This is a genomic window from Serratia sp. 14-2641, from assembly GCF_001692375.1.
In the GTDB taxonomy this organism is placed as follows: domain Bacteria; phylum Pseudomonadota; class Gammaproteobacteria; order Enterobacterales; family Enterobacteriaceae; genus Chania; species Chania fonticola_C.
Genome location: NZ_LXKR01000088.1, coordinates 230687 through 326267 on the forward strand (window position 1 = coordinate 230687; position 95581 = coordinate 326267).

Genomic DNA, 95581 nt, shown 5'->3' on the forward strand with positions numbered 1-95581 from the left:
TGTACTCAGCAAAGGTCCGCTCAATGAAGGCGCCACCTTTTATGCCCAAGGCGGGATCGCCGCGGTGTTTGATGAAACGGACAGCATCGCCTCACACGTTGATGACACGCTGATCGCCGGAGCCGGCCTGTGTGACAAAGACGCCGTCGAGTTTATTGCCGGCAATGCACGCCACTGCGTACAGTGGCTGATCGATCAAGGCGTCCTGTTCGACACCGAAACCAACTCCCAAGGTGAAGAACGCTATCACCTGACGCGGGAAGGCGGACACAGCCATCGGCGCATCCTGCACGCTGCAGATGCCACCGGCAAAGAAGTAGAGACTACCCTGGTAGCGAAAGCAAGTGCTCACCCCAATATTTGCGTGATGGAGCGCCGCAATGCTGTCGACCTGATCACCTCCAACAAGATCGGCTTGCCGGGCACCAAGCGCGTAGTGGGCGCTTACGTCTGGAACCGTGAGCGGGAACAGGTGGAAACCTACCGTGCCAAAACGGTGGTGTTAGCCACCGGCGGAGCAGCCAAGGTTTATCAATATACCACCAACCCGGATATCTCTTCGGGCGACGGCATCGCCATGGCCTGGCGTGCAGGCTGTCGGGTCGCCAACCTGGAATTCAACCAGTTCCACCCAACCTGCCTGTTCCACCCACAGGCACGTAACTTCCTGCTGACCGAAGCGCTACGCGGTGAAGGTGCCCACCTGAAACGCCCGGACGGCAGCCGCTTTATGCCAGATTTTGATCCGCGTGGTGAGCTGGCGCCGCGCGATATCGTCGCCCGTGCGATTGACCATGAGATGAAGCGCCTGGGTGCCGACTGCATGTATCTGGATATCAGCCACAAACCGGCGGAATTCATCACTCAGCACTTCCCGATGATCCACGAAAAATTGATGACGCTGGGCTTTGACCTGACACAGCAGCCGATCCCGATCGTTCCTGCGGCGCATTACACCTGCGGCGGCGTGATGGTCGATCAGCATGGCCGCACCGATCTGGACGGCCTGTATGCGATTGGCGAAGTAAGCTACACCGGCCTGCACGGAGCCAACCGCATGGCGTCCAACTCACTGCTGGAATGCCTGGTTTATGGCTGGTCCGCTGCCGAAGATATTCTGACGCGTCTGCCTGCCATCAAGCTGGCCAAACAATTGCCGCAGTGGGATGAAAGCCGCGTGGATGACTCAGATGAACGCGTGGTGATCCAGCATAACTGGCACGAACTGCGGTTGTTTATGTGGGACTACGTCGGGATCGTACGCACCACCAAACGCCTGGAGCGGGCGCTACGCCGCATCAATACGTTGCAGCAGGAGATTGACGAGTATTACGCCAACTTCCGCATCTCCAACAATCTGCTGGAGCTACGTAATCTGGTGCAGGTGGCGGAACTGATTGTGCGCAGCGCTATGGAGCGCAAAGAAAGCCGTGGGCTGCATTACACGCTGGATTACCCGGATATGTTACCGGAGCCAAAACCCACCATTCTGCAACCCTGAGGCTTCAGTAGTTCAGATAGAAATCGGTAATCAACTGGCGGAAATCGGTGGTGTAGCTGCCATCCGCCAGTTTTATTGCCAGCTCGGCCTCTTCTTTCGCCACCGGTTTGCGCGCTAATGCCAGCATCAAACGGTGTTTTGGCGTGTCGGCCCGGTCGCTGATGTTCAGCCGCCGTGCGGTGTGCCAGCCACGTTGGTGGGCATTCACTTCAAAAGCTTCGCCAATCTCATAAGGCAGCACCACGCAGAACTGCCCCTCGGCCGTTATCAATCGTTCGGCGCTATCCAGCAAGGCATCATGAGTCAGGGTTTCGGTATAGCGGGCGTTGGTGCGAGCCAGATCGCGACAGGCGACGGAAGGCTCAAAATACGGTGGATTGCTGACGATCAGATCGTAACAATGGGCATGCTGCTGGGCAAAATGATGGATATCCTGGCTGTGCACCTGGATCTTCTGCGGCCAAGGCGACTCCAACACGTTATCACGTGCCTGCAAGGCGGCGGCGTTATCCAGCTCAACCGCATCGATGGTGACCTCGCCAGCCGTGCGCTGCGCCAACATCAGGGCGATCAGCCCACTGCCGCAGCCAATATCCAGCACCCGCTGCACGTTATCCACGGCAGCCCAGGCGCCGAGCATAACCGCATCGGTACCCACCTTCATCGCGCAACGATCGTGGGCGACAAAGAACTGCTTAAAGGTAAAACCGCCGCGGCGCGGGGTCGATTTAGTTTTAATTTGATTACTCACAATGGCCACCAGCAGACAAAACTGGCGTAGCATAAGGCAAACTGATCTAGGGTAAAAGTTAAAAAGGGTGAACCCTGCGGCCATCCCGTCTATAATCGGCGCCCCAAGTAGAGGTAGATAATGACAGCAACCAATTTTTCCGAACTCGAACTCGATGAGCGCCTGATCCTCGCTTTGCGTGATAAAGGCTACGATCGCCCCACCGCTATCCAGGCCGAGGCAATCCCGCCAGCCATGGACGGGCGCGACGTATTAGGTTCGGCACCGACCGGCACGGGCAAAACCGCCGCATTCTTGCTGCCGGTTCTGCAGCATCTGCTGGATTTCCCACGTAAGAAGTCTGGCCCACCGCGCGTACTGATCCTCACCCCGACGCGTGAGCTGGCAATGCAGGTGGCCGATCAGGCTCGTGAATTGGCTGCGCATACCTCGCTGGATATCGCCACCATCACCGGCGGCGTGGCGTATATGAACCACGCCGAAGTCTTTAGTGAAAACCAGGACGTGGTGGTTGCTACCACCGGCCGCCTGCTGCAATACATCAAAGAAGAAAACTTTGACTGCCGTGCGGTAGAAACGCTGATCCTGGACGAAGCCGACCGCATGCTCGATATGGGCTTTGCGCAAGACATCGAGACCATCTCGGCGGAAACCCGCTGGCGTACCCAGACGTTGCTGTTCTCCGCAACGTTGGAAGGCGAAGCTATCCGCGAGTTTGCCGAGCGCATCCTGAAGGAGCCGGTTGAGGTTGAAGCCGATCCTTCCCGCCGCGAACGTAAAAAGATCCTGCAATGGTATTACCGCGCCGATGACGTGAAGCATAAAACCGCCCTGCTGGTGCATCTGTTGCAACAGCCGGACGTGCAGAAGTCAGTGATCTTTGTACGTAAGCGTGAGCGCGTGCATGAGCTGGCCGCCTGGCTACGTGAAGCGGGCATCAATACCTGCTATCTCGAAGGGGAAATGGTGCAGGCCAAGCGTAACGAAGCGGTAAAACGCATGATGGATGGCCGCGTCAACGTGCTGGTCGCCACCGACGTTGCAGCGCGCGGGCTGGATATCCTGGATATCACCCACGTGTTCAACTTCGATATGCCGCGCACTGCCGATACCTATCTGCACCGCATTGGCCGTACTGGCCGTGCCGGGCGTAAAGGCACCGCCATTTCGCTGGTAGAGGCGCACGACCATCTGCTGCTGGGCAAAGTGGGGCGTTACCTCAATGAGCCACTGAAAGCCCGTGTGATCGACGAACTGCGTCCATCCACCAAGGTGCCTAGTGAGAAGAGCAACGGTAAACCTTCGAAGAAGGTGCTGGCCAAGCGCATCGAAGACAAGCTGAAGAACAAAGAGAAGGCCAAGGTGAAGGTACGCCATCGCGACGCGAAAAACGTCGGTAAGCGCCGCCAGCCAAAAGCCAAACCAGACGCACAATAATCTCTCTGCCATCAAAAAACCGCCATCACTTTGAAGGCGGTTTTTTATTTTCAAGGCTGAGTATAGTGCCCTGCCAATTTCTGACTTTTGAGCCAGCTCTCCAATTGACGGTACTGCTCACGCAACTCGCTATTCTGTAAATGCACTGGCGTCTGGGCAAAATAATACTGGAACGTTCTCCCTTGCTGATTTAGTGCCTTGGCATCAGCCCCCGTTTGTAACAGGAGCAGCGCCAACTGTGGTGCGTTGATTTTTGCAGCCAGGTGCAAGGGCGTATCCCCTACTCTGTCACTCAATGTACTATCAGCCCCGGCATTCAACAGCATACGTACCTGCTCCTCCCGCCCCGCCAGCACAGCGGCGGCTAATGGCGTAGCCCCAGTGACCAGATTACGTATATTAACCTGGGGAGCCTGTTGCAATAGCAAGCGTAAATATTGCGCATCCTTGACCATCGCCGCCGTATGCAATGCCCCGTTGCCCTCCATACCAGGTTGCCCAATATCTGCCCCCGCCTGTATCAATGCCTGCACACTGCCTGGCCTCTGCTGCAGAATCGCCCACTGCAACAGTGTGATCTGCAAATCTCCCCGCACATGAAGCCGTTCAGCTGTTGCTTGCTGGCTAATTTGCCAAACATCATCTTCAGCCACCGCCTGTGATAAAGACAGGCTATCGGTACCCGCAAATGGCGAATTTTGCTGTTCCATATAGTGCTCCTTGGCTACCATCAATAACCCAGCGATCCCAAACAGGGGCAAAACGAGAGCCGCTATCCAGCAGCCTCTGCACCACCTTTTAGGCATTCGCCTTGATCTCCCATGGCTTTTGTTCCGCCATTGAACTGATTACCTTATCGATGCCATGTGCCGTCATGCTGCGATCGAAATATTTGCTTGGCCGCCAAGCATCAGTGCCGCTCAGAGTTTCATTGTTGGCAATGGTTATTTTATGCCCGATAGCATCTGGAAGCAGAGAGGTCGACTCCTGCGTCCCCGTCAACATATCGTATTGTTCACTGTAACGACGGATCCCGCCAGATTCTGCATCTTGCTTTGCCGCAGCGGGATTAATACCGAAACGGTTCAGAGTATGATCGGAAACCCCAGCGGCGTTGAATGTTACCGCCAGAGAACCGGTTGCCAACGCCGCCGTTGCCGCCAATCCTCCCCCCAACGAATGGCCGGTGATCACTAACGCTTCACCAAACGCAGCTTTGGCATTCTTGGCAATCGCCACGGCATGATTGTACTGCACATCGTCGTACCCGGTAGCCTGGCGCACATTGCTCAGCCAATCGCGCATATCATTAGTACCAGCGAAAGCCAGCACATAGTGCTGCTTATTCGAATAAATACCCGCCTGTAAGCCCGAGGCTGTATCCAATAGACTTGCGGGGTCAATGCCAACACTCAGCAAATCGTTATCACTCATGCGTGAAAAACCCTCTGCACCATGCCCCGTTAGGTTGTAGACATCCTTGGCCAATAGCGCCAAAGAGTAATCGCCCTGCTGAGACTCTTGCCCACGAGACACCTCCAGCCTAGCAGCCAAAGGGACCGCAGCAGAGAGATCGCGAGTCAGTGAATTCAACAGGTTTTGTGCATTACGACTATTTTCAGAGGGGAGCGACACAGCAGTTTTTGTCACCTGTGGCTCGTCGGTTTGGACTGGTTTTATTGCGTTTTGAGCCGGGAGTGCCGCAGCAGATACAGCGGATATGGGCGTCATCGTCGAGATGAAACTCAAAGGCAAACTCATAGAGACTCCTTATCAATAGACAGCCCCAAATGGAACTGATTTAGCTATCGGCGAGTCATACGAGTTCTGTAATGGGAATGATTATTTTTTGCAGGTAATGTGATCAAAATCTATTTTCTGGGGTGAAGACAATAGAAAAGGGAGCCGAAGCTCCCTTTTGTCTACCTAGCCGAAAATTACAGGCTTTCGGTAAAGGTACGTGCGATAACGTCACGTTGCTGTTCTGGCGTCAGTGAGTTGAAACGCACCGCATAACCAGAAACACGAATGGTCAGCTGCGGGTATTTTTCTGGGTTCTTAACCGCATCTTCCAGCGTTTCACGGCGCAGCACGTTCACGTTCAGGTGCTGACCACCTTCTACGCGCACGGTAGGTTGCATTTCCATCGGCACTTCGCGGTACTCGATCTGGCCCAGTTCGCTAACAGGCACGATCTGATCTTCCGCATAATCCGCTTTGGCACATACACAGCGCGCTTCTGATTTCTCTTCATCCAGCAGCCAGAAAGAGTTCACCAGTGCTTGATTGTTCGCTTTAGTGATTTGAATACCAGTAATCATTTTGTTGCCTCCGTAATAGGGAGAAAAATTTCTACGTCGCCGAAAACTCGGTTGTGGTTTCCGGCCATTTGGTAAAACCAATGTTGTCTTGTTGTTCTGTATACCAGTCAAACCGGGTCAATTCTTTGACTAAAATCAATTTTTACGGGGTACTGAAATGAGTGGTAGAGGCAAATTTATGTTTTATATCAATTTTACCTTTTTGCTCATTAAAATTATTTTTGTAAATTTTCAAAAAAATTTGTATATCTCGCTCGCCATACCCATTGAAAAAGCGGGTTTCGCCGAGCAGAGGTTAACGGTAAGCTATGCACCATGAATTGCTAACAAAAACAAAGGAGAGTGCTTATGTCTACCTCCCTCACCTGGCACGACGTCATCGGCAAAGAGAAAGAGCAGCCCTACTTTCTGGATACACTCGCCTTTGTAGCTAATGAACGCCAGGCTGGTAAGACCATTTACCCACCGCAGAAAGACGTGTTTAACGCTTTCCGCTTTACCGAGTTGGCAGACGTCAAAGTGGTGATCCTGGGGCAAGATCCCTATCACGGCCCGAACCAGGCCCATGGCCTGTCGTTTTCCGTGCGCCCAGGCATCCCTGCGCCGCCTTCACTGGTCAATATGTACAAAGAGCTGGTGACGGATATCCCCGGCTTTGAACGCCCGACACACGGCTGCCTGCAAAGCTGGGCCGAGCAAGGCGTACTGCTGCTCAATACCGTATTAACCGTTGAAGGTGGCCGGGCGCATTCTCATGCCAATCTGGGCTGGGAAACCTTTACCGACAAGGTCATTGCCGCGTTAAACGAAAATCGCGAGGGTGTCGTGTTCCTGCTGTGGGGGTCACACGCACAAAAGAAAGGGAGCTTTATCGATCGCCAGCGCCATCATGTGTTGAAAGCGCCGCATCCCTCCCCGCTTTCTGCCCATCGCGGTTTCCTGGGTTGCCACCACTTTTCGCAAACCAATCAGTTACTGGAACAACAAGGCCTGGCACCGATTGACTGGGTGCCGCACCTGCCGCAGGAATAATCCAGGCACAAAAAAGGCACCGCGCGGGTGCCTTTATCCTCAGCAGGTCTTATTAGGACTTGGCTTTGGATACCGCTACCATCGCAGGGCGCAGCAGGCGGCCATTCAGCGTGTAGCCTTTCTGCATCACCATCATCACATGGTTCGGCTGATGGTCGGCTGATTCCATCAGGCTCATCGCCTGGTGAACGTCCGGGTTGAATGGCACGTTGAGTTCACCTACCACTTCGATGCCGTACTTGCGTACCGCGTCCAGCAGTGACTTCAGCGTCAGTTCAATCCCTTCGATCATCGCGACCAGTTCAGGATTGTTCTTGTCCGCCAGCTCCAGCGCACGCTCCAGGTTGTCGATCACCGGCAGCAAATCACCGGAGAATTTTTCCAGCGCGAATTTGTGAGCCTTCTCGACATCCAGCTCGCTACGGCGGCGAACGTTTTCCATTTCGGCCTTGGCACGCAGCACACTATCACGCTCGCGTTGCTGAGCTTCAGCCAGTTGGGCTTCCAACTCGGCAATGCGATCATCGCGCAGATCGGCGCCTGCCGCCATGGCTTCCTCGTGCTGTGCTTGCTGTTCCATTTCTTCCGAGGCTTGCTCGTTTGGCGTCTTCTGTTCTTTACTACTCATGAATATCTCCGCGTTTTAGCATTAATCTCGCAACTTGGCTTATTATGGGGATCAAAACCGGGGTTTCAAGTCAACCGGTCACAATGTGGGGCATAAACCGTCCCTGGTGAGGAAAATGGCAGCGATGAAGAAAAAATTTGCATGTATTGGCATTGTTGGGCACCCGCGTCACCCTTCCGCATTGGCTACTCATGAAATGCTGTTCGAATGGTTGGTTGCCCGTGGCTACAAGGTGATCCTTGAACGCCAGATTGCCCACGATTTGGGCATGAAAGACGTAGATACCGGCAGCCTGGCGGAGATTGGTCAACGGGCCGATCTGGCCGTCGTGGTGGGTGGTGACGGTAATATGCTGGGCGCAGCGCGCGTATTGGCGCGTTATGACATCAAGGTGATCGGGGTAAACCGTGGCAATCTCGGCTTCCTGACCGATCTCGACCCAGACAACGCACTCCAGCAGTTGGCGGACGTGCTGGAAGGGGAATATATCGACGAGAAGCGCTTCCTGTTGGAAACCATCGTCCATAAAGAACACCAGCAATGCCGCGTCAGCACCGCGATTAACGAAGTGGTGTTACACCCTGGCAAGGTGGCGCATATGATCGAGTTCGAGGTCTATATAGACGATCGCTTCGCCTTCTCGCAGCGTTCCGATGGCCTGATCATCGCCACGCCGACCGGTTCTACCGCCTACTCGCTTTCCGCAGGCGGGCCCATTCTGACCCCATCGCTGGAAGCCATCGCACTGGTGCCTATGTTCCCGCACACGCTTTCCGCCCGGCCGCTGGTGATCAACGGTGACAGCACCATTCGCCTGAAGTTTTCCCATATCGGCAGCGATCTGGAAATCAGCTGCGACAGCCAGATCGCCCTGCCCATTCAGGAAGGCGAAGAGGTACTGATCCGCCGCAGTGACTTCCACTTAAACCTGATCCACCCCAAGGACTACAGCTATTTCAACACGTTGAGCACCAAATTGGGCTGGTCAAAAAAATTATTCTAAAAATGGCGCCAACCGCTTTACTGTATATAAAACCAGTTTATACTGTATGAAATCACAGTTATGTGTTTATACACAGGAAGGTCCCTATGTTGGCGCAATTAACCATCAGCAATTTTGCTATCGTTCGTGAGTTGGAGATCGACTTTCAAGCGGGTATGACGGCAATCACCGGTGAGACCGGTGCCGGTAAGTCGATTGCTATTGATGCGTTGGGCCTGTGCCTCGGCAACCGCGCAGACGGCAACGTGGTACGTCTGGGGGCCTCCCGTGCCGATATCTGTGCCCGCTTCTCACTGGCGGATACCCCATCCGCCCGCGAATGGCTGGAACAAAACCAGCTGGATGACAGCAACGAGTGCCTGCTGCGCCGCGTGATCGGGACAGATGGCCGCTCCCGTGGCTTTATCAACGGCACCGCCGTTCCCCTTTCCCAATTGCGGGAACTTGGCCAGCGCCTGATCCAGATCCACGGCCAGCACGCTCACCAGTTGCTGCTAAAACCCGAACACCAAAAACAGTTGCTGGATGCCTATGCTGGCGAACCGGTCTTGCAGGCCGCCATGAACCAGGCTTACCACCAATGGCATCAAAGCTGCCGCGAACTGGCGCACCATCAGCAGCAATCTCTCGAGCGCGATGCCCGCAAGCAACTGCTGCAATACCAGTTGAAAGAGCTGAACGAATTCGCCCCACAGGCCGGTGAATTTGAGCAAATCGACAGCGAATACAAGCGTCTGGCCAACAGCGGCCAATTGCTGACCCTCAGCCAGCAGGCCCTGCAACTGCTGGCCGATGACGAACAACACAACATGCTCAGCCAACTCTACACCACCAAGCACCTGCTGCTGGATCTGATCGGCATGGATGAGAAGTTAAGCGGCCTGCTGGATATGCTGGAAGAAGCCTCGATCCAAATCAGCGAAGCCAGCGATGAACTGCGCCATTACGCAGACCGCATGGATCTCGATCCCAACCGCCTGCATGAGCTGGAACAACGCCTGTCGCGCCAAATCAGCCTGGCACGTAAGCACCATGTTTCACCGGAAGAATTACCCGGTCTGCATCAACAACTGCTGGATGAGCAACAGCTGCTTTCCCAACAGGCTAGCGATCAGCAACACCTGAGCGAAGCAGTCAACCTGCATCATCAACAGGCGCTGGCGCTGGCTGAGCAATTGCACCAGAAGCGGCAGCACTATGCAGCCGAGTTAACCACCCTGATCACCGAGAGCATGAATGCACTCTCGATGCCGCACGGCAAATTCAATATCGACGTCCGCTTTGAACCGGAATACCTGAGCAGTGAGGGGGCCAGCCGCGTTGAGTTCTGCGTCTCCACCAACCCGGGGCAACCGCTGCAATCATTGGCAAAAGTGGCCTCCGGCGGTGAGCTTTCCCGCATCGCATTAGCCATCCAGGTCATTACCGCCCGTAAAATGGAAACTCCGGCGCTGATCTTCGATGAGGTGGACGTAGGCATCAGTGGCCCAACGGCCGCCATTGTTGGCCGCTTGCTGCGCCAGTTGGGTGAATCAACTCAGGTTATGTGCGTCACCCACCTGCCGCAGGTCGCCGGTTGCGGTCATCAGCATTTATTTGTCAGCAAGCAAACCGACGGCACGGTAACCGAAACCCAGATGTCCCCCTTGGACAAACGCGCCCGTCTGCAAGAGTTGGCGCGCCTGCTTGGCGGCAGTGAAGTCACTAAAAATACGCTGGCAAATGCAAAAGAATTGCTGGCCGCATAACTTTTTTACTTTCCTGAGGTCATAATGAGGCCCTGTAAAGGTTCCCAACTGCTGCAAGGTCTATTATCATCGGCATCCTATGCCCTAAAGGAATGTGATTATTATGCGCTGTAAAATGCTGACAGCTGCCGCTGTGGTTCTTGTGATGCTGACCGCAGGCTGTTCTACTTTTGAGAAGGTGGTTTACCGGCCTGATATCAACCAGGGTAACTACCTGACACCAACCGACGTGGCAAAAATCCACAAGGGAATGACGCAACAACAGGTTGCTTACACATTGGGCACGCCAATGATGCAGGATCCGTTTGGTACCCAGACGTGGTTCTACGTGTTCCGCCAAGAGCCGGGCCATGAGAAGATCACACAGCAAACGCTGACGTTGACGTTCGACAGCGCAGGCGTGTTGACGGATCTGCAGAATAAACCGGCACTGACTGAGTAAGCCGAGCCGGAGCTGTCATCCGGCCCGTGAGGGAAGAGTGAGATCCTTCATGACAGTCGCAGGCTGCAACTCGGAAGACAACGTTCTGATGAAGATAAGGCGCATTGAGCGCCTTATTTTTTTGCCTTTTCCGCCCGCTGACGGCGCAGTTCTTTCGGATCGGCAATCAATGGCCGGTAAATCTCTACCCTGTCGCCATCATTGAGCTCATCGCTCAGCTTAGCCGGTCGGCTGTAAATACCCACCTTGTTGCTGGCCAAATCAATATCGCTCCGTAGCTCTAACAGCCCAGAAGCCAGGATGGCCTGCTCAACGCTGCTGCCTGCTACCAACTTAACCTGGCGCACATATTGGCGTTCTGGCAACGCATAGACCACCTCAACGCGTATCTCAGACACTGTAGACCTCTTTGGCGCGCTGAGTGAACGCTTGCACCATGCTACCGGCCAGTTCTTTAAACACTTTACCGAAGGCCAGCTCGATCAGTTTGTTGGTGAACTCAAAATCCAGGTGCAGCTCTACCTTGCACGCCTCGGGGCTTAACGCAGTGAACTGCCAGCCGCCCATCAGCTTGCGGAACGGGCCATCGACCAGTTGCATATTGATGCTTTGGTTATCCAGCAGCGTATTGCGCGTGGTAAAGGTTTTGCTGATGCCGGCTTTTGCCACCTCTACCGCGGCGGTCATTTCATTAGGGGAAGCGGCAATCACCCGGCTGCCGGTGCATCCTGGCAGAAAATCGGGGTAAGAATGAACATCGTTAACCAACTGATACATCTGCTCAGCGCTAAACGGCACTAAGGCAGAACGACTGATCTGGGGCATATCATTTCCTGAGAGGCAAAAAACGTACAGATAATACCATTTATCTGGCGCCAAACAAAAAATCTGCTACGCGCGGCACGGATCCAAAATGCGAGAAATTGCGCAGGTGCTGAGTGGGAAAGGATTTCTTTCGCTGCGTCATCCAGTATAATGAGCGCACTATGACAAAGAAAAAAGCATACAAACCCGGTTCCGCAACCATTGCACAAAACAAGCGAGCACGTTTCGAATACTCCATTGAAGAGGAGATCGAGGCGGGTTTGGCCCTGCAAGGTTGGGAAGTAAAATCACTGCGTGCTGGCAAAGCTAACATCAGCGACAGTTATGTGATGTTCCGCGACGGTGAAGCCTATCTGTTTGGCGCCACCATTTCGCCGCTGAACGTTGCTTCAACTCATGTGGTATGCGATCCAACACGTTCCCGTAAACTCCTGCTGAAAAAACGTGAGCTAGACTCACTGATCGGCCGCGTTACCCGCGATGGTTATACCGTCGTCGCCCTCTCCATGTATTGGAAAAATGCCTGGAGCAAGGTGAAGATCGGCGTAGCCAAAGGTAAGAAAGAACACGATAAGCGCGATGACATCAAAGATCGTGAGTGGCAGACGGCGAAAGCCCGTATCATGAAGCATGCCAATCGTTAAGCCGCTGGCTTAACAGGGTAATCTTCTGTTATACTGCACAAAGTACTTGGGGCTGATTCTGGATTCGACGGGATTTGCGAAGCCCTAGGAGCATGCCGAGGGGCGGTTTGCCTCGTAAAAAGCCGCAAAAAAATAGTCGCAAACGACGAAAACTACGCACTAGCAGCTTAATACCCTGCTTAGAGCCCTCTCTCCCTAGCTTCCGCTCTTAAGACGGGGATCAAGAGAGGTCAAACCCAAAAGAGATCGCATGGAAGTCCTGCCTGGGGCTAAAGTGCTAAATCTAATCAGGCTAGTTTGTTAGTGGCGTGTCCATCCGCAGCTGACCGGCGAATGTAAAGATTGGACTAAGCATGTAGTGCCGACGGTGTAGTAATTTCGGACGGGGGTTCAAATCCCCCCAGCTCCACCAAATAGGTCGCCAGTGATACCAGATAGACCCGGCGACAGTGACGAAAAAGCCCGCAATTCACGTTGCGGGCTTTTTTGTGTCTTTGGGAAGGCAAACTGTGGCTGATTTGCCGCCTTCCCCCTAATGTCGATTTAGAGTCCCCTCTGCTAACGTTAAAACAACCCACTCAACCATCGAGCAAACTCGGATGACTAACGAATTTTCCGGCGGCTGCCTATGCGGAGCCATCCGCTTTAAGGCAATAAGCCCCACCAACCCACACACTTGTTCATGTGACATTTGCCAAAAGCATACTGGTGCGCAGTCCGCCGCATGGGTTGAGTTTTCGGCCCCTAATGTCCAATGGACGGGGAAAAATGGTAAACCTGCTACCTACCGTTCCTCACCCGCCTCAAGCCGAGCCTTTTGTCCACGGTGTGGCAGTTCCATTGGAGCCATAGATGACGGCCCCGTTATCGCATTACTAACTGGGATATTTGATAATCCAAATGATCCTGCGCTGGCACCGGAATATCATTCGTTTGAAGATATGAAACCTGAATGGTGGCAGAAACTGTTTCCTGATAGCCAACCTTGACAGCACACTGTATTCATACGATGTTAGGATCGTCGTAACACCGACTTAAGGAAGATACTATGGTGATTTACAGTTTTTTCGTGAAGGGCGAACAGATTGTAGTGTTGGATAACTCAGTAGCCGATTTCTCACAAAATCAGAAGCACCTGCTAGATAAAGGGTATGCCAAGCAATTTGAAGAGTTGCAAGCCACCTCCCCGCAATCAGCCCTTGCCAGATTTAAAGACATTAAGGGTGAGGAATACAAAACAGCGCATGCCTTTACTACTGGGGGCGTATTTATCTCACTAATTGGAGCTTTACTGCCAAAAGGCTGACGGCATATTTACCTGATGGTATGAGACAACCAAGGATTGATGACAGCGAACATGTTCGCTCGTAGGGGCGCCGCAAGCTGCGCCCATTTAACCACCCTTACATCGCGAGTCGGTTGAGGTTTAGCTACTTTCTAAAACCCCGAACTATGCAAGGCTTTATTCAAAGACTGCCCAGTCCGGCAGTTGGTTCACCCACTTTCCCAAATAATGAAATAGCGCCATCAATATGCTGTAGTATTCGCTTTTCCAAGTCGTAAACCACATAAACAGCCCCAGATCTTCAGCAAGATATGCCGTAGGTTATCGTAATTTTATTTGAGACTAACACCTTGCTGACGCCCGCTTAAAACCTCTTGGGTAATGAGTTTATACTGATCAATAAACCCTTTTTAATCACTATATAACCGCCCTCTTTCAGGGTTGCCAGCGTTTTCATGATCCCACTACGAGAGAGCAAACTACGTTCTTGAATATACTCCAATGCAGTGGTAGTCGCTCTTATCTCAAAGCTTTCAGCACTCAGTGACAACAGCAGATTACAGATCAACTCATAATTACTGATACCTACCGTTTCTTTTTGGTACTCGCTAAAGCGCGTAGCGGAAAGCATCAGCATATAGCAGATGTTTTTCCAGAGATGGTTATCATCCACATAAGAGAGAAAATCATCCACGGCTACCATCCCGTACTCTATATCACTCATTGCCAACAGATGCATATCGGACTTAGCGTGAAAAAAATCTTGCAGCCCAAATATGCTTGGTGATCGGATGGTTGATAACACTAACGAATCATTGGTTCTTTTTGCAATACAGGTCCCACTGTAGAGTAAAAAACACATTCTTTTATCACTCTGGTCAAGATAGAAACGCAGACCAGGCCGTCCATGCCTTACTTGAGTGATCGATTTTATTGACGTTAAAACTTCTCCCATCGAGATAATAGGAATATCTTGTTCAATAACTTTGCTAAAATCATACATATCAGTTACTCAAATGAACGATAAGATCCTGTTGCAGGCATCGAAAATCAGCCTAAAGGTGAAACCTCATATTAAATAGCAATATGAAACCCTCAATTACTCTGAGATTCGAAATTAGGTGGAAAATAATCTTTTAATTTATTATTTTCTCAATGGTTTCACCCAGCTTCCTGATGACTCATGCTAAATCCTTTTATAAACGAGAGGCTATCTGCCACTGCTTAGCTAAAGTAAAAACGTTACCGACACCGTCTTGGTCTCTTTCGTGTTTGAGTATTATCTTATAGTAACCTAATAGGCTCAAAGGCTTTATGGTGCATTTTTGCTCTCAAAATCCAAAAGTAGACTTATGTGCATGCACCTGGCGCTCAAGTTATGAGCAGGTAGACCATGGCAAGCTTTTTTAACCGCCTCTTCGGCTGTACCTGTCTTATACTTAACAACCTATGTCTTTTCGAGGGTAAACTCATGGATAATTATGATAAAAATGGCCTTACGTCCAAACCAGTGGCGCATATACAAGCCTTGATCGACTCCCTTCTTCCTCTGACTCTCTTCCCTGTTAGGAAGGGTAAACCAGGACAATCCTTCCAGTTTTTATTGCAGGATAAGAGGATGTGCTTTCTGTTAGTACGAGGAGAATGTGTCATCAAACGCAACAGTGACTCACTGATCTTGCATGCCATGATAGCTCCCGGTATTACTGGCCTCAGCAATTTTACGCCAGCACCTGCTCATTTGAAGGTCCAGGCGACTACTGCCATAGAATATATCTATCTATCACTGGACGAGTTCTATCGCCACGTTGACGATCACGATCTATGGAAAGCAGTGGCTTATTCACTAATGCATGTTAACTCACGCTTCAACGAATATATGAAGTCAACAACGGCAATACCTAATTATGAGCTAATTTGCAATTTATTAACCGCATTAAGCGAGGAGAGTTTTGAAACCCGGGCAACGGTCTCTGCCGTACAATACATTCTGGATAGAACGTCATTGTCGCGTAGTGGCGTGATGAAAACCTTAGCTGCGCTTAATGCAGGTGGTTATATCGTCATCAAAAGAGGTTTGCTGATTAAAATGAATAAATTACCAGAAAAATTTTGATTAGCTCTCCTTATCTGCTATCGCCAAAAGCCAGCACTTAAGATTTTTTCTGCACCAAAAAAATGCATTCTAAGTGCAAACAACTCAGCATCGTCATAAACCCCCAATTTTTGCATCGAGTTACGTTTATGGGCGCTAACCGTCTTGATATTACGTTTCAGCCGCTTGGCCACCTCTGTCAGGCTGAAACCGTCGAACAACAGATGTAAAACTTCACGCTCTCTGCTGGTCAACCGGTGCCAAACCGTTATATCTTCCTTAGCATATCCACTAATGGCAGCCTGGATCTTAGGGCTACAGACTCTAAAACCGTTCAATGCCTGCGTGAAGCACTCTCTCACCTGTTCCTGCGTTTCCTGGCGAGAAATCAGACTCACCTGTGGCTGATGACCCAATCTATGTAAAAGCTTGCCGCAACGGCTATAAATGTAAATGATCTGCCGAATTTCGGGCCGTAAGAAACACAACTTGATTAGCTTTTCTACCCCTTTAGCGGCACTTTCCTGTGACCCTGCAAGCCCACTGATCAATAAATCGATTGGCTGCTCCTGTACTCGCTGGCAGAGTTGATACACTGAAGCGACTTGTATCTGACAGCGGAACTCCTGATTCAATGACAGAGCAAACTGCTCAATGCCAAGACGGGTTAATGGGCTCTCCGCCATGATAGCCAGGTTGATAATCGGTGACGGTGTATTCATACTTGTTTGGCATCTTCTAAGTTGTAAAGGCCATTTCTCAACATCCACAGGCCACGAGTATAAAGATCATTATTATTTTTATATCCAAGTTTTGTCAGCGCATGGCACTTATGGTTACTGATGGTTCGGATATCACGATTGAGCATACGTGACACCTCACTCACACTGCGACCAGCCAATAGATAAGCCAGCACCTCAATCTCTTTTTTGGTAAGCATTTGGAGTGAATGGCATTTACTATTTAGCAACTTTTGAATCGTCGGGCTGTCCAGATGTAAGCCACATCTAGCATGCATAATGCAGTCTTCAATGGACTCTAACGGATCATGTTTAAAGCAAATACTGCTAACCTGAAGTGATTTAACCTGTTGCAAAAAGCGTACGTCACTCAGTGCCGTACACACCACTATGGGGAGTTGCGGCCAACCTTGTTGACAGGTAGAAATAATACGTAAACCTTCCCATACCGACTCGCCGTCCCCACATAACTCCATAACGACTACATCTGGCAAACCTGACTTCAGGCAGAGAAGAATATCAGACGCTTTATTAAGTATCATGACTTCGCCAGCCTTAAACTGTGTTTTTTTCAATACCGAGCTAAGGCCGTTACGCGTCATTACGCAAGTATCCATAATTAATGCCCAGGGAACTCTCATTGCTGAAGCCAGAGCCGCATTGGCATTGATAAAACTGTTAACTTCACTCATCATTCCCATGCTTCCCAATTAAAATAAAACCAGCTATAAACAACATGTTAGATACCTGCCACGATAATATATCGTGGCCTATTCAATAAAATATCATTTCTATTTGGCTCACTCCCTGAGCAGGCAACACTTATTGGTAGGTAAAGTTCATTACCAAAACGCTACTCAGGGTACCTGCTACAGTATCGCCATTGACGCTATAGATCCGCCCCGCCAGGGCATATATCGCCTCATGTTGGGCATCAACATTAATCGTCATACGACTGCCGTTTCCCTGCACCAGCGCTTTATTTGCATCTTGTACCACCTGCACGGCGACATTCTTTGCCGTGCCGCTATTGGCAAACAAATCCGCACCATCAGTTGACGGGGAGCCCGAGAAGGTGACCGTCACCTTGCTGGTTGAAAGCGGGCAGTGAGTCAGTTTTACGGTAAAAGGTTTCCAGTCGGTGGCGGTTCCCGCCTCTTTTAAATCGGTGCTACGCAACTGGCCGAAATCGACGTCCTGACTGACAGACCCACTGTCAACATTACACGCGCTGGCCACCACATTACCGGCGATGTTGATGTTGGTGGCCTGCACAGCCCAACTCATTGAGCTAGCGACCATTATCAGCAGGGTATTTTTTATCAGTGCGTTCATTCAGGCCACTCCTTGTGAACAACATGGCTTTAGTTATAGGTGAAGTTGGCCTGTACCACGGCGCTGATATTGCCAGGCATAACACTACCCGCAACTGAATAGGCACGGGCATTCAATGCATAGGTCACGGTTCTATCTGGTTGAACGGCCTGCGTTAACGTACTGCCGTTACCCAGGATGGTCCCTGTGCCTTGTTGTGAAAGCTCCACGGCGAGATTAGTGGCTGTTCCGGTATTTTTATACCTGGTTGGTGCAGTTGTCTCTGGGGCCCCGGAGAAACTGACCTTGACGCTACTCGTTCCCGAAGGGCACCCCGTTAACGATAAAGTAAATGGTGTTAGTGTTGAACCCGAACCTCCTGCTGACAAATCAGAAGCCTGAATATTCCTGCCTAAATCAACATTAAGATTACTGTCATTATTATTAACGATACAAGGCGCGGCAACCACTACCCCAGTAATGTTGATATTTATCGGAGCAGCCTGTGCAACATTAATGGATAAAACCAGGCCTAAAAGTACAAAAAAAGGCTGTGTCATTAATTTTTTCATCACTATACGTTTATCTCTCTAAGTTTAGGTGTAAATATTTATGTAAAAAATGGAGTAACAAAACTCTGTGAGGCCTTACTATTAGTTATAAAAAACAGTAATCGTAATCGAAGAGTTAAATACTCCAACATTAGCAAAGCCTCTAATCCATGATAGCTCCGCAAGGTATGGAATATCTACAGAGTTATCCACAGTCAGATCAGCAAAGCTATTAATGTCTCCATATTGAACATAGGAGTTGGTGATCATATTTTTAACCTTCACACCCAGGCCATTCCCCATATCCAAAGTATCCGTGCCAACTTTAGTGGCTGGCGAACTATAAACAGCTGTTAGCTTAAAGGGTGAATTACAATCTTTTGTCACTGTAGCTTTAAAAGCATTCGACTTAGCAAGCTGGCCAACCTGTACATTTGTTGGTGCTACGATAGTGCCAAAATCTATATTATTTGGCGTTACAGACACCATCGCATTACAGTTAATAAACTTAATGTTATTCATACCTGTAATATTATATCTAAAGTTCGAGTTCGGCGTCGTATTTAGACCACCAACACCATCTATCTGAAAAACAGGAAGGTAATCACTCCCACCATAATGATCACCTATCAAGTCCCCCACTTTTGAAATGTACACATAATAGTTCCAAGTAAAGGTGACCGATGCATTATCTCTACACCAGTCTGAAGACTGGTCGCAATAAGGAACAATAACACCTGGTACTTGGGTACGATAGTTATTTATATCGATAGTCTGGCCATTAGCGACGATCCCTACAGTTATTCCATAGCCACTTTGAAAGTAATAGCCAGGGTTTGGGTAGGTATATACGTTTTCTGCTGCCGCCTCTGTCGGTCCATTCCACCCCTGATCTTTCCAGCATTTAACCGTCATGGTCCTATTTTCAGAACGCCAAATCACTGTGCCATTGGGCAACGTCTGTGGAACAGTCGCAGTGATAATATTATCGGTTAAAAAAGCACTGCCATCAGATGCATTTTTACAGGCTAGAGCATAGGCATGACTTGATGTAAATAACCCAACAATTAATAGAAAAAGAAGTTTAAACACCGCTCCACAAAGGTTTATTTTAAACTTTATCTCACTCATTTTCATTACTTTACTCCAGAATTCCATAACGGAAATCCGCATCGATTGATATTGAATCAATGACATACTCCATTCATTGTCTTAATACCAAAATCGGTTGATTGCGTTGTCAAAGAGTACTTCACCTGACACTGCTGCGAAGCCTCATTGCCCCATTTAGCGATTAATACCCCACTGTCCGCCAACCCTGTCAGATAGACCTGCCCACCGTCTCCAACAATAAACGCCTGGGTGTTTTTCTGTTGCGGATCAGAGACTGTCGCACCAAACGGCAGTGGTTCTCCACCCTGGTGTAATAATGTCATCATTACACGCTGCCCCACGTTGGCATTAAAGCTGGCTCGCACGACCGCACCACGAGTGGGAACCGTATTCTGAGTCGTCAAGGTCAGCTCCACATCCGCTGGCAACGTTTCAGTATTTAACTGCACCTGATTTTTACGGTAGGGTGACGCGTAAGGCACGATGGCATAGCCATGCCAGTCGGTTTTAACCCCAGTCTGGTTGCTGACGCCGACGCCAACGGCCCCGGGAGCCTGAACTAGCGCGATGGTTTCACCTAGGGGCTGTCCCAGCGTTACGCCATTTTCATGCACCACGACACCACCCTGTAGGCCATAATTCAGCCGCTGGCTGTTTTGGTCATAAGCATAGCCACCGTTAATTTCACCATAGGTCCCGCGATAATCAGCATTCAGGTTACCGCTGTTGCCAACACCCTGGCTGCCATAACCTTCTTGTACACTCCAACTCAGATTATTATCTGCCAGAGCCGTACCATTTATACCCAGCGTATTGGTCGTATTTCCGTTCTTACTGGTATTCATGTTGTGAGTGACATAGGTATTTTTCAGCCAGCGAGATAGGGGCACGCTGACATTGAAGGCGAACAACTGGTCGCGATCGTAGATCCGCTCATTACTATCGCCATTGGCGACGTAACTACGATTCACCGTCGAGTTCTCGTTGTAACTGTAATTGAGACCGTAACTAATACCATTCCAGCTATTGTTGTAACCCACACCAATAGACTTCATATTGCGGTCACTGTTCCAGTAATCTTCACGCACCAAACTTATCGACAACGATCCAGCGTTATTCCATAAACTCTGATTCATGGTTAGCTCGGCGCGGTTGCGCCGGCGCTCAATCAGCGAACTGCTGTTCCCGCTATGGTAAGTATCAAGTACTTCCTGCAAGCTGTAGTAACCTGCCGTAGAATAGCGGTAACCAGCTATCGCGAAGTTGGTCCCAGTTTGAATAAAGTTCTTACTGTAACGTGCACGCCACGACTGGCCACTATCTTTCGGCTGATCCTTCATCGTAGACCAGGCCTGGCTGACATCCACGGAAAGCGCACCAACACTACCAAGGTTTTTCCCTACCCCCATTGCTAGCGATTGGTATTTGCTGGCAAACTGACCACCGCCGTAACCCGTAAAACCAAACGGCAGACCATAAATGGCGGTCCCCTGGCTAAAGACGGTTTTATCCACATCGCTGTCGTATGAGCGATATTGCCCATTGGTCAGGGAAAACTTCAAACGCCCTTCGCGCTGCAACACCGGCAAAGAAGCATAAGGAACCACCAGTTGTTGTTCGCTGCCATCAGCCTCTTTAATCGTGACATATAAATCACCGCTACCACCGGTCGGGTACATATCGGTGATTTCAAACGCGCCGGGTGCAACATAACTCTGATAGATCACATAACCATTCTGGCGAATGATGACCTGCGCATTGCTCCGAGCAATACCGCGTACTACTGGCGCATAACCCTTCATGCTGTCTGGCATCATATCGTCATCCGAGGCTATCTGCGCCCCACGAAAAGGGATGCTGTCGAACACGTCTGATGGCGAACTGCTGTCACCCAACGTCAGTTGGCTTTTCAGCGCAACAATATTGCGCTGAGCGTAGGTATAAACCGTATCCCACTTATCCTGACCGTCGCTACTGCGGTTGTAAGTGGAATAATTTCGCAACCGCCAGGGGCCAAAATTTATCCCAGGACGCAGGTTGACAAATTGACTGTCGCTATCCTGCACCGTGTTGTTGCGTGCATAGTTGCTGGCCCCTGTCATGCTGTAATTCAACAGGGCTGCCGATATCCCTTCGTCCCACAGTTCAGGGGGTACATAACCTCGTGCAGCCTGCGATACCGCCGCCTGAGGAATGCTGATCAATAATTGCTGTGCATTGAAGCGTAACTCGGTGCTGGCCTGTGGGATCGCACTCAAATCAGCACACTCCGTCTCGCCTAAACCAGGAAAAAGCTTGGTTTTTACTCCCATCTCAGCTAAAGCCTGGGCGCTCAGGCACGGCTGCAGGCTTTTTTGACCAGGCTGCAGTTTAAAGGTCACATCGCGGGTATCAACCTTGTCATTGTTCAGATAGATATCAACATGGTAAGTGCCTGGAGCCTGGCTCCCACTTTCTTCATACACCGACAGGTCTGTTTTACCCTGCTGTGGGTTATCGACCTGTAACAGTTCAGGATTAAAGTAGTCACGTGCCATGACGCTATAAGAAAGACCGCTAGTTAACAGGGTAATCAACCAGGCCAGTTGGCTGAGACGCGGGGTCTTGCGCCTTATTTTATTGTGTCGTGTGCTGTTCATCCGTTACTGCTCCAAAACCTCTAGGCCTGATGATTGTTCTGTTCCCACTTTCCTGAGAGAACACTTGCTGGTTCGTAATTACTGCCCGCTGGTATGGAGCGCGCCGACTCCACCGTAGTCACTAATGATTTTCCAACCCACGCTGCCGTTGGTAGCACCGGCAGGCAAGGCAAAACTGGCGCTGCTCATTGGCGCAACATAGGTCGCACTCGCCACCTCTTTACCCGCCAATGTCACCTGCTGAAAGTTCATATAAAAAGGGGTAGGGTTCGTCACCACTAGCTGATTACCGTTGCGCTGCCATTTAAGGTTTTGTGTGACTTCTTCAGGGACCCCTTTCAAACCTTGAGGGCGGAAAATCAACTTAAGACGCGTTTTTACCGCCACCTGTAAGGTATTCCTGCCTTCTTTTTTCTCTGAAGACGGGATGGATTTAATGTTTATCCAGTAAAGGGATTCCTTATCACTGGCCAGATTGCCCCCGGCACGTATTACTCGCAGAATATTTTGCTGCCCGCCGTCAAGACGAAACAGAGGAGGGGTGATCATAAAGGGGGCTTTCTCAGCGCCACCGTCAGTGACATCAACCCAGGACTGGATCAAATAAGGCACTTTATCCGGATTATTGACGCTCAGTGAAGACTCCTTTTTCGCTCCGTCATATATCAGCCTTGTTCCACCAATAATAACCCCGGCCTGTGCTGTTGATGCAGTCACAAATAAAACAGCAGTCAATTCGGTTGATAAATATTTCATATTATAGGTCCACGTAAAATTAAGAAGAGCGGATCAACGGAATTAACCGCTGATCCGATCTGGATATTCATCACCGTGAGTTAAATACTCTGGCGAAAAATATTAGTTGTAGATAACAGAGAAGCTAGCTACAGAGTTTGCCGGGCCCGCAGTAATGTCATCATCAGTAGTTGCGATGTAACGTGCTACGAAGTCCAGGTTGTTCACTGTGCTGCCAGCAACCAGTGTGTATGAAGTTGAAGCAGTAAATAACGGCAGAACTGCATTTGATGCATCAGACAGCTGAATGCCAACACCGGTAGCAACGCCAGACTCTTGAGTCAGTTGCAGTACGTTGTTGTCGCCACCTTCTGCAGTACCATCAAACTTGACCGCGGCTTTAGTCACAGAATCCGGGCAGTTTTTCAGTTGCAGGGTGAATTTAGTTGCTGCAGCAGTAGAACCCGCACCGGTAAAGGCCGTTTTAGCCACTTGACCCAAGGTCACGTCCAGCGGGTTGCTTACGTTGTTGACCACTTCGCAAGCGGAATCGATGATTTCACCTTTGAAGTGAACCTCACCATCAGCAGCCATTGCAGAAGCAGCAGACAGAGTTGAAACGGTAACGATAGCAGCAATAAGATTCTTTTTCATAACAATATTCCTTAGTAAAAAAATGTTCGCCGATAAATGAAAAACAATCTCACTGCCTACTTTGAAAGTGGGTAGTCATTCACTCAGCTTTTCCATAGTTAATGTTTGTTTACAGCCTATCCCAGTAAGATACCCTCTCAGTAATAAATCGAAACTCAATGAGCAAATCACGAGAATCCTATTGTGACCTGCACAAGATGTTTCTTTCATTTCTAAGTATCATCTCATCTGTTGCTGTGTATTATCCATAGCAACAAAAGCATCTCAACCTGTTTTGGGTGCAAATATAGTGCAAAAATCCACTATTGGACTTAAGGGTTTATTTTATATATTTACCCATCATCACTAAAACCTAAACACCAGTAATTATATTAACTTTCAATGTTACATTGATTAGATTGGTAAAAGGATAAAAACGGTGCGGGGTGTCTTAATCTATATAAGATGGGTTGCAATACGACTTAAACCAGGAGATTTGATTGTTGTTTCCAGAAGACGTCCATCAACGCTAATCGAGGAGCTGCGACATAGATGTGATGCGATTCGCATCGCCGGTGCAGGACTAGCCATATCATTGGCGTTTGAGCGCAGAAAGGATAGCCGAGATGGAACCACTACATGCAATCACCCTGACGATCGGCCTGTTTGTATTAACGTTTTTCAACCCCGGCGCCAATCTGTTCGTTGTGGTGCAAACCAGTCTTGCCTCCGGTAGCCGCGCTGGCATGCTGACCGGGCTTGGCGTGGCACTAGGTGACGCCATTTATTCAGGGCTTGGTCTGTTCGGTATGGCAACGCTGATCACGCAATGCGAGGGGATCTTCTCGTTCATCAAGGTCGTCGGCGGGTTATATCTCCTTTGGTTTGCCTATAAGAGTATGAATAAACAGGCAGAGCCACACTCCCATGCGCTGCAACAACCGCTCAGTGCGCCTTGGTATATCTTCTTCCGCCGGGGCCTGATCACCGATCTCTCTAATCCGCAGACGGTGCTGTTTTTCATCAGTATCTTCTCCGTAACCCTGAGCCCCAATACGCCCACCTGGGCCAAACTGAGTGCCTGGCTGGGAATAGTGCTCAGTTCGGTTATCTGGCGCGTTTTTCTCAGCCAGGCATTCTCCTTGCCAGCGGTACGGCGCACCTATGCCAGCATGCAACGGATAGCCAGCCGAGCGATCGGTGTGGTGATCGGGGCTTTCGCCATTAAGCTGATTTACGAAGGCCTCACGCGCCGCTCCCTATAGCCGCTATATATCTAATGCTGTAATGAGCTCAAGTGTGAGCCTTTGTTTGCCGCTTGAAAAAACACGTGCATTTTCCCGCCAACTACTTTAGTGTTTACTAAATTTAGCAAATACTAAAGTAATTAATGACTGACGAAAACGCCTCGCTGCTTGCCAGCGCCAATGCCGCCGCGACGTTGCTCAAAGCCATGAGCAACCCACGCCGCCTGTTGATCCTTTGTATGCTGGTTGATGCTCCAGGCACCAGTGCCGGTGAGTTAGCACTGGCTACCGGGCTTAGCCCATCAGCGACATCACAGCATCTAGCCAAGATGCGCGAGGAAGGGCTGATTGAAAGCACCCGCGATCGGCAGCGCATCAACTACTCGATTAAAAATAGCGCCGTGCAGCAGGTCATCAGCACGCTAAAAGCCATCTATTGCCCCTGAGGACACCATGAACATAGAAACGATAACTGCCCAGCAAGCGAAAAAATTTATCATGCAGGGAGCGCAGCTGCTGGATATTCGCGGAATGGATGAATATGCCCACGAGCATATTGCCCAAGCCAGCTTGCTATCGCTGCCTGATATTGAGAAAGGTGGGAAACCGCAGGCGGTTAACGAGGAGAATGTTGTGATTTTTCACTGTCAGTCTGGCCGCCGTACGGCAGAAAACGCAGCGCTATTGGCAGGAGCCGCAACACCTGCCAAGGTTTACCTGCTCGAAGGCGGTATCAACGGCTGGAAGCAACAGGGATTGCCTATCGTGAAGGGTAAGAACCAGCCGCTTCCCATCATGCGACAGGTGCAGATTGCTGCTGGCTCACTTATTCTGGCTGGGACAATCTTGGGGTATGTCATATCTCCCCTGTTCTTCCTCTTGTCCGGCTTTGTAGGTGCTGGGTTGCTATTTGCTGGCATCAGCGGATTTTGCGGGATGGCGACGCTGTTGGTTAAAATGCCTTGGAACCAGCCCAAATAGCGAGATGCTCAACCGTGGGGGCGCCGCTGCGCCCGTTTAACCGCTACGCCACTAGGCAAGATCCAACGAATAAACCCGTGACGACTCGCCCCACGGGTGGTAGCCAAGCCCATCAAAGCTGAAACCCAATTTCTCGTAATAACCCACATGATCGGTACACAGATGCAAACAGGGAAATCCCAGCTCGCTTGCGGCCTTGGCTACGTGGTTGACCAACAATGCGCCGCAACCTTGCCCACGATAATGCTCATCGACGTACAACGCACATAGCCACGGATACAGTTCCATGCGGCTGATAAAGTCATTGGTAATCAGACCCGCGCAACCCACAACGGTTTCCCCATCCAGCAACAAATACCACTGCGGCAGCGGATTTACCGCCTCGATACAACGGGTTATCGAGTCTTGATACAGCATCATGGTCTCTGGCGATGCCCACTGTCGCTGGAAATAATCGATAGCCACATCGCGATAGGCTGGCTCCTGACGCACCGAAATAATTTTCACCCAAACTCCTGATTTATTATGTGGTGGCTACATTATGCCCTATTTTTGTTGGCAGTCTGTTTGCTGAACGAATACCATTAACGCGCCGCGCTGTTATGCGGTTTATTAAATACAGGAGACGTTATGTCGCAAAATATCTATGACAATCAAACCTTCTTCGACGGCTATGCGCAACTCAGCCGTTCAGTACAGGGTTTAGATGGTGCGCCGGAATGGCCAACCATCCGCAGCATCCTGCCCGATTTACAGGGCAAAAAGGTGGTCGATCTTGGCTGTGGCTACGGCTGGTTCTGCCGCAGCGCTCGTGAGCAAGGTGCAGCCCAGGTACTGGGAATGGATCTTTCAGAGAAGATGTTGGGCAAGGCGAAAGAGATGACCGAAGATCTGGCGATTGAATACCGCCAGCAGGATCTGGAAGCGCTACAACTACCAGCAGCCAGCTTTGATTTGGTCTATAGCTCGCTGACGCTGCACTATATCGAAGACCTCGGAAAGCTGTTCGCAACCGTTTATCAGGCATTGGTGAATGGTGGGGAGTTTATTTTTACCGCCGAGCACCCGATTTATACTGCGCCAAAGCATCAGGGCTGGTTAGTGGATGAGGCAGGGCAAAAATCCTGGCCGATCAATGGCTACCAGCAAGAAGGGCAACGTATTTCCAACTGGCTGGCGGAAGGAGTGATCAAGCAGCACCGTATGCTGGGCACCTATATCAATTTGTTAGTCCAGCAAGGGTTTACCATCCGCTACCTGAACGAGTGGGGTCCTTCGGCTCAACAGATTGCCGACAACCCAGCACTGGATGAAGAAAAAGAACGCCCGATGATCTTTATCCTGGCGGTACAAAAACCCGCTGCGTAATTGCTGTTAGTTTCGTAAACATCTTTAGAACATCCAATATTGGGGAGGCTGCCTCCCCCCAATACTTTCCAAGCTTATTCACAGCAAACGGTTCTGGGCAACTGCAGGACAACACCGTTTCACTGCCGGTACAACTTACTCGCTCGCCATTTCGCCTTCGTGGCTTTCAGGCTCTGGCTCACTCTGAACTTCCTCAACCGGCGGCATCTCCAAGCGCAGATCGATCCAGCGCCCTTCAGGAATATCCATCGGCTCCCCGGCAACGATTGCAGCGGTATCAATATCAAAGCGGCGTTTGCTGACCTTGACCGTGATCGTGCCGTCTTCAGCCGCTTCGGTAGCGACAAAGCACAGGCGGTTACCGTTGACGTCTTGTGGGACTTCAATGTTCCAACCTTCCAGCGCGAAACCTAGCGAACCCGTCACTTTGTATACGCCAACCGAGACTCGCTCAGCGGTAACGCCCGCAGCCTCGCCATTCACCGCCGCCAGCCCTGACAAGGTAAAGCCATCTAGGTATTCGTCGGGCATTTTCTCTGGGTTACTGGAGAGACGCGCGATCGGTGAGGCTTTTTTCAGGAAGCCGTTGGCGTCTACGGTGGTGTTAAAATCTGTCCAAGTGCGCTTTTCAGATGCAATTGTGTAACCCGATGGCCTAGTTGGTCTCCATACTAAATCTACATCAGTTGTAACACCATTCATCGTTCCGGTTTCGACGTTGCCAATAAGAGAAACTCTTGGGCAATTGTATCCGTTTCCAGAAACCCACAACTCCCACATGGATGTATCAGAATTATATACAGCACCGCAATGAATATCATTAGCACTAGAATTAGCAGAGGTCGAACCTAATTTTATGTGATGAAGCCCATTAGCAGCAAGTGCTGTAGTCGTTGCTCCTCTTGCACAGAAGTAAATATAGGAGATATCCATCCCCAATTCACCATACTGTCGACCTTGTGTCACCATGAACACCATTCCACGATTGCCAGTCGTAGTAATGCTTTGCTCCGCAATTTTGCAATAGCGCTCACCATTACCTGTAGATGGAATTAAAGGCGCAACAATTTGGGCAACAGACTCATCTGTTACAATTTTCTTCCAAGGGCTCCAATTTCCTAACGGCTCGCGAATTCTCGTTTGAAGGTTTACTGCAGAGGTCCCTTGCTCCCATAGAAGCTGATATCTTGAACCGCCATCAAAACCTGAATTTATTCCGGCCCATGCAGCCGTACCAGGTGAATTTTTCGTACCACTAGGAATTCGTACAAACTGATTTGTGCCAACTGCATTTGGATCGCTAACCGTAGGCGCGGTTGTCCCACCAATACCATGATCACCAACTTTTAGGACTGCAGAGGTACCAACATACATATTATTTAGAACGTGTGCCGTACCTGTTCTAGCATTTACATAGAAAACTGGAGAACCACGTGTCACACCCGCAGCGGTGATATTATCCGGGCATGTAGGAACAACGGCAAACCCATACCACGTCCCAATATTTATATTATTAGGGTTAGCAAACTGAGCTGTATCAGCACCTCTAAACATAACCGGCAAATTTGCAACATCAGGAACTGCAGCAGGAGTCGTATAAGCCATATTAAAAGTTAGCGTTTTGGGGATATTTAATTGACCATCAGCCTGACCAATTAAACTGTGCTGCTGCCCCCCCCAACGAAGTGTCATTTGGCCAGTAGAGGTCGAGTTATAAAAGGCGCCTTTTTCTACACCGTCTGCTCCTTTAAAACGAATTATAACATTCCCGCCCTCAGTGTTTGCCTGCATAACCTGATCGTTATATGACGTTAACCCCCCCATTGTTGTAAAGAAGCCTGCTGGGCTTAGTTTTGCTGATAGATTTGTTGCTGTACCATTTGAATTCCAGAAGTTCCATCCACCTGTGCCGCCTCCCTTGTGGTTTATAAAATCAGTAGCAGCAGCATAACCACTATTCGCACTAGAAGGATCTCGGTTCCAAGATACCCAAGCCCCTTGAGTTGTTGGAGTAAACTCAGGCGTTGTTGTCGACGCAAGGCGAGTCGGTTTAGACATTAACACCGAACTCGCAATACTCTGGTCAAGAGTCGATGACCTAGAAACATAATCCGCCTGAACCTTCGCCAACGTCGGCACCGTTAGTTTTGTACCATCATCTTTGGTAAAGGTCATATCCCCTGAGCCAGTGAACCAGCTCACCGTATCATTGCGACTCCCCTGGAAGAAGGTGAGCATCGCGGCAAAGCGAGCGGAGAACTGGCTGATATCACCTTCATAAGTGGTGATAATCGCATAGCTCTGCCCGCTGGCCGTTGAACCGGAATAGTTGCTATTAAGGGTTAGTGAGGTATTGCTATTCACCTGTTTAACTTCATACAGCTTATTGTCCGGTGCCAACAAAATCATGCCTGGCATCACGCCAAACTTGGCATCGGCCCACGCGGTGCCGGTACCGGTTACGGTGGCGTTATTAGCGATTAAATTGATCGTACCTGTTTTGTACCACATAGAATTACTCTCCATAAGTATTACGGTATTTTTACTGAATACTAGAACTTAAAGTTAATAGATGAAGGGTTTGTTTTAAAAATAGATAACATTTTTTTATTTATTTTGTAAGACAACCACCCGTGAATAACTTGACGAAACTCAATCACAATAGGAATATCAGCTTCACCTGGATAGATGGGTATTGGAACGATATTAGACAATGTATCCCCCGTTTTCATGCCATCAAACCTTTCCTTGTAGGCACTAATACCATTTTTATAAACTTCGATCTCTAACCATGAACTACCATTAAAATTATTGACGGAGGTAATAAAAACCCCAAGATCTAAAATGCACATCATATTATAACGATAGCGTCCGTAAAGCTGTAACTCACGGTCAAAATAAAAATAACCACCCTTTGAGTTATTTTCATAAGATATTGTCGGAATCACTGCCGAGTTTGAGATTTCACCATCTATACGCTCGGCATAGACTGTTCCTTTTACAGTACAGTTTTCATTTATCACTACATTATTAAACGTTCCAGATGAAGCCTCGATATGCCCACGAACAGAAACCTGATTAAACTGAGCGTTCCCGTCAGACTTATTGATAGCCCAGCCCTGCCTTCCATCAATGAAGTTATCAGAGCCTATCCAACCCGTTATTTTTGCATTAGTAATCGTCCCATCAGCAATAAACGCCGAGTTAATAAACGTCTGGCCATTTTGCACCGCGAAGGGAACAGACACATTGCCCTCATCTTTGGTCACCAAGGCAAATCGATCGGCCCGCACCAGGAATTGCCGGTTCCCCGCGTCATCAACCCCCAATGCCAAACCAGCAACGCTGCTTTCCCCCTTCTTACTGGTTTCAACTTTTACCGACCAGGTTGCGGAAACCTTGCCATCCAAGGTCGCCTGCGCAGAACTCACCTGCTGGACTGCCGCCTTGTTATCCCCCACCGCCGTATTCAATAACTTGATATCGTTGGCCGTTGCTGATTGGTTATCGGTCACGGTTTTCGACAGTGAGGTAATCGCCGAAGTATTGTCACCGGTAGCGGATTGCAAAGCGCCAATTTGCTGAGCCGTCGCGCTATTGCTATCGGTCAGCGTTTGGCTCAAAGCGGTTACCGAGGCCTCATTCGCCCCTGTTCGGCTGGTCAGGTCGTTAATCAGCTTGGCCTGGGCGCTGTCCGTATCCACCAGCACCTGCAGTTGCTGATTGAGTTGGGCATTGTTGTCCCCCACGGTGCCCGCCAGCGCTGTCACCTGCTGGGATAACGCCTTGTCAGCTTCCGCACGCACCGTCTGTTCCGTCATCAAGCGCGCATCAACATCACCAAAGCTTGCCCGTAATTCGGTGATCTGCTGCGCCTGGGCGTGCTGATCGTCCGCCATTACGTTCTGCTGGGTCTTGATCGATGCGGTGACCACGTCATTGCTGATAACGTCTTCCACCTGCTTTAACGACTGCTCGATATCCGCCTTGGCAATGGCTTCAAGCGAGCTGCTGAGCGAGGCCTGCGAACCCGCCGAATCGCTTTGTGCCTGCTTCAACTCGCCGATCGCCGCGCTGTTTTCGCCAGAGGTCGCCGTTAATGAACCAATCTGCTCCGCCATGGCAGAGTCTTGATTGGCCAACGTCTGCAGCCGATCGTTAATGGCCGCCGTGTTTTGCCCAACGGTAGAATCTAGCGAACTCAATTGCCGGGATAACGCTTCATCCGCCGTGGTCCGCGCTTGCGATTCAGCGGCGATCGCCGCTTTATTTTCGCCACTGGCTGCCCCTAGACCGGTAATTAACGACGCTTGAGCACTTTCGCTATCCACCAGCGCCTGCAAACGCTGATTCACCTCGGCCTGATTACTGCCGACATCTGCGCTCAAATGGTCAAAGCGTTGTGACAACGCGCCAGTCTCGCTGGCCCTGGTGGTGATCTCCTGTTGCAACTGCGCAGACACATCACCAAAGTTCGCATCCAACTGCGTGATCTGCTGGGCCTGCGCCTGCTGCCGATCGGCGAAAACGGTTTGCGCCGTGGTTAACCGGGCGCTGCTCTCGTCCAGACGTTGAACATCGCTGTCCTGTTTAAGCGCCTGTTCGATATTCGCCTTGGCCGTAGCTTCCAAAGCCTGTTGCAGGCTGGCAGTGCTGCTTTCGGCTTCGGTTTGCGCGATGCCAAGGCGGGTGATGGCCGCCGTGTTTTCCTGGCTGGTCGCCTGGATCACGTCAACCCGTTGGCTCAGCGCCCCATCGGCATCGGCACGGGATTTCGCCTCTGCCTGGATAGCCGCAGTGTTGCTACCCGTGCTGGCCTGCAAACCGGAAATCTGCTGGGCCTGAGCCGAGTCTGTTGCCGCCAGCGTTTTCAGCTGTTGGGTCACCTCCGCCCGGTTATCGCTAAACTCAGAAGTCAGCCCGCTGAGCTGCTGGCCCTGCGTTTTCTGCTGATCGGCCAGCGCTTCGGTTTTCTGCGTAACCTGCGAGTTAACCTTGTCCTGTTCCGTCTTGTTGCTGCCGATTGCCTTGGCGTTGGCGGAAACGTTGGACTCGACCTTCGCCAAAGCAGAATCGGCATCGGCCTGCGCCTGCTCCAGCTTGATAATCAAACCCTGCTGATTATCCGCCGTGGCTTTCACCAAGCTGATATCCTTGGCTAACGCCCCATCGGCATCCACACGCGCCGCTTTCTCCTGCGCGATTTGTGCGGCGTTCCCTTCGGCTTTGGCAATCACCACGTCTAGCTTGCTGGCCAGTTGCTGATCATCATCCTGTAATTGAGTGATCTGCGAAGCGACCTGGGCCATTGCCGCGTTGGTGCCACCGGTAAGGGCATCGACCTTGGCCTGCAGTTCAGCATCTGCACGCGTCAAGCTGGCTCGGGTACTGTCAATTTCCCCGCGCGCATCCTTGATATCGCTATTCAGTGCCTCCTGGGCCTGGGAGAGTTTTTGGCGGTTATGCTCGATGGTCAGGCTGTTTTCGATGGCAGCTTTGCCCAGCTGCATCAAATCCTGTTGCAGCACGTCGACAGCATTGCTCAGATCGGCATTCCGGCCTGCAAGCTCGGCATTAACCTTGTTCAGCGCTGCTTGCAGGGTATCAACATCCCCTTGCAGCGCATCCCTGTTCGCCTCGATATCGGCCTGCGCCTGGGCGATCTTCTCGGCAAGATCCTGCACGTTCTGATCCGAAGGCAGGCTGTTGATTTTCTCCAACAGATCTTTGCCCAGTTCGGTCTCGGTAATGCTTTGTGCGATCTGCGCCAGCACCACGTCCGCGCTGTCCGAAGCCATCCCGCGTACAAACTCGCTCCAGTCGGACTGGTTGCCGGTTTTGTCGGTAAAGGCCGCGCGGAAGTAAAGCACTTGCCCGGCACGTAGGCCTTGCATGTCATAGCGATGCTGCGGATAAGGCACATCGGCCAGTAAGCGTTCATCGGCGAAATCTGCCCGGCTGGCTACCATCAGGGTGGTTTTCAGGCCGTCGGCAGAGTTCTGGCCAAATCGCCAGGAAAGCTGGATGCCAAACACCACATCTTTGGTTGCCGCCAACGAGACAATATTGGGTGGCGAGCCCGCTTTGCCTGCCAGATAACTCGGCTCGGCGTGCCCCCACTGCGAGGAAACACCCACCGCATTCACCGCTCGTACTCGCACATCGTAGTTACCGGCATAAATGCCGTTAACGTCAAACCCGAGCGAAGGCGTCGCCCCCACATTTACCCAGTTGCCATTATCTTTACGCCACTGGGCTTCATAGGTCACCGCGCCAGCAACGGCCCGCCACTGCACCCGCATTGAGGCAACGTTAATCCCCTGGCTGACATAGTCGTAGCGCGAGAGAGTGATATTCGCCGGAGCAGGCATCGCTCCTGGTGGCGTCACAGTGATTGGCGGCGCATCCAGGTGGATGCCGTTATCGATAAAGGCGTATTTATCCGGATCGTGCTCAACGGCGTTAATGGCGAAGGTGCCATCATCGTTGGACTGGACCGACACCACGCGGAACTGCTGGATCGCCAGGCTATCGGAATCGATACTCCAGACCGCTTCAGGCTCTGGTTGCTGGCGGAACGGGGCGGTCAGCGTCACCGTAAGCTTGTCCGCCGCGATACTGGCGATGGTGCGAGCCTGCGCCGTGCCGTCTGGCAGATTGACGATCAGGCGATCGCCTTTGCCGAACGCTACTTCACGATCCAGCACCACCACGCGATCCTGCGCGGAATGGATGCGCCCACCGTTGGTCTTGCCTGCCAGCATGGCATCCGCAATGCCGATGATCCGAGCTGGCAGCGGGATATTGCCGTCCAACCCGACGGTAAAGCTGACGGTACGATCTTTGGCGTTACTCAGGATCGCCCAGCGCCCACGGCGGTGAGCCTCGGTGCGCCGCGTACAGCCAATGGCGGTGATTTCAGTCTGGTTAACGCCGTAGCGCTTCACCAGTTCGTTATCGTAAGCCGCTTCCACCGCGTCGGCATAATGGTTGGCCGGATCGCCCCATTTCACCAGCGCAGAGGTATAGCGATTCTTGTAAGAACCCGACGCATAGGCAAATTCACCACCGATGACGTTGGCCCGCGAATAAACGAAATCCACATCGCGCGGCATATCCGCGTAGGCAAACAGCTGGTCGTTGCCCCAGTAGGTGATACCGCGGAAGATGGCGGCGATATCCCGCAATACGGTGTAGGCATCCTGCTGCGACTGGATATACACGTCGCACAGGAAACGCGGCTCTTTACCGCCGCCCCCCAAACCATCATCAATCAGCTCATCGCAATACTGCGCGATGCTGTACAGCCCCCATTTGTCGATCTCGGCGGCGGTTACCCGGTTGCCTAAGCCGTAATTCTTGTCCAGCGCGATATCGTAAAACACCCAGGCAGGGTTGTTGCTCCAGGCCCATTTAAAGCTGCCATCCCAATTGCCGTTGTAGGTCCGCGCCAACGGATTGTAGTTGGCCGGCACACGGATGATTTTGCCCTTCGGCTTGAGCGTAATTTTCGGCACTGAACTGAACTGCTGGGCATCGAACTCGATAAACAGCAAGGCGGTGTTGGGATAGCGGAACTTGGCGTCTACGATTTCGGTGTAGGTCTGGATCTGGGTAGTATTTACCAGCTTGCTGCTGGTTGAGTCCGGGGTGATGCGCTTGATGCGCAGCGTCCAACTGGTGGTTGCCTTAGGTAGATTAATCCGGTGATCGCGCTCGTACAGGCTGGTGGTTTTGCCCTTTAGCGTACCGGTGACCACGGTTTTATAGGCTCCGCCGTCAGTGGAAAGCTCGATCAGATATTCCACCAGCGAACCGTTCATATCGCCGTTATCTTCCTGCTGGAACAGCGCCGGGAAGCCCATGCGTATGCGCAGCGCGTCGATATCGGTTCGGGTGAAGGTTTTGGTCCAGACGTTAGTGGTGGTCAGCTTAACGTTGACCGGGGTTTCAGACTCTACATCCGGCATGCCCTGGATATAATCCTGAGTCTGGGTGCCGTTACGCACCTCCCACTTCAGGCCGGTAAAGTTTTCACTGCCATCAGGGTTATGTACCGGGGTGCCGTCGAGCAGGATGCGGGTGCCGTCTAACTCACCGGCAATTTCCCCTTCAGACAGCGCCAGCAGGATTTTGATTTTAGCGTTGGACTGCAAATCATCGGGAGCTTCAACCGGCGTATGCGCCGATCCACCACCGCCCTTGCGCCCATGAATAGTTAACTTTGTCATATTGCGCCCATAAAAAAAGGCCGCGAATGCGACCTGTAGAAAAATGCCCTAAAAGGGCGTTATTGCTGATTTTCGGCGTAAATACCGGCAGAAATCACCGCGCCACCGATTTCCCGTTCGCCGTAAAGCACCGGCACTGGGTAGCCCTGCGCCGTGGTGTTGACCGGTGAACCAAAGGCATAGGAAGGTTTGTTTTCCACCGATTGTGAAGAGGACATGCCGAAATCCGGCTGTGGCGTCATCAGTTGCATGACACCGCCCAGCACCATCGAAGCTCCCATCATGGTTAAACCGGTTACCGCTGCAGCGCCAGCTGCCAGTTGTGTCCCCCATAATGCCATCGTTCCACCTGCGGTGAAGAATGCCCCCACCAGAGCCGCCACCCCAATCACAATCTGGAACATCCCGGCATTTTTACTCCCGGCAATCACCGGCATAATGCGGATATCGGCGCTGCCTTTAGAGGTAGCAAACTCGGCCAGGCCGATATTCTGCGAGCCATTGAAGAAGGCAAACTGCACGCCGTCCTTATGGGCATTCATCATAAAGCTCTCAAATCCGGGCAAGGTGATACACAGCGCCCGCAGTGCTTCGCGAGTATCCGCCACCACCAGTCGATGGGTCTTACCGAACTTTTTACCCAGTTGGCCACCCAACCGGATCAGTCTTGTTGTTTGCATCATAGAAGCTCCTTCCTGCGGACTACGCGTACCGTCCGCTCCTGAAAATATCCGCTGTAGGGATAACGCTGGCTCAGTTGGCCGAACAGGTGATGCAGCATCATGCCGTCCCCCAGATAGATACCCGCGTGGTTGGTAACCGGGGCTGAAACCTGCATCATGATCATGTCGCCCGCGCGCATCGGCCCCTGAAATTCTCGGAACCCTTCGGCGTACCAGTGATCGTCATACAGGCGGGTTTTGCCGTCGATCCACCATTCATGTTCTACCGAGTAATCATTCAGCGCGATGCCGTGTTCCTGGCGATAATAATCCCGGATCAATGACCAGCAGTCGGCATGCCCCAACAGCCAGCTGCGCCCAACCAACGGCCGCTCACCACGTGGCACAACTTCGGTGTAATCTCCTTCCGGCCACGAGACGATGCCCCAGACAATGCCCGAGTGATCGCACTGCAGGCGATCCATCTCCGATGGGATCAATACGGGCACATCAGGATGACTGTGAATGATGCGAATGATCTCGCCTTGATCTTCCGCCTGCGCGTATTCCTGAGGGGAAATGACAAAGTTATCCAACGCGTTTTCCGCCACATTGCGGCATGGCAAATAACGCGCCTTACGCCCGTTCTGCACCACAAAACCGCAGGACTCATTGGGATACTCCGTTGCGGCATGCTCACAAATGGCCTGCATGATTTCAGCCTGCATCATTACCTCCCCAACAGGTTGGAGCCAGGGAACCCGCCAAAGGCCAGGGGTTGTGCATCACCGAAGCGTTTTTTACAGGAGGATACCCGGCCACCGCAGACATCCAACGCCGGATCGTCGATCGGTTCATCGTCCTTATCAAAACAGGCCCCGCCGCTGTAATCGCAACCTCTGCCGCTACGGTACCAACCCCGGATGCACCAGGTGCAAAGCCCGTGAATTTGCCGCGAGGGCAGTTGCTGGCCTTGCAGATCGAACGGTGTACAAAGCTGGAACTCCACCACGCTGTTGGTTTCGGTGCTTTTGCTGTCGATGTAGAAAACCTGCACTCGCTCCTGCGAAGCATCAGCCAAAGCGTTCCCCTCGGGGAAGTTGACCGCATCCAGGTATTTGGCAAAGGTGTCATGCACCCGCACTTTCGCCTGCACCATGTCGTTGAAGGTCAGACACAACGAAGACACCAGATTGCTGAGGTTGGCGACGCTGAGCCTGGGCGTTGGTTGTGAACCGTCGCTGGTTGCTGCCAGGCCGGTGATCTCGTAGGGATAGGCCTCATACTCGTTTCCCTGCCACCAGATCGATTTTGGTTTCAGCCGCTGGGCATCGTTGCCCGCCGCCGCGATCTCGGCCTGAGTGTGGGGGATATTGTGCGCATGAAAGCGCATAATGGCCGCGCCAAAAGCGGTGCCATCAATTTCAATCAGCTGGATCAGTTCCCCTGGCGCCAGCTTTTGCACTTCACTGTTAAATGACATGATTGCACCTATACGCCGAAGGCTTGTTCAAAGGCAAAACTCAACGCCTCCACATTGCGCGCAAGCGGCGTGACGGAGATTGAATCCGACTTGACGCGAAATAGCGCTTTCTTGCCGTTGGGCGGCGTCCAGAAAAAGGCGACGAGCACGTGTTGATTTAAAAAGGCCAGCATCGACTGGGTCACGGCCGGATGGCCGGTATAGGCCAACTGCCACTGCTGCACCGCCTGGTTCAGCCCATTGCTGCTGACCTGTTTATAGCCATCGCCAAACTGCGCACTTCTGACGTTATGGACAAAGTTACCGCTAGGCGAGGCCTGGGTTTGCCATTGGAAAGTATCGATAAGCATAAAGACTCCGAGCAGTAATAACCGTCAGTCGCTGGGCCCGAATTACCCCTCACCCTAACCCTCTCCCACAGGGAGAGGGGACAGTACGTGCCACATATTGGATCATGCATTCGTCTTTCCTATCACCCTTGTTACAGGTTACTTATGTACCTGAACACGGCGCCATACCAGCTCCCTCTCCCTGTGGGAGAGGGTTGGGGTGAGGAGAAATAACGATTGAGGAGAAATTAATGGGGCCTAATGCCAGACTGCGGTTGTTACTATTGATGATTGATAAAGAGATTCAGCGGGCCGCTGAGGCATTCCAGATCAGGCCGCCCGGCTTGAGCTCTTTGCCCAAACGTTCGGTGATTGCCTGATTAACAATGCCCTGCACCAGCTTGCCCATGCCGTCACCGGCAGAGGAGCTATTAGCCGCATTCGCGGAGCCGTCATTGTTCATGACCACGGTGCTGTTGACCGTAATGCCGCCCCCCTGCTCTGCCGCCAGGCCGTACATCGGGGCTTTATTTCCGCCCACCAGGCCCCCCTCCGCATAGCCGCGCATCATGGCATAGAGATTGCCCACGCCGATCCGCTGGGTAGCTTCTTTGGTCATCACGAACTCGCCACGGTGTACCACCCCCGCCTGATCGTATTTGCCGCCGTCACCGGTATAACCACCGCTGGATTTCCCTGTGGCAGCAGGAGTAAACGCACCACCAATCCAACCCATAGCTTTTTGCATGACAAAGGCTACCAGCAGTTGGTTAATCACCTGGATAATCATTTTCAGGATTGAGGCAGTAAACTCTTGGAAATTGGCTTTGCCAGTGGTCACCATGCTGGTAAGCATGTCTGATAAACCGCTAAAGGTGGCCTGACCGATATTGGCCATTGAGTCGTACACATTAGTGGCGGAGTCCAGATACTCACTCCAGCCTTTTTGTGCTCCTAGCAGCCAATCCCCGCGTTTTTTATCATCATCAACATAGAATTGATCCTGAGTATCTCTAGCTATATTATATTTCTCTGCACCAGGTCCTGTGGCTTTATCGTCAATACCAAATTTGCCGCCCCCCTCAATGAAAGCATTTTTCAGCTGATTGCGCTCATCAAAGCGAGACTGATCCCGATTACTTAGCCCATACTTCTCCAACTCTTGTACCGAACGGTTTTTCACCGTTCTGGCGTACTGAGCCATATTAAGCTCTAATTCCAAGCCTTGGCGTTTTTCCTGATTAAACTTTTCCTGCTGCTCAGTTTCAAGGATTGCCGTTCTTAACGCCTCTTTACCCTTGAGTATGGATTGTTCCTGCAATGACAGACGGTTTTCCCCACGAAGATGATTTATTTCCCTATCCAGCATCGCTAGACGTTTCCCTCCATCGGTAAGGCTGACAAGCTTATTATCCTGGATCTTGAGTGCATGATTTTCATCATTCAATAAAGCCAACCGCTCTTGCTCTTGTTTGAGTATGCTCGAGGGCTGTTCGTCATAATACCTAGGAGAACTTACAGCTACTGGCGGTTTATTATCAGCATTGATCTGGCCAACTGCTTTTTTACGATCTTCATCACTCCAATCTTTCGGGGCTTTTGCGACCATCTGCCAAAGCTCAGTTAAGGCGATGTTACGTTTTTGTTGCCATGACTGATTTTTGGATAATATATCATTTTGATATTTTAGGGACGCCGTTCTGGCTTCATCAGCTTGCGTTGCATTATTAGCTGATGTCGTAACAACACCATTCAAATCTATAACTTTCTGTATTAATGCTATTTGCGATTTTAAATCATTGATTCTAGCAAGTCCGTTATATCTTCGCTGCTCATAGTCATCTCCACCTAACCCTTCTCCAATCATGCTGGTATAACCATATGAGACCGGTTTTTCTCGTTCAGGTAAAAGTGCCTTTTGTCGATTATCAAGCTCACTCTGTAATTCCGCAAGCTGATTTTCCATTGATACAGGGCGCCCAATATTTTGTAACGCGTCCCACATAGACTTTTTAGCATCATTTACAGCTTTAATCGCTCGTTCTATCAAGCCAAGATTATCTAAAATTTTTCTGCTACGCTGCTGCTCGGCCTCACTGTATACTTTCGCAGCAGCCTCACCAGCTTCCTCCTTGTAACCTCGTTTCTCTAATGACGAAATATACTCGTACTGGGATGAGGTTAAATAATGCATCTGTTTATTTAACTCTACAGAACTTTTAGTCGGACTGTCATAAAGTCTCTGGAAGTTCTTTATGGTTGTATCAACAGATTGGCCAGTTGCTTCCTGCATTGCAGCTGCAGTCTTAGCTACCGTTTCTAGTTGGCTTGCGTTGAATGAACCTGAACCAACTACCTGAGCAAGTATACCTGCAGCAGTATGCTGTGTAATTCCATCACCCGAGATGGCTTTTGCCATTTCTTGTAACTGGGAAGATGATTTACCTGCGTAGTTGCCGGTAAGAATTAACTGTTTGTTAAACTCTTCGGCCTCTTTGGCACCTTGGTAATATGCAGTACCCAGTAATGCTGTAGTGCCCACAGCTACAGCAATCAGAGGTCCCATCCTTCCTAATGGAGCAAGTAATTTCTGCACCTGATCATAGGTATCTACTAGCTGTGAACCTTGGTCCAAAGCCTCTTTCCAACCAAAATCCCCTGAGGGAGAGCCAGAAATGGAAGCTGTATTCGAAGCTTGTCCTTGCATCCCTTCCAGCGCTTGCCGGTACTCCTCTATTGCGGCAGTGCTTCTTTTCAAGTTAATTATAAAAGCATTGGTACTATCTCCTAGCTGAGACAGTTGTCTACCAATATTGCTATAACGGCTGATCTCCTGCATTCCACTGCGTAACGTACGATTCAACATTTCGAATCGACCCGTGGCCACAGAAATGTTGCTTTGCAAATCAACCAGATCTCTATTAGCTCGCTGCAAATCACTGGCATTAACACGCAGCGTCATAGTTGTAATATCTGCCATGCCTTACTCCTGGCTATAACAATAAAGCCAGCTCAAGGCTGGCATCATCGCAGACGATTATTTTTGGTGGATCACCTTAAGCGCTGCGGTTTCCATAATTCGGATGTCATTTAACACGCTTGCTTCATCCTCCACGGCATAAACCCGCATTAACCAGGGAAGGCAATTGTAATCTAACCCCGTAATACCTCCCATACCGGTACGCCATTGGGTTGCCATCGCTTGAAAAAGTTGGAATGCAGGCTGCATATCTGGCCAAACATCGAGAACGGTTGTTTCATAGTCATCGGCAGATAGACCAAATGCAGCCAGTTCTTCACGGGGCGTTTCCGGAGAATAGAAGGCTTCAGCAAGCGCGATTAGTTTTTTTCTCGTACCGCCATCAGCTCTTTGGTATAAGCCGTAGCGATAGCATCAAAAGCACGTGGATAGTTGTCCAGCAAAGTGATTAGACTTTCCTGATTCAACTCATCGGGTAAAGTCCAAGTGGCGCAGATCTCACGTAAGAAGTCGGCCATCGGTAGATTGCTATAGTTGCCAGAGCTCAACTGCTCTTCGCTGGCCTCACGAAGCGCTTTCTCCAGTTTTTCCAATTCACTGCGCTTTTTGTGTTTGAAAGTAAACGTCAATACCCCATCACTGTCACCTGCGCGAGGAATACTGACATCGACTTTAAAGGTTGGATTCGGTGTCAGATTAAATTCGGTCATGATTATCTCTCTATCGTTAAATAATTCGGCAAAAAATCGAGCCCGAAAAATATCGGGCTCGTTGATGGACTGATTAAGCAGTCACTTTATAGAACGTCATATCGCAAGACTGCACCGCCAGCGCCACCTGTACGGTTTCAACCTGGTTAACCGCGGTGGTGGGTTGCGGATCAAAAGCCGGTACCGCAGACCAGTAGCGCAGCTCCTTGGCTTTTGGCACATGCATGTAGAACGCCAGCGTGATGCCATTGCGATCGGCATCCTGCAGCAGGCTGTAGATCGGCTGAGAAGCATCATGCGCAAAGGTAAAGGTCTGCGTTTTGGCCGCTTTAAAGGTGGCCAGGTTACGCTGACGATCGTCTTCCAGGAACTGCACCTGCACGTATTGCTGATCGCCGCCAGACTGCGCTACCTCGGTGATCTGAGGAATTTGCGTCCAGCTGGCGATCTTCTGCAAGGAGCCTTTGCCGCCACCGGCCGGGAAGAAGCTCACGTCGGTGGTATTGATGGCACCGATGGTGATGCTGGTATCCACTTGGGCAGTGATCTTGGCCACCAGGCTGTCGATCAGGCCCCAACCGGAGCGTACCATCACGATGTCACCCACTTTCAGAGTGTGGCCGGTGGCCACGGTAAATACGGCGCCGTTAGCATTGCTGACTGCGGTGGTTACTACGCCTGGTGCTGTTGGCGCGCCAGCAAATACGGTGGCGCCATTTGGTAATGCAAAACCCATGGTAATTCTCCAATTTCAGATATAAAAAAACCGCCGAATGGCGGTATGCTTGGTTTACTTGCTGGAGAGTTCCCCCCAGCGATGTTTACTACACTAGTGTGTTATTAATACCCAGCCCAATAACCGATGGTGACTGGTAGGGTATATAATTCATCCTTGGCAATCGCTGGCAGGATATTGCCACCAGCATTGACATAACAGTTAAAAGCATCGTCCGCCAGCACTAGTCCCCTGGGGAATAATGAGATAATCTCCTCCGCCAGTTGATAGCCAGTTTTCGCTCCTGTCCCTTTTTTCATCACAATATTAACCTGATAATTCCCGCTGTAGGTCTGCACCTCTTGGGAAATACCTAACGCCACCGCAGGCTCCGGAGCAATAAACGGTTCCAGATGAAGATCGTCATCCGCCGTAAACGTCACGTTAGCCAAGGTGTATTTAATATCATTCTCTTCAGCCCAGGCCGTTAACCTGGACTCAAACAAATCATTGATACGCAAGGTGCTCATAGCGCCTCCTGGTTTAACCCTATTGATAAGAGTGCATCACCTTGGGTTAAACCAGTAATAGCACTCTAGCTGATATATTTCGTAGCGAGAAGTTTATTTTAAAAAATATTTTATCAACTGCGAAACGCAATAACCACGCTATCAATTTACTAGATAAAACTCGTAGCGAATAGATTTTTATTAAATTATTTTTCGCCATTAATTTAAAATAACAAAACCACCCCGCATTGCGGGGTAGTAATTACTTCAATTTAAAAAGTCTTTAATTTTTATTATCGGTAATAGTTTATCTATCCATGTCTAAACGAATATTCTGACTGACCAGACAACCCTCAATAAAACTTTCTGCCACCTGCATCTGCTGCCTTACCCGGCCTTCCGAACATTTCCAGCCGCGAGCAATGGCGGACTTCGATTGCCCGTAAACGTAGTAACGCAAGATCAGTTCCAACTCCTCCGGCTGACGTAGGGCCTGGAGGTGAGCAACGGCGCGATCCACCACCAAGCCGTCCTCGTCACAGCAAGAGGCCTGCTGTTTGCTACTGCCCGGCAGCAACCCTTTAAAACCGGCGGCGATATGCGAATATCCCAGAGAAGAACTTTCCCGTGCCCACACGCCCCAACGCCCCAAAACCTGTTGAATGTCCCGCATAAGACCTCCTTATTTTTCTTGGCTTTAGTGTAACCAGGCGAGGCAAAGCCGCCCATCGATGGGTGTTGTAGGAAACCTCACAGGACAAAGCAGGGGGAGAAACGAGCAGGAAATGAAGGTATTGGTGCAGCACTATTGCGGGAGGATAGCGCCAGAGGTGGAAAAAAGCATTAAATCTCAGCCTTCGGAGGAGATGCCTCCCCCGAAGCGGGCGCAGATCAAGACATGGCAAACTGCTCGAGTACCTTGCCTTCCATACGATAGCGCACCCATTCATCTTGCGGAGCCGCACCAATGCTGAGATAGAAATCAATCGCTGGCTGATTCCAGTCCAGCACGCTCCATTCCAGGCGTCCGCAACGGCGCTCGCAAGCAAGCTGAGCGATATGGCGCAGCAAGGCTTTGCCCGTTCCCGCCCCACGGAACTTGGGCGTGATATACAAATCTTCCAGGTAGATGCCGTTCTTACCCAGCCAGGTCGAGTAGCTCATAAAGAACACCGCATAGCCTGCTGGCTCACCATTGACACTGCAAATCAGCGCCTCTGCGCAGGCGTTGGGGCCAAACAGGCTTTCTTCGATCTCTGCCTGGTTGGTGCGTACCTCATCACGAGCCTTTTCGTACACGGCCAGTTCAATAATCATATCCAGAATGAGCTTGGCATCGGCTTTCACCGCCGGGCGAATTTCAATTGTCATAGATGTTCCCTAACTAGAGTGATTTTCCTGCTGCCAGCATAATACTTAACCAATTCAGGCACAAACGGCAATTCACCGGGCATCTGAGCGAACGCCTCCCTACGTAAGGTGGCCGTTGAGGAATGTTTATAGAGGAATGCCTGCGGTCTCCTATACTCAGTTTTCCCCCTAACAGATCTGGAGAAACGATATGTCATTTAGCGTAGGTGATTTTGTGCAGCGTAAAACCGGTGGGCCAAAAATGACCGTTATCGAAGAGGATGGCGAGGCGCTGATATGCAGTTGGGTCGAACTAGGGGTCGAGCAACAGACCGAGGTGCAGGCCAATGAAGTGAACCCCTATCACGAAGACGACGACTTCGGCGTCTGCTGATATTCCGTTTGCTCCCTCAAGCCATGTCCCTGGATAAAAAGTGAAGTTGATCTAGTATTTACCTGGTACAGCAACCTATTTTGGGTAGTGGTTAAGGGGTTCACAATGAGCGAAAGTTTAAAAGACGGCACCATTCTGTTGGCCAGAATTTTGCTGATGATCCTGTTTCTGATTTTCGGTTGGATGAAGCTGACCAACTTTGGTGCCACGGTCACGGCGATGGAGGGCTACGGTACGCCAATGCCTTACCTGGCCGCAGTTGTCGCCGTGGTGGTGGAGTTCATTTTCGGTATCTTCATCGTGCTGGGGGCCTTCACCCGGCCGATAGCCATCATTTATGCGCTCTATGTGCTGGGTACCGCCTTTATCGGCCACCCGTTCTGGCGTTTTAGCGGGGCAGAAATGATCGGCAACGAAATCAACTTCTTTAAAAACATCAGTATTATCGCTGGCCTGCTGCTGCTTGCCGTCACCGGTGCTGGCCGTTACTCACTGGATTATAAGTGGTTTAACCGCTAACGCTCCCTCTATGGCGGCGCTCCCCTGCGCCGCCATGCTCACACCTTAACGGCTATGTTTGGCATGGCGTTCGAAGTTATCCGCCTTGGCTGCGGCAGACTTGCGCAAGGTGACGTAGCACGCCCCCTCACCACCGTCACGTGGCAGTGCCCGGCAAAACGCCTGCACCTGTTCAAACTGCTCCAGCCATTTGGCCAGGTAGCTGCGGATGATATTCGGATGGCTTTGATCTGTCCGCCCACGGCCATGCACAATCAGCAACGAACGCAGGCTGTCTTTCTCCGCCTGGATGATAAAGCGGAACAGCGCTTGGCGGCAGCTCTCGACAGGCTGGCGCAGCAGATTGAGGCTGACTTGCGGTGGATAGTGGCCGTGACGCAGCTTGTCTAGCACCCCTTGCTGAATACCTTCGCCCTTATATTCCAACGGGGTATCGCAGGGAATAATGTCCAGAAAGCCGGTGCTGAGGAAGTTCTCCAACTGTAACGCCTGAGCTTCCCGGCGCGCACGTTTATCGACAGGATCCTGCGCCTTGAGGTACAGCGTGGGTTGCCCCGCGGATAACGGCTTCACATCGGTCATCGCCTGGGCAAAAAAATCGTTCTCTTCGTCGTTCATTTCACATCACTCTCGGGAGATTTCACCCACCGGCGGGCTATTGCTTTTAGTGGGAATGGCTTGATTGTAAGACGCCTCGTCAGGGTTGCAAGTGAGGAATTGACGGCAACGGGTGAGGTTGTGAGCGGTTTTCGTTATACTGCAGGCCATTATTGAGTGCCGCAAAGGATCCAACCCATGAATATGCGCGAGCTGGAAATCCAGTTTCAGAATGCAATGAATGAGTTACAAGCCAGCTTCGAACAGCAGCACCGTGAATGGCAACAGAGCTACCAGGCTCTGCAACAGCAGTTGGCCGAAGCGCAACGGCGTGAAACCGCCCTGCGCATGCAGAATGAACAGCTGGTCAACAAACTGAGCACCGCCAGTTCGGTGCCGGAACAGCATGCCCTGGTCAAGCAGATCAAGATGTTGGGTGCCCATTTGGATGCGCTGGCACAAGATGCCGCCACCTTTAATCGCCATGTGCATAATAAACAACGGGCCGCAGACAATTTCAGCGGTGAGCAACACTGACAATTTCGGGCGCGTATGCTGCGCACCAAGACGGTAAAAATCATACATGACGTGGATCATCATCGCCGCCCTGATCGTAGTTTTCATTATTGGCTATCGTGTCCTGACTTCCGACACCCGCAAGGCGATAGATTCACTGGCGCATTTGCTGAAAGTAAAACCGATGCTGGTGGAGTCCATGCTGCAGGAGATGGGCAGCCGCCACAGCCAAAGCTTTATCCGCATGTTGAACAACGGCTATACCGAAGAGATGCATCAGGCCGCCTATATGCTGTTTATCTACCTGACGTTTATCAAGCAGGCGGACGATGAGCAGATTGGCCTGTGGCGGGAAACGCTGCTGCGCGCCGGGCTGTCGCCGGAACTGCATGCCGAGCACACCGAAGCGGCGCTGTTTTACTTTGCCGAACTGGATCTGGATGCGTTTGAACTGGCGCAGTTCCGCCGGGCCTACAACGAACGCTATAACCGGGAAGCGCTGGGCAACTGGTGAAGCTTTCCCCCGCTTACGGGGGAGAGTTTAAAGGAACATGCTGTAGAGATAGCGCGAGAGCGCATCGCGGGAGCTGAAACCGTGAGGAATGCCGTAACGCGTGTTGGGCGTATCACCGCTTAAATCCAGGGGAAACTCAAGATACTGCTCGCTGTTACGCATCAACGAGGTGGGCGTGGCAAAATGGAGGCTCTTCTCTTTCAACGCCGGGTGGATCACCAACGCCATTCTGCCCATTCGCGCTTCCCGATTCACATACACGTAGTGCTCGCCCTTGCGAAAACCGTAGGTCTGATCGGTGATATAATCACGCTCAAAACCGGTACTCTCTAACACTTTAGCCACTTCATCCGGCCGTAAATACATCTATTTCTCCTCTCAGTTCTGGGTAGCTTTGCGACCTTACCGTAATCAGGAGATGAAACAATTAATTTATCCGTACTCATTCTGGTTTAGGAATAATCTGCAGCTATTGGCCCCCCGCCTGTTGCCTACGCCATTCGCTGGGGCTCATCCCCTGAACCCGTAGAAACTCACGGTTAAAGTTGGATTTGGTGCTGAAACCGGCCTCCAGCATAATCTCGGTCACCGGGCGATCGCTGCCGCTCAACCACTGGGCCGCTTGCTGAATGCGTAACTGATTCACGTATTGGGATACATTCATTCCCGCCTGCTGGTTAATCGCCTGGGAGACCTTACGTGCCGGTATGCCCACCTTGCGCGCTAACCGGGCCAGGTTCAGCGCCGGTTCCAGATAGAGATCGTCCTGACGTAGCCGTTGGTTGATCAGCTCAAAGCAATGCTCGTCATCCTCTGTTAGCGCCTCGGTTTTCGCTGGTGGCAAGGGCTGCTCTTCTGATCCCGGCTGTTGGCGCTCACGGCCAAGCACCAATCCTACTCCCAGGACCATCATCACATTGCCAAAGGCCGCCAACGCGCCAGCATGGCTCCCGGCTAATAGCGAATAATCCAGGGTGATCGCCAACTCGGTCAGGCCGCAGACAATCAGCAGGCCGCCTAATCCGCACCATAAGCGATAGCTCAGCCAACTGTCCGCCAGCGCCACCTGCTGCAAAGCATTCTCGCCGCGCCGCAGGTACAGCAAAATAGCCGCGCCGTAACCGAGATAACCCATAACGATCAGCCCATCCAGCGCCGCCAAGGCTCGCCACTGTACCAATAACACCAGCAACGGGAACGTCAGATGCCCAACGACGCGCCAGCCCATCGGCCCACGGGCTTGTAGCATCAGCACCAGATAACACAAGGGCGGGATCAGGGCGGCCCCCAGCGGTTGCAAAATAGCAACCCAAGGTTGCTGATAGCCAAAACGGATCCCCACCAGCAGGCTTTGCCAGGCGCAGATCAACAGCAACAGCTGTAGCAACCAACGGTGTGGCCGTGGCCAACCAAGGCGCACGATCAACGCCAGGCACAACAGGCTGAAGAGAAAAGACAGCGGGATAAGTGGCATGTTACCTCTGCAATTATTCGGGATCGCCCCAGTGTAGAGACCATAATCAGCTAAAACAATCGCTTAACGACCTGGATCGCGATCGAGGTCGCGTCAGGAAAACGCGAATGCGATGGTTCGGTTTTCCCCTTGAAGGAGTCATCATGAAAAAGTTATGGATCTTGTGCCTACTGTTTAGCTGTGTCGCCACCGCCGCCCCTTGGCAGGTTGGCAGCCGCTTGCAAACGTTTTATAACGGCGATCGCCCATTGGTCACCCGTATCTATTACCCCACAAACGCTCAAGGTCAGCCACAACAGGTCGGCGGCAGGCCAGTATTTGCAGGTATCCCTGCTCTGCCAGACGCCCCGCCAGCAACCGGGCATTTTCCACTGATGATCATCAGCCACGGCAGCGGTGGCAACAATAGCAGCCAAGCCTGGCTGGCGAGGGCGTTGGTAGAACAAGGAATGATCGTGGTTGCAGCCAATCATCCGGGCAGTACCAGCGGTGATTCCATCCCGGCAAAATCGCTCGAACTGTGGCAACAAACGCGCGATATCTCGGCGCTGATCGGCGCCATGCTGAAGGATGGTACATGGCAACCGCGGATCAACACACAGGCCATTGGCGTGGCGGGGCATTCCAAAGGTGGCTATAGCGCCATCTCTGCGATTGGTGGCCGAGTCGCGCTAAAGGATTTTATTGCCGGTTGCCAACAGCAGCCACGCTCGCCTAACTGCCAGTTTTATGCTGGCGTAAACAAGAACAGTATCTCTGCCACCCAATTTGACGCTAATTACACCGATGCCCGCATCCGCTTCGCCATCGCCATGGACCCAGGCATGGTGCCCTATCTGCAACCGGCCAGCCTGCGCCAAATCAGCGCGCCGCTGCTGGTCATCGCCGCACAACACTTTATGCCGGGCAACGATCCAGAAAGCCTGGGAGCTGAGTCGCTGGCTGCCAACAGCGGGCAGCAGCCGATCAAGGCCATTGTCTTACCGGGCAGCAATCACTTTGATTTCTTACAGCGTTGTACTCCAGCCGCCCCGGAGATATTAGCTGAAGAAGGAGAAGCCTTTATCTGTGGCTCTTCGCCCGCCGAGCGTGAACGCGCCCACCAGCAAACCATCGCTGCCGTGCTGGCTTTTATTCAGCCGTGGCTATCCTCGCCCGCAGGAAATCAATAAACCCCCGCACCTTCTCCGGCACATGGCGCGTGTTGGGATAAAGCGCATAAATGCTCTGTACCGGGAACTGGTGATCTGGCAGCAGGTGGCACAATTGCCCGTTAGCAATAACGGGCCGTACCAACCATTCTGGCAGCAGGGCCACACCCGCCCCCTGTAACGCGAAAGTCAGCAACGCAGTGGCGCTATCGGCCATCAACCTGGCGTCATCTTCCACTTTGAATAACACCGCCTGACGTTCAGGGGTGAGCACTTGCCAACTCAGCGGTGAAGGGAGACGGCTGTGGGCCAGCCAGGCAGCCTGAGCCAGTTGAGGCAGTGACGCGATCGGCCACTGTGCCAGATAGGCCGGTGCCGCCACCGGTAAGATAGCGAAATTATCGATCAGCGCTGCATGATGATTGGAGTCCGCCAGTTGGCCCAGGCGGATAGCCACGTCAAACCGCTCGGAAATCAGATCCGCATGGTAGGAAGAAGAAACGTGCTGAATGCGTAAGCGCGGATGCAACTGCGCGAAGGCGGCCAAGGCAGGAACCACCACTTGCGCACCATATTCCGGCGTGCTGGTGATGCGCAGAATGCCACTCAAGCCATGATGATCGCGGCGCACATCGTCGAGCAGGTATTCCGCATCCTGTAATAGCCGTTGGCAACGTGGATAAAAACGCTCGCCAGCATCGGTGAGTGACAGCCGCCGCGTACTGCGCACCAGCAATGAAACGCCTAGCTCGCTTTCCAACTGCTTGATGTTAAAACTGACCACCGCCTTGGTTTGCCCCAACGCCTCCGCCGCAGCGGTAAAACTGCCGGTATCGACCACCGCCGCAAACATCGCTAACCTGGCTAAATTGAGCATCTTTCACTCACCCACTGTCAAAATATTTTTGACAGTGTAATCGCCCAGCGCCGATTTATCAGCCCTTTCCCGCCCGCTACACTGCACGCCTTCAACCGGAGGCTTCATGGCTTATCGCACTAAAGTGGCAATCGTCTATCTGCTCGGATTCTTTGTCGATCTGATCAACATGTTTATCGCCAACGTCGCCTACCCAGCGATCGGCCACGCTTTGCAGGCCAGCATCAGCCAATTGGCCTGGATCAGTAATGGTTACCTGCTTGGTCTGACGCTGGTGATCCCGATCAGCGCCTGGCTAGCGCAACGTATTGGCGGGCGGCAGGTTTTTTTACTGTCGTTGGTGCTGTTTATGCTGGCAACCACGGCGGCAGGCCGCGCTGGCTCGATCGAAGAACTGATCGGCTGGCGGGTGATACAAGGTATGGGAGGAGGGTTGCTGATCCCGATTGGCCAAACGCTCACCTATCAGCTGTTTCGCAACCATGAACGCGCCGGGCTTTCTGCCGCCATCATGCTGGTGGGGCTGCTGGCTCCGGCGCTCTCCCCGGCATTAGGTGGCCTGATTGTCGATCATCTTGACTGGCGCTGGGTGTTTTTTAGCAATCTGCCTCTGGCGGCACTGGCTCTGCTGTTGGCTATTCTGTGGCTGCGTAACGAGCCTGCGGCGAGCGAGGTTAAGCGGCTGGACGTCACCGGGCTGATTAGCGCTTGTCTGGCACTCACATTGATCCTGCTTGGCCTGACCCGTCTGAGCGAACCCCATTTGCTGTTGCAAGGTGCAATCTTGCTGTTCGCTGGACTGTTAGTGTTTGCTTACTACCTGCGGCATAGCCTGCACCATCCGCACCCGCTGCTAAATCTGCGGCTGGTGCGGGATCCGCAGTTGCGCATCGCCATGGTCGTCTACCAGTGTATCCCTGGTCTGTTCATCGGCGTCAGCCTGGTGGCTATGCTGTATCTGCAAAACCAGCTGGGTATGTCGGCCACTCAGGTTGGCGGGCTGATGGTTCCCTGGTCACTGGCCTCTTTCGCCGCCATCACCCTGACCGGCAAGGTTTTCAACCGTTGCGGCCCACGCCCGCTGTTTATTGCCGGTTGTGTTTTGCAAGGGCTGGGGATGCTGGCCTTATCCCAGATCGGTGATGCCGGGCAGCATAGCTGGCAAATTTTCGCGTTTGCCTTGATGGGGCTGGGTGGCAGCCTGTGTAGCAGCACGGCACAAAGCTGCGCCTTTCTCACCATTGCCGACACCCAGTTGGCCGATGCCAGCGCGTTATGGAATATCAACCGCCAGTTGAGCTTTTGCTTTGGCGTTACCCTGCTCAGCCTGTTGCTCAATCTGTTGCTCGGCCATATGGAACCGCTCATGGCCTACCGTTACTGTTTTTATCTCGCTGCAGCCAGTACGCTGTTCCCGATGCTGCTGTGCCTGCGTATTACCAACCGCGCCATCGTGCGCCATCTCAACGCTGAACAGGGATCCTGATGAATCGTTATTTTACCGAAGTGATTGACGCCCATGTGGCTATCGCCGACTGGCTGGGAAAAGGGGCTGGGGAACGGCAACCGCTCTTGGCACGGTTTCACGCAGATTTTTCCATGATTGCCCTAAACGGCAGCAAGCTGGGATCCAACGAACTGGCAGGATTTTTCCTGGCACATCGGGATGCAAAGCCAGGGCTGGAGATTGCGATCGAAGAAATGAACATGGTCGCAGAATGGGCAACAGGGGCCGTAGTCAACTATCGCGAGAAGCAAACGCTGCCAGGCCAACCTGCGACCCTGCGTTATTCTACCGTGGTCTTTACCCAGACCGCCGACGGGCTACGCTGGCTGCACCTGCACGAAACGCCTATCGGGCAATAATTACAGGAAGCTGCTGGCCAGGAACAATTGCCAGGCCACCACCAGACCACATAGCGTGACGGCACTGAAGATCACTTCAAACAGGTAGCGGTTCATCATGATGACCTCACCTCAAAAGAAGACACCCGGAAAACCGGGTGTCAGAGTATTCAGCAGAGGATGCGGAACCTTTGACGGCTCCGCTAACTTCACTTATTTAGCAGCTGGAGCCGCGGCTTTCTTGCTTGATTTGTGGTGTTTTTTAGCAGCCTGGGCTTTCTGAGCTGGTTTAGCTGCGGCTTTGTGGTGCTTTTTAGCAGCCTGAGCCTTCTGAGCTACTGGCGCTTTGGTAGCAGCAGCTTTGTGGTGTTTTTTAGCGGCCTGAGCTTTTTGAGCTGGTTTGGTGGCGGCTTTGTGGTGCTTTTTGGCAGCCTGAGCTTTCTGAGCTACTGGCGCTTTTTTGCTGTGCTTTTTAGCGGCCTGAGCTTTCTGCTCTGGTGCTTTTTTGGTGGCTTTCTTGTGTTCTTTCTTGTGGTGAGTCGCTTTAGCTGGAGCTTTCTCAGCCGCAGGAGCCGCAGTAGTAGGAGCCGCAGTTGGTGCCGGTGCAGCCGCAGTATCAGCAGCGAAAGCAACAGAAGACAGGCCCATGGTGGCAGCAACGATCAGCGCTAATACTTTTTTCATCTTTAAATCCTCAGAGAGTGTTTATCGGTAAGCCCGGTTGGGCCGTTGAAGAGATAGTAGAGGAATCAATCCGCCGCTTCCGTGAGTGATTGGTTTCGCCGAGTAACCAAATGTACAGAGCTTGTAGCCCGGCCCTCAGGCTGGGGTGATGCCCAAAAAAAGCCTCGTTATTCGCGGGGATAGCCATTAATTTTCGTGATCGCCAGCACATTTCCCAAAATGGTCTACACTTAAAGGACATGTGTCGTAACGGAGAGTCGAATGTTTAACAAGACAGATAAAGTAGAACGAGACATCGATCAGGACGTGAACCTGCTGGCCGATACGCTGGATGAAGTATTACGCGACTCCAGCAGCAAGACCAAAGAAGAACTGCATGAACTGCACAGCAAGGCAAAAGGGATATTACGCGACGCCCGTGCTCGCTTCAGCGGTTCCAGCAGCCTCACACAACATGCTCGCGACGCAGTTGGCAATGCCGATAGCTATGTACGAGACAAACCTTGGCAGGGTGTAGGCATCGGTGCTGCTGTTGGTATCGTGCTCGGCGTCTTGCTTGCTCGGCGTTAACCCATGTAGCTGGTTTTAACCATAAAAACAGATGTGCGTCTGGCCCACGGTTTTCCGTGGGCCGCTTTATTTTCCGCTCTCGATAATCGCCGCCAGCCGCTCCACCGCGCGCTCTGCTTCGCTATAGCTGGTGAAGTTACCAAAGCCCATCAATAGGCCATTATCGGCAGGCGAGGACATCTGCCAATCCGACAATGCCTGTATCGACAACCCCTGTTGCCAGGCTCTCTTCGCCAGCTCACTGTCATTGAACCCCGCATTCAGACGAGCCAGCATCTGGATCCCCCCTGCCTGCGGTGCCACCGTCAAATAGGCTGCAAGCCGCTGTGTCAGGGCCTGCACCAACCATGCGCGCCGCTGGCGATACAGCAACCGCATGCGCTTTAGATGGCGGTAAAAATGCCCGCCGTTGATAAAATCGGCCACTCCGGCTTGCAGTAACGGTGGGCAACCGCAGCCTCGCAGCTGGCTACAGCGCTCAAAAGCCGCCGTCTGCTCATCCGGTACCACCAGATAGGCCATGCGTAACGCCGGAAACAGGGTTTTGCTGAAGGTCCCGGCGTAGAGTACCCGCCCCTGACGATCGAGGCTTTTTAACGGCGGCAAGGGTTTGCCGTAGTAGCGACACTCGCTGTCGTAATCGTCTTCGATAATCCAGGCCGAGTGACGGGTTGCCCAATCCAGCAGCGCCATACGCCTGGCCAGGCTGAGGGTAACACCCAGCGGGCTTTGGTGAGTCGGCGTCAGCACCGCCATGCGGGCGTCTGGCCGGGTGGCAATACCGGCGTCAATATTCATCCCTTCCTCATCAACCGGCACTGGAACAATTTGCATTCCGGCGGCACTAAACAGCGGCTGGGTAACCGGATAACCTGGGTCCTCCAGCCAGACCGCCTCTCCCGGTTTCAACAGCGCGTTGATCACCAGCTCTATCAAAGCCTGATAACCCGCGCAGATAAATACCTGTTCCGGCCGACAGACGATGCCACGAGAAAGGTGCAGGTAATGGACAATTGCCTCGCGCAGTTCCGGCAGACCATTAGGGGGTGGGTGTGCCAATGAAGCCATAGTGGTGCCACGCAGCTGCCGGGCAACGATGCGCTGCCATACCGCCCGTGGGAAGACATCCAGCGCGGGCAGGCCAAGCTGGAAGGGTTGAGTCGGCCCGGCGGGATGAGACTGAAATGCGGAAGGTGCCGGAGCCGCCAAGGTGGGTACCGCTGACAGCTCGGTGCGCTCAGGCATTTTCAGCAACTGGGAGGAAACATAGGTTCCCGCCTGGCCCCGGCTTTGCAGAAAACCTTCAGCCACCAGCGCAGCGTAAGCATTCTCAACCGTCGCACGCGCTACCCCCAGATCGCTAGCCAAGCCGCGCACCGAAGGTAAACGGCTGTTGGCCACCAGGGTTCCCTGCACGATAGCGTCTTTAATCCGCAGATAGATCTGCCGGTACAGGGGCTCAGCCTGCTGGTGATCCAGCCGTAGGGCAGCAAAAATATGACGTGTCATGGCTTAATCCCCCTCACCCTAACCCTCTCCCACAGGGAGAGGGGACATACCGTGCCACAAATGACCACCGGCGCCCAACGGCGACTCCGGACTGGCTCCCTCTCCCCCACACAAGTGTTCGTGACGAACCTCGAACCGTACATTGGGAGAGGGCTGGGGTGAGGGGAAATGGGCCGTCTAAATTGATAAGCACTACGTGTCATGGCCTGGTTAAATAATCATTTTATGGCTCTATAGCATAGACCATATCGCGGCTAAAGTAGCGCCGTACATTGGTTACGCCATTAATCCGAGGTTTGAACATGATCAAGCAACGTTTGCAGTACGCCGAACTGTCACCGGCCCCTTATAAAGCCATGGTGAGCGCATTGGGGGGATTAGAGAAAGGCCCGCTGGATAAAGCGATCATTGAGCTGATGTTTATGCGCGTTTCGCAAATCAACGGCTGCGCTTTCTGCCTGGATATGCACGGCAAAGCGCTGCGTGCAGGGGGAGCGAGCCACGCCAAGCTGGATACGCTGGCGGGCTGGCGCGTCAGCCATGAATTCAGCGAGGCAGAACGTGCCGCGTTGGAATGGGCCGAAGCGGTCACCCTGATTGCGGCAACCGGCGCACCGGCCAACGCCTTTGACGCCCTGAAAGCCCATTTCAGCGATGCCGAAATCAGCGATCTGACCTTTGCCATCAGCATTATGAACGCCTTTAACCGCCTGGCAGTCAGCATGCGGCAGTAATTTTGCTGGCCGGGGCAACCCGGCCTGCTCGATCTTCATCGCAAAAAATATTTCCCCACCGCTTTTCCAGCCTCGGCGCGGCCTGCGCACCAAAAACCGAAAAACACTACATATAGTTATGTTGATAATATAAATATCAACATATAGTATTCATTCATCAGCGCAGGGGGAAACGCTTGGGTTGGTGACGCCGTCAGAAACGCCCTATCATGCTCAACTTTCTGACTTATCCGCCTTTCCTTCAACATAAAAGGTAAATGCGAATCATGAGTATTATTATTTACACTAAACCAGATTGTGTCCAGTGCAATGCCACCTACCGAGCCCTGGATAGACAAGGGATCGACTATCGCGTGGTCGATCTGACCCAGGATCAGCAAGCGCTGAACCATGTTAAATCACTGGGCTATCAGCAGGTGCCGGTGATTATCGCCGGTGACGATCACTGGTCTGGTTTCCGCCCGGACAAGATTGGCGCGTTAGCCAACGCCCTAACCTCCTGAGGTGTGCCATGGATCCGCTGGTCTACTTCTCCAGCAGTTCGGAGAACACCCACAGATTCGTTGAGAAGCTGGCACTGCCCGCAATACGCATCCCGATCGCTGGCAGTAAAAAAGTGCTGATGGAGCACCCTTATATCCTGATTGTGCCCAGTTACGGCGGCGGCAGCAGCGTCGGTGCCGTACCGATCCAGGTGATCCGTTTTCTCAATGATCCGCAGAATCGCGCTTACCTGCGCGGTGTGATTGCCGCAGGTAACACCAATTTCGGCGCCGCGTATGGCATCGCCGGTGACATCATCGCCAAAAAATGCCAGGTACCGGTGCTTTATCGTTTTGAGCTTCTCGGCACCACACAAGACGTCGCTATCGTTCAACAGGGAGTCACCGCATTTTGGCAACGACAGAACTGACCAGGCCCACCAGCGCCACGCTGGATTACCATTCGCTCAACGCGATGCTCAACCTTTACGACGCCGAAGGGCGCATCCAGTTCGATAAGGATCGGCTGGCCGCCAGGCAATACTTTTTGCAGCACGTAAACCAAAACACCGTGTTCTTCCACAACCTGGCGGAGAAATTGCGCTATCTGGTGGATGAGGGATATTACGAAGCGGCGGTGCTGGAGCAGTATGAGTTTGCCTTTATCAAGCAGCTGTTCCAACAGGCCTATGCCAGGAAATTCCGCTTCGAGACCTTCCTCGGCGCCTTCAAGTATTACACCAGCTACACGCTGAAAACCTTCGATGGCCAGCGCTATCTGGAACGCTATGAAGACCGGGTGTGCATGGTGGCGTTGCGGCTGGCGGCGGGTGATACCGCGCTGGCACAGGATCTGGTGGAGGAGATCATCTCCGGGCGTTTCCAACCCGCGACGCCCACCTTCCTCAACTGCGGCAAACAGCAGCGCGGCGAGCTGGTTTCCTGCTTCCTGCTGCGTATTGAAGACAATATGGAGTCGATTGGCCGCGCGGTGAATTCGGCACTGCAACTCTCCAAACGCGGCGGTGGTGTGGCCTTTCTGCTGAGCAATATCCGCGAGGTTGGCGCCCCGATCAAGCGCATTGAGAACCAGTCTTCCGGGGTGATCCCGATAATGAAAATGCTGGAAGATGCCTTTTCTTACGCCAATCAACTGGGGGCACGTCAAGGCGCTGGGGCGGTGTATCTGCACGCCCATCACCCAGACATTCTGCGCTTCCTGGATACCAAGCGGGAAAATGCCGACGAAAAAATCCGCATCAAAACCCTGTCGCTGGGGGTGGTGATCCCGGATATCACCTTCGAATTGGCAAAAAATAACGAAGAGATGTACCTGTTCTCTCCCTACGATGTGCAACAGGTTTATGGAGTGCCGCTGTCAGAGATTAGCGTTAGCGAAAAATACCGTGAGATGGTGGATGACAAGCGCATTCGCAAATCCCGCATCAACGCCCGTGAATTTTTCCAGCTGCTGGCGGAGATCCAATTCGAATCCGGTTATCCGTACATGATGTTTGAAGATACGGTCAACCGCAGCAATCCGATCGCCGGGCGCATCAATATGAGCAACCTGTGCTCGGAGATCCTGCAGGTCAACAGCGCCAGCCGTTACCATCAGGATCTGAGCTATGCCGAGATCGGCAAAGATATCTCCTGTAACCTTGGCTCGCTGAACATTGCCAAAGTCATGGATGCCCCCGATTTCGGCAAGGCGGTGGAAACCGCGATCTACGGGCTGACGGCGGTAGCGGATATGAGCGATATCGGCTCGGTGCCGTCTATCGCCGCCGGGAATCAGGCCTCCCATGCCATCGGCCTCGGCCAGATGAACCTGCACGGCTATCTGGCGCGCGAGCGCATCTTTTACGGTTCGGACGAAGGGATCGATTTCACCAATATCTACTTCTACACCGTGACCTACCACGCCCTGCTCGCCTCCAACCGGCTGGCAATAGCGCGCGGCAGCAGTTTTGCCGGTTTCGAGAACTCCACCTACGCCAGTGGGGAGTATTTCAGCAAATATATCGAGCAGGAGTGGCAGCCAAAAACCGCACGGGTGCGCGAACTGTTTGCCAACGCCACTATCACCATACCTGGGCGTGAGGAATGGTTGGCATTGCGCGCTGCCGTGATGATGCACGGGCTGTATAACCAGAACCTGCAGGCGGTGCCGCCTACCGGCTCCATCTCCTACATCAATAACTCGACCTCCAGCATCCATCCGATCGTCTCACGCATCGAGATCCGCAAGGAGGGCAAGATTGGTCGGGTCTATTACCCTGCCCCTTACATGACCAACGACAACCTGGAGTATTACCAGGACGCCTACGAAATTGGCCCGGAAAAGATTATCGATACCTACGCCGCCGCCACGCAGCATGTGGATCAGGGGCTATCGCTGACGTTGTTCTTCCGCGATACCGCCACCACCCGCGATATTAACCGCGCGCAAATCTACGCCTGGCGTAAAGGCATCAAAACCATTTATTACATCCGCCTGCGCCAGATGGCGTTGGAAGGGACCGAGGTGCAGGGCTGCGTGTCCTGCACGCTGTGAGGAAAATTATGACGATGCAACGAGTGCAGGCCATCAACTGGAACAAGATTGATGACGACAAGGATCTGGAGGTGTGGAACCGCCTGACCAGCAACTTCTGGCTGCCGGAAAAGGTGCCGCTGTCGAACGATATTCCGTCCTGGGCCACGCTGACCGCCAAGGAGCAGCAGCTCACCATCCGCGTATTTACCGGGCTGACGCTGCTGGATACCATCCAGAATACCGTTGGCGCTCCGGCACTGATCGCCGATTCCATCACCCCGCACGAAGAGGCGGTGTATTCCAATATCAGCTTTATGGAGGCGGTACACGCCCGTTCCTACAGTTCGATATTCTCCACCCTGTGCCAAACCCGGGATGTTGACGAGGCCTACCGCTGGAGCGAGGAAAACACCACGCTACAGAAAAAAGCCAGCATCATTCTGGCGCACTATCGCAGCGACGATCCGCTGTTGAAAAAGGTCGCCAGCGTGTTTCTGGAGTCGTTCCTGTTCTATTCCGGCTTTTATCTGCCTATGTACTGGTCGAGCCGGGCCAAGCTGACCAACACCGCCGATCTGATCCGCCTGATCATTCGCGACGAGGCGGTGCATGGCTACTATATCGGCTACAAGTTCCAGAAAGGCCTGGAGCAGGCCAGCCCGGCCCGCCGCCAGCAGGTGAAGAACTTTGCCTTCGATTTGTTGCAGGATCTGTACGACAACGAGGTGCGTTATACCGAAGAGCTCTACGACGGGGTGGGCTGGACGGAAGAGGTGAAGACCTTCCTGCACTATAACGCTAACAAGGCGCTGATGAATCTGGGCTACGAAGCGCTGTTCCCACCGGCAATGGCGCAAGTGGATCCCGCGATCCTGTCTGCGCTGTCCCCCAACGCCGATGAGAACCACGATTTCTTCTCTGGCTCCGGCTCTTCCTACGTAATGGGCAAAGCGGTGAATACCGAGGATGAGGACTGGGCGTTCTAAATGCCTGATGCCATCTAGCGTAAAAAAAGCCCCGCATCCTCGCGGGGCAAATCGGCAACACACTACTCAATAGAAATGCGATAACACCAGCAGCGACAGCGAAACGTTAATCGCCCCGCCGATGCGCGTTGCGATCTGGGCGAAGGGCATCAGCGACATCCGGTTGCCCGCCGTCAGGATCGCCACGTCACCGGTTCCGCCTTGCCCGCTCTGGCAACAGGAAACAATGGCCACGTCGATCGGATGCATACCGATCTTCTTGCCAACCAGGAAACCAGTGGCCACCAGCGTGCTTACCGTCGCTACGATCACAATCAGGTTCTGCACGGTGAAGGCATCTACCAGCTCTTGCCACGGCGTGATCGCTACGCCCACGGCAAACAGGATCGGGTAGGTCACGGCGGTGCGGAAGAATTTATACACCACCTGCGATCCTTGCTGAATGCGTGGCGAAACGCCGTGTGCCAGCTTCACTGCCACTGCGGCAAACAACATTCCCACCGGGGCCGGCAAGCCGATCAGCCGGTGTAACAGCATGCCTACCATATACAGCAGGATGGCCAGCAGCGCGCCACAGGCGATAGTGGCGACATCCACGTTACCGCTCAGTTTCTCCGTTGCCGCGACCTCGCTATCGCCCTGCTTGCTCGGCATCAGGCTGCCTTCGCCGGTAAGGTGTGGATAGCGTTTTCCCAATTGGTTCAGCAGGCCAGCAATCACGATCGCCGTCAGGCTACCCAACATCACGATCGGCAGGATACGCCCCAAGGCTACGCCCTGCTCCATATGCAAAATGGCGGCATAGCCCATCGACAATGGGATCGCCCCTTCCCCCACGCCTCCGGCCATGATCGGCAGGATCAGGAAGAAGAAGATCTGGAACGGATCGAGGCCCAACGCCATCCCCACCGCCATCCCGACCAGCATTCCGGCCACTTCACCGCACAACATCGGCACAAAGATACGCAGGAAACCCTGGATCAGCACCTGGCGGTTCATGCTCATAATGCTGCCGACGATAATGCAGCAGATGTAGAGATAAAGAATATTAGTCGACTTGTAGAATTTGGTTGTGGACTCAACCACCACGTCCGGCAGCAAACCATAGTGCACCAGTGCGGAGGGTATAAAGGTGGCACAGATGGCGGCAGCCCCCATTTTCCCCACCAGCGGCAGGCGCTTGCCAAACTCACCGCAGGCAAAGCCGAAGAACGCCAGTGTCGCCACCATTACCACGATATCGCTGGGTAATTTACCTGCCAGGCAGTCGAGCAGGATCAGCACTCCGGCCAGCACGAAGAATGGCAGCGGTATAATCCCTATTTTGTAATTATCCAGAATATGCCACCACTTTTCACGCAGCGGAATATCGGCAGTTTTATCTTTGGCAATGAGGTAGGAATCATCGGTTGTGCTCATAATCTGGCCTCTTATTGTTTGTTCGGCCATCATAGAGAAACGCTTGGAGTCACCGCTGTGATTTTGTTCAAAATAAAAAAGGGTTTTTAATGGGGGTTATGGTTTCTATGGTGTTAATGCCCTTTATGTAAAATAGCCAGTGGAGTTAATGGCGTTAATAATAGGCTTATTTTAAGTTTTACTGATTTTATCGCACGTTCGGTGTCCGCTACGCCGCTGTGTAATATTCCTCTACAATAAAGCCGTGCCGATGCTCACAACTTGATCTTGGGCAATATTACTTCAAGGGCGACTCATGATAGGGTAGTCACCCAAACAGACACCAGGACCCGCGGCAAACCATGCACATCAAACTCTCTTTTCATATCAAGCTGTTCCTGTGCCTGGTCGCCTTTTCCTGCGTGTTGCTGACGCTGATCGGGGTTTACACTTACTACAAACTGGATGCGCAGTTGCACCGGGATCTGGGCGCCCGTGCCCAAGTGCAGGCACGTGAGATTGCGCTGATCCCCTCCCTGATCACCGCCGTTGAAAATAACGACACGCAATATATCGCCGCACTGATGAAAAAAATCCGTGCCAGCAGCGATGCCAGCTATATTGTCATCGGCGATAGCCACACCATGCACCTTTACCATTCCGAACATGCCGACCGTTTGGGAACCCCTATGGTGGGGGGCGATAATAAAGAAGTGCTGGAAGGCAAAAGCATTATCTCGATCCGCAACGGGGGGATCGGTATTTCATTACGCAGCAAGGCACCGATTGTGGATGACAATAACCAGGTGATCGGTATTGTTTCCGTCGGTTATCTTAAATCCCATATCGACAGTTTAAATGCCCATACGCTGACCCAGATCGTGGCCTCGATCGTCTTGTTATTGATGGCGCTGTTTATCTTTTCCTGGCTATTATCGAAGAACCTGAAACGCCAGATGTTTTCATTAGAGCCAAAAGAGATCGCGCTGCTGGTGCGCCAGCAAAAAGCCCTGCTGGAAGCCATCTATGAAGGGGTGATCGCCATAGATCCGCAACTGCGCATCATCACGATTAACCATGCCGCGCGTGAGCTGCTGGATCTGCGCCAACCGGCCAATAATCTGCTGGGCCAGCATATCGGGGAGATCATCCAGTCACAGCCCGATTTCTTTGCCGCAGCGCAGCTGGGGCACGACACCCATGATGAGGTGTGCCGTTTCAACCATGTGCGAGTGATTGCCAGCCGGGTGCGGATCATGCAGGAAGAGGAGCTACAGGGGTGGGTGATCAGCTTTCGTGGCAAGAACGACATCAACACCCTCAGCAGCCAGCTTAGCCAGGTAAAACGCTATGCCGATAACCTGCGCATCATGCGCCACGAACAGCTGAACTGGACGGCTACGCTCGCTGGCTTGCTGCATATGCAACGTTATGACGAGGCCATCCGCTATGTGGAAGCCCAGTCTGAAGGCGCACAGGAGATCCTCGATTTTATTTCCCAGCGCTTCAGCTCCGCCGCGTTGTGTGGCCTGCTGTTGGGCAAATACTCCAGCGCTCGGGAAAAAGGCATCGAGCTCCGTTTCGATCCCGCTTGCCAACTGCGCCAAATCCCCGCCGCGCTGAATGAAACCGAGCTGATGTCGATTATTGGCAACCTGCTGGATAACGCGTTCGATGCTACGCTGCATTGCGCGGCACCGCACGAAGCGGTAGAACTCTATATCAATGACAGCAGCAACGAGCTGGTGATCGAAGTTGCCGATCGCGGCACCGGGATTGCACCGCAGGTTCGTGATACGCTGTTTGAACAAGGCGTGACAACCAAAGATAAGGGCGACCACGGTATTGGCTTGCACCTGGTGGCCAGCCACGTCGCTCAGGCGCATGGCAGCATCGAAGTGTCGGACAACGATCCGCACGGCGCCATTTTCTCGCTGTTTATCCCCAAAGCTTAAGCACCCGGATCCGACCTATGCAACCTGAGACACTGGACGTTCTGATCGTGGAAGACGAGCCGCAACTGGCCACGCTGCACGCCGAATTTCTTGAGAAAAATTTCAACCTGCGGGTGGTGGCCTATGCCGCAACCCTGGCGGAAGCCAGAGCAAAAGTGAATGCTCACCAGCCCCGGCTGATCCTGCTGGACAACTTTCTGCCAGACGGCCAGGGGATTGCGCTGATGGAAGAAGCGGCGGTGAAAAAGCCCGGTTGTTCGGTGATTTTTATCACCGCAGCCAGCGACATGAATACCTGTAGCCAGGCGATCCGCAACGGGGCCTTCGACTACATCATCAAACCGGTATCCTATAAGCGGCTGCGCAATTCGCTGGAACGCTTTATGCAGTTTGTACAGACCCAGCGTACCTTCAAGGTCAACGACCAGAGCAGCGTCGATGCGCTGTATAACCTGCAGTCCAAGCAGTTTTCCAACGAGCCCAGCGCCAAAGGGATTGAAACCATCACCCTGGAGTTGGTGCAGGCGTTGTTCAACGATCGGCCAGAGGTAGCCCATGCGGTGGAAGACGTGGTGGCACACGCCGGCATTAGCAAAACCACCGCACGCCGCTATCTGGAATACTGCGTGACGACCCAGTTTATACGCGTCGAAATGCTCTACGGTAATATCGGTCATCCGCGCCGTTTATACCGCAAGGCTTAGGCTGACATCTGCCTGTCACATTGCAGGGCTATGCTGGCTCCTAGATATCCCCTTCGATATCGGCATCAATGTTACATTCAGCTCTTTTTACCCGGCCAAGACTTGGCCGGGTTTTTTATTCGTGTGGCTTAAAAGGTATACCGCAGCCCTACGCGGATACGATACTGCTCCTTATTATAATCGTTCCAGCGATCCAGCCATTGCAGCTCCAGATAGGGCATCCAATGGGTATCAATTTTATAGCTGAACTTATTGGTGATCTCCCAATGGTGGCTCTTGCCATTTTTGCTGTTAAAATCGTTTACCCGGATAAAGTAATGTGGCTCGAAGGTATAATTTAACTCATCGCTGAGCTTAAAGTTCCAGTAGTTGGCAATTTCATGGGTATCATTACGCGCCGGGTTGCCGTTAAAATCGATGGAATCATAGTTATTATGGTTATAGCGATAACGCACGGTCAGGTTGAAAAACGGCAGGAATTTATAGTTATTGTCCAGGTAGACGGCACCGCCAGAGCCCGCACTGCTCGAGTTGACCAGCCCACCAGGAGACACCGTCCATTTATCCGTTGGCCGGAACAATGGATACCAGCCCTCCAGCTCGTTATAGCTGTGCTTGAGCTGATCAAACTTGCCAATGTTATAGGCGTTGGTGGCCATCACACCGGCTCCCCCCTCAAAATTATAGCCGCCGCGCAGGATGATTTCGTTTAATTCAGAGGCGGTATTATAAGCCTCACGAGTTTCCAGATAGGCACGTCCGGCCTGAGCGCTGGCTGAGGCAAACAACGCCGCCACCAGCAGTATCGTATTGGTTTTATTGCTGCTACAACCCCAGAAAGTAGACATGGTTGAGTTTCCTTGTGTCATTAATCCTGATAAAAGCATGCAGAAATCCCGCCGCCATGCCGTTAGGCATGACAGCTGTGCGTTATTGTGAGTAATACCCTGGCTTAGACTTCTTTGATTATTGCCGTATTGATTGCCGGATGAAGCTCGGCCTGTTCGTCGCGGTTTCCTTTTTTGTTGTTAATCTCGGTGATTATTTGCATAAATAGCTGCTCATTTAACTTATAGAAAAACCCCATCATGACGGCGGCTACCATCGCCAATACGCAGGGATAAATAAAGATTAACTCACGCAAGCCTTTCAGCACCGAGGCTGACTGCTCAATATTCGGAATATAGCCGATCTGCGTCAGCATAATGCCCGGTAACAATCCGGCTAATGCGGCGGAGATCTTGCGTGAAAAGGTATAGCCGGTATACACCGAGCCTTCCGCGCGGATGCCGGTTTTCCATTCGCCGTAATCAACGGTATCGGGCACCAGCGCCCAGTTCAGGCTGTTGACGAAGGCCGTCCCAAAGAAGGCCATGCAGGAGAACGCCACGAAAGAGAGCGAGCTGTCGCCCCAGGCGTAGTTACACAGATCGCCCAGGCACCACAGCAACAGGCCACCAAGGTAGACCCGCTTTTTGCCAAAGCGCTTCACCGCCGCTGGCACCATCAGCACGCCAATCAGAATGCAGCCCATGCTGAAAAAGCCCATATAGGACAGCAAATGGATATCGTGCAACACGTATTGGGTGTAATAGACCTGGATCGCCAGCTTGATATTAAACGCCGCCAGCGTACACAGGTTGGCAATGCACAGCACCAGCAACGGCGGGTTTTGGAAAATGGCGCGGAAGGATTTGAAGATGCCAGGTTTATGATGCGCCGGTACCACGTCAACGTAGCGCTCTTTGACTCCGCCGTGGCACCACCACATGCAAAACACGCCACAGGTCGCAAACACCACCGCGGCAACCAGATAGCCCATCTCCGGGCGTGAAGTGAACAACATCTGGATCGGGACAAAGCCCACGGTGCACAACAGCAACCCCAGCGTTGCCCCTCCCTGCCGCCAAGCGGCCAGTTGCGCGCGCTCCTGCGGATTTTTGGTGATGGCTGGCACCATCGCCCCATAGGAGCAGTTCATCAGGCTGTAAAACAGGCCGAACAGCATAAACAGTACGGTGGCCAGTACGGTTTTGGTATTCAGGCTGAACCCGCTATTGAGAAAGTTGGCCACGGCCAGTAAAGCCACCGGCAGCGAGGCATAGAAGATAAACGGCCTGAACTTGCCCTTGGGACCGATATTACGCCGGGAATCCAGCAGCACGCCGGTCAGCATATCGGTGAAGGCGGTGAAGAATTTGGCGATCAAGAAGATCACACCGCCGTAGATGGCGGGTAATCCCAGAATGTCGGTATAGAACTTCAGCAAATACAGGGTACCGATACACAGCATCAGGTTGGAACCGAAGTCCCCCATACCGTAGGCGAACTTTTCACGCAGCGGCAACCGCAGCGTAACGGGATCTTGGTAGGATAAAGAGTTGGCCATCTGACGGGTCCTTATTATTGTCTTACACCCTGCGTCTTTCTGGTTGCAGGGGCGAATAAATTCGCCCCGATTAACACCTGGCCGCTTATAACGCCGGGCTTACCACCCGCTTGCGCTCTTCCAGCTCACCGACGATCTTGAGGTAGTTCTTCTCCGTCAGGTGATAGAACAGCCCCATGGTCAATGCGGTCAGCACGGCCAGGCCACAAGGATAGAGGAAGATTAACTGCCGCAAGCCTTCCAGCGTACCAGGCCCCTGCGCCACGTTAGGAACATAGCCGATATAGGCCAGCATCACGCCAGGGAAGAAACCCGCCAGCCCTTGGGAAACCTTGCGAAAGAAGGTAAAGCCGGTATAAACCGTGCCTTCCGAGCGCACGCCGGTTTTCCACTCACCGTATTCCACGGTGTCCGACACCAGCGCCCAGTTGAGGCTGTTGACGAAGGCCGTGCCGAAGAACGCCAGGCAAGAGAACAACACAAACAGCGTGGAGGTATTGCCCCACATATAGTTCATGGCATCGCCCAGGATCCACAGCGACAGGCCGCCCAGATAGACGTTTTTCTTGCCAAAGCGTTTCACCACCGTCGGGACCAGCAGCACCCCGAGCAGGATGCAGCCCATACTGAAGAAACCCATATAGGACAGCAGGGTGATATCGTTGAGGACGTATTGGGTGTAGTAGATCTGGATCGCCAGCTTGATGTTGAACCCCGCCAGCGTGCACAGGTTGGCCACGCACAGCACAAACAGCGGTTTGTTACCGGCGATGGCCTTGAAGGACTGCAACAGACCCGGCTTGGGTGCGCCCGGTTTCGGGATCTCGACATAACGCTCTTTAACGCCGGAATAGCACCACCACATGCACAACATGCCGACGAAGGCGAAGATCGCCGCTGCTACCAGATAACCCACTTGTGGACGCCCATTAAACAGCGACAGGATCGGCACAAACGCCACGGTACACAGCAACAGACCCACCGTCGCCCCGCCCTGCCGCCAGGCAGCCAGTTGCGCACGCTCCTGCGGGTTTTTGGTCATCGCGGGCACCATCGCGCCGTAGGAGCAGTTCATCATGCTGAAGAACAGCCCGAACGCCATAAAGATCAGCGTGGCGATCACCGTTTTAACGGTGACGTCAAACGAGGCACCCACGCCGATAAAGTTGGCTACCACCAGCAACGCCACCGGCATTGAGGCATAAAGGATAAATGGGCGGAACTTGCCTTTGGGGCCAATATTGCGCCGGGAATCGAGCATCAGCCCGGTGCCCATGTCGGTAAAGGCGGTAAAGAAACGCGAGATGAGAAAGATCAGCCCGCCCCACGCGGCGGGGATCCCCAACACGTCGGTATAGAATTTCAGCAGATACAGCGTGCCGACACACAACAGCAGGTTGGAACCGACATCGCCCATGCCATAGGCGAATTTCTCGCGCAGGGGCAATATCAGCTTCACCGGATCCTGGTTAGCTTCACTCATGGTGATTCTCCTTGGAAAACACCTATTCCCAGAGATAGCCGCCCTTGCCGGTTTGGCAACGGGCGGCTGACAGTTGGTGATTACAGCGTGCGTAGCGAGGCGAACAACTCCGCCCACTCGCTATCCGCCCGATAGAACACCGGCGGCTGGCCCATTGGGGCTGCTATCGTCACCTCGGCCCCTCCGCTATGCCGCTCACCGGTCCACAGGTTGATCCAGCTATCCTGCGGCAGGTAGAGCGTCCAGTCGGTGCGCCCTTCTTCATGCACCGGAGCCACCAGCAGATCGCGGCCAAACAGGTATTGGTATTTCAGGCTGTAGGTGTGGGCATCGTCTTCATAATGCAAGAACAGCGGGCGCATCACCGGTAAGCCGGACTGCGCATTGAGCGCCACCGCCTGCTTGATGTACGGCTTGAGGGAGCTGAATACCTGGCTCATGCGGGCAAACTGACGGATGGTTTCCACGTCATGATCGAACTGCCAGTTATCATCCGGACGGTTGCCTTCATGGGTACGCATCATCGGCGTGAAAGCGCAGAACTCGCACCAGCGCATCAGCAGTTCTTTGCTGCGTTTCATCTCAAACAGCGTGGTGTAACCGCCAATATCACTGTGGTGCAGACCGTGGCCGGTCATCGCCAACGACAGCGCCGCCGGGATCACCGAAGCCAGGCCGTCGTCCAGGCTCCAATCCACGTTCTGATCGCCCGCCCACATCATTACCGAATACTTCTGGCTGCCGGTGTAGCCCGCGCGCATAAAGAACAGGATCTCGCCCAGCTTGCCGCATTCTTCCAGCGCGTCGTAGTTGCACTTGGCCCATAGTGCCGGCCAGGCGTTATGCATGATTTCCGCATCGATGCCGTTATGCAAAACGGTATCGGTCGGCAGATATTCGCCAAAGTCCGCCATCCAGCCGTCGAGGCCAAATTCGATCAGATTCTTTTTGATGACGTTCTTGTACCAGTCATAAGCTTCAGGCTTGGTGAGATCGACTACGCCAGCATAGAACTCGCCAAATTCAACCTGGTAGTCTTTGCCGTCATAATCCTTGGTCAGATAGCCTTTCTCGGCCGCCTCGGCATACAGCTCTTTCTCTATGGCTACGTAAGGGTTGATGTACCCCAGAAAATGTACCCCCTCTTTTTTCCACTGCGGGATGCGTTTATCCAGCTCCGGGTACAGCTCGCTGTCCCAGCGCCAGTTCCACATCAGGCGTTTGCCAAAAGAGGTGATCCGCCGTCCTTCCCAGTCCTGCGCCCAGATCCCGCTAACCTTGACACCGTGCTCGCGCATTACGTCCAGCTTCTGTTGGCAGACCTCGGTGCCGCCCTGAATACCCAGGATGACGCCGTCATACACCCAGTCCGGCAGTTCCGGCTGGCGGCCAAGTAATGCGGTCAGCTTTTCCAACAGGCTGATGTAGCTGTCGGCACAGTCAAAGCGCAACACCGCCTGATCCTGCCAGATCGCCAGTTCATGGAACTCTGGGGCAGAAAAATCGAAGTTCATGTAGCAGCTGTTTTCTACGTGGCAGTAATATTTCTGGCTGCTGACAAACGTCGGCTGCGGGAAGAAGGTCCAGTAGTAATCACCACCGGCGTTCTCCTGGCAGTCTGCCTGCCAGGTAACGTAGGTCTGCTTGTTACGGCCAACCCCCTGCTCACTGGTCCATAACGGGAAAGGTTTGCCGCGCAGGTCGAAATAGGAAAACTGTTCGCCGCAGCCATAAACGTGATCTTCCTGCTGGGCAGCCAGGCGCAGCCACATGCGATTGTTCTGCTCGTCGCTGTTGCGCAGCTGCATTTCCAACCGCCCTTGTGCATCGGTAGTGATTGCCAGCGTGCACTGGGCCACATCGCCCCGGCTAAAGCGGATCAGCCAGCCTTTGTCCTGCGGGACGATCTGGGTTTCGGTCAGCGCCAGTTTTTCACTGAGCTGGTCTTTGATGCTGAAGTTGCCGCGGAACATCTCGATATCCGCCTTGCCGCGCCCAATCCACAGGCACGGAGCAGCAGCCGTGTGTTGTATCAGCACTCGCTGCTGAAAGGTCAACGTAAATCCACCTGCGTGTTGCGTAAGTTCCAAGCCTTGCTGAGAAGCCATGATCCATTCTCCAAAAGGTTAAATGCCGTATTTTTCCAAGCGTTGGTTGCCCGCTCAGGTCAGTTCAATCACGTCCAAACCAAGCAGACCGGCCACTTTGCGCAGCAGCGGACGGTGCTCGCCGTAAACCAGCGAGGTATGGTGCTCCATACCCGCCGCAATCAGGCGCTGGCGGTAAGTGTCTGCATCTACATCCAGGCGCGCGGTCCCGGCTGTGCCGGAAAACGCCAGCGGAGCCTTGATCATTTCGCCACCGGCCAGCATCAGGCGCAGCTTGCCCTCGCCCTGAGTGATGCGGCATAGCGTGATACGCCCCGGTTTGAGAGCAAATTCAGACAGCAAAGGAAGCTTGCGGTTGGAGTGGATGGTGGCCTGCACCGGGCCATCACGATCGGCCATTTCGATCGGTGCCTGCCCGCAGTGCCAGAACACCACGCTGTTATCCTGCGGATCGATATCCACCAGGTCGGTATTGAACGCCGCATTGCCAGAGGCCCACAGCGCCATCAGCGAAGAGAGCACGCCAAACATGTCGGCTTCGCAGCCACAGGGCACTTTATCTTCGTTCATCAATGCCAACGCCCCACACGCAGCGCATCCGTAGTCGGTAAAGAAATCCGGCCAGCAGCGCACGGCAATGCCGGTGTAACCTTCACGCTGCGCTTTTTCACGCAGGGCAGAATAAACCTTGAGCGTTTTGCGGGTGGCCGTTTGATCCATTTCCGCCAGGTTAGGGAAATCCTTGGCACGGCGGGCATAAGGCGCATCGGCTACGCTGTCCGGCAGCGCCTTCACCTCTTCAATAAACTCCAGCACCGGCTGGCGAGTCACCTCAACGCCAAAGTGCTGCGTCAGCTGCTGCTGGTTGTAGTTGCAGGCGTCAAAACCCAGCGGGTGCTCGCCAATCACCATCACTTTGGCCTGTTTGAAGCGTTTAACAATCGCTGCGGCCTGCGCCAACTGCTGTAATTCGTTAATCACTCGACTATCGTCCGGCTGGCCGTGCAGCGTTTGCACGTTGATGGCTTCACGGCTCAGGGCATGACAAGCCAGATTCACCCCGCAGAAAGAGTTCAGGCGCAAACGGCCACCGGTACGGGCTTCCGGGAATGACCACATCGCCGTGGGCACTGGGAAATCACGCACCACTTCGGTGGTGAGGGAGGCATCGGTAAAGGTCACTTGCAGGATCAGCAGCAGATCGAGATTGGCCTGTTTGAGTGCAGGCAGTATTTGCAGAGCCGATTCGGCATCAAACTGCAATACCGGTTCCCCCACCAGCTCGATATCCATCCCGCTCAGCGTCTGCCAGGCCTGCGCCAACATCTCTTGCGCGTAGGGCACGTCGAAGGTCGTGCGGCCAAGCGCCAACACGCCTACTTTTGCTTTATTTTTCATCACATTGCTTCCAGTAATCGAATAAATCTATGCCACGGTGCTGAAGCGGTGTTCAGTCTGGCTGTAATAGTTTTCCCCTGGGCGCAGCACTACGTTGCCAAAATGGGCGTGGTGAATGCTGTCTGGGAACGCCTGGGTTTCAAGGCAGATGCCGGAAAACGCCTGATAGCGATGGCCAGCCTTGCCATTCCAGATCTTGTTGGAAAGCTTAAAGGCGTTATAAAACTGCACGCCCGGCAGCGAGGTGTGTACTTCCATCACTCGCCCGGTCTGTGGGCAGATCAAGGTCGCGGCGGGATGCAAAGCACCGTCGCCAGGCTTAAGCACATAGTTCATATCAAAATCCTGTGCCGGGCGGTGCAGCATGGCGTCCCCAAGACGACGGGCGTTGCGGAAATCAAATGCCGTCCCGGCAACGCGGCGGATTTCACCGGTGGGTAGCATGGTGGTTTCATCCACCGGGGTGATGAAGTCGGCGTCGATCTTGAGCTGTTGATCGTGGATCAGGTGCTGATGCCCGCGCAGGTTGTAATGGCTGTGATTGACCAGATTGACCAGCGTCGGCTTGTCCGTCTGTGCCTCAAAGCTCAGCGTCATCACGTTATCTTCCGTCAGGCCGATGCGGTGGCTAACCTGCAGATTGCCCGGATAACCTTCCTCACCATCGATAGAGGTACGGCTGAAAATAATGCCGTCGCCGTCTTCCTGTGCCTGCCAGACATACTTGTCAAAACCCCGACGTCCGCCGTGCAGGTGTTGTCCGGTAGGGAGTTCATTGGTGGCCAGAATATATTCCTGACCGTCGATGCTGAAACGACCACCGGCAATACGGTTGGCGCAGCGCCCGGCTATCGCGCCGAAGAACGGATGCCCGGCCTGATAAGCCGCCAAATTGTCGAACCCCATCACGACATCTTCCGCTTGCCCATGGCGATCCGGCACCCAAAGCTCGGTAATAATGCAACCGTAATCGGTCACGCACAGCCGCATTCCGTTGGCATTGGTCAGCGTGAAAAGGGAAACGGCCTGCCCTTGATGTTCGCCAAAATGCTGGCGTTGAATGGTTGTCATAATCGATGCCCTATGGTTAGCGCGGCAGCTTGCCGCGCAACGGTTGCTTAAAACTGAGCGGCTTTACCCTGGCTGCCAAACAGCCTGATTTTTTCGGCGACCTTGGCCTGCATCACATCACGGCCATGCCCGAGCGACACCGCCAAGACAAACTCGTGCGGATCTTTGTCGAGCACTTCAGCCATTCCCTGGGTGAAGGCCTGCCGCAGTTCGGTGTCCACGTTCACCTTGGCGACCCCCAGTGAGACCGCCTTACGGATCTGATCGTCAGGTACGCCGGAGCCACCGTGCAGTACAATCGGCTTTTTGACGATCTCGCGGATCTCTTGCAGGCGCTCGAACGCCAGCTTGGGCTCCTGCTTGTACAGGCCATGAGCGGTGCCTATGGACACCGCCAGATAATCCACCGTGGTCGATTGAGCAAACTGCAGCGCTTCGTCACTGCTGGTGATCAGAGCGTCTTTTTCGTCGACCGAAATATCATCCTCGGTGCCGCCGATCTTGCCGATCTCACCTTCGACCCCAATGTTCAACACGTGGGCAACGTCCGCCACGGCACGGGTGATCCGCACATTTTCGTCAAATGACAGGTGAGAGCCGTCAAACATCACCGACTGAAACCCGGCCTGCACCGCCTGCATGGTCTGTTCGAAGCTGCGGCTGTGATCCAGGTGGATGCACACCGGCACCGTGATATCGTGCATAAAGGCATCGATCATCGCCTTCATGGGCTCCAGACCCATCACGCTAATCACTTTCTGCCCCACCTGGATCATGATCGGGGCCTGCTCCTGTTCGGCTGCCAGCAAAATGGCGCGAATGGTTTCGGCGTTGTGTGCGCTGAACGCGCCGATGGCATAGCCGTTTTCCCATGCATGTTGGATCATGGTGTTACCAGATAAATAAGGCATTTCTTCTCCCCTCTGCGCGCTGAATAGCAACCGCAATTACGTTAAGTGTTACGCGTGATTCGCTCTGCCCGAAGCAGCCCGAACCTGTTCCAAAATGGCACTCCAATCCTGACGCCCGCGCCCGCTGGCCCGCGCCTGGCTGTAAACCTCGCGTGAGGCTGCCCCCATCGGCATGGCGACGTGCAACTGATTGGCCACATCCAGCGCTATGCCCAGATCCTTGTGCGCCAGATCGATCATGAACGCCGGGCTGAGATCGCCCTTCAGCACCTTGTTTGGCCAGGTGGTGGTGAAATGCCCCTTGCCTGCCGGTGTGCCGCTCATGACTTGCAGCGCGACATCAAACGACAGCCCTAGCGCCTCGCACAGTACCGCAGCCTCGGCAGACAGCGCGTTGAGCGCGATGCTCATGTAGTTGTTGATCAGCTTCACGCGGATCCCCATGCCTGGCCCACCGGCGTTGATCAGCTCCGAGCCCATCGCCATCAGCACGGGCGTCGCACGCTCCACCTGCTCGGCAGTGCCACCTGCCAGGATCAACAACGTACCAGCCTGAGCATGGTCTGAAGTCCGCCCGACCGGGGCATCCATCAGGCTAAAGCCCCGTGCCTGCATTTGGGCAATCAGCCGATCCGTTTGCAGCGGGTGGATGGTGGACATATCCATCACCAATGCCGCAGGCGATAAGGTGCAGCACACCCCCTCGGCACCAAATAACACCTCATGCACCAGTTCGCCGTTAGGCAACATGGTGATGACGAACTCCGCGTCCAGCGCCGCCTGCGCCGGGCTGGCTGCCGCCTTGGCCCCCTGAGCGACCAAGGCGCTGACCGCCACCGGGCTGATATCAAAAACGTTCAGCCGATGCCCCTGCTTGATCAGGTTGCTGGCCATCGGCGCGCCCATTTGCCCTAACCCGATAAATGCGATCTGTGCCATGGTTCTCTCCTGTTGGTTACCCTTGTCATCTCTGTGTCATTTCACCGCCCACAAATCAGACCATTTTTGTCTGTTTTTGATCGTATTTGTAATTTATGGTCAAAAAATTGACAGCCGTCACTCTTTTAACATTTGAGTGAATTAAAATGGTGGCAGCGTGATCGGCAGCCACTTTTTGCTGAAAACCGTTCGCTTACCACAGATCAACATCCAGGGATCCAGACCATGACTCGAATCGCATGCGTAGGCATTGCAGTGCAAGACCGTCTGTATTACGTAGAGAAACTGCCTGAGGGCGGGGGGAAATATGTTGCCACCGACTACCGCGAAATTGGCGGAGGCCCGGCGGCAACGGCTGCGGTGGCCGCAGCCAGATTGGGCGCAGAGGTGGATTTCATTGGCCGGGTCGGCGACGATGCTACTGGGCAAACGCTGTTGGCCGAGCTGGGCAGCTATGGCGTGAATGTCAGACATGCGCGCCGTTGCCCGCAGGCGCGCTCATCGCAATCGGCAGTGCTGGTGGATGCTCAGGGGGAGCGCATGATCATCAACCATCCCAGCCCAGATTTACCCGAGGATGCCGAATGGCTGCATGACATCGACTTTAGCCAGTACGACGTGGTGTTGGCGGACGTGCGTTGGCATCAAGGGGCATTGACCGCCTTCACCTTGGCCCGGCGCGCGGGTGTCACTACCCTGTTGGACGCCGATGTCACACCGCAGGATATCCGCCCGCTGGTTGCTTTGGCCGACCATGCCGCCTTCTCCGAACCGGGTTTGCTGCGGATGACGGGAAAAACGGATATTGAGCAGGGATTGCGTGCGGCAAAAAATGACAAAAACGGACAAGTTTATGTCACTCAGGGTAAACATGGCTGTTTCTGGCTGGAAAACGCTCAGCTGAAACATCAGCCAGGCTTTCCGGTTGAGGTAGTGGATACCACGGGAGCTGGCGACGTTTTCCACGGTGCGCTGGCGATAGCTCTGGGTTCACAACCCGATATAGCTCAGGCGGTGCGTTACGCCAATGCAGTTGCCGCATTGAAGTGTACTCGTCCTGGCGGGCGCGCTGGCATTCCCAACTGTGATCAAACTGACTCTTTCCTGGCCAGTTTTGTATAATATGGTTGGCCGATGACAATATTAAGGGAGTGGAGCATGAGTCTGACTGAACTTACCGGCAACCCACGCCACGATCAGCTGATCCAGTTGATCGCCAAGCGCGGCTATATGAACATCGACGAGCTGGCGCAATTGCTGGAAGTGTCAACGCAGACGGTCAGGCGCGATATCCGCAAACTGAGCGAGCAGGGGCTGATTAGCCGCCATCATGGGGGGGCGGGTCGTGCCTCTAGCGTGGTCAACACGGCCTTTGAGCAACGGGAGCTCTCTTACACGCAAGAGAAGATAGCCATTGCGGAAGCCATTGCCGATTACATCCCCGATCGTTCCACCATTTTTATCACCATCGGCACCACCGTTGAGCATGTTGCCCGAGCGCTGATGAACCACAGTCACCTGCGCATCATTACCAACAGCCTGCGGGTGGCACATATCCTGTATAAAAACACCGAGTTCGAAGTGATGGTGCCGGGCGGTACGCTGCGGCCCAATAACGGCGGTATCATCGGCCCCAGCGCCGTAAGCTTTGTGGAAGGCTTTCGCGCCGACTACCTGATCACCAGCGTAGGGGCAATCGAAGCCAACGGCGATCTGCTGGAATTTGACGTGAATGAATCCAGCGTGGTGAAAGCGATGATGGCACATTCGCGTCATATTCTGCTGGCTGCGGACCACACCAAGTTCCATGCTTCGGCGGCAGTAGAAATCGGCAATACCCGACAGGCGACCGCGTTATTTACCGACCTACCTCCCCCCTCTGCAATGGGATCGGTGTTACAGCAGCAGCAAGTAGAACTGGTCGTTATTCCCACCAGCAGCGAAGAACCCACGCTCTGATCTACGGTGGTAAACCTGCTGATTTTCCTGCCATTCGTCAATGCACGCAGAACGTTACTATGCGTGCATTAATTACCCATTTGACGCTGCCAATATTCCCTGCAAATAGTTGTCATTGTCGCCAATATATCCTGCCATTTCCTGTTGCTCATTACGGTTAAATAACCGCGTAAAAATCGGGTAATTATGCCCAATCATCAAACCTGATATCACTAGAAAAATCTTACGATATGAACATTGAGGGTTGTCTCAGAATGTCAGTGTGTTAGGGTATAGGGCACTCTTATTTTCTATTAGGACAATTTTAGCGTTTGATAATAAACCAAAGGAAACAGCGAATTGCATGGCAATTAAACTAGAAGTTAAAAATTTATATAAGATATTTGGTGAGCACCCGGAACGCGCATTTAAGCTGATAGACAAAGGTTTGACGAAAGACCAGCTGCTGGAAAAAACGGGGTTATCACTTGGCGTCAAGAACGCCTCTCTGGCCATTGAAGAAGGCGAGATATTTGTCATCATGGGGCTTTCCGGTTCCGGTAAATCCACCTTGGTACGCCTTCTCAATCGTCTGATAGAACCCACCCGCGGTGAGGTGCTGATTGACGGCGAAGATATATCAAAAATATCCGATACTGCGCTACGCACCGTACGGCGTAATAAGATCAGCATGGTGTTCCAGTCATTCGCCTTAATGCCACATATGAACGTATTAAATAATACCGCGTTCGGCATGGAATTAGCGGGTATTCCTTTACAGGAACGCCAGGAAAAAGCGCTGGACGCGTTGCGTCAGGTTGGGCTGGAAAATTATGCCAATGCTTATCCCGATGAACTGTCCGGTGGTATGCGCCAGCGTGTCGGCTTAGCCCGCGCCATGGCTAACGATCCGGATATATTGTTAATGGATGAAGCCTTCTCTGCGCTGGACCCATTAATTCGTGCCGAGATGCAGGATGAACTCGTCAAATTACAGGCGAAACATCAGCGCACCATCGTCTTTATTTCCCACGATCTGGATGAAGCGATGCGTATTGGCGACCGTATTGCCATTATGCAGGGCGGCGAAGTGATCCAGGTGGGGACCCCGGATGAAATATTAAATAATCCGGCCAACGATTATGTGCGCACCTTCTTCCGCGGCGTCGATATCAGCCACGTTTTCAGTGCCAAAGATATCGCCAAACGTCGCCCGGTGACCCTGATCCGTAAGACCCCCGGTTTTGGTCCGCGCTCTGCGTTGCAGATCCTGCGTGATGAAGACCGTGACTATGGCTACGTCCTCGAACGCGAGAAATTTATCGGCGTGGTATCGATAGACTCCCTCAAGCAGGCGCTGGCGGCTAAACAGACGCTGGACGACGCCTTGCTGGATGCCCCACTGCCCGTTCCGGCCGATATGCCGCTGAGCGAGCTGATCTCACTGGTAGCACAGGCCCCTTGCGCCGTGCCGGTGGTCGGGGAAGAGAACAACTATATCGGTATTATTTCCAAAGGCATGCTGCTGCAGGCTTTAGATAAAGAGGGCCCTACGAATGAGTGATAATCAGGATCCATGGGCAACAGCTGCCACATCCCCTAACGACGCCCCGGCAACCCAGGCTGCCACCAGCAGCGATCCCTGGGCAACCGGCGCACCGGCAGACAGCGTGCCCCATGATGCCGCTAATCAGGCCGCATCAAGCGCTGACTGGCTTAACAGCGCCCCAGTGGAGCCCGAGCACTTTAGCCTGCTGGATCCGTTCCACAAGGCTTGGGTGCCGTTTGACAGCTGGGTCACTCACGCCATTGATTGGCTGGTGCTGCACTTCCGTCCGCTGTTCCAGGGCATTCGCGTGCCGGTGGATTTCATCCTCAGCGGTTTCCAGCAGTTTTTGCTGGGCATGCCTGCTCCAGTCGCCATTTTGCTGTTCTCGCTGATCGCCTGGCAGATATCCAGCCTCGGCATGGGGGCAGCCACGCTGCTGTCGTTAGTCGCCATCGGCGCTATCGGGGCCTGGTCACAGGCGATGGTCACGCTGGCGCTGGTGCTCACCGCCCTGTTCTTCTGCATCTTGATCGGTCTGCCATTGGGCATATGGTTGGCCCGCAGCAAACATGCCGCCAAGGTGATCCGGCCACTGCTTGACGCCATGCAGACCACGCCAGCCTTCGTCTATCTGGTGCCGATCGTCATGCTGTTCGGTATCGGTAACGTGCCGGGGGTGGTGGTAACAATCATCTTCGCCCTGCCGCCCATCGTACGTCTGACGATCCTGGGCATCAAACAGGTGCCGGAAGATCTGATCGAAGCCGCCGAATCCTTCGGCTCCAGCCCGCGCCAGTTGCTGTTTAAAGTGCAGTTGCCGCTGGCCATGCCAACCATCATGGCCGGGGTTAACCAAACGCTGATGCTGGCGCTGTCGATGGTGGTTATCGCCTCGATGATCGCCGTGGGCGGTCTGGGCCAGATGGTGCTGCGTGGCATCGGCCGCCTGGATATGGGGCTGGCCGCCGTGGGTGGCGTCGGTATCGTTATTCTGGCCATTATTCTCGATCGTCTCACCCAGTCATTGGGGCGCGATCGCCGCAGTAAAGGGCTAGGCCGCTGGTATACCCACGGCCCAATCGGGTTGATCGCTCGCCCGTTTATCAAAAAAGCCTGATCGTTCTACCCGCCAGTGGCTTTCAGCCCTGGCGGGCTATCTCCAAACAACATCAATAACAGAGGAAAAACTATGCGCACTACAGGGATCTGGGCGATTGCCCTTACCACACTGCTTGGTTCACAGGTTGCTTCCGCTGCTGATTTGCCAGGAAAAGGTATTTCGGTACAACCGATACAGAGCACCATCTCCGAGGAGACCTTCCAGACGCTGCTGGTCAGCAAGGCATTGGAAAAACTCGGTTATGACGTGAAAGAGCCGCGTGAGGTGGACTACAACGTAGCCTACACTTCCATCGCCGCTGGGGATGCCACTTTTCTGGCGGTGAACTGGGATCAGTTGCACGCCGATCAGTATCAGGCCGCCGGGGGTGATAAAAAATTCTATCGTGAAGGGGCTTACGTCAGCGGTGCTGCTCAGGGCTACCTGATCGACAAAAAAACCGCCGACCAGTATCACATCACCAACGTTGAACAGCTAAAAGATCCGAAAATTGCCAAGCTGTTTGATACCAACGGTGACGGCAAGGCCGACCTGACCGGCTGTACCCCGGGCTGGGGCTGTGAAACGGTGATTAATCACCATATCGAAGCCTATGGCTTGGGCAAAACCGTGGAGCACAATCAGGGCAACTACGCCGCCATGATCTCCGATACCATCACCCGCTTCAAAGAAGGCAAACCGGTGCTGTATTACACCTGGACGCCGTACTGGGTCAGCGATGTCATGGTGCCAGGGCGTGACGTTGTCTGGTTGCAGGTGCCGTTCTCCTCCCTGCCGGGCGAGCTGAAAGATGTTGATACCAAGCTGCCGAACGGGGCCAACTATGGCTTCCCGGTCAACGCCATGCATATTGCCGCCAATAAGCAGTGGGCGCAGGCCAACCCTGCCGCCGCCAAGCTGTTCGCCATCATGAAACTGCCGATTGCCGACGTCAACGCGCAGAACCTGCGGATGCATGCAGGCCAGTCCTCCGAGGCTGACATCCAAAACCATGTCAATGGCTGGATCAAGGCTCACCAGGCTACGTTTGACGGCTGGGTGAAAACCGCCGCTGAAGCAGCCGCCAAGTCATAATCTCCCATGGGCGCGGCTTATTCGTTGCGCCCTCATTCCGGCAACATCATCTCGGTAAACTGTAAAAATCGTTCGGCCGTTTTCGACAGGGGTTGGTTCCACACGCAATACACCTGACGACGTGGGCCATCAACGATCGGAATAGCCACCAGCGAGCTCAAACGCTGGGCGGTGGAAATCGGCACGATCCCCGCTGCCAGGCCACGCCGCACCAGATTCTCCAACCATTCGATATGGTCAATTTCAAAACTCACATGGCGTTTGATCCCTGCCGCCTGGAAGGCCCGGTCGGTCTGCCGCCGCGCCCCGGTTCCGCTATAGAAATCCACCAGAGGCACTTTTGACAGCGTTTGCAGATTGATGCGTTGGTGCCCCGCCAGCGCATGTTCTGCGGCCACCAACGCGACCAAGGGTTCGTCGGTCAACTGGCGATGCGACTCTGGCAGCATATCTTTATCGCCGGGCCAGATACCAACAAATGCCACATCGGTCTTCTGCTGGCGAATATCTTCCAGCAACACCTCGCTAATGCCAACGTACAGCCGGATATTCACCGCCGGATGATGACGGTGGAATTCCCCCAGCTTTTCGGTGAGGTCTATCGCGTTGATGGTTGAAATGGTGCCAATCGTTAACGTACCGGATACCGTACCAGCGGCCGCCACCACTTCCTCTACCAGCGTTTGCTTGGCGGCCAGTAACCTCTGAGCCGGTTGAATGAAAGCCCGGCCAGCGGTGGTCAACTCTACGCGACGCGAAGTTCGCTCAAACAGCGTACAACCAAGTTCCTCTTCCAGTTTGGCAACCTGATGACTCAGGGCTGACTGCACCGTATGGCAGCGCTGGGCAGCACGGGTAAAGCTCTGCTCCTCGGCCACCGCCAGGGCATAACGGATCTGTTTCAGATTCATGCTATCTATCGCAAAATGAGATGGATCAAATGAAAATTATACATTGGTTTAACATTCTGTTCTGCCTGATACTTCGATCACAAATTTCCATTATTGAAGACCTATGAAGCAACCAACCGAACACCCGGGCCTTAGCCCTGCACTGACACTGTTAATCGCGATGGCCACCGGCCTGGCGGTTGCCAGCAACTACTACGCCCAGCCGCTGCTGGAAACCATCGCACAAAACTTTAACCTCTCAGTTAACCAGGCAGGATTTATCGTCACCGCGGCCCAGCTAGGCTATGCGGTTGGCCTGCTGTTTCTGGTGCCGTTGGGCGATATGTTTGAGCGCCGTGGGCTGATCGTCTTTATGACGCTGTTAGCCGCCGGAGGCATGCTGATCACCGCGTCCTCCAGCACCTTATCGATGATGATCCTCGGTACGGCTCTCACCGGTCTGTTCTCCGTCGTGGCCCAGCTTTTAGTGCCACTCGCCGCCACTTTAGCGCACCCGGCTAAACGCGGTAAAACCGTCGGTGTGATCATGAGCGGCCTGCTGCTCGGCATTCTGCTGGCACGTACCGTCGCCGGTGCTTTGGCGGCCCTCGGCGGCTGGCGAACCATCTACTGGGTGGCCAGCGTGTTGATGATCCTGATGGCCCTGCTGCTGTGGCGCGCCTTGCCACGCTATAAGCTGCATTCCGGCCTGAATTACCCGCAGTTGCTGAAGTCCATCTTTTCCCTGTTCTGCTTCACCCCGTTGCTGCGTACCCGCGCGATCATTGGCGCTTTGTCGTTCGCTAACTTCAGCGTGCTGTGGACCTCAATGGCTTTCCTGCTGGCTTCCCCACCTTTCAGCTATTCCGAGGGCGTGATTGGGCTATTTGGTCTGGTGGGTGCTGCTGGCGCCTTGGCTGCCTCACGCGCCGGTCATCTGGCCGATAAGGGCAAAGCGGGGCTAACCACCAGCGTCGGGCTGGTACTGCTGTTGCTGTCCTGGATCCCGATTGCGTTGGCGCCGTACTCTCTCTGGGCGCTGATTATCGGCATTCTGGTGCTGGATCTGGCGGTGCAGGGGGTGCATGTCACCAACCAAAGCGTGATTTACCGCATCATGCCGGAGGCGCGTAATCGTCTGACCGCCGGTTACATGACCAGCTATTTTATTGGGGGTGCCGTGGGGTCAGTGCTTTCCGCTGCCGCTTATCAACATGCTGGTTGGAACGGTGTAGCGGCGATTGGTGGCGTATTGTGCGTGCTGAATCTGCTGACCTGGTGGCGTGGCAAGCGCTATGACCCACAAGGGCCAGCCACCAGCTAGTTAGCAAGAAAATAATAACCCTTGAAATTTATTAGTTCGCAGGGTGTAAATATTACTTACTCTCTGGTAATATTGTCGCGGTAAATTATTGGCGACCTATACACCCTGCGCCCCGGACCTCCATGAACGACCTTACTTACGTAAGTTTTCTTTCTATCCCCTCCGCAGGATGCCGTAGTGCCCCGCCCAGTTACATAAACAAACCTTACCTATCTCAGCCTGCGGAACGGCAGAATTTGTGCCTTCAATCACAAGACCCTAGAGTCTGTGGCGTTAAGCATTTACAAACAACTTACAAATGACACGAATTGCTAAATTATTCCCCTTGCTGAAGATTTACATTATTAATCACTATCGTTACTATACCGAACGAAATTAATGAGGCACTAAATTATGGAAAGCTCGTTTACCCCCATAGAGCAAATGCTGAATTTCCGCGCCAAACGTCAGAAAGACTTCCCATACCAGGAAATCCTGCTGACCCGCCTGTGCATGCATATGCAAGGCAAGCTGTTGGAAAATCGCAATAAAATGCTGAAAGCACAGGGAATCAACGAAACCTTGTTTATGGCTCTCATTACGCTGGATGCGCAGGAAAACCACAGCATTCAGCCTTCTGAGCTAAGCTCGGCCCTAGGTTCGTCGCGCACCAATGCCACCCGCATTGCCGATGAACTAGAGAAACGCGGTTGGATTGAGCGCCGGGAAAGCGATCACGATCGCCGCTGCCTGCATCTGCATATGACCCAGGCTGGGGAAGCGTTTCTCGAACAATTGCTGCCACCGCAGCATAAATGTCTGCACTTTCTGTGGTCTACGCTGAACGACGAGGAGCAGCAGCAGCTTGAAATGCTGACGCGCAAATTGTTGACCCGTTTGGATCAGATGGAAGTTTCAGAACAGTTATCTCAATAATTCCTGTTCAGGTAATCATTTTATGCGATCCCCGTTAAACTGGAGATTCACCCCGCTGTTCGCCGTTCTGTTGCTGGCGGGGTGCGCATCTACCGATAATATTGCCCCGCAATCCAAGATGATGGATCCGCAACAGCTGCAGCTTACCCAGCCAAAAGTCAGCTCGCTTGCCATCAGCCCGCAATGGTGGCGCACGCTTAACGATCCCCAGCTTGATAGCCTGATGACCCAGACGCTGCAAAACTCGCCTTCGCTGCAACAGGCGGGCGCTCGCGTGCGTGAAGCCCAAAGCGTGGCGGGGGAAGCCAGTGCTGCCAACGGCCCTAATCTGGATCTGAATGCCAGCATCAACCGTCAGCGTCTGGCGCAAAACACCAACCTGGGCTTTGGCTATCTGCCCAACCCGGTGTATGAGTCCACCAACTCGCTGGGTTTGAATCTGGCGTATGAGTTTGACTGGTGGGGCAAATATCGCAATCAGGTCAACGCGGCAAAAGCGCAGATCGATGCCGCTCGTGCCGAGCAGGCACAGGCCGCTCTGACGCTAACCAGTTCGGTTGCCTCTGCTTATTACCAGTTACAGGCGAATTACGCGCTTGAGAATGTGCTGCAACAAGAGGTGGATAACAATCAACGCCTGGCAGACCTGCGCCAAAAACAATATAAAGCCGGGATCTACGGCGTGGAAATCCCGCAACAGACCCAGGCACAAGCCGACAGTGCCAAGCAGCAGATCATCCAGCTGCAGTCACAGATTGAACAACTGAAACACCAGTTGGCCGCCCTGGCCGGTCTTGGCCCGAATGCGATGCAGTCTCTGCATCCGGTGGCCATGCCAAGCGAAGAACAGTTAGCCCCCAAAGGCGAACTCACCGCGGATTTGCTGGGTAAACGCCCGGATATCGTGGCACAGCGCCAACTGGTGGAGTCTTATAACCAACGGGTCAGTGCGGCACGCAAAGAGTTCTACCCTAGCCTGTCGATCTCGGCCTTTGCTGGCTTGACCACCACCAACGTCGGCGGTACCAGCCCGAATCTGTTTGAAGCCGCCAGCCAGGCGTGGGGCGTGGTTCCAGCCATTTCCCTGCCTATCTTCCATGCCGGTGCGCTACGCAGCAAGCTGGGTGAAGAGTCCGCACTCTACGATCAGGCGGTGGGTTCCTATAACCAAACGCTCGTCAATGCGTTACAGGAAACGGCCGACGCCATCACCATTCAACAGAGCAGTAGCAAGCAGCTGCTGCAGGCAACCTCTGCCTCCCAATCCATGCAGGATGTGTACCGGGTCGCCAACGCCAAATACCAGGCAGGGATTATTGGGCGTGATGAACTGTTGACCAGCCAGACGCAGCTATTACAGCAGCAACAGGCACAACTGAATGCCAGCAGCAACTTGATGCAGGCGAAGATAGCATTGGTACGCGCGTTGGGGGGTGGCTACCAGGCCCCGGCGGCAGCGGAACCTAAAGCATAATTTTAGAGCGTGGAGAATACCATGAGTGCAAGCGCGGAAACTCAAACCCCGCAGCAACCGGCTGGCAAAAAACGGCAGCGTAAATTCTGGCTGCTGCTGTTGACGTTTATTTTTGTGATTATTGGGGTGGCCTATTTAGTCTATTGGTTCCTGGTGCTGCGTCATCACCAAGAAACTGACGATGCCTACGTGGCCGGTAATCAGGTGCAGATCATGGCCCAGGTTTCCGGTAGCGTGAACAGCGTTACCTTTGATAACACCGACTTTGTCCGCAAAGGCGATGTGTTGTTAACACTGGATCCCACCGACGCCGAACAGGCGTTTGAGCGGGCCAAAACCGCGCTGGCCAATAGCGTGCGCCAAACGCATCAGTTGGTGATCAACGGTAAGCAGTATCAGGCTAACATTGCGCTGCGCAAATCCGAGCTAAGCAAGGTAGAAAACGATCTCAAGCGTCGTATCGTGCTGGGCAACGCCGATGCCATTGGCCGCGAAGAGCTGCAACATGCGCGTGACGCGGTAGACAATGCCAAAGCGGCACTGGAAGTCGCAGTCCAGCAATACAATGCCAATCAGGCGATGGTGCTGAATACCCCGTTGGATAAACAACCCGCCGTACTGCAAGCCGCCGCACAGATGCGCGACGCCTGGATGGCGCTGCAGCGTACCCGTATTGTCAGCCCAATCACCGGCTTCGTTTCACGCCGCAGCGTGCAGGTGGGGGCACAAATCTCCCCAGGGATGCCTCTGATGGCCGTAGTAGCACCGGATCATGTCTGGGTGGATGCCAACTTTAAAGAAACGCAGATCGCCAATATGCGTATCGGCCAAGAGGCCACCGTAGTGAGTGACCTGTACGGTAGCGACGTGGTGTTCAAAGGCAAGGTCGTGGGTATCGATATGGGCACCGGCAGCGCGTTCTCACTGCTGCCTGCACAGAACGCTACCGGCAACTGGATCAAAGTGGTGCAGCGTTTACCCGTGCGTATCGAACTGGACGCACAACAGGTTGCTGAGCATCCTCTGCGTATCGGCCTTTCTACGCTGGTCAAAGTCGATACCACCAATCTGGACGGCCTGGTGCTCTCCGATACGGTACGTCAAAAACCGCTGTTTGAAACCAGCGCGCTGACGCTGGATCTGGCGCCGGTGAATCAGATGATCGCCGATGTGATCCATGCAAACGCCGGTTAAGCGAGCGGGAGGCTACCTTGGCACAGAAACCGCTTGAAGGTGCCCAGCTCGCCTGGATGACGGTCGCGCTCGCCATGGCGACCTTTATGCAGGTGCTGGACTCCACCATTGCCAACGTGGCGATACCGACCATTTCGGGTAACCTCGGGTCTTCCAACTCGCAGGGGACCTGGGTGATCACCTCGTTTGGGGTGGCCAACGCCATCTCCATTCCGATCACCGGCTGGTTGGCGAAACGCGTGGGTGAAGTTCGCCTGTTCCTGTGGTCCACGGCGCTGTTCGCCCTGGCCTCCTGGCTGTGTGGTATTTCCAACAGTCTGGGCATGCTGATCTTCTTCCGCGTGATCCAGGGCGTGGTGGCAGGGCCGTTGATCCCACTGTCGCAGAGTTTGTTGCTGAATAACTATCCCCCCGCCAAGCGATCGATGGCCCTGGCACTATGGTCGATGACCGTGATCGTCGCGCCGATTTTCGGGCCTATCCTTGGCGGCTATATCAGCGATAACTATCACTGGGGCTGGATCTTCTTCATCAATATCCCGATTGGGCTGTTCGTGATCCTGGTTGCGATGTCGACGTTGAAAGGCCGAGAAACCAAAACCGAGATCAAACCGATCGATACCGTCGGGCTGGTGCTGCTGGTGGTGGGTATCGGTGCGCTACAGATTATGCTCGATCAGGGCAAGGAGCTGGACTGGTTCAACTCGACCGAGATCATTGTCCTGACCGTCGTGGCCGTGGTGGCGTTAGTGTTCCTGGTGGTGTGGGAGCTGACGGACGATCACCCGGTGGTGGATCTGTCGCTGTTCAAATCGCGCAACTTTACCATCGGCTGTCTGTGTATCAGCCTGGCTTACATGCTGTATTTCGGGGCGATCGTGCTGTTGCCACAGTTGCTACAGGAGGTATATGGCTACACCGCCACCTGGGCCGGCTTGGCGTCTGCGCCGATCGGGTTGCTGCCGGTGATCTTGTCACCGATTATCGGCCGCTTCGGTAACCGGCTGGATATGCGCCGTTTGGTCACCTTCAGCTTCATCATGTATGCCGTGTGCTTCTACTGGCGCGCCTACACGTTTGAACCGGGGATGGATTTTGGCGCCTCCGCCTGGCCGCAGTTCTTCCAGGGTTTTGCCATCGCCTGCTTCTTTATGCCGCTGACGACCATTACCCTGTCTGGGTTGCCGCCGGAGCGCATAGCGGCAGCATCGAGCCTGTCGAACTTTACCCGTACCTTGGCGGGTTCTATCGGCACCTCGATCACCACCACGCTGTGGACCAGCAGGGAGTCGATGCACCACTCGCACCTGACCGAGTTTGTGAATCCGTTCAACCCACAGTCGCAGGAGATGTACAGCAAACTGGAGCAGCTAGGCATGAGTAAACAGCAGGCTTCGGCGTATATCGCCAACGAGATCACCGCGCAGGGGCTGATCATCTCGGCCAACGAGATATTCTGGCTATCTGCAGGGGTGTTCCTGATATTGCTGGCGCTAGTCTGGTTCGCCAAACCACCGTTCAGTTCCGGCGGCGGCGGGGGCGGAGCCCACTGATCGAGTCACGCCCATAAACTCCAATGGAAGTGGCTAAAAATCTGCTGTGATATGGGGCGGTTCAAAGATGGACCGCCTCATAAAATTGAATAATGCTTTCCCCATCGACCTAATTTTGTGGATTTTGGGTACATAAAAGACAACAATAATGCCGCAGTGCCAGAATGGATATTAGTTGAATTTATAAACTTTTCTAACAGGGAATCTCTGGGCTAAAAGCATGATAAAACAAACACTGATCGCAGCAATGAGCCTTGGTATGGTTGGTTGTGCTGGCATGAAAATACCTGCCTACACAGAAGTCAAAGCAAGTCCGTATTATGATGAATGCCGCGAGTTCGCCGCCGATGTGTATAACAATGATGGGTACAGCAAACTCGTCAATGACACAGTACTACGCATGAACGAGCAAAAAGCTCAGGCTATCGTGTCTGGATGTGTGGTCTCTATGGGAAAAAACAGTCTAGAAGAAGCCAAACTTGATATGAAACAAAAGGCCGTCACTTACGGAATCATCAGCGCGGCTTGCGACACCGCTTCGTGCCAGGCTGATACGGAACAACAGTTGAAAGCTTTTACCCTTGGCAGCTTTTATGCGACACAAAAGAAATTTCCTGAGGAAAAGAAAGTTGAGAAAGCTGATTTTTAAGAGTGAGCCAGATTATCGATCGTCAGTGCGCTCATTTTAGTCTTATCCCTTCTCATTGTTATTTTGCCCAGTCCTCCAGCATCAGGTCCGTTACCCGTCCAAACTTCCGCGTATTATTGGTCACCAGAATCACACCGGTCGCACTTGTACCTGTAAACCCTTTACAGAGAAGCCGCTAGTACGGCAGGTTTCTGTACGAATGTTGTAGAGTACAAGGATATGCCTAGATGAATACGAATGAGGGGGAGCTTTTTGAGCATAGTAGTCAGCCGGTTTTTCTACTGACTCTGATAGATCAAAGCCCTGGCTTTGCGGCCAGGGCTTTGTCATTAATCGGATTCTATATAGCGTAAAGCATTACGCCTGATTCTGACGCCACCAGTCGGCCAACAGAATACCGGTTGCTACCGAGACGTTCAGGCTTTCTACTTTGCCAGTCCCGCCGATAGACACGCTCATATCACCCTGTTGCCAAGCGCTGTCACTCAGGCCATCACGTTCCTGGCCCAATACCAGCACCATCTTGGTTGGCAGTTTAGCCTGCGCCAACGGCGTGCCTTTGTGGCTGGACGTGGTGACGATGGTGTAACCCGCTTTGCGGAACGTATCCAGCACGGAGAGGAAATCATCGGCATTGATTGCCTTGATGTGTTCCGCCCCGCCTTCAGCCGTACGCACCGCGGCACCAGACTCCAGCACAGCTGGATCCTGAAGCAATACGCCGTTCACGCCAAAGTGAGCACAAGAACGAACGATCGCCCCCAGGTTGTGTGGGTTGCCCACTTCTTCCAGTGCCAGCACGCAATCTTTGGCCGGTGCGTTCTGCAGGTAAGCCTGCGCATCCAGACCTTGACGCTTTTTAATCAGGAAGCACACGCCGCCGTGATGTTCGGTACCGGACGCTTTGGCCAGTTCCTCTTCATCCACCACATGGTAAGCCTTGCGGTTAGCCGCCATCCAACGCAGTGCCTCACGGAAACGTGGGGTTACGGATTGCACAAACCAGGCACGGACGATGGCATCTGGACGGCTGGCGAACAGGGCTTTACAGGCGTTCTCGCCGTAAACACGGGTTTCTTCCGCACGTTGGCGGCGCAGCTGCTCGGGATCGATAAAGCTTTTGCCACTGATGCCACCATGATCGAACGCCGGTTCTTCTTGCGGAGCACGGGACACGGTTTTCCACGGTGATTCATAACCACCGCTGTCTTCGGTACGCGCCGGACGGCGAGGACGATCGCTTTCACTGCTGCTGCGACGGGGATCGGCACCCCGACGGTCACCACCGCGCGCCTTATCCTGACCGGCACGGCCAGAGCGTGCATTGTCAGCCGGGCGGCCTTTGCCGTCAGGTCGTTTATTCTTGTTACGGTTGTCGCCGCTATCGTCGTCACTACGGACGAACATCACTTTAACCTTACCGTTCTTGCCACTAAATGAATCGTTCATTGTCTTCTCCACCAACGCGCAGGGCGCGAAGATTACCTGATGTTGGTGCGCTAAGCCACCAACTTGCGCTAAAAGCTGGCATCTATCAAATTCATCGAACAAATCACTTGGTCGAATGCCGCGCTTTTACCGATAATAAGCAACATTAAAAATACATATTCGCAGCTCATTGTGCTGCGTCAGCCCCAGAGGTAATCATGAATACAGTTTGTGCAGCTTGTAATGCCACCAACCGCGTGCCGGAAGAACGTCTGGCGGACGGCGCTAAATGTGGCCGCTGCGGCCATGAATTGTTCGACGGTGAAGTGATTAACGCCACCGCTGCCACGTTGGACCAGCTCCTGCAAGACGACTTGCCGATCGTGGTCGATTTCTGGGCCCCGTGGTGTGGCCCGTGCCGCAGCTTCGCGCCGATCTTTGAAGATGTGGCACAGGAGCGCGCTGGCAAGGTGCGTTTCGTGAAGGTCAACACCGAAGCCGAACCCGAGTTGAGCGCCCGCTTCCGCATTCGCAGCATCCCTACCATCATGGTGTTCCGTGAAGGCAAGATGGTCGATATGCTCAACGGCGCGATGCCGAAAGCGCCGTTCGATAACTGGCTTAACGAGCTAGTTTAACGCAAAAGCGCTTACTATGCCGCCAGTTGTTGTCGGCATAACATCGCCTGTATAGCCCGTGCGCCTCTCCCGCCGGGCTTTTTTCTGCGCTACAATGGCGGTTTTTCAGGATAGTTATGACTGACAACGCCGTACTTCGTCTGCGCCAAGACCGTTTAGACCGTGCCACCCGCCCGTTTCTGGCCAGAGGTAGTCGCGCCGTGCGCTGTCAGGGTTGTTTGCTACCGCAGCAAAACTGCCTGTGTGCCACCATCAAACCGCAGCAGGCCAACAGCCGCTTTTGCCTGATCATGTTCGGCGCAGAGCCGTTAAAGCCCAGCAATACCGGCCGCCTGATCGCCGATATCCTGCCTGATACCCTGGCGTTTACCTGGTCACGCACCGAAGTTGATCCAGGCCTGCTGGCTGCCATCAACGATCCCGCTCGTCAGCCCTACGTGGTATTCCCGGCCTCTTATGCCGATGCGGATCGCCCGGTGGTTAGCAGCCTGCCCGCAGGTGGCAAGCCGCCTTTATTTATCATGCTCGACGGTACCTGGTCGGAAGCGCGCAAAATGTTCCGTAAAAGCCCCTATCTGAATCAGTTCCCGGTCTTTTCACTGAACGTGTTGGCTTCATCAGACTATTTGCTACGTATTGCCAGCCGCCCTGAACAGCACTGTACGGCAGAAGTCGCTGCCGCCCTGCTGCAACAGGCAGGAGATGAACAGGCCGCGACCGGGTTGAGCCAACATTTCAATTACTTCCGTGAACAGTATCTGGCCGGGAAACCTCACCGCCCAGAGGCACCGGTCACAGCAAATCAGCCACAAAGCGCCTAGAATCAGACGATAATTTGCCTCTTTCAGGCAAACCGATCAGGAGCAGGAGCCGCACATGAGCCAGAGAGGGTTAGAAGCGTTATTACGTCCCAAATCGATTGCCGTGCTCGGCGCTTCGCAACAGCCCGGCCGGGCTGGCTACCTGATGATGCGCAATCTCCTGGCTGGCGGTTTTACCGGCCCTATTCTGCCAGTCACTCCTCGCTACAAGGCAGTCTGCGGCGTGATGGCCTATCCCGACGTAGCCAGCCTGCCGCTAACCCCCGATCTGGCCGTGCTGTGTACCAATGCCCAGCGTAACCTGGCACTGATCGAAGCCCTGGGTGAGCGCGGCTGCAAAACCGCCATCGTACTTTCCTCCCCCGTGGAACAATTCGCCGAGCTGAAGGCCACCGCACAACGTTACTCAATGCGCCTGCTGGGGCCAAACAGCCTGGGCTTGCTGGCGCCTTGGCAAGGGATCAACGCCAGCTTTTCGCCGGTCCCCATTCAGAAAGGCAAGCTGGCGTTTATCTCCCAGTCTGCCGCCGTGGCGAACACTATCCTGGACTGGGCGCAACAACGGGAGGTTGGCTTCTCCTACTTCATCGCGTTAGGGGATAGCCTGGATATCGACGTCGACGATCTGCTCGACTTCCTGGCCCGCGACAGCAAAACCAGCGCCATTCTGCTGTATCTGGAAAACATCAACGACGCGCGGCGTTTCCTTTCCGCCTCCCGCAGTGCTTCGCGCAATAAGCCGATCCTGGTGATCAAAAGTGGCCGTAGCCAACAGGCACAGCTACTGCTCAACAGCCAGCAGGGATTGGACGCCGCCTACGATGCAGCCATCCAACGCGCCGGTTTGCTGCGTGTACAGGATACTCACGAGCTGTTTTCCGCCGTGGAAACCTTAAGCCATATGCACCCGCTGCGCGGTGAGCGGCTAATGATTATCAGCAACGGTGCAGCCCCCGCAGCCATGGCGCTGGACGAATTACTCTCCCGCAACGGTAAGCTGGCAACGTTGACGGATGAGACTCAGGAGAAGCTGAGCGCAGCCCTGCCGGAGTTTATCCGGCCAGGAAATCCTATCGATCTGCGTGATGATGCAACCCCCAAGCGCTATCTGGCAGCTCTGCAACCGCTGCTCGACAGCCACGACTATGACGCCCTGCTGTTGATCCATGCCCCTAGCGCCGCCTCTCCGGGCACTGAGACCGCCGAACGGCTGATCGAGGCCATCCGCCAGCACCCACGTGGGAAACGCATTACGCTGTTAACCAACTGGTGTGGCGAATACTCCTCTCAGGAGGCCCGCCGCCAATTTACCGAGGCAGGGATCCCAACCTATCGCACGCCAGAAGGCGCGGTCACCGCGTTTATGCATATGGTGGAATACCGCCGTAACCAGAAGCAGCTCAAGGAAACTCCGGCGCTACCGATTGGGCTTACGGCCAATACCGCTGCCGCGCACCAGTTAATCCATCAGGCATTGGCCGAAGGGGCTAGCCAGTTGGATACCCATGAAGTCCAACCAATTTTGCAGGCTTACGGCCTCAGCACCCTGCCAACCTGGATTGCCAGTGACAGCGCAGAAGCGGTGCACATTGCCGAACAGATTGGCTACCCGGTAGCACTGAAGCTGCGCTCTCCGGATATCTCACATAAATCCGAAGTTCAGGGGGTCATGCTCTATTTGCGAACCGCCACCGAGGTGCAGCGGGCGGCGGAAGCGATCCTCGATCGGGTGAAGCGTACTTATCCGCAGGCGCGCATCCACGGTCTGTTAGTGCAAAGCATGGCCAACCGTGCCGGAGCACAGGAATTGAGGATTGCCGTTGAACAGGACGCAACCTTCGGCCCGTTGATAATGCTGGGCGAAGGCGGCATTGAATGGCGTAAGGAAAACCAGGTCGCCGTTGCCCTGCCGCCGCTGAATATGGCGCTGGCGCGTTATCTGGTGTTGCAGGCGGTGAAAGGAGGCAAAATCCGTGGGCGCAGTGCGCTGCGGCCGCTTGATATCCCCGGCTTAAGCCGCCTGTTGGTGCAGGTTTCCAACCTGATCCTCGACTGCCCGGAGATCTCACGCCTCGATATTCATCCGGTATTAGCCTCCGGCAGCGAGTTTACCCTGCTGGACGTTTCCATGCAGTTAACGCCTTTCAGTGGCGATCCACAGGCGCGCCTGGCGATCCGCCCTTACCCGCATGAGCTGGAAGAAACCATTGAATTAAAAGACGGTTCTCAATGCCTGTTCCGCCCGATCCTGCCGGAGGATGAACCGGCGCTGAAGCACTTTATCGACCGTGTCACCAAGGAAGATCTCTATTACCGCTACTTTAGTGAGATCAATGAGTTTAGCCACGACGATTTGGCTAACATGACCCAAATCGACTACGATCGAGAAATGGCTTTCGTAGCGGTACGAGATGGCGAAGAGATCATCGGCGTCACGCGCGCCCTGTCAGATCCGGACAACACCGACGCCGAATTCGCCGTGCTGGTGCGTTCCGATCTGAAAGGTCTAGGTCTGGGCCGGCAGCTCTTGATGAAAATGATTAGCTATGCGCGAGCGCAAGGCCTGGCCCGCCTGACAGGCATTACCATGCCGAATAACCGCGGAATGGTCACGCTGGCACAAAAGCTGGGGTTCAAGGTCGATGTGCAAATTGACGAAGGGATTGTCAATTTAACCCTGCCGCTACAGGATGGGGCGACGCCGTGACCGCTGTCGCAATGTAATACGAATCCACTACTTAACGCCAAAACATACGCACAATCGGGGCAACTAGTGGTATTATCGCCCGATTGTTCGAAGCATTTTATTCATGGAAGTGGCGTTCCGGCCATCCAAATATGAGAGAAGAAGCGCACTGTGATGTTGTCAAAATTTAAACGTAGCAAACATCAACAACACCTTGCACAACTGCCCAAACTCCCCCAGACGGTTGCTGATGTCCGTACCCTTTTTACGCCCGCTGATTTCCGTGCAACGCTGCTGGAATCGATCGCTAACGCAACAACCCGTATTTATCTGGTAGCGCTCTATCTGGAGCATGACGATGCAGGCCGCGACATCCTCAATGCGCTCTATCAAGCCAAGCAGCAGCGTCCTGAGCTGGAGATCTGCGTGTTGGTAGACTGGCATCGTGCTCAACGTGGGCGTATCGGTGCGGCAGCTGCCAATACTAATGCCGACTGGTACTGCGCTATGGCTGCACAGCACCCGCAGGTTTCGGTGCCGATTTACGGCGTTCCGGTCAATACTCGCGAAGCGCTGGGCGTACTGCATTTGAAGGGCTTTGTCGTTGACGATACGGTGTTCTACAGCGGTGCCAGCATTAATGATGTCTATCTGCATCAGCATGAGAAGTATCGTTACGATCGCTATCAGTTGATCACCAATAATCTGTTGGCGGTGACCCTGTGCGATTACATCAAACAGCATCTGTTAACCGCCGGTGCCGTACAGCGTCTTGATCGTGATGACAGACCCAAAAGCCTCGAGATCAAAAACGAAATCCGCCTGTTCCGCTTTGCCCTACGCCGTGCCGCCTATCAATTTCAGGGGAATGCCAGTAATGATGAGCTGGCCGTCACCCCATTAGTCGGCCTGGGTAAACAGAGCATTCTGAACAAAACGATCCACCACCTGATGTCCTGCACCGATCAGAAACTAACGCTGTGCACGCCTTACTTCAACCTGCCAGCCTTGTTGGTGCGCAATATCATTTATCTGCTGCGCCAAGGGAAACAGGTAGAGATCATCGTGGGGGACAAGACGGCCAATGACTTCTACATTCCTGAAGATCAGCCGTTCAAGATTATCGGTGCGCTGCCTTATCTTTACGAAATCAACCTGCGCCGCTTCCTGAGCCGCCTGCAACGCTATGTTGATACCGGCCAGCTGATTGTGCGCCTGTGGAAAGACGGCGATAACAGCTATCACCTGAAAGGGATGTGGGTCGATGACGAGTGGCAGTTGATCACCGGTAACAACCTCAACCCGCGCGCCTGGCGGCTGGATCTGGAGAACGCCATTCTGTTCCACGATCCCAAGCACGAAATGCAGGAACAGCGGCATAAAGAGTTGGAAACGATCCGTACCCATACCACAGCGGTTGGCCACTATCTCGAATTGCAAAGTATTCAGGAATATCCGGTCAAGGTGCGTAAACTGATCCGTCGACTGCGTCGGATCCGTATCGATCGCTTGATTAGCCGTATACTGTAAACTCGCTATAATTAATTGCACCACAGCCCGGCAATGCCGGGCTTTTTTGTCCATATTGAGACAGGATGTTTTCACTATGCGCCCACTCCGCCCATTTATCCTCCTTCCGGTACTGTTGTTCTCCAGTGGCTGTACCCATATGGCCAATGATAGTTGGACCGGCAAAGACAAGGCTCAACACTTTGTCGCTTCCGCTGCATTTGCGGCCGCTGGCGCGGCTTATGGCGATCACCAGAACTGGAATGAGGCACGTAGCCGCAGTTTTGGCCTGCTATTTTCGATTGGCCTGGGCGCAGCGAAAGAACTGTATGACAGTCGGGAAGGCGGTACGGGCTGGAGCTGGAAGGATTTTGCCTGGGATGTGGCAGGGGCTGCGACAGGGTACAGTATTTATCATCTGGCGCGTTAAGGGTAAGTTAATTTGTCAGATCGAGTAATGCCCCTCACCCTAACCCTCTCCCCCAGGAGAGGGAACCGATCGAGCTCGCTGATATTCCTGCGTCATACCCCATCCTTAGGCTTACTCATCACTGCCGAAGTGGTATGGCTAATCAAAGGTTCCCTCTTTCCGAAGCGGCACGGGCTTATCCACGACGCCGGACGGCTCCCTCTCCCCCTTCACCAGTGTTCAGGATGTTCTCGGTTGGTACTCTGGGAGAGGGTTGGGGTGAGGGGCCTTCACTGCCATTTTCTGTTTTTGACCCATAGCAAAAAGCCCCATGCTTTCGCATGAGGCTTTCTACTTATTTGATGCCTGGCAGTGTCCTACTCTCGCATGGGGAGACCCCACACTACCATCGGCGCTACGGCGTTTCACTTCTGAGTTCGGCATGGGGTCAGGTGGGACCACCGCGCTATTGCCGCCAGGCAAATTCTGTTTCATTCCAACCGCTTCACTCTCGTGTCGCCATCAGAACCAATCTCGGAACTTCGCTGAAAATTGTCGTCTACTCTAAAACACCTTTGGTGTTGTAAGGTTAAGCCTCACGGATCATTAGTACTGGTTAGCTCAATGCATCGCTGCACTTACACACCCAGCCTATCAACGT

The 95581-nt window shown here is 53.3% G+C and carries 92 protein-coding genes, 2 rRNA genes and 1 other RNA gene (1 of these 95 only partly in view); 46 read left to right on the forward strand and 49 right to left on the reverse strand.

The window, feature by feature from the left end; translation table 11 throughout:
- Positions 1 to 1501 carry the 3' portion of an L-aspartate oxidase gene (nadB, locus tag A6U95_RS26360; protein WP_024529381.1) on the forward strand. It extends 101 nt beyond the left edge of the window, so only the last 1501 of its 1602 coding nucleotides appear in the window; its start codon lies off the left edge, out of view; the stop codon is at positions 1499 to 1501.
- A 4-nt stretch (positions 1502 to 1505) separates the two neighbouring features.
- Here the strand turns inward: nadB and A6U95_RS26365 are convergent, their stop codons facing one another.
- Positions 1506 to 2285 (reverse strand): methyltransferase, encoded by a 780-nt coding sequence (locus A6U95_RS26365; protein WP_065686637.1) that lies wholly within the window; start codon positions 2283 to 2285, stop codon positions 1506 to 1508.
- A gap of 87 nt (positions 2286 to 2372) precedes the next feature.
- On the opposite strand from A6U95_RS26365, the gene srmB reads away from it, so the two are divergent.
- Positions 2373 to 3689 carry an ATP-dependent RNA helicase SrmB gene (gene srmB / locus A6U95_RS26370; protein WP_024485802.1) on the forward strand — a complete coding sequence of 439 codons (1317 nt, stop codon included), beginning with the start codon at positions 2373 to 2375 and terminating at the stop codon, positions 3687 to 3689.
- A gap of 50 nt (positions 3690 to 3739) precedes the next feature.
- Here the strand turns inward: srmB and A6U95_RS26375 are convergent, their stop codons facing one another.
- From A6U95_RS26375 to grcA, 3 genes are all read right to left on the reverse strand, one after another.
- Entirely contained in the window at positions 3740 to 4495 is a 756-nt protein-coding gene (locus A6U95_RS26375; RefSeq protein ID WP_065686638.1) for an ankyrin repeat domain-containing protein, read from the reverse strand.
- Positions 4488 to 5450, reverse strand: coding sequence for a DUF2974 domain-containing protein (locus tag A6U95_RS26380; RefSeq protein ID WP_065686639.1), 963 nt, complete (start codon positions 5448 to 5450; stop codon positions 4488 to 4490). Before A6U95_RS26380 ends, A6U95_RS26375 begins: the two co-directional genes overlap by 8 nt.
- Positions 5451 to 5626: 176 nt before the next feature.
- The gene (gene grcA / locus A6U95_RS26385; protein ID WP_021178913.1) at positions 5627 to 6010 is read right to left on the reverse strand and encodes an autonomous glycyl radical cofactor GrcA; all 384 of its coding nucleotides are present in this window, start codon (positions 6008 to 6010) and stop codon (positions 5627 to 5629) included.
- Between the two features lie 348 nt (positions 6011 to 6358).
- Between grcA and ung the strand changes: the two genes are divergently transcribed.
- Positions 6359 to 7042 carry a uracil-DNA glycosylase gene (gene ung, locus A6U95_RS26390; RefSeq protein WP_021178914.1) on the forward strand — a complete coding sequence of 228 codons (684 nt, stop codon included), beginning with the start codon at positions 6359 to 6361 and terminating at the stop codon, positions 7040 to 7042.
- 52 nt (positions 7043 to 7094) lie between these two features.
- Here the strand turns inward: ung and grpE are convergent, their stop codons facing one another.
- Positions 7095 to 7670, reverse strand: a complete 576-nt coding sequence (gene grpE, locus A6U95_RS26395) for a nucleotide exchange factor GrpE (RefSeq protein ID WP_021178915.1) — start codon at positions 7668 to 7670, stop codon at positions 7095 to 7097.
- Positions 7671 to 7794: 124 nt separating this feature from the next.
- Between grpE and nadK the strand changes: the two genes are divergently transcribed.
- From nadK to bamE, 3 genes are all read left to right on the forward strand, one after another.
- A complete protein-coding gene (gene nadK, locus A6U95_RS26400) occupies positions 7795 to 8673 on the forward strand; it encodes an NAD(+) kinase (RefSeq protein ID WP_024485805.1) in 879 nt (292 codons plus the stop codon).
- An 86-nt stretch (positions 8674 to 8759) separates the two neighbouring features.
- The gene (gene recN, locus A6U95_RS26405) at positions 8760 to 10421 is read left to right on the forward strand and encodes a DNA repair protein RecN (RefSeq protein WP_065686640.1); all 1662 of its coding nucleotides are present in this window, start codon (positions 8760 to 8762) and stop codon (positions 10419 to 10421) included.
- A gap of 103 nt (positions 10422 to 10524) precedes the next feature.
- Positions 10525 to 10863: an outer membrane protein assembly factor BamE gene (gene bamE / locus A6U95_RS26410; protein WP_021178918.1), complete on the forward strand. Its 339-nt coding sequence runs from the start codon at positions 10525 to 10527 to the stop codon at positions 10861 to 10863.
- Positions 10864 to 10976: 113 nt separating this feature from the next.
- On the opposite strand, the gene A6U95_RS26415 is transcribed toward bamE, so the two are convergent.
- Both A6U95_RS26415 and A6U95_RS26420 read right to left on the reverse strand, forming a co-directional pair.
- Positions 10977 to 11261, reverse strand: coding sequence for an RnfH family protein (locus tag A6U95_RS26415; protein WP_065686641.1), 285 nt, complete (start codon positions 11259 to 11261; stop codon positions 10977 to 10979).
- Entirely contained in the window at positions 11254 to 11688 is a 435-nt protein-coding gene (locus A6U95_RS26420) for a type II toxin-antitoxin system RatA family toxin (protein WP_021178920.1), read from the reverse strand. Before A6U95_RS26420 ends, A6U95_RS26415 begins: the two co-directional genes overlap by 8 nt.
- A 161-nt stretch (positions 11689 to 11849) precedes the next feature.
- On the opposite strand from A6U95_RS26420, the gene smpB reads away from it, so the two are divergent.
- The 4 genes from smpB to A6U95_RS26435 all read left to right on the forward strand — a co-directional run bounded on the left by smpB (position 11850) and on the right by A6U95_RS26435 (position 13638).
- Positions 11850 to 12332, forward strand: coding sequence for an SsrA-binding protein SmpB (gene smpB / locus A6U95_RS26425; RefSeq protein ID WP_021178921.1), 483 nt, complete (start codon positions 11850 to 11852; stop codon positions 12330 to 12332).
- 48 nt (positions 12333 to 12380) lie between these two features.
- Positions 12381 to 12744, forward strand: a transfer-messenger RNA (tmRNA) gene (gene ssrA / locus A6U95_RS26430).
- Positions 12745 to 12931: 187 nt separating this feature from the next.
- The gene (locus A6U95_RS30225; RefSeq protein WP_074423407.1) at positions 12932 to 13321 is read left to right on the forward strand and encodes a GFA family protein; all 390 of its coding nucleotides are present in this window, start codon (positions 12932 to 12934) and stop codon (positions 13319 to 13321) included.
- A gap of 59 nt (positions 13322 to 13380) precedes the next feature.
- Complete coding sequence (locus A6U95_RS26435) at positions 13381 to 13638, forward strand: hypothetical protein (RefSeq protein ID WP_065686642.1); 258 nt, start codon at positions 13381 to 13383, stop codon at positions 13636 to 13638.
- A 343-nt stretch (positions 13639 to 13981) separates the two neighbouring features.
- Here the strand turns inward: A6U95_RS26435 and A6U95_RS26440 are convergent, their stop codons facing one another.
- The gene (locus A6U95_RS26440; protein ID WP_065686643.1) at positions 13982 to 14620 is read right to left on the reverse strand and encodes a helix-turn-helix domain-containing protein; all 639 of its coding nucleotides are present in this window, start codon (positions 14618 to 14620) and stop codon (positions 13982 to 13984) included.
- A 468-nt stretch (positions 14621 to 15088) separates the two neighbouring features.
- On the opposite strand from A6U95_RS26440, the gene A6U95_RS26445 reads away from it, so the two are divergent.
- Entirely contained in the window at positions 15089 to 15733 is a 645-nt protein-coding gene (locus A6U95_RS26445; RefSeq protein WP_158006245.1) for a helix-turn-helix domain-containing protein, read from the forward strand.
- Between the two features lie 17 nt (positions 15734 to 15750).
- On the opposite strand, the gene A6U95_RS31760 is transcribed toward A6U95_RS26445, so the two are convergent.
- The 8 genes from A6U95_RS31760 to A6U95_RS26485 form a co-directional block, all read right to left on the reverse strand.
- The gene (locus A6U95_RS31760) at positions 15751 to 16434 is read right to left on the reverse strand and encodes a response regulator transcription factor (RefSeq protein WP_065686645.1); all 684 of its coding nucleotides are present in this window, start codon (positions 16432 to 16434) and stop codon (positions 15751 to 15753) included.
- Positions 16431 to 17147, reverse strand: coding sequence for a response regulator transcription factor (locus A6U95_RS26455; RefSeq protein WP_065686646.1), 717 nt, complete (start codon positions 17145 to 17147; stop codon positions 16431 to 16433). Before A6U95_RS26455 ends, A6U95_RS31760 begins: the two co-directional genes overlap by 4 nt.
- 127 nt (positions 17148 to 17274) lie before the next feature.
- Positions 17275 to 17787, reverse strand: coding sequence for a fimbrial protein (locus tag A6U95_RS26460; RefSeq protein ID WP_065686647.1), 513 nt, complete (start codon positions 17785 to 17787; stop codon positions 17275 to 17277).
- Positions 17788 to 17816: 29 nt separating this feature from the next.
- On the reverse strand, positions 17817 to 18338 hold the full coding sequence (locus A6U95_RS26465; protein ID WP_074423408.1) for a fimbrial protein: 522 nt from the start codon (positions 18336 to 18338) through the stop codon (positions 17817 to 17819).
- A gap of 81 nt (positions 18339 to 18419) precedes the next feature.
- Entirely contained in the window at positions 18420 to 19514 is a 1095-nt protein-coding gene (locus A6U95_RS26470; RefSeq protein WP_065686648.1) for a hypothetical protein, read from the reverse strand.
- Positions 19505 to 22069: a fimbria/pilus outer membrane usher protein gene (locus A6U95_RS26475; protein ID WP_083196468.1), complete on the reverse strand. Its 2565-nt coding sequence runs from the start codon at positions 22067 to 22069 to the stop codon at positions 19505 to 19507. Before A6U95_RS26475 ends, A6U95_RS26470 begins: the two co-directional genes overlap by 10 nt.
- Before the next feature lie 78 nt (positions 22070 to 22147).
- On the reverse strand, positions 22148 to 22825 hold the full coding sequence (locus tag A6U95_RS26480; protein ID WP_065686649.1) for a molecular chaperone: 678 nt from the start codon (positions 22823 to 22825) through the stop codon (positions 22148 to 22150).
- Positions 22826 to 22927: 102 nt separating this feature from the next.
- The gene (locus tag A6U95_RS26485) at positions 22928 to 23458 is read right to left on the reverse strand and encodes a fimbrial protein (protein WP_065686650.1); all 531 of its coding nucleotides are present in this window, start codon (positions 23456 to 23458) and stop codon (positions 22928 to 22930) included.
- A 605-nt stretch (positions 23459 to 24063) separates the two neighbouring features.
- Between A6U95_RS26485 and A6U95_RS26490 the strand changes: the two genes are divergently transcribed.
- The 3 genes from A6U95_RS26490 (at position 24064) to A6U95_RS26500 (ending at position 25665) form a co-directional block, all read left to right on the forward strand.
- Positions 24064 to 24702: a LysE family transporter gene (locus tag A6U95_RS26490; protein ID WP_065686651.1), complete on the forward strand. Its 639-nt coding sequence runs from the start codon at positions 24064 to 24066 to the stop codon at positions 24700 to 24702.
- A 125-nt stretch (positions 24703 to 24827) separates the two neighbouring features.
- The gene (locus tag A6U95_RS26495; RefSeq protein ID WP_024530946.1) at positions 24828 to 25130 is read left to right on the forward strand and encodes a metalloregulator ArsR/SmtB family transcription factor; all 303 of its coding nucleotides are present in this window, start codon (positions 24828 to 24830) and stop codon (positions 25128 to 25130) included.
- A 7-nt stretch (positions 25131 to 25137) separates the two neighbouring features.
- A complete protein-coding gene (locus A6U95_RS26500; protein WP_065686652.1) occupies positions 25138 to 25665 on the forward strand; it encodes a rhodanese family protein in 528 nt (175 codons plus the stop codon).
- A gap of 51 nt (positions 25666 to 25716) precedes the next feature.
- Here the strand turns inward: A6U95_RS26500 and A6U95_RS26505 are convergent, their stop codons facing one another.
- On the reverse strand, positions 25717 to 26172 hold the full coding sequence (locus A6U95_RS26505) for a GNAT family N-acetyltransferase (protein WP_065686653.1): 456 nt from the start codon (positions 26170 to 26172) through the stop codon (positions 25717 to 25719).
- 123 nt (positions 26173 to 26295) lie between these two features.
- Between A6U95_RS26505 and A6U95_RS26510 the strand changes: the two genes are divergently transcribed.
- The gene (locus A6U95_RS26510; protein WP_065686654.1) at positions 26296 to 27033 is read left to right on the forward strand and encodes a class I SAM-dependent methyltransferase; all 738 of its coding nucleotides are present in this window, start codon (positions 26296 to 26298) and stop codon (positions 27031 to 27033) included.
- Between the two features lie 135 nt (positions 27034 to 27168).
- Here A6U95_RS26510 and A6U95_RS31325 read toward each other — a convergent pair whose 3' ends face one another.
- The 13 genes from A6U95_RS31325 to A6U95_RS26575 all read right to left on the reverse strand — a co-directional run bounded on the left by A6U95_RS31325 (position 27169) and on the right by A6U95_RS26575 (position 44023).
- Positions 27169 to 29544 carry a hypothetical protein gene (locus tag A6U95_RS31325; RefSeq protein WP_065686655.1) on the reverse strand — a complete coding sequence of 792 codons (2376 nt, stop codon included), beginning with the start codon at positions 29542 to 29544 and terminating at the stop codon, positions 27169 to 27171.
- 41 nt (positions 29545 to 29585) lie between these two features.
- Positions 29586 to 35264: a DUF1983 domain-containing protein gene (locus tag A6U95_RS26520; protein ID WP_065686656.1), complete on the reverse strand. Its 5679-nt coding sequence runs from the start codon at positions 35262 to 35264 to the stop codon at positions 29586 to 29588.
- A gap of 59 nt (positions 35265 to 35323) precedes the next feature.
- Positions 35324 to 35947: a tail assembly protein gene (locus tag A6U95_RS26525; RefSeq protein WP_065686657.1), complete on the reverse strand. Its 624-nt coding sequence runs from the start codon at positions 35945 to 35947 to the stop codon at positions 35324 to 35326.
- A complete protein-coding gene (locus A6U95_RS26530) occupies positions 35944 to 36654 on the reverse strand; it encodes a C40 family peptidase (protein ID WP_065686658.1) in 711 nt (236 codons plus the stop codon). The genes A6U95_RS26525 and A6U95_RS26530 overlap by 4 nt, the downstream gene beginning before the upstream one ends.
- A 2-nt stretch (positions 36655 to 36656) precedes the next feature.
- Entirely contained in the window at positions 36657 to 37409 is a 753-nt protein-coding gene (locus A6U95_RS26535) for a phage minor tail protein L (protein WP_059201583.1), read from the reverse strand.
- Positions 37410 to 37417: 8 nt separating this feature from the next.
- Entirely contained in the window at positions 37418 to 37759 is a 342-nt protein-coding gene (locus tag A6U95_RS26540; protein ID WP_024486957.1) for a phage tail protein, read from the reverse strand.
- 283 nt (positions 37760 to 38042) lie between these two features.
- Positions 38043 to 40718, reverse strand: coding sequence for a phage tail tape measure protein (locus A6U95_RS26545; protein ID WP_065686659.1), 2676 nt, complete (start codon positions 40716 to 40718; stop codon positions 38043 to 38045).
- Between the two features lie 57 nt (positions 40719 to 40775).
- Positions 40776 to 40967, reverse strand: coding sequence for a DUF1799 domain-containing protein (locus A6U95_RS26550; protein WP_024530935.1), 192 nt, complete (start codon positions 40965 to 40967; stop codon positions 40776 to 40778).
- A gap of 110 nt (positions 40968 to 41077) precedes the next feature.
- Positions 41078 to 41431 (reverse strand): phage tail assembly chaperone, encoded by a 354-nt coding sequence (locus A6U95_RS26555; RefSeq protein ID WP_024530934.1) that lies wholly within the window; start codon positions 41429 to 41431, stop codon positions 41078 to 41080.
- A gap of 70 nt (positions 41432 to 41501) precedes the next feature.
- Entirely contained in the window at positions 41502 to 42164 is a 663-nt protein-coding gene (locus A6U95_RS26560; protein ID WP_065686661.1) for a phage tail protein, read from the reverse strand.
- A 104-nt stretch (positions 42165 to 42268) separates the two neighbouring features.
- Entirely contained in the window at positions 42269 to 42673 is a 405-nt protein-coding gene (locus A6U95_RS26565; RefSeq protein WP_065686662.1) for a phage tail terminator-like protein, read from the reverse strand.
- A 286-nt stretch (positions 42674 to 42959) separates the two neighbouring features.
- Complete coding sequence (locus tag A6U95_RS26570; RefSeq protein WP_065686663.1) at positions 42960 to 43325, reverse strand: antiterminator Q family protein; 366 nt, start codon at positions 43323 to 43325, stop codon at positions 42960 to 42962.
- A gap of 218 nt (positions 43326 to 43543) precedes the next feature.
- Positions 43544 to 44023 (reverse strand): GNAT family N-acetyltransferase, encoded by a 480-nt coding sequence (locus tag A6U95_RS26575; protein ID WP_024530931.1) that lies wholly within the window; start codon positions 44021 to 44023, stop codon positions 43544 to 43546.
- A 190-nt stretch (positions 44024 to 44213) separates the two neighbouring features.
- Between A6U95_RS26575 and A6U95_RS26580 the strand changes: the two genes are divergently transcribed.
- Both A6U95_RS26580 and A6U95_RS26585 read left to right on the forward strand, forming a co-directional pair.
- Positions 44214 to 44396, forward strand: coding sequence for a DUF2158 domain-containing protein (locus A6U95_RS26580; RefSeq protein ID WP_065686664.1), 183 nt, complete (start codon positions 44214 to 44216; stop codon positions 44394 to 44396).
- A gap of 105 nt (positions 44397 to 44501) precedes the next feature.
- Complete coding sequence (locus tag A6U95_RS26585) at positions 44502 to 44915, forward strand: DoxX family protein (RefSeq protein ID WP_024485123.1); 414 nt, start codon at positions 44502 to 44504, stop codon at positions 44913 to 44915.
- Positions 44916 to 44960: 45 nt separating this feature from the next.
- Here the strand turns inward: A6U95_RS26585 and smrA are convergent, their stop codons facing one another.
- Positions 44961 to 45533: a DNA endonuclease SmrA gene (smrA, locus tag A6U95_RS26590; RefSeq protein WP_065686665.1), complete on the reverse strand. Its 573-nt coding sequence runs from the start codon at positions 45531 to 45533 to the stop codon at positions 44961 to 44963.
- A gap of 177 nt (positions 45534 to 45710) precedes the next feature.
- Here smrA and A6U95_RS26595 point away from each other — a divergent pair, with 177 nt between their 5' ends.
- Positions 45711 to 46049 carry an MbeD/MobD family mobilization/exclusion protein gene (locus A6U95_RS26595; RefSeq protein ID WP_024485125.1) on the forward strand — a complete coding sequence of 113 codons (339 nt, stop codon included), beginning with the start codon at positions 45711 to 45713 and terminating at the stop codon, positions 46047 to 46049.
- Between the two features lie 46 nt (positions 46050 to 46095).
- Entirely contained in the window at positions 46096 to 46542 is a 447-nt protein-coding gene (locus tag A6U95_RS26600) for a DUF1198 family protein (RefSeq protein WP_021807638.1), read from the forward strand.
- A 27-nt stretch (positions 46543 to 46569) separates the two neighbouring features.
- Here A6U95_RS26600 and A6U95_RS26605 read toward each other — a convergent pair whose 3' ends face one another.
- Together A6U95_RS26605 and A6U95_RS26610 are read right to left on the reverse strand one after the other, a co-directional pair.
- Positions 46570 to 46908, reverse strand: coding sequence for a DUF2002 family protein (locus A6U95_RS26605; protein ID WP_021807637.1), 339 nt, complete (start codon positions 46906 to 46908; stop codon positions 46570 to 46572).
- Between the two features lie 103 nt (positions 46909 to 47011).
- Positions 47012 to 48016 (reverse strand): AraC family transcriptional regulator, encoded by a 1005-nt coding sequence (locus A6U95_RS26610; RefSeq protein ID WP_065686666.1) that lies wholly within the window; start codon positions 48014 to 48016, stop codon positions 47012 to 47014.
- Between the two features lie 143 nt (positions 48017 to 48159).
- Here A6U95_RS26610 and A6U95_RS26615 point away from each other — a divergent pair, with 143 nt between their 5' ends.
- On the forward strand, positions 48160 to 49188 hold the full coding sequence (locus A6U95_RS26615) for a dienelactone hydrolase (RefSeq protein WP_065686667.1): 1029 nt from the start codon (positions 48160 to 48162) through the stop codon (positions 49186 to 49188).
- Here A6U95_RS26615 and A6U95_RS26620 read toward each other — a convergent pair.
- Positions 49148 to 50044: a LysR family transcriptional regulator gene (locus A6U95_RS26620; RefSeq protein WP_065686668.1), complete on the reverse strand. Its 897-nt coding sequence runs from the start codon at positions 50042 to 50044 to the stop codon at positions 49148 to 49150. The genes A6U95_RS26615 and A6U95_RS26620 overlap by 41 nt on opposite strands.
- A gap of 106 nt (positions 50045 to 50150) precedes the next feature.
- On the opposite strand from A6U95_RS26620, the gene A6U95_RS26625 reads away from it, so the two are divergent.
- Both A6U95_RS26625 and A6U95_RS26630 read left to right on the forward strand, forming a co-directional pair.
- Positions 50151 to 51530 (forward strand): MFS transporter, encoded by a 1380-nt coding sequence (locus A6U95_RS26625; protein WP_065686669.1) that lies wholly within the window; start codon positions 50151 to 50153, stop codon positions 51528 to 51530.
- Positions 51530 to 51910 (forward strand): DUF4440 domain-containing protein, encoded by a 381-nt coding sequence (locus A6U95_RS26630; RefSeq protein WP_065686670.1) that lies wholly within the window; start codon positions 51530 to 51532, stop codon positions 51908 to 51910. The genes A6U95_RS26625 and A6U95_RS26630 overlap by 1 nt, the downstream gene beginning before the upstream one ends.
- 192 nt (positions 51911 to 52102) lie before the next feature.
- Here A6U95_RS26630 and asr read toward each other — a convergent pair whose 3' ends face one another.
- Positions 52103 to 52573 (reverse strand): acid resistance repetitive basic protein Asr, encoded by a 471-nt coding sequence (gene asr / locus A6U95_RS26635; protein ID WP_024530923.1) that lies wholly within the window; start codon positions 52571 to 52573, stop codon positions 52103 to 52105.
- Between the two features lie 261 nt (positions 52574 to 52834).
- Between asr and A6U95_RS26640 the strand changes: the two genes are divergently transcribed.
- Positions 52835 to 53143: a YqjD family protein gene (locus A6U95_RS26640; RefSeq protein ID WP_024530922.1), complete on the forward strand. Its 309-nt coding sequence runs from the start codon at positions 52835 to 52837 to the stop codon at positions 53141 to 53143.
- A gap of 66 nt (positions 53144 to 53209) precedes the next feature.
- Here the strand turns inward: A6U95_RS26640 and A6U95_RS26645 are convergent, their stop codons facing one another.
- Entirely contained in the window at positions 53210 to 54652 is a 1443-nt protein-coding gene (locus A6U95_RS26645) for a PLP-dependent aminotransferase family protein (RefSeq protein WP_065686671.1), read from the reverse strand.
- A gap of 302 nt (positions 54653 to 54954) precedes the next feature.
- On the opposite strand from A6U95_RS26645, the gene A6U95_RS26650 reads away from it, so the two are divergent.
- From A6U95_RS26650 to nrdF, 5 genes are all read left to right on the forward strand, one after another.
- Positions 54955 to 55386 (forward strand): carboxymuconolactone decarboxylase family protein, encoded by a 432-nt coding sequence (locus A6U95_RS26650; protein WP_065686672.1) that lies wholly within the window; start codon positions 54955 to 54957, stop codon positions 55384 to 55386.
- Between the two features lie 266 nt (positions 55387 to 55652).
- The gene (gene nrdH, locus A6U95_RS26655) at positions 55653 to 55889 is read left to right on the forward strand and encodes a glutaredoxin-like protein NrdH (RefSeq protein WP_024484825.1); all 237 of its coding nucleotides are present in this window, start codon (positions 55653 to 55655) and stop codon (positions 55887 to 55889) included.
- Between the two features lie 8 nt (positions 55890 to 55897).
- The gene (gene nrdI, locus A6U95_RS26660) at positions 55898 to 56299 is read left to right on the forward strand and encodes a class Ib ribonucleoside-diphosphate reductase assembly flavoprotein NrdI (protein WP_021178960.1); all 402 of its coding nucleotides are present in this window, start codon (positions 55898 to 55900) and stop codon (positions 56297 to 56299) included.
- Positions 56281 to 58425 (forward strand): class 1b ribonucleoside-diphosphate reductase subunit alpha, encoded by a 2145-nt coding sequence (gene nrdE, locus A6U95_RS26665; protein ID WP_074423410.1) that lies wholly within the window; start codon positions 56281 to 56283, stop codon positions 58423 to 58425. Before nrdI ends, nrdE begins: the two co-directional genes overlap by 19 nt.
- 8 nt (positions 58426 to 58433) lie before the next feature.
- Positions 58434 to 59393, forward strand: a complete 960-nt coding sequence (gene nrdF / locus A6U95_RS26670; protein ID WP_065686673.1) for a class 1b ribonucleoside-diphosphate reductase subunit beta — start codon at positions 58434 to 58436, stop codon at positions 59391 to 59393.
- A gap of 66 nt (positions 59394 to 59459) precedes the next feature.
- Here the strand turns inward: nrdF and A6U95_RS26675 are convergent, their stop codons facing one another.
- A complete protein-coding gene (locus A6U95_RS26675) occupies positions 59460 to 60812 on the reverse strand; it encodes a 2-hydroxycarboxylate transporter family protein (protein ID WP_065686674.1) in 1353 nt (450 codons plus the stop codon).
- A gap of 341 nt (positions 60813 to 61153) precedes the next feature.
- On the opposite strand from A6U95_RS26675, the gene A6U95_RS26680 reads away from it, so the two are divergent.
- Together A6U95_RS26680 and A6U95_RS26685 are read left to right on the forward strand one after the other, a co-directional pair.
- Positions 61154 to 62746: a sensor histidine kinase gene (locus A6U95_RS26680; protein WP_065686675.1), complete on the forward strand. Its 1593-nt coding sequence runs from the start codon at positions 61154 to 61156 to the stop codon at positions 62744 to 62746.
- A gap of 17 nt (positions 62747 to 62763) precedes the next feature.
- Entirely contained in the window at positions 62764 to 63450 is a 687-nt protein-coding gene (locus tag A6U95_RS26685; protein ID WP_065686676.1) for a response regulator, read from the forward strand.
- A 128-nt stretch (positions 63451 to 63578) separates the two neighbouring features.
- Here the strand turns inward: A6U95_RS26685 and ompL are convergent, their stop codons facing one another.
- The 8 genes from ompL to yihU all read right to left on the reverse strand — a co-directional run bounded on the left by ompL (position 63579) and on the right by yihU (position 73749).
- Positions 63579 to 64298 (reverse strand): porin OmpL, encoded by a 720-nt coding sequence (ompL, locus tag A6U95_RS26690; RefSeq protein WP_065686677.1) that lies wholly within the window; start codon positions 64296 to 64298, stop codon positions 63579 to 63581.
- Between the two features lie 104 nt (positions 64299 to 64402).
- The gene (locus A6U95_RS26695) at positions 64403 to 65839 is read right to left on the reverse strand and encodes an MFS transporter (protein ID WP_024530707.1); all 1437 of its coding nucleotides are present in this window, start codon (positions 65837 to 65839) and stop codon (positions 64403 to 64405) included.
- 85 nt (positions 65840 to 65924) lie between these two features.
- Complete coding sequence (locus A6U95_RS26700; RefSeq protein ID WP_065686678.1) at positions 65925 to 67322, reverse strand: MFS transporter; 1398 nt, start codon at positions 67320 to 67322, stop codon at positions 65925 to 65927.
- 80 nt (positions 67323 to 67402) lie between these two features.
- Positions 67403 to 69430: an alpha-glucosidase gene (locus A6U95_RS26705; protein WP_065686679.1), complete on the reverse strand. Its 2028-nt coding sequence runs from the start codon at positions 69428 to 69430 to the stop codon at positions 67403 to 67405.
- Positions 69431 to 69484: 54 nt separating this feature from the next.
- Complete coding sequence (locus tag A6U95_RS26710) at positions 69485 to 70828, reverse strand: L-fucose/L-arabinose isomerase family protein (protein WP_065686680.1); 1344 nt, start codon at positions 70826 to 70828, stop codon at positions 69485 to 69487.
- A 27-nt stretch (positions 70829 to 70855) separates the two neighbouring features.
- Positions 70856 to 71899: an aldose epimerase family protein gene (locus tag A6U95_RS26715; RefSeq protein ID WP_065686681.1), complete on the reverse strand. Its 1044-nt coding sequence runs from the start codon at positions 71897 to 71899 to the stop codon at positions 70856 to 70858.
- Positions 71900 to 71946: 47 nt separating this feature from the next.
- Entirely contained in the window at positions 71947 to 72810 is an 864-nt protein-coding gene (locus A6U95_RS26720) for a class II fructose-bisphosphate aldolase (protein ID WP_065686682.1), read from the reverse strand.
- A 48-nt stretch (positions 72811 to 72858) separates the two neighbouring features.
- A complete protein-coding gene (gene yihU, locus A6U95_RS26725) occupies positions 72859 to 73749 on the reverse strand; it encodes a sulfolactaldehyde 3-reductase (protein ID WP_065686683.1) in 891 nt (296 codons plus the stop codon).
- A gap of 225 nt (positions 73750 to 73974) precedes the next feature.
- Here yihU and A6U95_RS26730 point away from each other — a divergent pair, with 225 nt between their 5' ends.
- The 5 genes from A6U95_RS26730 (at position 73975) to proX (ending at position 79430) form a co-directional block, all read left to right on the forward strand.
- Positions 73975 to 74871, forward strand: coding sequence for a sugar kinase (locus A6U95_RS26730; RefSeq protein WP_024530700.1), 897 nt, complete (start codon positions 73975 to 73977; stop codon positions 74869 to 74871).
- Positions 74872 to 74907: 36 nt separating this feature from the next.
- Complete coding sequence (locus tag A6U95_RS26735; protein WP_024530699.1) at positions 74908 to 75708, forward strand: DeoR/GlpR family DNA-binding transcription regulator; 801 nt, start codon at positions 74908 to 74910, stop codon at positions 75706 to 75708.
- 343 nt (positions 75709 to 76051) lie between these two features.
- Positions 76052 to 77251 carry a glycine betaine/L-proline ABC transporter ATP-binding protein ProV gene (proV, locus tag A6U95_RS26740; protein ID WP_024530698.1) on the forward strand — a complete coding sequence of 400 codons (1200 nt, stop codon included), beginning with the start codon at positions 76052 to 76054 and terminating at the stop codon, positions 77249 to 77251.
- Positions 77244 to 78353: a glycine betaine/L-proline ABC transporter permease ProW gene (gene proW / locus A6U95_RS26745; protein ID WP_024484842.1), complete on the forward strand. Its 1110-nt coding sequence runs from the start codon at positions 77244 to 77246 to the stop codon at positions 78351 to 78353. The genes proV and proW overlap by 8 nt, the downstream gene beginning before the upstream one ends.
- 72 nt (positions 78354 to 78425) lie before the next feature.
- Positions 78426 to 79430, forward strand: a complete 1005-nt coding sequence (gene proX / locus A6U95_RS26750) for a glycine betaine/L-proline ABC transporter substrate-binding protein ProX (protein ID WP_065686684.1) — start codon at positions 78426 to 78428, stop codon at positions 79428 to 79430.
- Between the two features lie 32 nt (positions 79431 to 79462).
- Here proX and A6U95_RS26755 read toward each other — a convergent pair whose 3' ends face one another.
- Positions 79463 to 80341: a LysR family transcriptional regulator gene (locus A6U95_RS26755; protein WP_065686685.1), complete on the reverse strand. Its 879-nt coding sequence runs from the start codon at positions 80339 to 80341 to the stop codon at positions 79463 to 79465.
- Between the two features lie 103 nt (positions 80342 to 80444).
- Here A6U95_RS26755 and A6U95_RS26760 point away from each other — a divergent pair, with 103 nt between their 5' ends.
- The 6 genes from A6U95_RS26760 to A6U95_RS26785 all read left to right on the forward strand — a co-directional run bounded on the left by A6U95_RS26760 (position 80445) and on the right by A6U95_RS26785 (position 87429).
- Positions 80445 to 81644, forward strand: a complete 1200-nt coding sequence (locus A6U95_RS26760; protein WP_065686686.1) for an MFS transporter — start codon at positions 80445 to 80447, stop codon at positions 81642 to 81644.
- Positions 81645 to 82037: 393 nt separating this feature from the next.
- Positions 82038 to 82559, forward strand: a complete 522-nt coding sequence (gene mprA / locus A6U95_RS26765; RefSeq protein WP_021178983.1) for a transcriptional repressor MprA — start codon at positions 82038 to 82040, stop codon at positions 82557 to 82559.
- A 22-nt stretch (positions 82560 to 82581) separates the two neighbouring features.
- Complete coding sequence (locus tag A6U95_RS26770) at positions 82582 to 84033, forward strand: efflux transporter outer membrane subunit (protein WP_065686687.1); 1452 nt, start codon at positions 82582 to 82584, stop codon at positions 84031 to 84033.
- A gap of 21 nt (positions 84034 to 84054) precedes the next feature.
- The gene (gene emrA, locus A6U95_RS26775; RefSeq protein WP_024530693.1) at positions 84055 to 85227 is read left to right on the forward strand and encodes a multidrug efflux MFS transporter periplasmic adaptor subunit EmrA; all 1173 of its coding nucleotides are present in this window, start codon (positions 84055 to 84057) and stop codon (positions 85225 to 85227) included.
- A gap of 17 nt (positions 85228 to 85244) precedes the next feature.
- Positions 85245 to 86780, forward strand: a complete 1536-nt coding sequence (gene emrB, locus A6U95_RS26780) for a multidrug efflux MFS transporter permease subunit EmrB (protein ID WP_065686688.1) — start codon at positions 85245 to 85247, stop codon at positions 86778 to 86780.
- A 220-nt stretch (positions 86781 to 87000) separates the two neighbouring features.
- Positions 87001 to 87429, forward strand: a complete 429-nt coding sequence (locus tag A6U95_RS26785) for a hypothetical protein (protein WP_065686689.1) — start codon at positions 87001 to 87003, stop codon at positions 87427 to 87429.
- A gap of 357 nt (positions 87430 to 87786) precedes the next feature.
- Here A6U95_RS26785 and A6U95_RS26790 read toward each other — a convergent pair whose 3' ends face one another.
- Positions 87787 to 88878, reverse strand: coding sequence for a tRNA/rRNA methyltransferase (locus A6U95_RS26790; RefSeq protein WP_021178989.1), 1092 nt, complete (start codon positions 88876 to 88878; stop codon positions 87787 to 87789).
- A gap of 197 nt (positions 88879 to 89075) precedes the next feature.
- Here A6U95_RS26790 and trxC point away from each other — a divergent pair, with 197 nt between their 5' ends.
- The 5 genes from trxC (at position 89076) to A6U95_RS26815 (ending at position 94941) form a co-directional block, all read left to right on the forward strand.
- The gene (trxC, locus tag A6U95_RS26795; protein ID WP_021807597.1) at positions 89076 to 89495 is read left to right on the forward strand and encodes a thioredoxin TrxC; all 420 of its coding nucleotides are present in this window, start codon (positions 89076 to 89078) and stop codon (positions 89493 to 89495) included.
- 116 nt (positions 89496 to 89611) lie between these two features.
- Positions 89612 to 90316: a tRNA-uridine aminocarboxypropyltransferase gene (locus tag A6U95_RS26800; protein ID WP_065686690.1), complete on the forward strand. Its 705-nt coding sequence runs from the start codon at positions 89612 to 89614 to the stop codon at positions 90314 to 90316.
- Between the two features lie 55 nt (positions 90317 to 90371).
- A complete protein-coding gene (locus A6U95_RS26805) occupies positions 90372 to 93023 on the forward strand; it encodes a bifunctional acetate--CoA ligase family protein/GNAT family N-acetyltransferase (RefSeq protein WP_065686691.1) in 2652 nt (883 codons plus the stop codon).
- Between the two features lie 153 nt (positions 93024 to 93176).
- Entirely contained in the window at positions 93177 to 94532 is a 1356-nt protein-coding gene (gene pssA, locus A6U95_RS26810) for a CDP-diacylglycerol--serine O-phosphatidyltransferase (protein WP_065686692.1), read from the forward strand.
- 76 nt (positions 94533 to 94608) lie between these two features.
- Positions 94609 to 94941, forward strand: coding sequence for a YfiM family lipoprotein (locus A6U95_RS26815; protein WP_065686693.1), 333 nt, complete (start codon positions 94609 to 94611; stop codon positions 94939 to 94941).
- 343 nt (positions 94942 to 95284) lie between these two features.
- Here the strand turns inward: A6U95_RS26815 and rrf are convergent.
- A 5S ribosomal RNA gene (rrf, locus tag A6U95_RS26820) occupies positions 95285 to 95400 on the reverse strand.
- 105 nt (positions 95401 to 95505) lie between these two features.
- A 23S ribosomal RNA gene (locus A6U95_RS26825) occupies positions 95506 to 95581 on the reverse strand; the annotation flags it as partial.

Bases quoted from the DNA above. Each gene is read 5' to 3' on its own strand.
- A6U95_RS26475 (WP_083196468.1), bottom strand. From the start codon at position 22,069: ATGAACAGCACACGACACAATAAAATAAGGCGCAAGACCCCGCGTCTC.
- A6U95_RS26615 (WP_065686667.1), top strand. From the start codon at position 48,160: ATGAAAAAGTTATGGATCTTGTGCCTACTGTTTAGCTGTGTCGCCACC.
- A6U95_RS26610 (WP_065686666.1), bottom strand. From the start codon at position 48,016: ATGCCACTTATCCCGCTGTCTTTTCTCTTCAGCCTGTTGTGCCTGGCG.
- proV (WP_024530698.1), top strand. From the start codon at position 76,052: ATGGCAATTAAACTAGAAGTTAAAAATTTATATAAGATATTTGGTGAG.
- A6U95_RS26650 (WP_065686672.1), top strand. From the start codon at position 54,955: ATGATCAAGCAACGTTTGCAGTACGCCGAACTGTCACCGGCCCCTTAT.
- A6U95_RS26485 (WP_065686650.1), bottom strand. From the start codon at position 23,458: ATGAAAAAGAATCTTATTGCTGCTATCGTTACCGTTTCAACTCTGTCT.
- A6U95_RS26465 (WP_074423408.1), bottom strand. From the start codon at position 18,338: ATGAAAAAATTAATGACACAGCCTTTTTTTGTACTTTTAGGCCTGGTT.
- proW (WP_024484842.1), top strand. From the start codon at position 77,244: ATGAGTGATAATCAGGATCCATGGGCAACAGCTGCCACATCCCCTAAC.
- A6U95_RS26625 (WP_065686669.1), top strand. From the start codon at position 50,151: ATGGCTTATCGCACTAAAGTGGCAATCGTCTATCTGCTCGGATTCTTT.
- A6U95_RS26605 (WP_021807637.1), bottom strand. From the start codon at position 46,908: ATGTATTTACGGCCGGATGAAGTGGCTAAAGTGTTAGAGAGTACCGGT.
- trxC (WP_021807597.1), top strand. From the start codon at position 89,076: ATGAATACAGTTTGTGCAGCTTGTAATGCCACCAACCGCGTGCCGGAA.
- A6U95_RS26480 (WP_065686649.1), bottom strand. From the start codon at position 22,825: ATGAAATATTTATCAACCGAATTGACTGCTGTTTTATTTGTGACTGCA.
- mprA (WP_021178983.1), top strand. From the start codon at position 82,038: ATGGAAAGCTCGTTTACCCCCATAGAGCAAATGCTGAATTTCCGCGCC.
- A6U95_RS26685 (WP_065686676.1), top strand. From the start codon at position 62,764: ATGCAACCTGAGACACTGGACGTTCTGATCGTGGAAGACGAGCCGCAA.
- A6U95_RS26790 (WP_021178989.1), bottom strand. From the start codon at position 88,878: ATGAACGATTCATTTAGTGGCAAGAACGGTAAGGTTAAAGTGATGTTC.
- A6U95_RS26570 (WP_065686663.1), bottom strand. From the start codon at position 43,325: ATGCGGGACATTCAACAGGTTTTGGGGCGTTGGGGCGTGTGGGCACGG.
- A6U95_RS26435 (WP_065686642.1), top strand. From the start codon at position 13,381: ATGGTGATTTACAGTTTTTTCGTGAAGGGCGAACAGATTGTAGTGTTG.
- A6U95_RS26630 (WP_065686670.1), top strand. From the start codon at position 51,530: ATGAATCGTTATTTTACCGAAGTGATTGACGCCCATGTGGCTATCGCC.
- asr (WP_024530923.1), bottom strand. From the start codon at position 52,573: ATGAAAAAAGTATTAGCGCTGATCGTTGCTGCCACCATGGGCCTGTCT.
- A6U95_RS26805 (WP_065686691.1), top strand. From the start codon at position 90,372: ATGAGCCAGAGAGGGTTAGAAGCGTTATTACGTCCCAAATCGATTGCC.
- bamE (WP_021178918.1), top strand. From the start codon at position 10,525: ATGCGCTGTAAAATGCTGACAGCTGCCGCTGTGGTTCTTGTGATGCTG.
- A6U95_RS26675 (WP_065686674.1), bottom strand. From the start codon at position 60,812: ATGAGCACAACCGATGATTCCTACCTCATTGCCAAAGATAAAACTGCC.
- srmB (WP_024485802.1), top strand. From the start codon at position 2,373: ATGACAGCAACCAATTTTTCCGAACTCGAACTCGATGAGCGCCTGATC.
- A6U95_RS26735 (WP_024530699.1), top strand. From the start codon at position 74,908: ATGAGTCTGACTGAACTTACCGGCAACCCACGCCACGATCAGCTGATC.
- A6U95_RS26580 (WP_065686664.1), top strand. From the start codon at position 44,214: ATGTCATTTAGCGTAGGTGATTTTGTGCAGCGTAAAACCGGTGGGCCA.
- A6U95_RS26695 (WP_024530707.1), bottom strand. From the start codon at position 65,839: ATGGCCAACTCTTTATCCTACCAAGATCCCGTTACGCTGCGGTTGCCG.
- A6U95_RS26710 (WP_065686680.1), bottom strand. From the start codon at position 70,828: ATGAAAAATAAAGCAAAAGTAGGCGTGTTGGCGCTTGGCCGCACGACC.
- A6U95_RS26510 (WP_065686654.1), top strand. From the start codon at position 26,296: ATGTCGCAAAATATCTATGACAATCAAACCTTCTTCGACGGCTATGCG.
- A6U95_RS26760 (WP_065686686.1), top strand. From the start codon at position 80,445: ATGAAGCAACCAACCGAACACCCGGGCCTTAGCCCTGCACTGACACTG.
- A6U95_RS26730 (WP_024530700.1), top strand. From the start codon at position 73,975: ATGACTCGAATCGCATGCGTAGGCATTGCAGTGCAAGACCGTCTGTAT.
- A6U95_RS30225 (WP_074423407.1), top strand. From the start codon at position 12,932: ATGACTAACGAATTTTCCGGCGGCTGCCTATGCGGAGCCATCCGCTTT.
- grpE (WP_021178915.1), bottom strand. From the start codon at position 7,670: ATGAGTAGTAAAGAACAGAAGACGCCAAACGAGCAAGCCTCGGAAGAA.
- ompL (WP_065686677.1), bottom strand. From the start codon at position 64,298: ATGTCTACTTTCTGGGGTTGTAGCAGCAATAAAACCAATACGATACTG.
- recN (WP_065686640.1), top strand. From the start codon at position 8,760: ATGTTGGCGCAATTAACCATCAGCAATTTTGCTATCGTTCGTGAGTTG.
- A6U95_RS26585 (WP_024485123.1), top strand. From the start codon at position 44,502: ATGAGCGAAAGTTTAAAAGACGGCACCATTCTGTTGGCCAGAATTTTG.
- A6U95_RS26700 (WP_065686678.1), bottom strand. From the start codon at position 67,322: ATGAGTGAAGCTAACCAGGATCCGGTGAAGCTGATATTGCCCCTGCGC.
- yihU (WP_065686683.1), bottom strand. From the start codon at position 73,749: ATGGCACAGATCGCATTTATCGGGTTAGGGCAAATGGGCGCGCCGATG.
- A6U95_RS26525 (WP_065686657.1), bottom strand. From the start codon at position 35,947: ATGATGCAAACAACAAGACTGATCCGGTTGGGTGGCCAACTGGGTAAA.
- A6U95_RS26490 (WP_065686651.1), top strand. From the start codon at position 24,064: ATGGAACCACTACATGCAATCACCCTGACGATCGGCCTGTTTGTATTA.
- A6U95_RS26595 (WP_024485125.1), top strand. From the start codon at position 45,711: ATGAATATGCGCGAGCTGGAAATCCAGTTTCAGAATGCAATGAATGAG.
- A6U95_RS26560 (WP_065686661.1), bottom strand. From the start codon at position 42,164: ATGGGTTTTGCATTACCAAATGGCGCCACCGTATTTGCTGGCGCGCCA.
- A6U95_RS26785 (WP_065686689.1), top strand. From the start codon at position 87,001: ATGATAAAACAAACACTGATCGCAGCAATGAGCCTTGGTATGGTTGGT.
- pssA (WP_065686692.1), top strand. From the start codon at position 93,177: ATGTTGTCAAAATTTAAACGTAGCAAACATCAACAACACCTTGCACAA.
- A6U95_RS26800 (WP_065686690.1), top strand. From the start codon at position 89,612: ATGACTGACAACGCCGTACTTCGTCTGCGCCAAGACCGTTTAGACCGT.
- nrdH (WP_024484825.1), top strand. From the start codon at position 55,653: ATGAGTATTATTATTTACACTAAACCAGATTGTGTCCAGTGCAATGCC.
- A6U95_RS26440 (WP_065686643.1), bottom strand. From the start codon at position 14,620: ATGTATGATTTTAGCAAAGTTATTGAACAAGATATTCCTATTATCTCG.
- A6U95_RS26455 (WP_065686646.1), bottom strand. From the start codon at position 17,147: ATGATGAGTGAAGTTAACAGTTTTATCAATGCCAATGCGGCTCTGGCT.
- proX (WP_065686684.1), top strand. From the start codon at position 78,426: ATGCGCACTACAGGGATCTGGGCGATTGCCCTTACCACACTGCTTGGT.
- A6U95_RS26460 (WP_065686647.1), bottom strand. From the start codon at position 17,787: ATGAACGCACTGATAAAAAATACCCTGCTGATAATGGTCGCTAGCTCA.
- A6U95_RS26545 (WP_065686659.1), bottom strand. From the start codon at position 40,718: ATGGCAGATATTACAACTATGACGCTGCGTGTTAATGCCAGTGATTTG.
- A6U95_RS26520 (WP_065686656.1), bottom strand. From the start codon at position 35,264: ATGACAAAGTTAACTATTCATGGGCGCAAGGGCGGTGGTGGATCGGCG.
- A6U95_RS26470 (WP_065686648.1), bottom strand. From the start codon at position 19,514: ATGTCATTGATTCAATATCAATCGATGCGGATTTCCGTTATGGAATTC.
- A6U95_RS26680 (WP_065686675.1), top strand. From the start codon at position 61,154: ATGCACATCAAACTCTCTTTTCATATCAAGCTGTTCCTGTGCCTGGTC.
- smrA (WP_065686665.1), bottom strand. From the start codon at position 45,533: ATGAACGACGAAGAGAACGATTTTTTTGCCCAGGCGATGACCGATGTG.
- A6U95_RS26770 (WP_065686687.1), top strand. From the start codon at position 82,582: ATGCGATCCCCGTTAAACTGGAGATTCACCCCGCTGTTCGCCGTTCTG.
- A6U95_RS26495 (WP_024530946.1), top strand. From the start codon at position 24,828: ATGACTGACGAAAACGCCTCGCTGCTTGCCAGCGCCAATGCCGCCGCG.
- A6U95_RS26645 (WP_065686671.1), bottom strand. From the start codon at position 54,652: ATGACACGTCATATTTTTGCTGCCCTACGGCTGGATCACCAGCAGGCT.
- A6U95_RS26640 (WP_024530922.1), top strand. From the start codon at position 52,835: ATGTTTAACAAGACAGATAAAGTAGAACGAGACATCGATCAGGACGTG.
- A6U95_RS26500 (WP_065686652.1), top strand. From the start codon at position 25,138: ATGAACATAGAAACGATAACTGCCCAGCAAGCGAAAAAATTTATCATG.
- A6U95_RS26540 (WP_024486957.1), bottom strand. From the start codon at position 37,759: ATGCTTATCGATACTTTCCAATGGCAAACCCAGGCCTCGCCTAGCGGT.
- A6U95_RS26375 (WP_065686638.1), bottom strand. From the start codon at position 4,495: ATGCCTAAAAGGTGGTGCAGAGGCTGCTGGATAGCGGCTCTCGTTTTG.
- A6U95_RS26380 (WP_065686639.1), bottom strand. From the start codon at position 5,450: ATGAGTTTGCCTTTGAGTTTCATCTCGACGATGACGCCCATATCCGCT.
- smpB (WP_021178921.1), top strand. From the start codon at position 11,850: ATGACAAAGAAAAAAGCATACAAACCCGGTTCCGCAACCATTGCACAA.
- A6U95_RS26550 (WP_024530935.1), bottom strand. From the start codon at position 40,967: ATGCAGCCTGCATTCCAACTTTTTCAAGCGATGGCAACCCAATGGCGT.
- A6U95_RS26365 (WP_065686637.1), bottom strand. From the start codon at position 2,285: ATGCTACGCCAGTTTTGTCTGCTGGTGGCCATTGTGAGTAATCAAATT.
- A6U95_RS26575 (WP_024530931.1), bottom strand. From the start codon at position 44,023: ATGACAATTGAAATTCGCCCGGCGGTGAAAGCCGATGCCAAGCTCATT.
- A6U95_RS26535 (WP_059201583.1), bottom strand. From the start codon at position 37,409: ATGTCATTTAACAGTGAAGTGCAAAAGCTGGCGCCAGGGGAACTGATC.
- nrdI (WP_021178960.1), top strand. From the start codon at position 55,898: ATGGATCCGCTGGTCTACTTCTCCAGCAGTTCGGAGAACACCCACAGA.
- A6U95_RS31760 (WP_065686645.1), bottom strand. From the start codon at position 16,434: ATGAATACACCGTCACCGATTATCAACCTGGCTATCATGGCGGAGAGC.
- grcA (WP_021178913.1), bottom strand. From the start codon at position 6,010: ATGATTACTGGTATTCAAATCACTAAAGCGAACAATCAAGCACTGGTG.
- A6U95_RS26815 (WP_065686693.1), top strand. From the start codon at position 94,609: ATGCGCCCACTCCGCCCATTTATCCTCCTTCCGGTACTGTTGTTCTCC.
- A6U95_RS26420 (WP_021178920.1), bottom strand. From the start codon at position 11,688: ATGCCCCAGATCAGTCGTTCTGCCTTAGTGCCGTTTAGCGCTGAGCAG.
- A6U95_RS26755 (WP_065686685.1), bottom strand. From the start codon at position 80,341: ATGAATCTGAAACAGATCCGTTATGCCCTGGCGGTGGCCGAGGAGCAG.
- A6U95_RS26565 (WP_065686662.1), bottom strand. From the start codon at position 42,673: ATGAGCACCTTGCGTATCAATGATTTGTTTGAGTCCAGGTTAACGGCC.
- emrA (WP_024530693.1), top strand. From the start codon at position 84,055: ATGAGTGCAAGCGCGGAAACTCAAACCCCGCAGCAACCGGCTGGCAAA.
- nadK (WP_024485805.1), top strand. From the start codon at position 7,795: ATGAAGAAAAAATTTGCATGTATTGGCATTGTTGGGCACCCGCGTCAC.
- A6U95_RS26620 (WP_065686668.1), bottom strand. From the start codon at position 50,044: ATGCTCAATTTAGCCAGGTTAGCGATGTTTGCGGCGGTGGTCGATACC.
- A6U95_RS26705 (WP_065686679.1), bottom strand. From the start codon at position 69,430: ATGGCTTCTCAGCAAGGCTTGGAACTTACGCAACACGCAGGTGGATTT.
- ung (WP_021178914.1), top strand. From the start codon at position 6,359: ATGTCTACCTCCCTCACCTGGCACGACGTCATCGGCAAAGAGAAAGAG.
- A6U95_RS31325 (WP_065686655.1), bottom strand. From the start codon at position 29,544: ATGTGGTACAAAACAGGTACGATCAATTTAATCGCTAATAACGCCACC.
- A6U95_RS26530 (WP_065686658.1), bottom strand. From the start codon at position 36,654: ATGCAGGCTGAAATCATGCAGGCCATTTGTGAGCATGCCGCAACGGAG.
- nrdF (WP_065686673.1), top strand. From the start codon at position 58,434: ATGACGATGCAACGAGTGCAGGCCATCAACTGGAACAAGATTGATGAC.
- A6U95_RS26715 (WP_065686681.1), bottom strand. From the start codon at position 71,899: ATGACAACCATTCAACGCCAGCATTTTGGCGAACATCAAGGGCAGGCC.
- A6U95_RS26720 (WP_065686682.1), bottom strand. From the start codon at position 72,810: ATGCCTTATTTATCTGGTAACACCATGATCCAACATGCATGGGAAAAC.
- A6U95_RS26600 (WP_021807638.1), top strand. From the start codon at position 46,096: ATGACGTGGATCATCATCGCCGCCCTGATCGTAGTTTTCATTATTGGC.
- A6U95_RS26445 (WP_158006245.1), top strand. From the start codon at position 15,089: ATGGATAATTATGATAAAAATGGCCTTACGTCCAAACCAGTGGCGCAT.